Below are 115343 nucleotides of genomic sequence, written 5' to 3'. Positions count from 1 at the left end.
TCAACAATCTGTCGCAGCGGGAACTGGCCAAGCGGGCGGGCGTGACCAATTCGACGATTTCGCTGATCGAGTCCAATTCCTCCAACCCGTCGGTCGGCGCACTGAAACGTATCCTGGATGGCATCCCGATCGGGCTTGCGGAGTTTTTCGCCTTCGAGCCGGACCGTCCGAAGAAGGCTTTCTACCGGGCCGACGAGCTGGTCGAAATCGGCAAGGGTCCGATCTCCTACCGGCAGATCGGCGATAATCTGTTCGGCCGCAGTTTGCAGATTCTGAAGGAATGTTATCAGCCCGGCGCCGATACGGGGAAAGTGCCGCTGGTGCACGATGGCGAGGAAGGCGGGATTGTTCTGTCCGGGCGGCTGGAAGTCACCGTCGATGACGAACGCCGGATCCTTGGACCGGGCGATGCCTATTATTTCGAAAGCCGCCGCCCCCACCGGTTCCGGTGCGTCGGCCCGGTGGCGTGCGACATCATCAGCGCCTGCACGCCGCCAACCTTTTGACCGGCGGGCGCGCCGATTGGCTTAATACTGTCCCGGCTTAACGTCCGTCGGGATCGGGCAGACATACGGCTGACCTTCCATCTTGCTCTCCCACTCCGCCTTCGCCTCAAAGCGAAGTTCCTCCGATGTTGCCAGATCAAGGCCGGTCGCCGCCAGCACCTTTGCGGCGTGCACCATCGCTTTGTGGGCGGCCGGGCTACGGCCCTGCGCCACCACCTGCCAGGTATGCGGGTTGGTGCCGATCGCCCAGGCGGGTGCCCAGCACTGTGCCGTCGGTGTCACCCGGCTGACGTCACCGACATCGGTCGAACCTGCCCGGAAATGCGATTGGCCTTCGAAGGCGCGCAATCCGAGATGCAGTGCCGTTGAGCCATCGATCTTGTCGTTGGAAAAGACGTCGCCCTTGATCTGATAGAGGCGAATGCTGCTTTTGACCGCTTCATCGGTAAAGGTGGCCTGGATTTTCCGTGCGAAAGCAATGTCATCATTGTCGAAAGGCACAGGACCGAGTGCGACCATGTTGTCATGGATGGCGTTTTCAAGCGTCAGATTGGGCAGAAGGTTGGTCGAAGCAGTATCGAAGACGGCTTCGACTTCCGTTTCGGTCATCGTGGCAGCACCTTGCGCGACTTTGCCGACCCGCTCGGCAAGGGCGAGCGCCTGCGTCATTTCCGGCGCGCGGATCAGGTAAAGGACTTCGGCCTTGGCCTGCACGACATTGGCGGCCCGCCCCCCGGCGTCGGTGATGGCATAGTGAACGCGGCAATCCTGCGGCATGTGTTCTCGCAGAAAATTGACGCCGACATTCATCAGTTCGACGGCATCGAGTGCTGAGCGGCCGAGATGGGCGCTGTTGGCAGCGTGCGCCGCCACGCCCTTGAACCGGTAATAGGTTTCGAGCACGGCCAGATTGTTGGTGGACCGAACCCCGTTGAACGGGGCTGGATGCCAGGTCAGCGCCGCATCGACATCATCGAACGCACCGGCGCGGACCATGAAGGTCTTGCCGGAGCCACCTTCTTCTCCGGGGCAGCCGTAATAGCGGATAGTACCTGGCAGGCTCTCAGCTTCCATGTGTTTGGCAAGCGAAATCGCTGCGAGTAACGAACCGGCGCCGAGAAGATTGTGGCCACAGCCATGGCCGGTGCCATCGGCTGTCAGTGGCTGCGGAGCATCGGCGCCTGCCACCTGGCTCATCCCCGCCAGTGCATCGAACTCGCCGAGAAAGGCAATTACCGGTTTGCCGCTGCCGAACTCGCCGATGAACGCCGTTTCCATACCCGCGATGTTCTTCCGGACGGTAAAGCCATTCTGCTCCAGCATTCCGATCAGCAGGGCCGACGACCGGTGCTCATCGAACTTCAGTTCGGCAAAATCCCAGATCTGGTCGCTGAGCGCGGTAAACTGCGGTGCCATGGCGTCGATGGCAGTGGTCAGGGAGAGCAGGGAAGACTTTTCGGGCATGGGTATCCTCGTATCGACGCAATTCCGGCGTCGGAAATCCGGTCTGGCGGATCGCAATCCGCCGGTTCTGTTCATCGTATAGAGAAGGTGATGCGCCGCCGCGGCGGCGCAATGGACGCTTAGTCGTCGACCGAAACTTCCCACAGCCGAGCGTTGGACTGCCAGACCGGCTGGCCCTTCAGCGTCTTGGTTGCGCCCCAGACGTCAACCATGTCGTAGAGGAAGATACCGGGCATTTCCTGCAGCATCAGTTCATGGAACTGGTCGAAGATCGCCTGACGCTTTTTCGGGTCGATTTCGGCATAGGCTGCCTTCATCAGTTCGCGCGCCTTCGGATCGTCCCACATCAATGAAGCATTCTTGTCCTTGTCGCCAACGTAGAAGCTGTACATCAGCGCCGGGTCTAGGCGCGGCGAGACGGATTGCGAGATGATCTGGTAGTTGCCGGAGCGGCGGCGATCGACCTGCGTGGCATAATCGATCACTTCGATCTGAACGTTGAGCCCGATCTGCTGCAGCATCGCCTGCGCCATCACCGCTGCCGGGAAGCTCGGCACGTTGCCACGTTTGTTGGCAATGATGCTGATCGGTTCGCCCTTGTAGCCGGAGGCGTCGAGTTCCTTCTTGGCCGCTTCCAGATCATACGGCAGACGCTTCTTCTGCACATCGCTGTAATAAACGCTGTCCGAGGAGATCATCGAACCGTTCGCCTCTCCCGTGCCGTTCGATGCGGCGGCGACCAGCTGATCGAGGTCGAGTGCCTGGGCCATGGCGCGGCGGATGGCCGGCTTGCCAAGGATGGGATCGCGGGTCTGGATATAGAACAGGTTCTTGCCGTTGTTGCGGGCAATGATCAGCTGCGTGGTTTCGCTGTCCTTGAATTCCGGGATGAGATCGGGGGAGATTTCAGCCGTGTCCAGCACACCCGATTGCAAGCCTGCCTTGACGGTCGAGGCATCCGGGATGACCATGAATTTGACACCATCGGCCAATGGCCGCTTCGAACCGACCATGCCATCCGGCTTTCCGTCGTTTTTCGGCGAGACATAACCGTCATACTTGGCCAGATGAACGTATTCGCCCTTCTTCCATTCGTCCCACTGGAATGGACCGGTTCCGATCGGCTTGTCGAACGTACCGCCGGCAGCCACCGAATCCGGTGAAATGATGCCGGTATAGCCACATTCCGGGCGCGACATCAGGCCGAGGAAAACGGCGGACGGCTTTTCGAGCGTCATGGTTACCGTCGCGGCGTCGGCAGCCTTGATACCGGTGACGTGCACCGCGCCATTGCCGTCGAAATCCTTGAGGCAGGTCCATTTGGTCGCCGGATCCATGTAGCGGTTCCAGTTCCAGACGACATCTTCGGCCGTCAGGGACTTGCCGTTGTGAAACTTCACGTCAGCACGCAGCTTGAAGGTGTAGCTCAGGCCATCCGGCGCCATGTCGACGCTTTCGGCCAGAAGCGGCTTGACTTCACCATTGTTGGCATAACCGACCAGGCCTTCAACGATATGAAGGATGATGCTGTCGGTATTGCCGTCGCGGTTGACGCCGGGATTGTTGCTGCGCAGGTCGGAGCTTTGCGCCACGACGATATCGCGGGCGGCGGCGGTGCCGGCAAGTGCTGCCAGCATGGTGCTGGCCAGGAGAATTGTCTTCATTGTTCTACCCTCTTTTTTGGTTGGTTATGACTGGAATTCGTCCCAGCAGGCGCGCGACAGCCTGCCGATGGTTTCAAGTGACATCGTGTAGCCCGGCGTCCCGTCCTCCATCGTCTGCGGCACCTGGTCCGTATAGGCGGCGATGATGTAGAACGGCGCGCCCTCGCGGTAGACGACGCCTGCATCCATGCGGCCGCGCTTGCCGCGTCCGCCCTTGCTTGCCACCTTGGTTTCGAATGGCAGGCGCGAATGAATGCCGTAGCGCAGGACCTGGTTCTTCAGCGTCTGCAGGGCATATTGGCAAAGCTCCATCGGGCAACCGAGCTTGGCAGCGGCGGCGCTTGAGGTCTGCGCATCAAGAATGGTCTGCAAGAGCATGACCTGGTCGTTTGCCGTTGTTGTCGTCACAGCACCGAGCGCGTGGTCTGGCGACAGCGCCAAAGGCGGGATCAGGAATCGGTGATGGGTGCCGCTCATGCCGATCGTCTTGCAATAGAGATCGACCTCTTCCAGCGTCAGCCGCTCGAACACCATCTTGGTGCAGACATTGTCGCTCAGCACCATCATGCCGGTGATCGCGTCGCGCAGCGAAATGACGATGCCCGGCGTCAGGTAACGGAAGATGCCGCTTGCCACTTCTTCAGCGAAGCGCTCCTCGTAGACGATCTGTTCGTTGAGATCGAGGCGGCCCTCGCCAACAGCCTTCAGCGCCGCCATCATGATCGAGGTTTTTCGCGTGCTGGCCGACGGGGTCTCTTCGTCCGCGCCGCGGCCAAAGGTTTCACCGGTCAACAGGTTGCGGACAGAGTAGCGGGTGACGAAGGGCTGCGCATCGCAGATCGCGTTCAGCCGGCCGGCCGTCTTGCTCGAAGTCGTCATCGTGTTCATCTCAGGCCTCCAGACGCCATTTCAGTTTGACCCCGCCATTTTCGTTCAGATCGAGCGCGGGGATGGCCGAAAGCAGACGGCGGGTATACGCCTCCTTCGGCTTGTCGAAGATCGTGTTGCGATCGCCCTGCTCGATGATCCGGCCGTCCTGCATGACGATGACACGATCGGCCACCTGCTCGACGACACCGAGATCGTGGCTGATGAACAGGCAGGAGAAGCCGTAGCGCTTCTGCAGATCGGAAAAGAGCGTCAGCACCTGCGCTCGGACAGTGACGTCGAGCGCGGAGACCGGCTCGTCGGCGATCAGGAATTTCGGCCGCCGGGCAATGGCGCGGGCGATTGCGACGCGCTGGCGCTGGCCGCCGGACAGTTCGTGCGGATAGCGCAGGGCGTATTCAGTGCCGAGCCCGACTTCCTCCAGCGTTTCATATGCACGCTTCTTTTTTGCGGCCCGGTCGATATTGGGCACCAGCCGCAGAGCTTCTTCGACCAGGGAAAGGATGGTCATACGCGGATCGAGCGACGAATAGGGATCCTGGAAAACCATTTGGCAATTCAGGCGGTAATCCCGCCAGTCGGCAGACCGTTCGCGGCCCTGAAACAGAATGTCGCCCGAACTCTGGTTGACCAGCCCGGCGATGGTGCGGCCAAGCGTGGTCTTGCCGGAACCGGAACCGCCAACCAGCGCGACCACCTCGCCTGCATGAATATCGACGCTGACGCCGTGCAGCGCCCGCTTTGGCACGGCCTTCTTGAACAGCGATTTGCGGCCGGGATAATCGACCACGATGTTGCGCGCCGAGATCATCGGTGCGGAGACGGTATCAATAGGGCGAACGTCGCCCCGGATCGGCAGCGACGAGAGCAGCTTGCGCGTATAGGGATGCTGCGGCTTTTCGAGGATCTGTTCGGTCGTCCCCTGCTCGACCAGAGATCCTTTTTCCATCACGACGATGCGGCTGGTGTAACGTGCCACCATTGGCAGGTCATGGCTGATCAGGAGAACTGCTGTACCCTCGGCCTTGGTCAGCTCGACCATCAGTTCCATGACGTCGCGCTGGATGACCGCGTCGAGTGCTGTTGTCGGCTCGTCGGCGATCAAAAGCGCCGGCTTCAGCAACATGACGGAAGCAAGCATGATGCGCTGGCGCATGCCGCCGGAGAACTCGTGCGGATAGGCGGACAGCGCGCCTTCTGGATCGCGGATTCCAACGCGCTGAAGCATGGCAAGGATGCGCTCGCGCCGCGTGGCGGGTGTCATGTTGGTGTGGAGCACGAGCCCCTCCTCCAACTGCCGGCCGATGGTCATCGACGGGTTGAGCGAGGTCATCGGCTCCTGGAAGACCAGACCGATTTCACCACCGCGCAATTCGCGCAACCCGGCTTCGCTCATCGACAGCACGTCGCGGCCCCTGAAGGTTACCTGCCCGCCCGTCACCTTGATGGCCGGAGGCAGGAGCGAGATGATTGCGCGGGTCGCCAGCGACTTGCCGGAGCCGCTTTCGCCGACGATGCCGAAGATTTCGCCCGGCTCGATGTCGAAGCTGACTTTCTTCACCACCTCGACGCCGCGATGGACGACCTGGAGGGACAGATCGCGCACGCTGAGAAGTCTTTCCTGTGTCATTTCAGACCTCGCATGCGGGGATCGAGTTTGTCGCGGAGCGCGTCACCGAGAAGGTTGATGCCAAGCAGTGTCAGCGCGATGCAGAGACCGGGGAAGAGGCCAAGCCAGACGGCCTGCTCGATGAATGGCCGGCCTGCCGCCAGCATGTTGCCCCAGGTGGGTGCCGGTGGCGGTACGCCGAGGCCGAGAAAACTCAAAGCACTCTCCGAAAGGATCGCCCAGCCAAACATCGAGGTGGCAAGAACGGTGATCGGCGCCAGGCAGTTCGGCAGGATATGGCGCATCATCGTGAACAGCTCGCTGTTGCCCATAATCTTTGAGGCTTCGATGAATTCGCGTTCGCGCAGCGACAGCACGGCGCCGCGGACCACACGGGCCATCGACGGCGTATAGGCGATACCGAGTGCAAAGATGATGCCGTACTGGTTCGCGCCGAATACGGCGAGCAGACCGAGCGCCAGAAGGATGCCTGGAAAGGCCAGCAGCGCATTGTTGATTGCCATGATCACCGCATCGACCCAGCCGCGTGCATAACCGCTGACCAGTCCGATCAGCGTCCCGGCGATTGCTGCGAGCGAGACCGTGAGGAAACCGATCCAGACGCTGGCACGGGCGCCGACGATGATACGGCTCAAGACATCGCGGCCGAACTCGTCGGTTCCGAGCCAATGTTCGGCGCTTGGCGCTGCCAGGCGGGCGGTGAAGCTGAGCTTCATCGGGTCGTACGGCGTCCAGAAGAGACCGAGGAGTGCGACGGCAAGCAGAAGAGCGATCAGGACACCGCCGATGAGGCCGTTAAACGTATAGTTTTTCATTCGGCCACCACACGCGGATCAAAGAGAGGATAGAGCAGGTCGACGATCAGGTTGACGAGCACATAGGACAACGCCACGAACAGCAGGCAGCCCTGAATGACGGGATAATCACGCTGGAAGATGGCATCGACCATCAGCCGGCCGAGACCGGGAATGGTGAAGACCGTTTCGATGACGGCGATGCCACCCAAAAGGTTGCCGAGGATCAGGCCGATCATCGTCCAGGTTGGTCCGAAGGCGTTCTTGAAGGCATGCTTCCAGAGGACGGCGCTTTCAGACAGACCCTTTGCCCGTGCATGCGTGATGTAATCGAGCCGGAGCACTTCAAGCGTCGAAGCGCGCGCCATGCGGATCAGCACGCCCATCTCATGGATGACCAGCGTCATGATCGGCAGGACGAGATACAGCAGCCCACCGACGAGATTGTCGCCGATCGAGACATAGCCGAGCACCGGTAGCCAACCGAGCTTCAGGCCGAAGAACAGGAGCAGCAGCAAGCCGAGCCAGAATGTCGGGATTGACAACAGCACTGTGGCAGTACCGACGAGCGCAAGGTCGGTCAGGCTGTTCTGCCGCCAGGCGGCAATGACGCCGGCCGGAACGGCGATCAGACTGGCCAGGAATACGGCGACAAGCACGATCTGGGCGCTGACGGCAAAATGTGAGACCACCAGTTTCAGCACCGGCTCACCGGTGACGATCGACTTGCCAAAGTCGCCGGTCAGTACGTTGCCGCCCCAGATCAGGAATTGTTCCGGCATCGACTTGTCGAGGCCGAGTTCAGAACGCATTTCAGCGATCTGTGCGGGCTCAGCCATGTCACCCAGCATCAAAGCTGCCGGGTCGCCGGGAATGAAGCGGATGAGTGCGAACACCGTGATCGAGACGATCACAACTGTTGGCAACGCCATAAACAGGCGATTGAGAATAAATCGGAGCATCGGTTCCCCTGAACACGATTGGAAGCGGGAAGTCTGCCGTTGGCCGGCTTGTTTGTGGCAGGACTATGATGGTTTTGACAAATATGCGCAATATTATGCGATTTTGTCATATCCCTATGCGGATGTGGACCGGCCTGCCTGGCGGTGGATATTCAAAAAGTGCAAGCACCAAAACCAGTTAGCGCGGTTGCTGCGATAGCGCGATCTGACGCTTGAGTGCATCCATCAACGCCTGCGCAGCAAGCGACGGCGGCACGCTTGCCGGTTTCGCAAGCCCGAATTCCTGCGTGGACACAGGAATGAACGGACGCTGGACGATTCGCAGGTGCCGGTAGAGATTGGCGTAAAAGCTGCTGATGATGCCGATGCCGAGACCGTGGGCGGCATAGGCGCAGGCCGAGCTGTTGGTATGGGTCTCGATCTTGACGTTCTGTTTTACCCCTGCCCGCTTGAACGTCTGATCGAGCAGCATGCGCGTCGGCCGCTGGCGACCGATCAGGATCAGCGGAATGTTGCGCAGGTCCTTCGGGGTAATCTGCTGTAGCTCTGCGAGCGCATGACTTTCCGGGATGACGCAGACGCTGACGCCGCTTGCCACCGGCTCCATTTCAATGGCCGGCCCCACCTCTCCCTCGTAGCGCAGGAAGCCGAAATCGATGACCCGCTGCTCCACCAGCCGGGTGATCGCCGTCGTCGTTTCAAAAAAGGTCTCGATGCGGACGCTGGGGAATTCCCTTGCATAATCCGTCAGCATTGCCGGGGCGAAGTCCTCCCACATGCTGCTTGGCAGCCCGATGCGCACGACCTCAGGTCCAGCAGCACCACTGCGCAAATCTTCGGCGAGGCCTGAGAAACGGTTGAGGCCAAGCAGGATGTTCTCAGCGTCGCGGGCAAGAATGGTCGCCTCCGGCGTCGGGATCAACCGCCCCTTGTCGCGGGCGAACAGATTGAGCGACAGGTCGGATTCGAGCTGTGCCAGTAGCCGGCTGACGCCGGACTGGCTTAGTCCCATGCTTTTCGCCGTCGCGATCGTCGATCCCGTCGCAAGCAGGGTCTTGAGCACTTCCAACTGCCGAAAATTGATCATCACCCATGCCTCTTCAACGCGAAATCGGGATTGCCTTTCCGATGGGTAGCGCCTGGGCGCGGGGAAAGCAAAAGGCTTCCTTGCTGCACTATCAGGTGGACGCGACGATATGCTGGGGCGGCGCGCCATGAGGAAGCGGTCCTGTTGATAGGCAACCAGCTATCGGGCGTTTGGCGCAGGGAAAGGGCCATTAAGAATAGCCCAAAAACGGACCTTTTAAGTTGTATTTATTTTGGCTATGCAACCTATGTTATTTATATAAATTCTATTGGAGGTTGCAATGTCGAGTGTAATTTTACAGTCGGTCCAGACGACGCATGCCGTGCAGACGACTGAACCCGTCACCTTCGGTTCGCTGAAGCTGATGTTCACCGATATCTTTGATTATCGCTGGAACGACGCCGGCAGCGGTGGCGATTACGATGTCGGGTTCTACAAACCACGCGCGCCTGCGGAAGGCTTCCGGTCTCTCGGCAGCATCGGCGTCAAGGGATATGATGGTCCAAACAATCGCTATTGGGCATTGTGCATAGCTGCCAGCGACAGCGACCCAGACGCTGTTCGGGCGCCAACGGACTATGAGTGGGTCTGGGACGACGCAGGCTCCGGCGCGGACGAGGACGGCGCATGCTGGCGGCCGGTTCCACCGGATGGCTATTGTGCACTGGGCGATGTGTTCGTGACGACGCATGGTAAACCGTCGCTGGACGATGTTTGGTGCGTACGTGCCGATCTGGTCGGAGATGGTGTTGTCGACGAGTGGATTTGGGACGATGCGGGCACCGGGTCCGACGATGATTTCAGCGCCTGGACCGTTTCCCCGATGGGCGGGTTCATCAGCGAAACGCACATTCTGATTGCTCCGAACACCTTTTTTGGTGTCCGCAGCCACGACAGGCCATCTCCGTTGGTCAAAGTTCTGAAGCTCAATCCGCCAACGGAATATGCGGGAACCCCGCCAGTTCCATCCCTTCCGAGCCGGGCCAAGCCGGAAGCTGAATCGACCCCGGTTTGGGACCGGAAGGTGACGCTTCCGTTTACTGCGATTGTCGATTCTCACTATGACGTGGCGTGGAAGGTCGCAAACTCACCCTTCTATGTGCTGGAGCGATGGGTCAACTTCGAACTCGCCGCATTCGACGACAATGGATTGGAAACGCCGCACGAAATCGAAGTGAAGGTTGAGGCTGGTGTATCCCAGCAGCAGACCGACACGTTCAGTCATGAGGTGGGTATCAGCGTCAGCTACGAGAGCGGCGTCAAGGCCGGCGTGGCCAGCAGTAAGGTGACTGGCACGCTTTCCTACAAGTTCGGCTATCAAAGTGCCACCCAGATCGGCAGTTTCCGCAGCCAGACTATCACCACGAAGCTGGTCACCCCTGCCAACCACAGCGCGGCCATGTGGGCGCCACGGCACGCCTTCCAGCTTGTCCGGCACGACGGCAGCAAGGTGTCGGAACCATTGGTGCTGGATGATAATGTCCCGGATTTCTACGTCCGGCAGTTCCCGGCACCGGTGAACTCCAAGCCTTTGCGCGTCAAAGGGCGCTGATTTCAACGACAGGAGGCGGCGAGGCCGCCTCCTGTCTCACCTTTGGTTATCGCTTGCGCCTTGCCCGCGAACATCCAGATAGAGCATCAGGCCAAGGCCGATCAGGCCGGCGAAGGCACCGAGGATCGAGGTGCCTGAATAATCGCTGAATCGGGTACCGATCGCAAACAGGATGGCGCTCAACCCGCCGCTCAGGAACAGGTTTACCGAGATCAGCGAGCTGCCGAGGCCCGGACGGTCGGCAATGAGGTCCTGGATATAGGTGATCGGGATACTGATGAGGGCAGCAGCGGCAAAGGCGCTGAGCAGGGTCAGGGCATAGACATGCCACGGAGCCGAGGAAAGCCCGAGCAGAGTGAGGTAGACAGCATAAAGTCCTGTGCTGATAGCAAGCGCCGTCACCGCGCGCAACTGCATGCGCGCCCAGACGAAAATGAACACAACTTCGAGAAAGGCGACGATGCCGACAATCACGCCGATGTCCGTCACGGTCCCACGCGCAGCGCCGGTGATAATCAGCGGCTGGACTGCGGTGTTGACATGCAGGGTAGACGTGATCAGCGAGATCGCCATCAGGCGGCCGAAGACGCTGGGTGCGAAGACTTCGCCGAAGGATGCTAAATAGGAATGGCGATGGCTTTTTGCCGGAGGGGGCCCCTCTGAAGTGGGCAACTTGAAGAAGATCAAAGCCAGATTGGCGATACAGCCGAGGCAGGCGAGCAGATAGGCGGGCAGCATGCTGCCGCGTCCAACCAGAACCAGCGCCACCAGGCCCGGAACCAGAACCCAGGCAACCGAGATCGCGGCACGGACACTGGAGTTGATCGCCGCCGCATCGCGTCCGCCCTCGGCATTGGCGATGGAGCGCACTTTGGCAAAGAGCAGCGATGTCATCGAGTTATAGACCGGCAGCATGACCAGCGTGCAGAGGACAAAGCTGGCAGGAACCGGAACCGCGTAGACAAGGCCATAACCGAACACGCCGAACGATATGACTGTCATCAGCAGAACCCGGTAATTGCCGATACGATCGGCGAGAACGCCGACCCAGAGGCTGACGATGACGTTGACGGCTGCCGCGACGAAAATCAGGATCGAATAGAAACCGTTGCTCAAACCAAGCTCAGTGATGCCGATCACCGACTGATAGGGCCCTGTCGCGGCTCCCGTAAAGCCGAACAGGAAGATCGCGATCATGCTCAGCCGGACCACGGGGTGGCGGAAGGCGATCGGCAGCGTTGATGTCATGATGAGAGCACCGGAAAGGAGGTCAAAGAGCGGCCGGACATCCGGACGGAAAATAGAAGTGCCGAGCGCGTTAAACCGTCATCATTCCCGCCAGCGGGCCGACAGCACGGCCGCGGGGGCATAGTCGAAGTCTCGGTCGAAGGGAAAGATGGGCCTTGCCCTGCGATGACTTGTCAGATTGGCGATATCCTGATTGACGACGCCATCGGTTAGCGCCATCAGGTTGGGATTGGCGATCGGCGCCAGTTCCGGCGACAGATAGCCGGACTTCACCACCAGCAGCCGCACGGCCTTGGGATCAAGCCCCAGCCGCCGGAAATCCTCGATATTGTGATAGGGACGGCGGCGCGCGGCTAGCACGATCTTGATGCCGCCAACACCGACGACGGCCTGACGATCCGCGGCAGCGCCGCTGTCATCGAGGCGAAGCACTGTTGCCGTCACCTCGGCCGGAACGCTTGCCGGAGCCAGACTGCCGCCGATCTTGAGAGGAAGCGTCGCGCCCTCCCCGGCCGCAAAGCAGGCCTCGACCGCCGGACGATCGGTGATGCCGGCGAGAAGCGCGCCCTGCCAGTTGCGGGCAATCAGCGCACGCAGCACATCAGCCCGGTCGCCAACCCCGCCGCCGGTCGGGTTATCGGCGGAATCGGCGAGAATGACGGGCGACGTCTCCGCAGATGCCGCGATATCGAGCATCTGCTCCAGCGGCCCCGTTACTGGGCCAAAGCCAAAATTTTCACGCGCATTCCAGTATTGTTGCGCGATGTCCTCGGCCGCCTTGGATGCGGCCTGCCTGTCTATACCGGTCACGACGGCGCAGGCCGTTGCCCGCGGTTCGTCGGCCCAGACATAACCGATCATCAGATTGGTATCGAGAATGCCAGGCTGCGCATCGGATGCAGGCAAGCCAAGATAGATCGATCGGGCGGGTTCGTCTTCGGTCGAGGTGCATTCGCCGGGCAACAGCACCGGCACCTTGGCCCAGACGACACCCGGGCGATTGCCCGTGCGCAGGGTTTCGACCAGCATCGACCAGGCCCGAACCATCGTTTCACGCGTGTCGATATGCGGGGCAGTGCGATAGGCTGCGAAAATATCGAGCTGGTCGATGATCCTCTGGCTGACATTGCCGTGCAGATCGTAACTCGCAGCGACCGGGCAATCCGGCCCGACGACGGTGCGGGCTGCGGAAATCCAGTCGCCCTCGGCGTCGTCCATGCCCTCGACATTGATCGCGCCGTGCATGGCCAGATAGAGGCCATCGATCGGCAAGGCGGCCTGAAGCCGTTCGAGAAACTCCGCCTTGAACCCCTCGTAGGCCTTGCGCGATACCGGACCGCCGGGCACGGCGCGAGCGTGCAGCAGCGGCACATGCTCGATCCCGCCGGCATCGAGGAAGTTGAAATACTCCGCACCGAGCAGATCGGCATCGCGCAGCACCCTGAAATCCTCGGCGGCCATCAGGACCGGCGAATAGGTGCTGCATTCGGTATGAATACCACCAACGGCGATGCGCATTGTTTTCCCCATGATATCCGTTGTTACAGTTTTGGACTGAGTGGGACGATGGCTGCGAAGCGCAACCAGTCCTTCTGATTTTTCGGTGTCCATGCGGCCTCGGCTATTGCCGGAAGACGCGGGAAGACCAGACGGTTGAAATAACCGCGCGACAGGTAGTGCTCGCACCAGATGCAGGCCTGCACGCCTTTCATCCGGTCTTTCAATTCCTCGGGAAAATCACCTTCCGCCTCATAGCCGTAGGTGTGAGCGGGTGGCACGGTCCCCGCCCAGCTGGCGCCCGGCTCCTGCCATTCCTCACCCTGCACCATGTCGAGATAATAGGCCTGCCCCGGGGTCATCACCACGTCATAGCCTTCGCGGGCAAGCTCGATGCCGACTTCAGGCGTCTCCCATGCCATCAGCAATGTTTCCACCGTGTCGACACCGCCGCCATGAGCGACCTCGTTCCACCCGGCAAGCTTCTTGCCGCGCTTTGTCAGCATGTCCTTGATCTCTCTCAGGAAATAGGACTGCAGCTCGAACGTGCCTGAAATGCCTTCCTTTTCCATCAGCTTGCGGGCGAGCGGCGAGGCAAGCCAGGCCCCTTTCGCCACTTCGTCGCCGCCGATATGGATGTAAGCAGAGGGGAAAAGCTCGACCATCTCATCGAAGACTTTCCCGAGAAACTCATAGGTGAACGGTACGGCCGGATTAAGCGCGTTGTTCGGATAGCCCTGTACCGAGTGATAACTTTCGGGTGCCTCTTGGCCATCGGACAAATCGCGAAGGGCAACCAGTGTCGCCGAATTGTGACCGGGGACATCTATTTCCGGAATGATCTCCACATTGAGCGTCAGCGCGTGCGCAACGAGTGTGCGAACATCATCCTGACTGTAAAACCCGCCGACTGGCTCCGCTCCATTGCCGAGTTGCGGCAGAAGCGGACCGTCCGGGCTACGGACAACGCCGACAGTTGTCAGCTCCGGATAGGCCTTGATCTCCAGCCGCCAAGCTTCGTCGTCGGTCAGGTGCCAATGGAAAATGTTGAGCTTGAACCAGGCAAGGATATCGATCAGCCGCGCAACATCGGCGACCGGGTAAAACTGCCGCGAAACGTCGAGATGGCAACCACGCCATCCGTAGCGCGGCTCATCCGAAATCGTGCCGGAGACCGGAAAGCGGAATTTTCCCGGCTCGCGGCGGGCGCCGTTCAAAAGCTGCGCAAGCGACGTCAAACCATACTGCCGGCCGGCGGCTCCGCCATAGCTGAGCGTGACGTCTTCCGAGGAGAAAGACAACGCATAGCTTTCTGCCAGGAGAGTGGCATCCAGCGTCAGATGCAGCACCCTGCCCTGGCTATTCGCCGCCAAGCTGAGTGGCGCATGATCGGCTTCGAACAGGCGGCGGAACAGGCCGATCACGGTATCGATTGCCTTGATGTCTTCCACCGATGCGCCGGGCGCGGGATAGAGGCAGACCGGAAATGTATCGCCGGGCTTCACATCGATCTGGCGCGGCCATGGCTGCAGCGCATAGGGCAGGTCAAGCTTGCCTTCCGGCAACAGCACCGGTGGCGGCTCGCTGGTCCGGCCTTCCAGCAGAAGGTCGGATACGGCGACGGGCACATGGCGGCCGTCCGCCAGCGTCAGATAGGCGGATTTCGCGCCATCGGTGCAATGCACGGCTTTGCGGTGCAGTCCGCCAACTGTGAAAGTCCAGGAGGCTCCGGGCGCGAGCATGAAGCCGGCCGTTGGTGCGAATTCATGGTAGTTGGCGTTGCGCTTGACGAAGACTGCATTTTCGCAGGCATTCTTGTCGATCACCCGCGTCAGCGAGGTATAGACAATTGTAAAGTCTTGAAGGGCCGTGTCCGACAGGTTGAACAGGCTGAAAACGAAACGGCCGTGCGGGCCGCCGTCGGTATGCCACGCACTTTCAAGACGATAGGACGCCGATTGCATGTCCGTTCCTCTGATGTCTAATAGTTTTCGGATTGAGAAAAGGTGCGGGCAAGCTCGGCCTGTCCTGCGGTCAGGCCGCAGTCGACCGGCAGGCAGACGCCGGAGATTGCCGCGGCCAGCGGACTGGCGAGGAAGCCGACGGCATTGGCCACATCATCCGGGCTGGCGATCCGCTGCAGCGGATACCAGCGGCGTGCGTCCTCGAAGACGTTCGGATTGGCGGCCGCGCGGACCTCCCATGCCTGGGTACGCACCGTTCCCGGCGACACCGCGTTCGCTCGGATGCCGTATTTTCCATATTCGACGGCAATCAGCTTCGTTAGGTGCAGAAGGCCAGCCTTGGCGGCGCTATAGGCAGGGTGGCCAAAGACATTGGTACCGTTGACCGACGCGATGTTGATCACCGAGCCCTGGCTTTGCTTCAACGCATCCTCGACCGCACGAAAGCAGAGGAAGGCCGCCTCAAGGTTCAACGCATTGTCCATGCGCCAGATTTCAGGCGTCGTGTCATGCAGGCTGACAGCGCGGGCGGCACCGGCATTGTTGACAAGTGTACGGACCGTACCAAGCTCCGCTCCCCGAGCCGCCATCGCTGCAACGCTTGCCGCATCGGTGATATCGCAGACCAGGGCAACGAATTTCGCCGGATTACCAAGGCTCGCTGCCGCCTTCTCGACGGCGGCACCGTCCAGATCGGGCATCAGCACGACATCATGATCTGCACCAAGACGGCGGGCGATGGCCCGGCCGATATCGCCTGCCGCCCCCGTTACGATTGCAACAGATGAAGTCATGACGGGTCCCCTGTGAGCATGGTGAAATCAATCCCCGAGAAGCTGGCGGTCGTCGCCATCGCGATGGGCGACAAGCTGTTGTTTGATGCGCCGCAACGTTACTGTCGCCTGTGGCTGAATATTGTAGGCAACCAGGCTGGCCAGGATATCGAGGAGCGCGACATAGGCGATGCGGGTTGAGGTCGGGCGATAGATATTCGTCCCTTCCGGCAGATCGACCGGTACCGTGATATCGGCAGCACGGGCAACCGGACTACCGCTCTGCGTCAGCGCAATAGTCGTTACTTTCTGGTCGCGGGCGAGCATGAAGGACCGGACCAGTTCGGCATTGCGCCCGGAAAAAGACGACCCGATGACGACGTCACCCGGCCGGGCCGCCGCCGCCATCATCATCTGCATGCTGTGATCGGAGCTTGCGGTGATGCGCAGCCCGAGACGAAACAGGCGGTTTTGCAATTCGCTGGCGATCATCGATGAATTGCCACCGGAGCCGAACGCATAGATCATATTGGCGCCGGCCAGCTTTTCGGTGGCCTGCTCGATCGCAGCGAGATCGAGGCTGCGATGCAACATGAACAGCGCGTTCTGTGCCTTGGAGATGATATCCTGCGCCACATCGGCCGGCTCCCGGCTTTTCGGCTCCGGCTTGAGGTAACGCATGCCGACATACGCGGTGCGCGCCAGTTGGACTTTGAAGTCGGAAAAGCTGTCGCAACCGAGACGGCGACAGAAGCGTGTAACCGTCGGTGGCGACACGTCGGCCCTGCCGGCCAGCTCGATGATCGAAGCATTCACTGCAAATTCGAAGTCGGTCAGCAATATTTCGGCGATGCGGCCTTCAGCCGGCGAAAGCCGGCCTTTTTCTTCCTGAAGCGTCGAGAAAATATCCATCAGAGTGCACTTTCAATGAAATCGCCAGGCCACCTCAAAGAGGCTTCCTGTAACCGCGGCAATGCTGCGATCCGGCACACGATTCTCACTTGATGTCCACCCGTTCCCGTATTGCCTGAACTCTAGGAAGTCTTTTCTTTATAGGCGACGCAGTCGATCTCGACCTTGCAATCGACCATCATCGATGCCTGAACGCAGGCCCGTGCCGGGGGATGTTCGCCGAAATAGTCCTGGTAAATCTTGTTGAACGTCCAGAAATCACGGGGATCATCCAGCCAGACGCCGACGCGAACGATATGCTCGGGTCCGTAATTGGCCTCCTTCAGGATGGCCAGCAGATTGGCGATTGTCTTGTGGGTCTGCGGAATAATGCCGCCCTCGATGATTTCGCCATTTTCCATTGCAACCTGGCCGGAAACATGCAGCCAGCCATTCGCCTCTACCGCGCGCGCGAACGGCAACGGCTTGCCACCAGCGCCAGCCTGCACGGTGCCATAACGTGTAATGGACATACGCCTCGTCCTTGCAAATTATTTTCTTGATCCGTTGACAAATGACCATAGAAAGCAGAATTTGGCCAGAGAAAAACGCCATTTATGAAAAGAATTTCAATACACGGAGCAATCGTGCGCGATCCCTTCCGCAATCCTTTCCCTTCTTCTGATGTGGCCCGCCACGCGATCTGGCAGATGCTGGTCGAGCGTGACATCGATGCTTTTCTGGCGGCCGACTGGTCAAAAGTCGCTGGCGATTTTGTCGAGGAAGGTTTCATCGGTATCGACGCCAAGCGGGAGGTAAGCCCCGACAAATGGCGCCTAGCCTTTCCATCCCTGACGGCCTATCGCGACGAATGGCTGCGCCAGGCAGAGGATTTTGCCCAGCAGTCCTTTGCTGAAGACACCCGCAACGCCATTTTCACCACCACGACGCTCGAGGACATCGAGATCGAGGGCGATATGGCGCTTGTCCGCAAGAAATTTGATGGCAGCCTGAAAAAATCGGATGGGAGCGTCGATATTCTCAAGTGGCAGACACTCTATTACTGCCGCCTGCATCATGGACATTGGAAGATCTGCGGCTTCACCGGATATCTGCCCAATCCGATGGGTGCGGCCTAAAAGAGTAGAACGAGGCGAAGGCATTGCGCATTTTCACCGCCGTCCTGGCGACCGAGACCAATACATTCTCACCGATCTGCGTTGATCGCCGTGCTTTCGAGGCGTCGCTCTATGCCCCGCCGGGCGAACACCCGGAAACACCGACGCTGTGTTCGGCACCGATCACGGTCGGTCGTAGGCTCGCTGCGGAAAAGGGCTTTGAGTTGATCGAAGGAACGGCCACCTGGGCTGATCCGGCTGGTCTCGTCAATCGCCTGACCTATGAGAGCCTGCGCGACGAAATCCTCGATCAATTGCGGGCGGCACTGCCGGTGGATGCCGTTGTGCTCGGCCTGCACGGCGCGATGGTCGCCGATGGCTATGAAGATACAGAGGGCGATTTCCTCGCCCGCGTCCGTGAGATTGTCGGTCCGGAAATCCTTGTCTGCGCCGAACTTGATCCGCACAGCCATCTGACGGTGAAGCGCCGTATGGCTGCGGATTTCTTCGTCTATTTCAAGGAATTCCCGCATACGGATTTTGTCGATCGCGCCGAAGATCTTTGGCGTATTGCGCTCGATACGCTGGCCGGCCGTATCAAACCGGTGATGTCGGTGTTCGATTGCCGGATGATCGACGTCTACCCGACATCGCGTGATCCGATGCGGTCGTTCGTCGACAAGATCATGCGGATGGAAGCGGAAGACCCGGACATCCTGTCAATCTCTGTGATCCACGGTTTCATGGCCGGAGACGTGCCGGAAATGGGCACGAAATTGCTCGTCGTTACCGACGGTAAGCCGGAAAAAGGCGCAACCCTCGCCCGCGAACTGGGTCTTGAACTTTTCGCCAAGCGTGGCACGTTCATCATGCCGCAGATTGACGAGAAACAGGCCGTTTCCCTTGCGCTCGCCGCAACGGCCGGACCGGTGGTGATCGCCGATGTCTGGGACAATCCTGGCGGTGGCACGGCGGGCGATGCGACGGTACTTCTTGCCGAGCTTTTGGCCCAGGGCGCCAAAGACACCGCAGTCGGCACGATCTGGGATCCGATGGCCGTGCAGATTTGCATGGCTGCCGGAGAAGGAGCTGAAATCCAGCTTCGTTTCGGGGCAAAATCGGCACCGGGAACCGGAAATCCCATCGATGGCATCGTCAAGATCGTCAAACTGGTGCGCAACGCCGAAATGCGTTTCGGCGAGAGCTATGCCCCCTTTGGCGACGCCGCACACATCCACCTCGATGGCATAGACGTCATCCTCAACTCTACCCGGGCACAGAGCTTTGACCCGAGCCTGTTCTCGGTGATGGGCATCGACCCGGCTGGAAAGAAGGTGCTGGTCATCAAGTCGACCAACCATTTCTATGCTTCCTTCGCGCTGATCGCAGCAGAGATTCTCTATTGCTCGGCAGGGACCCCCTACCCGAACAATCCGGCGCGCACGCCCTATCGCCGGGCGCCGCGTGACATCTGGCCCATGGTGGAAAACCCACACAATCTGGAACAAGGCGCAGCCTGAATTGACCGGTCAGGGCTTTCCGCCACGAACCGCCAAAAGAATAAAGGGGACGCATCATCTGCGTCCCTTTTTGCATTCAATGGAATACAGCCGCTTTTCGCACCATCAGCCGCCAGCGATTTTCAACAGGCCGACATCGATGTCGGTCAGTTCTACCCGGCGTTCCAACGCGATGCCGGATGCGTCGAACAGATGGCAATCGGCGGCCTGAATGCCGATTGAAACCGTCTCATCGGTGCGGATTGGGGCGCTGCCCGGCAGCATCGCGCAGAAATTCTCGCTCTCACCATCAAGCGCGGCATAAGCGACAGTCTGTGCCCCCAGCCGCTCGATGACCGACGGCGTCAAGTTCATCGACAAATCCGCCTTGCCGAACTGAATATGTTCCGGCCGGATACCCAATGTCAGCGGCTGGCCGACAAGATCGGAGCGACCCGCCACGGGGATCGTTGCCGTTTGCCCCTTGAATTCGATCTCGACGCCGGCATCACTGACTGCCTTGCAGGTGACGGGCAGCATATTCATGCGCGGATTGCCGATGAACCCGGCGACGAACATGTTGGACGGCTTGTGATAGAGCTCAAGCGGAGCACCGATCTGCGAAATCTCCCCGGCATTGAGGACGACGATCCGGTCCGCCATCGTCATCGCCTCAACCTGGTCGTGCGTGACGTAGATCATCGTCGCCTTCAACTGCTTGTGCAGCTTGGCCAGTTCGATCCGCATATCGGCGCGGAGCGCCGCATCGAGGTTGGATAGCGGCTCGTCGAACAGGAAAATCTTCGGTTCCCGCACGATTGCACGGCCAATCGCAACACGCTGGCGCTGGCCGCCGGACAGCAGCCCAGGCTTCTGCTGGAGCCGCTGATCGAGATGGAGAATGCGTGCGGCGTTCTCGACCTTTGCCTTCAGCTTGTCTTCCTGCATCTTTTCGACGCGCAGCGGAAAGGCGATGTTTTCGAACACGGTCATGTGCGGATAGAGCGCGTAGCTCTGGAAGACCATGGCGATACCGCGCTTGACGGGTGGCAGGTCGTTGACGCGCTTGCCATCGATCATGATGTCGCCGGAACTGGTCTCATCAAGACCGGCTATCATGCGCAGCAATGTCGACTTGCCACACCCGGACGGTCCGACGAAAACGACAAATTCGCCGTTGCGGACCTCCAGGTCGATGCCTTTCAGCACTTCGAACGTCCCGTAGAATTTGTGAACCTTGTTGAGATTGAGCTGTCCCAAGAAACTGTCTCCGGCCGCCGGCGGAAAGCCGCCCGTTCGTAGCAGAAAAGGAATGGACCGCGAACCAATCTGATGGTTCGCGGTCCGATGGTCTTATTTGTACTGCTCGAGATCGGCGGCAGCCTTCTTCAGGGCATCCGCCGGTTCGGCCTTGCCGGTGACGACGGCCTGGACCATTTCGATCATCACGTTCTGGAAGCCCTTGTAATCCGTGAACAACGGCTCCGGACCGCCATAGGTGATACCGTCGATGAACGGCTTCCAGTAGGGATCCTTCTTGACGAATTCATCGACCATCGGCGACGGACGCAGTGGCGTCAGGCCGGCACCGCCCTGCAGCTCGTACTCACCCTGCGGGCCGGGCGATGTGATGAACTTGGCAAATTCCGTGGCCTTCTCCTCGACGCCGGAGCCCTTGAAGATCGCCAGGCTGTCGGTGATCAGCAGAGTGCCTTCACCCTTTGCAGCCGGGCCAAGCGGCAGCGGAGCGACGCCCCAATTGACCTTGGTGTCCTTCAGACGGACAGCCGCACCGGAGCCGGACTGGAGCATGCCGACCTTGCCGTCGAGGAAGATGGCGCGCATTTCGTTCTGCTCGTAAGCGGTGGCGCCTTCAACCGAATAAGGTGTGATGTCCTTGTAAGCCTGGAGAGCTGCGAGAACCTCCGGGCTGTCGATGACGATCTTGTCACCATCGATGACCTTGCCGTTGTTGGTGTAAACCCAATGCATGAATTGATGCATGGTGTTGTCAAACGTCTTGGCAGGGAGGCCGTAGCCAGCAATGCCGGTCTTTTCCTTGATCTGCTTGGCGAAGGCGATCTCTTCGGCCCAGGTCTTCGGCGGCGTTTCGGGATCGAGGCCAGCCTGCTTGAACAGGTCCTTGTTCCAGTAAAGTGCCTTGGTCGAGAAGGCGACCGGAACGCCCCATTGATTGTCATCGAACGTGACTGTATCGGCGATATGCGGGTAATAGCTCTTCTTCTCGTCTTCGGTCATCGGCACCGGGACGATCAGATCGTTCTGGGCAAATTCCTTCAGCGTGCGCGAGCCGACATAGGCCATAGCGACCGGCGTACCGGCCACGGCAAGCGTCGTCGCCTTGTCCTGGCACTGCGCCCAACCGACAACTTCCGGCGTAACCTTCCAGCCTGGGTTCTTTTCTTCCCACTGCTTGATGTACTTCTCATGGACCGGATCCATGGTGTCGCCGCAATAGATCCAGCTGATTTCCTGGTCGGCCGCATGCGCGGTCATGGCGCCAAGCGCGGTCGAGCCGAGCAAGGCAAGGGCAACAATCCCCGTCTTGAAATGAATTGACACGTTAGAAGCTCCCGTTTCTCTGGTGGTTGACTGCTTTTATTGTTTCACCGCGCCAGCGGTCAGCCCGCTGACGAGATAGCGCTGGAGGAAGAAGATCACGATGATGGCCGGGGTGATGCCGACGAAGCTCGCCGCCATCAACTCGTTCCAGATCACTTCCTGCCGGCCGAAATAGGCAAACAGCCCAACCGGCAACGGCATGTATTCGGTCTTCGAGTTGAAGGTCAGCGCGAAGATGAATTGCTGAGCGTAGGATCCGATGAAGGTCGTGATCGCTACGACGGTGATGCCGGGCATGGCGATGGGGAGGATGACCCGGCGAAGCGTGTAGAAATGGCTGGCACCATCGACGAAGGCCGCCTCGTCCAGCTCGCGCGGAATGCGCATCATATAGGTGCGCAGCAGCCAGATCGCTGAAGGGATCAGGAAGGCGACTCCCGGAACGATCATGGCGAAATAGGTGTTCAGCACGCCGAATGTCCGCATCAGCCGGAACAGCGGAATGAGCAGGACGGCACCCGAAAACATGTTAACCGCAAGAAACGCGCCGAGCAGAAGCCCGCTGCCGCGAAACGTGAACCGGGCAAACGCATAGGACGCCGGTACGACCAGGACGAGGACGATCGCAGTAACGATGATCGAGATGAAGAACGAGTTGAAAATATAGCGGGCAAACCCGGGAACGCTTATCCACATTGTCCGGTAGGCGGCAAAGGAGCCGTTTTCCGGCCAGAACTTGTAGGGCGAGGAAAACAGAAGGCCGAGCGGCTTCAGCGATACCAGAAACCCTTCGATGAACGGCGCCAGGATGAACGTCAGGAACAGGAAGATACCGGCATAGATGCTGACGAGCTCGTACCAGCGGTAGCGGTTGATCATGGCGGGTTGCGTGCTCATCGGTTGGATTCTCCCGCGGAAAGCCGGCTTGTGACCCGGAAATAGGCCAGGCAGAAAATCGACAGGAAGATGCAGATCAGCACCGCGCGGGCAGCACCTTCGCCGTATTTCTTCGAACCGATCGCCGTGCGGTAGGTGTCGATGATCATCGTCGTCGTTTCACCATTCGGCCCACCCTGCGTCAGGATCCAGATGATGTCGAACGAGTTGAACGTGGCGATCAGCGACAGCATCGACATGGTGATCAGCGATGGGATGAGCAGCGGCAGGGTGATGCGGCGGAAGCGATAGAACCGCCCCGCCCCGTCGGTCCACGCGGCCTCATAGAGATCCTGCGGCACAGCCTGCATGGCTGCGAGCATATAGAGCGTCACCAATGGCACGCCGATCCAGACGTCGGTGATGATCGTCGCCCAGAATGCGGTCGAACCGTGGGCGAGGAAGGCAATCGGACCGTCGATGATGCCCCAGTTCTGCAAGACGCCGGAAATCATCCCGAACTGGCCGTTATACATCCAGCCCCACATGAAGATGCCAATCGCCATCGGCACGATCCATGGCGGCATGGTCAGCACGCGAAACAGCGCCCGGCCGGGGACCGCCGCGTTCAGCATGCAGGCCCCGAAGACGCCGATGATCATCTTGATGGCGACCGAGAAGAAGGTCCACACGAAGGTGCGGATGATGACCTCGGCAAAGGTGGTGTTGAAGATCTTCTCGTAATTGACCCAGCCGACCCAGTTGGTCGTCTTTTTCAATGATGCGTCGGTGAATGACAGGATGAATGTATCCAGAAGCGGATAGGCGACGATCACGACAACATAGAGAACGGCTGGCAGCAAAAGCATCCAGGCGAAGATGAGGGTGCTGCGCTGAACATTCATTTTGCGCTCTCCTTACGCCGCACGGGAGTGGAGCGCCTCGTCAAAGCGATCCCAGATCGGCCGCAGATCAACGACGGTGCGTTTGCGGCGCGCCTCGTCCATCGACAGTGCAAGAATGCCCGCTTCCAGCGCGTCGAGCGTCGAGACGGGGAGCGGCCGGCCATCGCGGACATGGCCGATAATGTCGGTGGCCATCTGCTCGTCGGCGCCGTAGTGCTGCGACAGTGCTGTCGCTGCATATTTGTTCTCGACGACCTTCTTGCCGGTCAGCATCTCGTGGACATCGAAATAGCCGCGGATGAAATCGCCCTCGGCCATGCCGCGGGACCCCATGATGCAGAAACGGCGGAACTGGTCGGGAACATTCAGGTTGGTATGGAAATTCATGCCGACGCCATTGGCATATTCGACGATCGCCACCTGGTAATCGATGATATCGCCGTCGCTGTCGAACACCTTGTCGGAGCCCATCCAGCCGCTTGGCTTGCGATGGAAGAGTTCGAGATCGTTGATGCCTTCCCGGGCCGGGTCGTTCGCCGGAATAAAGCTCTTGCGACCACCGAAGCTTGCCACCCGCTCGGGCCGCGCGCCAACAATGCCATTGTAGAGGTCGAGATCGTGGCAGCATTTTTCCAGCATGAAACTGCCGGAATAGCGCTCATAACGGCGCCAGTCGCGCATGAAGAACGCGCCATGATAGGGTTCGATATGCTCGGAAGCCTCGATCGAAACGATCTGGCCAAGCGTTCCGGCAGCCTGGGCGGCGCGCAGGTCCCGGTACATCGGCGCATAACGCAGCACCAGGCCAACCATCAGCCGCTCATGGCCGAATTTCGCCATCAGCCGGGCCAGTTCGATGCTCTCTTCGACTGTCGTGACGACCGGCTTTTCGCTGAAAACCTTCAGCCCGGCCTCAAGGCCAATGCGAATGTGATCGAGATGCAAATGATTGGGCGAGCCGATCATCAGGAGATCGAGCTTCTCGTTGGCAATCAGCTCTTCAGGCGTTGCGTAGGCGGTGCCGGCGGAGACGCCGTTTTCCACAAGGCCCGGCAAACCGGCGGGGCTCGGATCGACGTAACCCGCGATCTCGAAGCGCTCGTCCATGGCTTTGAAAACATAACCCAGATAGCCCAGACGGAATCCGAGTCCGATGATGCCAACTTTCATTCTTCTGGTATTCCCCGATTTTTATCGTAATTTATTTTCTCAGATTGAGGCAGATTTTCAAACCCGTCAATCGAAATCCGCAAAATCACTGGTTTTATGAAATTCATTTTCATGATCCTTCATGTGCAATGGCTCTAAACAAGGAAAATTATTCATAACCAGGCCCGCGGTGCCCTTGAATTGTGAAGACGTGCCACGGCATGCCGAGGAGTGCGTTCGACAGGGGCAGTCATCTGGCATGGCTGAGAAGTGCCGCGCTTTCAAACGACGGAGGAATATGGCTGCGGCGCCTTTGCAGGCTACCTATTGCCCATTGACCAGAGCAAGGACGAGCTGATGGATATTGCCGCCGTTGCTGAGTTCGGCCCGGTCGAAGTCCCGGCTCTGTTGCCGCTGGGCCCGTGAGAGTTCACCAAGACGAGCGGTCAATTCCGTGCGGATCTTCTGGCACTTTGGGTCATCGGCGACTGAAAGACCCACGGAAACGGCTTCAATCTTCTTTACCATATCCTTGATGAGATCGCCGTGCACAAGTTCATGCTGGCGTACCCCCGAAATGAAGGTGTCCCATCTTTTCGCAACCGGGGCCGGCAAGCGTTCCGCCGGTTTTGGCAAGACATAGGTTATGATCAGCTTGGGCCGTGCGACAGCCAGAACACAAGCAGTGCCACGCGGCTCATATTTCCGGGTCCAGGTCAGTTTGAAATTGGTGACGGCCATGGCCCGGCCGGCAGTTCCGATTTTTGGGCCACGTTCACCAATGGAGGCGTACAATTCGGCGCCGGTCTTGCCGGCAACGGAATAGGGCTGCACGTTTTCGACGGCCTGCCAGTTTGCCTGTGCAATATTTGGTATCAGGGCCATACAACCCGCCAGCAAACTCAAAAAACGAATGGGGTTCACGGGCGCTCTTTCAAAATTGTGCTGCATTATTCGTTCGCGATCACCGGGCAGGCGCTGTTTGCGATGAGGCCGTCCGCCGACCGGTTGTCGATTGTGAACCGGTTTTGCCCCCGATGGAAAGAGCCGGCGCGAGGTTAATCATCCTCATCGTCTTCGGTGATCTTCGTTCCCATCATATCTGCATCATCAGCCACTCTTTTCCGATTGAGCAAGCCGCTGTCCTCGAGCATTTCGATATCCGGCAGATCACGCAGGGTGTCGAAACCGAATGTCGACAGGAACGCAGGTGTTGTGACGTAGGTATAGGGTGCACCCGGCGTTGGGCTACGTGGGCCGGAGGTGATGAGCTTTGCCTGGCGCAGGCCGGCAATCGTGTCCCGGCTGACTTCCTTGCCGAACATGGCCGACAACTCACCGCGCGTCACTGGCTGATAGTAACCGATCGCAATCAGAATAATCGCCTCTTGCTGGCTGAATCCTGCCATCGGCTGCGTGGCCGCACCTGCTGCCCGGATCGCCGGCGCATAGGCGGCTTTTGTCCTGTGGTGCCAACCGCCCGCGACAGAAACCAAGTCAAACGGCCGGCCGCGCAATTCCTCGCGGATGTCGTCGATGATCAGGTCGATATTGCATTCTTGACCAACAATCCGGGCAAGGGTCGCACGATCGACAGGGGTGGCCGAAGCAAAGATCACCGCTTCTATACGGTTCATCCATTCGCGCCAGCGGAGCGCCGGTGACAGGGATACCAGTTCGCGATCGAACAGTGCGATGTCTTGACCTGCTGCTTTCCGTTTGCGCCCTCCGGTTTTGGCAATATCCTGTCCAGACATGGTCATAAGCCGTAAATGCGAAAGGTGGAGCGCCCTGACAGTTCCCGTACACCGCCGAGCATTTCAAGACGCTCAAACAACCGGCGGCTAGCCCAGCGGGAAAGATTGCCGTTGGTCGCGGAGGCCGACAGCGCATCCTCATCGAGCAATTGCTGCAGGACGGTTTCTGCGCCCTTGGTCCGCACTTTGGGTGCCACGGCTAGGAATTGCTCGGCACGGCGGTTGATCTCCACCGCCTGGCGGATCGCCTCACGTGCGCCTTGAACGAGAGCGAGGCAGACGGATCGGGCAAACGCCTCCTCATCGGGCCTTATGCGTCCCCTCCCCCCGGTCATCCTGAAGGCTGGTTCGTAGCGCTGCGCCATCAGCAGCGGAACAGGCCTTTGCCAGTTGAGCTTTTTCGCCAAAACCCAGTCCGCCAGCCACCAGCCAAGAATTTCCGCGTCCGGACGAAGACGCCATACCGTCGTTACCAGTTCAGCCACGACAAAAGGTGCGGCCCGCCCGTCCTGGGCCAAGTCGCCGGTGAGCTGGGAGAACTCCGCTAGCCTATCGTCCCATTTCAGTGCGAGGAGATCGGCGATGTCCCGCAATGTTTTTTCGTCGACCAGTTCACAATTCTGGGTGCTATGCGCCGACAATCTTTTATAGGCCAGGAAAATATTGCCGGCCGGCCCTGCATCGCCACCCGGCGCGCGCAACAAAACGGCATCACGTAGCGCGGGCTCATCTTCCGTCCGCCCCGTCAACCGTACTGCCGTAACCGCACATCTCAACCCGAGGCGCTGGCGCCAGGCGCCGGACCAGGCTGGCTCCGAGCGCACCAACTGGTCCAATGAACTCAGGGCCGCTCCCGCCATGAACGCCACATCGGCATCATTCGGCTCCCCGCGAGATTTGACCCACCCAGGTATGACCGGCAGGGGAATCGTTGTAGAAAGCGTGGGGACTGATCTCGAATCCATAGGCGAAGCTTATTCGAGAGGGGCGGTTTTAACCAGAGTAAATGTCAAAACCGCACAGGAGCCTTCTAAACGAAAACGACTGATAATATTAGTTTGCCGTTTGTTTGGTTTGGACCGCCTCAAATTTCTCGGAAGCAAGAGCGATTGCTTGCGACTGATCATTATCTCTCGGCAACCGTAGCCATATCGTAAATACGCCGATCGGTCCCCGGGCCCTCCCCTCCCCCAGCATGCGGGGGTTATTGAGCGGGCGGCGGATTGTTTTGACTCAAACCGCCTTGTTTTCAGCATTTTACACCGGTATCTAGCTAGACAGGCTAGATTGGAGCGGAACATGGAATGGCAGTTACAGGATGCGAAGAACCAATTCTCAAAAGTGGTTCAGAAAGCGAAATTCGAGGGTCCGCAGATTGTGACCTTACGTGGCGAGCGGGCTGCAATCGTGCTGTCGGCCAGAGATTATGATGCACTGAAAGCTGGGCGACCGACGCTTGTCGATGATCTTCTTGCAGCACCACCATGGGACGACTCTTCTGCCGACAGTATTTCGGCCCGCGAACGGTCGCCCAGCCGGAGCCCGGTGTTCTGATGTATCTGGTCGATACGAGCGTTATCTCCGAGGCGATCCGCGGTGCGCCAGAAGCGGTTGCCTGGTTGCGCGCGCAGGATTCGGCCGCCATCTACATCAGCGTGGTTACGATTGGCGAAATCATGCGCGGCATCGCCCAGAAGCAGGCGACGGATCGGAGAACTGCAGCGCATCTCGCTGAATGGTTGCGCAAACTCCGGCATGACCATACGGCGCAGATACTCCCGGTCACCGATCAGGTGGCTGTCGAATGGGGTCGGCTTGCCGCCCTTCGGCCGTGGAGTGACATGGACGGGTTGATCGCAGCCACTGCGATCGTTCATGATCTTGTTGTCGTTACGCGCAACGGCGCTGACTTTACCGGCGTCGGCCTATTGGTCGTCAATCCGTGGGATCTCGCTTGATGGTGTTGATATGACCGCTGACGAAAACGGGACTGCCGCTCCCGAGGCTGGCTCCAACGCTCCTCTCGATGGGCGCATCGACGAGACCCCGGCTCAACGGCCTGCTTCTCGTCCTGCCCGTCTCGATGGTCCTGGCGTCCATGTCCACGGTGGCGTCGAGGCTACCGGCTCCGCCAATACGCGGCGTGCCTATGCGAGTGATTGGAAGCATTTTTCCGCCTGGTGCCGGCGCCAGTCACTCTCTTCCGTTCCCCCGGAGCCGCAGAATGTCGGGCTATACCTCTCCGCTTGTGCCTCCGGTACTGTTGGTGGGAATAGAAAGCCAAACTCGGCTTCGACGATCGAGCGCCGGCTTTCCTCCTTGACCTGGAATTACGCCCAGCGCGGTCAATCGCTCGACCGCAAGGACCAGCATATTGCGGGGGTAATGGCTGGCATCCGCAACAGCAATGCACGGCCGCCGATGCAGAAGGAAGCGGTGACGCCGGAAGACATCAGCGCCATGCTTGAGACGCTCGACCGGGGAACGCTCCGCGGGTTGCGGGACCGGGCGATGCTGCTGATCGGTTTCGCTGGCGGCCTTCGCCGCTCGGAAATTGTCGGGCTGGATGTCGGGAAGAACCAGACGGAGGACGGCCGTGGCTGGATCGAGATTCTCGACAAGGGGCTGATTGTCACTTTGCGGGGGAAAACCGGTTGGCGTGAAGTTGAGATCGGCCGCGGCTCGTCTGACGCCGCCTGCCCGGTCGCCGCGCTCGGTACGTGGCTGACCCTGTCGCGCATCGCGCACGGCCCTCTTTTCCGGCGCGTAACCGGTCAAGGCAAAGCCGTGGGTGCTGACCGGTTGAATGATCAGGAAGTTGCCCGCCTGGTCAAACGCACGGCGCTGGCTGCCGGTGTCCGCGGAGATCTTGCGGAGGGCGAGCGGGCACTCAAATTCTCCGGCCACTCGTTGCGTGCCGGACTTATTTCCTCGGCTGAGCTCGATGAGCGCCCGGTACAAAAATAACTCGGCCGGGCCTCTGTCGAAATGACCCGCAAGCATCGGCGCCGCCGTGACCGGTTGAGGACAACCTGACGACAGCTACTGGCTTTTGAACGGCTGTTGCGACGTCACGGAAGGCCCGGAGAGCAAGTCTGATTGGGGCAGATTCTCTTGCTCGAATTGCGACGCAGACATCTCCTGACGAAGCGCGAGGAGGAGGAGGACCGGCGGCTTGCCGGTTGTCGCAAGCAAGGTGCGAAGCTGGCCGACCAACTTCACCACCGATGGGCTCCAACTGTGTTACTGGCTTCGGCGTCGCAAGATTGACTGCAAGTCAACCGCGCTTCAAGGCGTCGAGCGGATCGCGTTGTGATGTGCAGGATGACAAGTGCGAATGAACCTCTGGCGCTACAAGCCCGGATTCTTCATTTAGCAGCTGGGATCAGAAAGGACGATTCCCGTAGGGTGACGGCGTTCCGTGAAGACTAGCATTCGGCGCGCTATCCTTACTTGATGGCCTGCACGCGAAATTCGGAATGGCGAACTGTCTCTGGTCAGACGTTTTATCCACTGTCATTTAAAGTCACCTTCTGCGGTAGAGTAAGCGGCGGATGAAGCCGGGAAACTCTCCTTCCGATTTTGCAGAAGTTGTACATGTACAACACACCCGGCCCGTCATCTTTGGTTATATTCCGGGCGAAAACGAGCCATCAAATTCGTATGCCGAGTGCCGCCGTCAACAGCGTCTGGTGGGCATGGCTGAGGACTATGGGACCATCGGCCGGAGGGCGCGGGCCAATCGGGGAATCGTGGTTTTTGGACAATTGAAGGAGAGGGAGGGCAGGCGACAGGCCAGTGCATATTCCGGGGGAAACTCGCGGTTCGAGCCAACCAGCTATCGCGTGGCGGCGAGTTGTACATGTACAACGAAAAATGTCCCGAGTCGTGATGCTGTTGGTTAATCTCCTGTTAACGAAAAAGACTTTGCCACGCCGGATAGAATCGGGCCTAATGAGATCAGCGCATTTTGAGCGCTTATTAAAAAATAAGCGCGGATTGAGTCGGGGACAATATGTTGAACATCGCAGGCAATAAAAATGGTGAGAGCCTGCGCTCTCTGATCTCGTCCGACGCCGAGGAATTGTCGCGCCAGCTGCAGGCACACCAGCAGCGAACATTCCCGCCTACTGCTCAAAAAAGCATTCGCCAATTCACGCCTGCCGAAGCCGCCGATTTCATCGGTATTCACCAGGGCTATCTTCGCCAGATCGTTGCGGATGGACATGGTCCCGAACCGCTGGCGAATGGCCGCCGTCAATATTCGGTTCAGGATATCGAGAACCTTCGCCATCTTCTTGATGATGGAGGGAAGGGGCCTCGCAAATATGTCCGCCATCGCCGTGACGGCGAAAAGCTCCAGGTCATCTCGGTGATGAACTTCAAGGGTGGCTCCGGCAAAACCACCACGTCGGCGCATTTGGCGCAATTTCTTGCTCTGCGTGGCTATCGGGTTCTCGCGATTGACCTTGATCCGCAGGCGTCACTATCGGCACTGTTCGGTCATCAGCCTGAATTCGACGTCGGAGAGAACGAGACGCTGTACGGCGCCATACGCTACGACGGTGCGAGGCGGGACGTAACAGATATAGTCCGGGCGACCTATACGCCCAATCTCCACATCATTCCGGGCAATCTGGAACTGATGGAGTTCGAGCATGAAACACCCAAGGCTCTTGCCGGCCGGCACAAGACAGACTCCATGTTCTTTGCCCGCATTGGGGAATGCCTTGCCGAGATCGAAAGCGCCTATGACATCGTGGTGATCGATTGCCCGCCGCAGCTCGGATTCCTGACGCTATCGGCGCTCTGCGCAGCCACGGCGGTTCTCATTACTGTGCACCCGCAGATGCTGGATGTCATGTCGATGAGCCAGTTCCTGCATATGACCGGTGACCTTTTGTCGGTTGTCGAAGAAGCCGGTGGCTCGATGGACTACGACTGGATGCGATATCTTGTGACGCGTTATGAGCCGAACGACGGACCGCAATCTCAGATGTCTGGGTTCATGCGCTCCATCTTCGGAAACCGGGTTCTGGAAAATTCGATGGTCAAGTCGACGGCCATTTCGGATGCGGGGCTGACCAAGCAAACGCTATACGAAGTGGACAGGAACCAGTTCACGCGAGGCACATATGACCGTGCGCTCGAATCCCTCACTGCCGTGAATACGGAAATAGAGGATCTCATCAAGCGGACATGGGGAAGGAAGTAATTCATGGCCCGTAAGAACGTTTTCAACCTGATCGAATCGGATGTGACCTCGGCCGTGGAGAATGAGCCGGCGTTCACAAATTCCCGTCCGCTCGCAGGCTTTGAAAAGCCGTTGAAACGCGCAAGCCCCGTCGGGGCGATATCCCAGTCGCTCGGAGGCGTTCATGAGAAGGCGCAGCGCGTCGATGCGCTGGAGAAGCAGCTTGCCCAAGGACAGGCGATCGTTGAACTGGACACTTCAGTGGTGGACAGTTCATTCGTTGTCGACCGGCTCGGAGTCAGTTCCGAGGATCAGGAGCTTCTGATTTCGCAGATTCGTGAACACGGGCAACAAGTCCCAATTCTTGTCCGTCCGCATCCAGAGAGGGAAGGGCGCTTTCAAGTTGCCTATGGCCACCGGCGGCTTGCCGCCGTCAAGACTATCGGCGGCCCCATCCGCGCCGTTATCCGCGACCTGACGGACGAACAGCTGGTCGTCAGCCAGGGGCAGGAAAACAACGCCCGCACAGACCTGACATTTATCGAGCGGTCTTTCTTTGCTTCACGCCTGGAGGAACGAAACTTCAGCCGCGATGTGATCATGTCTGCACTGGGGGTCGATAAAGCAGCCCTTTCACGCATGATCGCGCTTGTGAACCGGCTTCCGGCTGAACTGATCGAGGCGATCGGTGCCGCTCCCGGTTTTGGCCGAACACGCTGGGCCGAGCTTGCCGATCTGATCGAAGACAAAAGCCGGAGAGAAAAAGCCCTCGAATCGCTTCTCGCTCCTGGCTTTGGCGACCTGACATCCGATGCGCGTTTCCAGGCGGTCTACGACCGGCTGCGAGAGAGCAAGGATAAGGCACGAAGCGCTTTCTGGAATGCCGGCACGCAGCGGAAGGCCGTGAGAATATCCGAAACGGGCGACGCATTGAAACTCGTGTTCGACAAGACGGTAGAGCCTGATTTCGGCGCTTATGTCGAAGGTAAGCTCTCCGCGCTTTATGCAGATTTCGTACAATCGAAAGAGACAACAGGAACAGGAGACTGAACCGCAAAAGAAAAAGGCCCCCAAACGTTTCCGTCGTGGAAGCCCTTCTCTGAAGTTTCGCAGCTAGAGAATCACATTTTCACGAATCATAGTCAAGAGTCTTTGGCATCGTTTTGGTGAGCAGATTTCTTTTGCCTGTTACAAGGTGAAGAAATGCAGGTTGGAAGTGTGACGACGCCCTTTGGGCGGCGGCCGATGACGCTTGCCATGGTGGCAAATCAAGTTTTAGGCCAGGAATTGGAGCCGGAAAAGTCGGCCGACAAATGGAAACTCTATCGTGCTTTGTGCGAGGCAAAATCGCGCCTCGGCGTAACAGACCGTGCTTTGGCCGTTATGAATGCTCTTTTGAGCTTTTACCCGAAGAATGAGCTGTCGGCGAACAACGGCCTGGTCGTGTTCCCGTCCAACACGCAGCTCTCGCTGCGTGCGCATGGAATGGCCGAGCAAACACTGCGCCGGCATCTGGCGGTTCTCATCGAGGCGGGACTTCTGTCGCGCAAGGACAGTGCCAATGGCAAGCGCTATGCACGTCGTGACCGGGCAGGGGCGATCGACGAGGCTTTTGGCTTTTCACTGGCACCGCTACTGGCGCGGGCAGACGACATCGAGCGTCTCGCTGACGAGGTTGTTGCCGAGCGGCTTCATATCCAGCGGCTACGTGAGCGATTGACCATCTGCAGCCGTGACGTATCGAAATTGATTGAGACTGCTCTGGAAGAGGGCGTCCCGGGCGATTGGATGACCACCCATGTACATTACAGAGCCCTCCTGACAGTACTCCCACGCAAACCGACGGCCGTGGAACTGACCGTGGCGCTGGAGCAACTTGGGGCATTGAGGGACGAAACGGCTAACCAGCTGGAAATGCGAATTAATAGACAGAAAATAAGCGGCAATGCCTTACAGAATGAGCGGCACATACAGAATTCAAATCCCGACTCTATTTCTGAATCTGAACCTGCTATCAGAAAAAAGCAGGGTGAAAATTCAATAAATCATCGGCAACAGCCGCGCGAGCCGATAAAGGCATTCCCGCTGAACATGGTGCTGACGGCATGCCCGGAAATCATCATGTACGGGCCGGGCGGGGGCATTTCCAGCTGGCGTGATCTCATGAACGCCGCTGTGGTCGTGAGATCCATGCTCGGCGTCAGTCCGAGCGCCTATCAGCAGGCTTGCGAAATTCTTGGCCCTGAAAACGCAGCGGCGGTCATGGCGTGCATTCTGGAGCGGGGTGGCCTGATCAATTCGGCAGGAGGCTATCTTCGGAATCTAACAGGCAAAGCTGAAAAGGGCGAGTTTTCGCTGGGTCCGATGTTGATGGCGCTGATGCGGGCAAATGCTCCCGGAGACCGGAAGGCTGGGTAGGCAAAGTCGTGTTATTTGACTGTCGGCGGTGGCGTTGCTGTCTAAGCCGGCCTGCGCAGACGGGGCGCTTGATCGTCTATAGGAGGTGGCGAATGGAAATCCTCAGGAGGGGCTGGGCGCCCGACATGAAACCCCTGGACCTGGTCGATGCGGAATTCGCGCATAAGCTCAAGCTGCTCATCCGTTTCGACGCCTTCGACCAGAATTTTATGTCCCCGATTGCGAACCAACCCGATAATATCCTGCAGCATGGCCTTACCTCTCGGAGTGCTGCTGTCGTGCAGAAACGAACGGTCGATCTTGACGGTGTCGAAATCGATCAGGCGAAGCCAGGAAAGGCCGGCAAAGCCTGTGCCGAAATCATCAAGCCAAATTCGAATGCCCAGCATCTTCAAATCACTGATGCAGCGCAGGATGTCCGAATTCATTTCCATTTCGAGACCTTCGGTGATCTCAAAGGCGAGCCGCCCGCCGGCAACGCCGGTCTCGCCAAGGATCGCAGCGACGGATGTGGCAAAACCCGGTGTCTTCAGCTGAATAGGCGACACGTTGACGCTGACGACACGAACGTGATTGTCGATCAGCAGTTCGGCGCAGACTGTCCGGATCGCCCAATATCCAAGGTTCAGGATGGCCCCCGTCCGCTCCGCTATCGGGATAAACAGGCCGGGAGAAACCGCGGTTCCGTCAAGCATCGTCAGGCGCATAAGAGCCTCGACGGCTTCAACGCGGCCGGACGAGACATTGCGGATCGGTTGATAGACCAACGATACGAGGTTCTGGCTGGTGGCAATTTTCAAGAGAGCCGCGATATTTTCGCTTTCATCACTGCTATGGGGATCATTGGGGTCGAACAGCTTGGCGCAGTTGCGGCCGCTCGCTTTGGCACCGTACAGGGCGCGGTCGGCCTCATGGATGATCTTTTCGAGCTTCGTGCCGGCCTGGCTTCGCGTAAACGCAGCCCCGACACTGACCGTGACGATCGACATGCCATCGCGGCGCTGCTGGTGCAGCAGACCCATGTTTTCGACGGTCCGGCAGATGTTTTCCGCCAGTTCTGAAACCTGCTCCAGCGTTTCCACACGCGCGAGCACAATGAACTCCTCGCCGCCATAGCGCCCGATCGAGCCGTTATGCTGCTTGATCGAATCGGCAAGGGCATCGGCAACCAGGATGAGGCAACGATCGCCTTCCTGATGGCCATAGCAGTCATTGTACTTCTTGAAGAAATCGACATCGATGAGGATTGCCGCAAAACTGGTGCCGTATTTCTGCCAGCCGCTCCAGTAGTCCCTCAGCCGTTGATCGATGGCACGGCGGTTTTCCAGTCCGGTCAGCGGGTCGGTATTCGACAGTCTAAGTAAGGCATCGCCTCGTTCGGACGCCTCCTTTTGCTGAACCTTTGCCTCAAGGGCGTTCAGGAAGACCTTGTAGCGTTCTCTGTTCAGCTTCCAGTTGACGTAGGAGGTGAAGACGAAGCAGGAGATGCAAAATGTGCCGAATGCGAGCTTATAGGAAGGATCTACCACCGGAAATGACTGCAATGCGGCCAGGAAAATAAGAAGAATGACTGCCGATGCGATCAGAGAAAGGCGGAACTGGAAGCTGAAGAACAGATTGACGCTCATCATGAAGATCGCGCCGAAGACCATGTAGTAGGAAATGCTGATGGTGTCCGCGGTCATGAGCGACGGATACAGCCAACCGGCATAGGCAACGACAAGGCCGGTTGCACAGGTCGTATCAATGATATCTGCGCTGGCATTCCAGCGGACCTCGGCTTCCAGCAGGAAGAAAGCAATCGTCCCGATGACGAAACGGGATGCGATTACGTATTTGGCAACGTCTGGAACGAGCAGGATGTCGGTAATGGAAAACAGCAGGTAGACCGCAATCGCGATCCACATTCCCTGCCGGGTATCGTGGCGCCGCGTGCTCTGGCCTTCTTCACGGTAGAGTGTGCGAAGCTCCGCCGATGCCGGTCTCGGCGGCTCAGCATTGAGATCAATCTCCACTACATCGGCCAGCGTGTGCTTCATGCACGTTCCATGGGGTTGCGTCGCATCCTTCCACCCTTGAACTGCCCTTATCGGTACTGCCACCACCCGATGCATATGCACGCGCAGGGCAGCGAGGCAGCCCAGCAAGAAAAGGCAGCACTTTTCGGCACAATATTGGACGTACATTAAGTTTTCCTGAATTTGCCGAAGGTTAGCGGGTCGGTGCGGTAAACCCAACTGATACGCGAGCGCGTTAACCATGCCATGCGGATACGTGCAATTTCGATTGGCACTGCACTCGTTTTTCCCCATAATGTTAATGATCTATTAACGCACGAGGCTCGAGTGACCCAAATCAAGATAGCTTTTGACGGCGAAAGCCTAATCACCCCTGCGGCGATAACCTCTGAACTATCCTCCTCCCAAAACGAACTTCACTATGAGCAACTGGCCACTGGCCGCGTAGAGGTTGCGCTTGCGCTGAAAATTGCGCAGCAACAGATCCAGGAGGATCAAAATCCGGCGTTGATCATCCATCGTCTGATCGGCGTACTTCACGAAACGCGCCGCCGATATCATCACAATGTCTGGCAGGAATTGATCCCGATCGTTCAGAATCATCCGGTCGCGGATTTCTTCCATCAGGATCCCTTCACGCGCTGGTCCTTCGTGAAGCCCCGTGGCTATTCCGGTGATGCGCAGCTGATCGATTTCATCTATGGGCACCCGAGCGTTGCGGACGAAATCGCCAAGGCGTCGCCGCTGGGCAAGGAACTCTATGGCTATACCAGCCAGTCCCCTTCGCCAGTTGCCGTGCGCGAACGGCGCGATCTCCTAACGCGCTATGTGGATGAAATCGCAACAGAAAAAGGTCCAGAGACCGAAATCCTGACGGTGGCAGCTGGCCATCTTCGCGAGGCCGATAACTCCGTCGCTCTGCGGGAAAAGCGGATCAAGCGTTGGGTGGCCCTGGACCAGGACCCGCTTAGTGTTGGTTCGATGGTCCGTGACTTCAACGGCACATGCGTCGAGGCGATCGACGGCTCCGTTCGCGGCCTGCTGACGAAATCGCACAAGCTTGGCAAGTTCGACTTCATCTATGCGGCAGGTCTCTATGACTATCTCGCCGACAAGGTGGCGATCAAGCTGACGCAGACCTGCCTGGATATGCTGAAGCCGAACGGCGTGTTTCTGTTCGCGAATTTCTCGCGCGACGTCGATGACGACGGCTATATGGAAACCTTCATGAACTGGGCGCTATTGCTGCGTTCGGATGTGGAAATGTGGAACATCATCAATGCCAGCGCCGACCGTAATTCGGTCGAGGCGCGCGTGGAATTCGGCGAAAACCGGCACATCGTTTACGGCATCATCCGCAAACGCAGCTAAGGTTTGAGGGGGCGGGATAACCGCCCCCAGCCTCTCAACCTTTGAACAGATACTGCTCAATCGAGGCCGGCTTCATCTCGATCGAGAATCCTGCGGCCTTGGGCGGCATATAGGCTGCATTCTCGATGATGCAGGGCTCCAGAAAATGTTCGTGCAGGTGGTCAACATATTCGATCACCCGGCCATCCTTGGTGCCGGATACGGTGATATAGTCGATCATCGAAAGGTGCTGGACATATTCGCAAAGGCCGACGCCTCCGGCATGCGGCCAGACCGGCAGGTCATATTTGGCTGCAATCAGAAGAACCGCCAGCACCTCGTTCAATCCGCCCATACGGCATGAATCGATCTGGACGATGTCGATCGCGCCCTCGGCGATGAACTGCTTGAACATGATGCGGTTCTGGCACATCTCGCCGGTCGCGACCTTGACGGCGCCAATGCCGGCGCGGATCTTGCGATGCCCGGCAACATCGTCGGGGCTGGTCGGCTCCTCGATGAAGAAGGGCTTGGCGAATGCCAGCTTGTTCACCCAGTCGATGGCCTCATTGACTTCCCAGACCTGGTTGGCGTCAATCATCAGATAACGATCAGGACCGATGACTTCACGGGCGATGCGCAGGCGGCGGATATCGTCCTCAAGATCGCGGCCAACCTTCATCTTGACGTGGTTGAAGCCTGCATCGATCGCTTCCTGGCAAAGGCGGCGCAATTTCTCGTCGTCATAGCCGAGCCAGCCGGCGGATGTCGTATAGCAGGCGTAACCTTCGGCCTCGAGTGTCGCGATGCGCTCTGCCTTGCCGGTTTCGGCGCGCTTGAGGATCGCGACGGCCTCGTCGCGGGTCAACACATCGGTCAGATAGCGATAGTCGACGATGTCAGCGATCTCTTCGGCCGGCATGTCGGCAATGAGACGCCAGACAGGTTTTCCCGCCTGCTTGGCGAGCAGGTCCCAGACCGCATTTACGACGGCGCCGGTGGCAAGATGCATGGCGCCCTTGTCGGGTCCGATCCAGCGCAACTGGCTGTCGCCGGTCAGATGCCGCCAGTATTTGCCGGGATGAGCGAGGACGTCAGCAAGTTCGGTCCCGACGACCAGGTGCTTCATCGCATTGATTGCCGCGCAGCAGATCTCGTTGCCGCGGCCGATGGTGAAGGTCAGGCCGTGACCCGAAAGCCCATCCGTGTCGGTGTCGAGAATGACGTAGGCGGCGGAGTAATCCGGATCGGGGTTCATCGCATCCGAACCGTCAAGGCTTTGCGAGGTGGGGAAGCGAAGGTCGAACACGCGGAGATCGGTGATGCGGGTCATGGGTTTGCTCCGAAAAGATATGGCGGCAGGCTGTCGTCGTGGGATTTCGAATTGGCCGGCGTGGCAAGGTGCTACGCCGGCCAAAACCTCAGATGTCTGCCCGTGTTGTTTGCTTCTGGCTTCCCAGACCCTCGATGCCGAGTTCAACGACATCACCAGGCTTCAGGTAGCGCGGCGGCTTCATGCCCATACCAACGCCGGGCGGCGTGCCGGTGGAGATGATGTCGCCGGGATGCAGCGACATGAACTGGCTGAGATAGGAAACGAGGAAGGCGGCGCCATAGACCATGGTCTTCGTCGTGCCGTTCTGCACGGTCTCACCGTTGACCTTCAGCCAGAGCCCGAGGTCCTGCGGATCGACGACCTCGTCCTTGGTCACCAGCCAGGGGCCGATCGGGCCGAACGTGTCGCAGGATTTACCCTTGGTCCACTGGCCGGAACGCTCGATCTGGAAGGCGCGTTCGGAAACGTCGTGGACGGTGCAATAGCCGGCGACATAGTCGAGGGCGTCGGCTTCGGAGACATACTTTGCCGTCTTGCCGATGACGACGCCGAGTTCGACTTCCCAATCGGTCTTTTCCGAACCGCGCGGGATCAGCAGATCATCGTTGGGGCCGACAATAGCCGACGTCGCCTTCATGAAGACGACGGGTTCCGGCGGAACTGCCATGCCGGATTCCGCCGCATGGTCGGCATAGTTGAGGCCGATGCAGATGAACTTTCCTGTACCGGTAACGCAAGGACCGATGCGCGGCGTGCCAGAGACCAGTGGCAGGCTGACCGGATCGAGCTTTGCCAGTGCCGAAAGTGCCGCCGGATCGATATCCTTGCCGCCAATATCGGAGACGTGGCCCGAGAGATCACGGATCTGGCCGTTAGCATCGAGCATTGCCGGCTTTTCGGCGCCGGGTGCGCCATAGCGAAGAAGTTTCATAAGCGTGTTTCCTGTTTCAAGGCGTCAGATCGTCCAGCCGCCATCGATGGCATAGGCTTGGCCGGTGGTGTAGGTCGCGCCGGCGAGATAGACTGCGAGGTCGGCGATTTCTTCCGGTGTGCCGAGTCGGCCCATCGGCTGGCGGGCGATGAAGGCGGCGCGGGCGGTATCATAGTCGCCCTGCGAGCGCATGCGCTCCTGCAGTGAGGGGCTTTCAACCGTGCCGGGGCAAATGGCATTGCAACGAATGCCCTGCGCAACATAATCGGCGGCAACGGCCTTGGTCAGGCCGATCACGGCAGCCTTGGTGACGCCGTAGGCGAAGCGGTTGGGCACGCCCTTGATGCTGGAGGCGACCGACGACATGTTGACGATCGAGCCGTCGCCGCGCGCCAGCATGCCCGGAAGCACGGCGCGGATGGTGCGGATCATCGCCTTGACGTTGAGGTCGAAGGCGAACTCAAGGTCGCTATCCTTCATCTCCAGAACAGAGCCGCCGTGAACGACACCGGCGCAATTGAACAGTACATCGATGTCGCCGATTTCGGCAATCAATGTCGAAACGGCATCAGCTTCCAGAACATTGAGAATGTGGGTGGAGATGCCCGGTTGCTTCGCCAGAGCGGCAAGAGCTTCGGCGTTGATGTCGGTGGCATGGACGATCGCGCCCGCCTTGGCAAAGGCGAGGGCGGACGCCTGGCCTATGCCTTGCGCTGCAGCAGTGATCAGGACTTTCTTGCCGGTCAGATTGGCGGTCATGTCATTGGCCTCTTTTAGGTTTTCTTGCGTTCGACGATCAGAATGTGGTCGGCGGCGAGCACGACTTCGTCGCGTTGGTTGATGACTTCGCAGCGTTCAATGACGCGGCCGGATGCAGGCCGCTTCGGGTCGTCATCCTTGGCCGCGATCGTCACGCGCGTGCGGATCGTATCACCAATGTGGACCGGACGGACAAACCGCAGCCGATCATAGCCGTAGGAAAATGCGACCGGATTGATCAGCGACGCGGTGAGGCCGACGCCGATCGAAAAGATCATCGTGCCATGGGCGATGCGCTGGCCACCCGGCAGGGTCTTGGCGAATTCGGCATCCATGTGATGCGGAAAGAAATCACCGGTATGGCCTGCATGCACGACGAAATCGGTCTCGGTGATCGTGCGGCCTGTGGTCAGCCGGACAGCGCCCAACTCATAGTCTTCGAAATGGATTGTCTGTTCGCTCATGGCTTACGTCCCGGGTAAGGGCGCCAGCGGCGTTGCCGGCTGCGCACTGGATTGATAGGCGGCTTCGACCAACGCCATGGTCTGCCAGGCATCCTCGACGGAGCCGATCAGCACGTCGTCTTCGCCGGTAGCAAAGCGCTGCAGGTTGGCCATGCGATTGGCGAAAGCATCGGGAAACCATGCACCTTGCAGCGGCACGGAAACCCATTCGTCGCCCCCGGCCGGGCGGATCCAGAGTTCGTCCGGCTCGCCGCGCGGATAATCGAGATTGACGCCGAGTTTGATATAGGCACCACCCTTCGTACCAGAAATGCGGAACTCGCAGGCTTGGAACTTGCGGCCGAAATCATGGTCATGATTGACGGAGAGAACGCAGCGCAGCCTGTCACCATAATCAAGGATTGCGGCTGTGCGGGTCTGGGCAACATCATGGTTCGGATGACCGATCGTCTTGGCGTGGACGCCGAGTGGGTTGCCAATCAAACCACGGATGAAATCCAGGTAGTGGATGGAGTGCATGGCAATCTCGATGCGCGGCAGACCCTTGAGGAAAGGCCATAAGCCCCACGGTGTCGCCAGCGCCAGCCAGGCGTCGAAATCGACGATTTCGCCAATAAACCCGCGTTCGACGGCATCTTTGAGAGCCAGCATCATTGGCGCGAAGCGCAGCTGGAAATTGACGGCCGCTTTCAGCTGCCGCGCACGGCAAATCGCCAGAATTTCCGTTGCTGCCTCTAAATCTGAACCCATCGGTTTTTGAATGAGCGCGGCAGCGCCAACGGGCAATTTCGACAGTATCGCGGCATGTGTTGCGGGCGGCGTTGCGAGATCGAAGATTGCGTCTTTGACTGCGAGCGCGTCATCTTCTCGGGCAAAGGTGCGGATACCCCACGCTTCTGCCAATGCGCGAGCTTTCTCTGCATTGGGATCGTAGAGACCGGCAACCGGAAAACCGGCTTTCCTGTAGGCGGGTAGATGGGCATCGCCGACAATGCTTCCGGCACCGAAAATGACGATGGGGTGAGGTGCGACAGGCTTTGGCCACCATTGCCGCAGCGTTGCCGGATCGAAGTACTCAATCATGATGGAACACCTCTTCCATCATTGCCCACCACTCACCGTCCTTGCGGGTGGCAAGCGGCTTCTGGCAGGGCATGCAGACCGACCACCATTCCTGGTTTTTCGGATGCGCCGCCATCTTCGCCATATCGGCGTCAAAATCTGTCCCGGTATATTCCCAGTAGCCGAACAACAGATTTTCCGGCTCCTTCAGGAATATCGAATAGTTGGTGATGTTGCACTCGGAGATCAGGGCAAGGATTTCCGGCCAGACGGCCGCGTGCAGCCGCTTGTATTCTTCGATCTTCGTCGGTTCCAGCCCGATCACCATGCTCATGCGCTGCATCACCGCCTCCCGTCAGGCCCGGAATTCGCGGGTGAATTCTGTAACCGAGCGCGATTTGACGGCATCCCAATCCCAGGAAATGCCAATGCCCGGCTCGGATGGCGCCAGCGCCTTGCCGTCGACAATCTCCATGCGCTTGTCCGTCAGATCATCGAGCTGGGGAATATACTCGACATATTTGCCGTTCTGTACCGCGCAAACGAGGCTGACATGCAGTTCCATCAGGAAATGCGGGCAGACGGGAATGTCGAAAGCTTCGGCCGCATGGGCAACCTTCAGCCACGGCGTGATGCCGCCAATGCGGGCAACATCGACCTGGACGATCGAGCAGGCACCCTTCTGCATGTACTCGCGGAAATGCCGGATCGAATACATGGATTCGCCGACGGCGATCGGCGTGGTGGTCGAGCGCGACAGCCGGATATGGCCGTCGAGATCATCAGCCGGAAGCGGTTCCTCGATCCAGGCGAGATCAAGTTCCTGCAAGCGTCCGGCACGCCGGATGGCTTCATCGACCGCAAAGCCCTGATTGCAATCGGTCATGATCTCAAAGGCTGGACCGACAGCCGCGCGCACGGCCGACAGCCGCTCATAATCTTCCGAGCCGTGCGGACGGCCGATCTTGATCTTAGAGCCGGAAAAGCCCTTGGCTTTCGCCTGCAGCGCATCATCGACCAAATCCTGCTTGTCGATATGCAGCCAGCCGCCTTCGGTCGTGTAGAGCGGGCAACGGTCGCGGGCGCCGCCGGCGAGCTTCCACAGTGGCAGGTTCTGCTTCTTCGCCCGAAGGTCCCACAGGGCTGTATCGACAGCGGCCATAGCCAGCGCCGTGATCGGGCCGATCGTCGTGGCGTGAGTAGCAAATTCCATTTTATGCCAGATCGCCTCGATGCAATCGGCATCCGCGCCGATGAGCAGCGGCACGAGATGGTCGGACAGCAACCGCATGACCGACGAGCCGCCTGTGCCGATCGTGTAGCTGTAGCCGGTACCGGCCGCGCCGTCGGAATCGGTGATGGTGACGAAGGGCGTTTCCTGGCTGACAAAGCTCTGGATCGCGTCGGTCCGCTTGACCTTCGGCTGAAGGTCGACCATGCGCAGTTCGATTTTTTCAATACGGGCCATTACAGATTCCTCAGGCTACCAGGCTCTTGCCGGTGGTCAGGTCAAACAGATGCGCTTGCGAGAGATCGAAGCTCATCTTGATGCTCTGGCCGGAGGGCAGGGGGCGCGGATTGAGCATGCGCGATACCCAATCGCGGCCGTTGAAGCCAACAAAGACCAGTGTCTCATTCCCCAGTGGTTCGGTGATCGAAACCGGCAATTCCAGTTCCGCGACCGCTTCGGCATCACCGGAGTTCAGACCATGGCCGGCCGGAAAGAAATCGTCGGGGCGAAGGCCGAAGGTCAGCTTCTGACCGGAGGTCAGGCTCTGGCGGAATTTCGGCGGGATCGGCAAAGTGGCGCCGCTGGCGAAGACCAGTTTTCCGTCAGCGACCGTCACGTCGTCCATGTTCATCGGCGGCGAGCCGATGAAACCGGCAACAAACTTGGTCAGCGGGCGGTTGAACACTTCTTCCGGGGTGCCGACCTGCTCGATATGGCCATCGCGCATGATGACGATACGGTCGGACAGCGTCATCGCCTCGACTTGGTCATGCGTCACGTAGATCATCGTCGCCTGCATGCGGGCATGCAGCTTCTTGATTTCGGTGCGGACCTGCGTGCGCAGTTTGGCATCGAGATTGGACAGCGGCTCGTCGAACAGGAAGACGTCAGGACGGCGGACGATCGCCCGGCCCATGGCGACACGCTGACGTTGGCCGCCAGAGAGCTGCGAGGGGCGGCGTTCGAGCAGATGCGTGAGATCGAGGATGGCGGCGGCATCCGCTACCTTTTCCTTGATTTCTTCCGGTGGACGCCCGGCGATCTTCAGCGAAAAGCCCATGTTCTCGCCGACCGTCATATGCGGATAGAGCGCATAGGACTGGAACACCATGGAGATGTTGCGCGCACGCGGCGGCAGGTCGTTGACGACATTATCACCGATCTCGATCGTGCCGCCGCTGACATCTTCGAGGCCAGCGATCATTCTCAGCGTCGTCGATTTTCCGCAGCCGGACGGGCCGACCAGCGCGATAAACTCGCGGTCCTTCACTTCCAGGTCGATGCCGTGCACCACTTCCAGCGCGCCGTAGCGCTTGACCAGTTTCTTGAGACTGACGGGAGCCATGAAATTATCCTTTGACCGCGCCGAAGGTGAGGCCGGAGACGAGGTGTTTTTGTATGATGAAGGTGAGTGTCAGCGCCGGAATGATCATCACGACGGCGAGCGCACACATGCCACGCCAGTCGATGGTGAATTCGGCGGTATAATCGAGCAGGCCGACCGGCAGCGTCTTGGAATTCACCGAGCGGGTGATCTGCGACGCCAGCGCGTATTCGTTCCAGGAGATCAGGAACGCGAAGATGCCGGCTGATGCGATGCCGGGACCAGCCAGCGGAAATTCCACCTGCCAGAAAGCCTGCCAACGGGTGCAGCCGTCGATCTGGGCAGCTTCGGCCAGATCCTTCGGGACCTGCCGGAAGAAGCCGTCGATCAGCCAGATGGTGAAGGGCACGTTCAGCGCGACATAGGTGAGAATGAGCGCAAAATGCGTGTCGATGATGCCGGTGCGGGCAAAGATCATGAACAAAGGCAGCGACAGCGCAATACCGGGCACAGCGCGGGTCAGCATGAAGCCAAGGAAGATCGCCGATTTGCCCTTGAACTTGTAGCGGGCAAACGCGTAGCCACCGGCCATGCCGATGCCGAGCGCGATGATCGTCGATGTGATCGAAATAATCAGCGAGTTGCGGAAATAGGACCAGACCGGAATGCCACCCTGGCCGGCACCTGAAAACATCGACCGGTAAGCATCGAGCGACAGGTCCTGCGGGATCCAGACCGGTGGCTTTGCCATGATCTCCACGGTCGGACGCAGCGAGGACAGGATGATCCAGAAACCGGGCAGGCAGATGATCAGCATCGCCACGAACAGGGTGACGATATGGGCGAGCGAATAGAGGCGCTTGCGCAGACGATGGGACGAATTGATATCCATTACCACTCAGCTCCGATCTGCTGGCGCGCGGCTGCGAGCTTGCGGAAGAAATAGACGGTGAAGAGGATCGACAGCACGATGGCGAAATAGGCCATGGCGTTGGCCATCCCCATCCGGGCATCGCCATAGGCCGTACGGCCAACCAGCGTCCACAGGAGCTCGGTGCGCTTGGCAGGACCGCCGTCGGTCATGATCTTGACGATGTCATAGGCCCTTGCGACGTCGAGCGAGCGGATGGTCATGGCGATGAAGGCGAACGGCATCAGATAGGGCCAGGTCACATAGCGGAAGGTCTGCAATGGCGTGCAGCCATCGACGTGGGCAGCCTCGATCGGATCGCGCGGCATGGCGAGAAGGCCTGCCAGGATCAGGATGGCAAAGACCGAGGTGGACGACCAGACTTCGGCAACCGTGATCGAAAACAGAGCCAGATTGCCATTGATCAGCCACGGGATCGCCTGGTCCGTCAGCCCCAACGATTGCAGCGCATTGTTGATCAGGCCGATATTGTCATTGAACAGGAATTTGAACTGGAAGCCGACGAGTACCGGCGAAAACATCATCGGAAACATCATCAGGGTGCGCAACAGCCGTTGACCGCGCACGGCCTTGGAGACCAGCAAAGCAAGACCGAGGCCCAAAAGCATTTCGGCATTGAGCGCAATCGTCAGGAACAGAACCGTGCGGCCGAAGGCGACCCAGAAATCCCAGCTCGAAATGACGGTGATGTAGTTGCGCAGGCCGATGAAGACATAGAGCGATTCCGGCTTGGTCAGGCGAAACGGCGTAAAGCTCGAATAGAAGGAGAGCGCCAGCGGCACGACGACAACAGCCGCAAGAACCAGGAACGCTGGAAACAGCAGCAGCACTGGTGCCGATAATCTGGATAGTTTCATGTCGCGCCCTTTGATTTGCGCCGGAAATTGAAATGCGGCGCCACGGCAGAAGCCGTGGCGCCGCGTCAGTTCAATCAAAGCTTGCCGGCATCCTGTAGGATGGTCGTGGCCTTCTCGGCAGCGCTATCGAGAGCCTGCTTCGATGTCTTGTCGCCAAGGATCGCAGCCTGCAGCTCAGGATAGACCGAGTTGGAGATTTCGATCCATTCGGCTGTCTGCGGAACCGGGAAGGCATGCTTTGCCGCTTCCTGGAAAGCCTGCAGAACTTCGGTCTTGTAGGCATCGCCTTCGGCGGCCTTGATGTTGTAATCCCAGACGGCGCTGCGTGTCGGCAGCGGGCCGGTCGCCGATTCCAGCTTCTGGCTGTCTTCGTTGGTCAGCCACCAGACGAGCGAAGCGGCTGCTTCCTTGTTGGCGCAGGATTCCGTGACCGAGAAGCCGTGGTGACCCGACCAGCCGGTGCGCTTGCCGGACGAACCGGCCGGCTGAACCTTCACGCCGACATTACCGGCAACCTTGGAGGATTTCGGATCGTTGAAGAAGCTCGCCCAGCCAGGCCAGTCGAGATTGAGAGCGATCGAGCCGGACGCAAAGCCCTGGCCGAGGTCGTCCCAGAGATAATTGGTCGTTCCAGCCGGAACGGCCTTGTCCTTGTAAAGCTTGACGAACCAATCGAGTGCGCGGACGCCAGCGTCGGAATTGAAGGCCGGGCGGCCATCCTTGTCGAGATATTCACCGCCTTCGGCCACCAGCATTTCATAGAAGCGGCCATTGATCGCCTCTTCTTTGCCGGCGAACTGCGTGCCGTAGAATGTCGGAGGCGACGAGAAGAATTCGGCCTGGTCGGAAACCTGCGCCCAGGTGTCCGGCGGGGTCAGGTCGTAGCCGTACTTGGCCTTGAAGGCCGTTTTCTTGGCTTCGTCCTGATAGAGGCTCTTCTGGTAATAGAGTGCCGACACGTCGAACTGGGCACGTGGCAGCATGACCAGCTTGCCATCGAGGGTCGAGGCGGCAATCAGCGCCGGTACGAATTTTGCAAGTTCCTCAGCCGGGATCAGCGGCGTCAGGTCGGTATAGATATCGGGATATTGCGGCGCGAACGACGAATGGTTTGAACCGACGCACCAGCTGAGGCCACCGGTGGCGATGTCTGACTTGATTTCCTTGTCGAGTTCGAAATGGTTCTTCTTCGAGAGGATATTGACCTTGGCGCCTGTCGCCTTTTCCCACTCGCCGATGCGCTCATAAAGCTTTTCGTATTGCTGGCCACCGATGAGCTTGGCATCGATCGTCACGCCGTCGAATTTGCCGGGCAGGTCTGCGGCTTGCGCCGCGACCGAGCAAGCAAACAAAATTACTCCGGCAGAGACGCCGGAAAGCAGCTTGTTCATGATTTCTCCTCCTCACGTCCACACCATCCCAATGGCGGGAATTCCTCATTTGTGAGGAATTGATTTATATACAAACAGCAAATGCACCCTTGCGTCAAGCCACAACTTTGCTTTGTCGTGCGCCTCGTATGCGTATATGAAGTATCTCATTCACAGGGGGAGATGTTGATGGACACTGACGAATCCGACCGCTACCGCGCACCGGCGCTGGACAAAGGTCTCGATATTCTTGAGTTACTGGCCGGTGTCGATGGCGGCCTGACGCAGGCTGAGATTTCCAAGAAGCTTGAGCGCAGCCCGAACGAGTTCTACCGTATGCTCGACCGGTTGGTCCGGCGCGGTTATGTGACGCGGATTGATGGCGACCGCTACTCGCTGACGCTCAAGCTGTTCGGCTTGGCGCAGCTGCATGCGCCGGTGCGGCGATTGGCATCCTATGCGACCCCGCTGATGCGCGACCTTGCCCAGCGCAGCCGTCAGGCCAATCATCTTGCCGTTTTTGATCGTGGCTTTGCTGTCGTCATCGCCCAGCAGGAAGCTCCGGATTACTGGGGCATTTCGATCCGCGTCGGCTCGCACATCAGCCTGTTCGACACAGGTTCCGGTCACGTTCTGCTCGCATTCCGGTCTGAGGAAGAGCGGCAGATGATGATTTCCGAACATGTGAAAAGCCAAACCGAGCCACCCTTGTCCGATGATTTCTTCGAGCGGCTCGACCGGATCCGCGAGCGCGGATACGAGATGATGGCCAGCGCCCAGACCGCTGGCGTCTATAACCTGTCGGCGCCGATCCTCGGGCCGGACGGGCGCGGCATCGCCGCATTGACCTGCCCCTATATTGCACTGGTCAACGCTCCGTCCGCCCCTGATATATCCGAAAGCATCGCGCTTTTACAAAAGACGGCTGCCCAGCTTTCGCTGCTCGCCGGATCAGACGTCAGCCATACGGAATAGGCAGGAATTCAGAGCACTTGGGTGATGAACTTCTTATTTGAATGATATCTTCTTGTGTGAAATAGTCGAGAATAACGCCGGGGAGGACACGGACGATGATCATCGATACCCATCTGCATTTGATTGACAGGGCGGCACTTGCCTATCCGTGGCTGTCGAGCGTACCTGCGCTGGATCGGGATTTTCTCTATGAAACTTATGCGACCGAAGCCAGACGCTGCGGCATCGGGGCTGCCCTGCACATGGAGGTTGATGTCGATCCCTCGGAGATCGAGGCCGAGATCGGCTATGTCCAGACGCTGTCGCAACGCCCCGAAAACCTGATTGCCGGCGCAATCGCCGCCTGCCGTCCGGAAGAGGCGGGTTTCGCCGCCCATCTCGAGCGCCAGCAGGCGAACCCGTTCGTCAAGGGTTTCCGCCGTGTGCTGCATGTCGTTCCCGATGACGTCTCGGAAGGTGCATTGTTTCGCGAGAACATCAAACGGCTTGGTGGGACTGGCTTGTCCTTCGACCTTTGTGTTCTGCCGCATCAGATACCGAAAGCCATCGCGCTGGCCGATCTGGCGCCGGACGTCCAGTTTATCCTCGACCATTGCGGCGTTCCCGCCATCGCTTCCGGCGCCGTACAGCCGTGGCGGGACAATATGATTGAGATCGCCAAACGCCCAAACGTCACCGCGAAGATTTCCGGCGTCGTCGCCTATGCCGAAGCGGAAAACTGGTCGGTCGAAACCTTGCGGCCTTATGTCGAGCACACGATCGCGCAATTCGGCTGGGATCGTGTCGTCTGGGGCAGCGATTGGCCGGTCTGCACGCTTGGCGGAGGTCTGTCGACCTGGATGGCGGCGACGCATGCGCTGCTGGCCGGATGTTCGCAAGGTGAGCGCGACAAGCTGCTGTCAGGCAATGCAAAGCGGCTTTGGCGTCTCTAAACAGGTGGCCGGCGTTATCCGCCGGCCGGTCCTTCTATCGGAAGCTTTCAGCGAACAGCTGATTGATATCGGCCACCACTAATTTGGCCGATTGACGCTGCAACAGGCCTTCGTTCAAACGATCCGATGCTGCCTGCTGGAAGCCCATGTAGCCATCGTGGCGGGGCCTGACCCAGGCGGCGTCAAGCGTCGCGTGGGTGGCGCGATAGAAGTCGGCAGTGGCGAGATTGACCGCCGCATCCTCCCACGCGTGCGCATGGCCCGGCTGTCCGCCCGCTGCGGCGTAATCGGTCTTCTGGATATCGCCGCTGGCGATCCAGTAGGCAAAGTCGATGGCGGCATCTGGGTTTTTGGAAAATGCCGAGACGGCAATACCGGTTCCGCCCAGCGCCGAGCCGATCGGGCCGCCGTCGTCCACCGGTGGAATATCGCCGAAACGAATGAGGCCCGGCCGGAAGCCAGCCACGGAATAGCTGACATAACCATAGATCAGTGGTGATACGGCGGCTTTTGCCTCTGGCGCTGCCATCCGTTCCAGAATCGCGATCGGGTCCATTTCAAAGCAGGCTGGATCGACCAGACCGGCGATCTCGCGCAACATCTCGAAAACCTGGATACCGGTTTCCATGCCGATCAGATCGCCCGGCCCCTCGACCGCACAAGGCCGTCCGAGGTTGCCGCAGAGTGTGTAAAAACACATCAATGAATGGGGCGGGCGCAGTGGGATGAGGACTTTTCCAGCTCGTGCCAACTCAAGCATCTCTGGCCAATTGGCAGGTGGCGTGGCCTGCAAATCAGGCCGCCAGGCCTGCACCTGTGTTGCCGCATCGATAGGAAATGCCCATTGGCGGCCCTGCCATGAATAGCTCGGATAGGATCTGCCGACACTGGCGGCGGCCAACGCCGCACGTTCGCCCTCGCGTCCGGCAATATCCAATGGCAGCAGGCATTTCTCATGAGTGATCTGCCCGACATGCGGATGGTCGATGACGATGAGATCGAACTGTCTTGCCAGTTCTCCGACTGGAAATGTCTCGAAATCCTGCAACGAGCGCTTTTCCCACTCGACGGTGACGCCGGTTTCATTGAACCAGCGGCGCGAGCAGGCGACCATCGGATCATAGCCGCGCGGGTGGTTCCAGGTCATGCCCTTGAGTGTGATCGTCATAGGCCGAACTCCTCGCGGATGGCTTGGCTGTGCTCGCCAATGCGCGGTGCTGCACGATCGACCTTGGCGCGCACACCGTTGACGCGGAGTGGCGAGCGCGTTGTCGTGATGGAAATATTGTCCTCGCGGGTGACGGTCTGCAGCATGTCGAGAACCTGAAAGCCTTCGCTCTCCATCAGCTCGTTCCAGTTCAGCACCCGGGCGCACCAGATATCCGCCGGTTCAAGGATCGCCAGCCATTCGTCTGTTGTCTTGGTCGCGATGCGTTTGGCGATCAGCGCCTTGATCTCGTCGCGCGCGGTAAACCAGGTGGCGGAGTTGTCGCGGTAGGGCGCAAGCTCGTCCATGCCGAGCAGATCGGCCAGCTTCGGGATCGGCGTCATGGCGATGGCGAGATAACCGTCGGCGGCCGCATAGACGCCATAAGGTGCCGAGAGATAGGCATGGGCGCTGCGGAAATTTGCGCGTTTCGGCAAGCGCCGCCCATCGTTGAGGTGGGTTGTCAGTACCTCGAACTGAAAATCGACCAATGCTTCGAGCAGGCTGGTCTCGACATGGCTGCCGGTACCCTTGATGCTACGGCGGACGAGCGCTGCGAGAATGCCCTGAGCAAGGGCTGCGCCGGCCAGCATGTCGCCGATTGCCAGGCCGAACGGAACTGGCCCCTGATCCTCATCGCCGTTGAGCCACATCACGCCGGAACGCGATTGCGCCAGAAGGTCCTGGCCCGGCCGCTTGACCCAGGGGCCTTCCTCGCCATAGCCGCTGATCGATGCGTAGACGAGCCGCGGATTGATCTTCCCGACCGTTTCATAATCCAGCCCGAGCCGTTCGATGACGCCGGGCCGGAAGTTCTGGATCAGCACGTCGGCCTTGGTCAGCAACGTTCGCAGCGAGGCCAGATCCTTTTCGTCCTTCAGGTCGATCGACAGGCTTTCCTTCGCCCGGTTGATCGCGTGGAAGATGGTGGAATCGCCGCCGATCTCGGTGTCGCTGAGATAGAGGCGCCGCGACAGGTCGCCGCCATCGGGCCGCTCGATCTTGATGACCCGCGCGCCAAGATCCATCAACCGCAGAGAACAGTAGGGACCGGACAGGAATTGACTGAGATCGACGACGACGAGGCCGGCGAGGGGAAGATCGGTATCCGCTGACATTTATGATTTTTCCGTCTTGCCGGCAAAGTCGGCCGGGTTCTTGTATTTCACGGTTTGCAGATGCTCGCAGTAGAGCACCAGTTCGCCTTCGCCCTTGAACACCTCGTAGCTGGCGCGGATCAGGCCCATGTCCTTGTAGCGCGGGCGCTTATCGAGGTTGGTGCGGATCGTGTAGATGGTGTCGCCGATGAAGACCGGCTTGATGAAGCGCAGCTTGTCGTAACCATAGGAAAAGGCGTTGACGCAATTGGTGGCGACCAGCCCGAGGCCGGCTGAAAACACGAAGGCGCCAGCAATCAGCCGCTTGCCGAAAACGCCCTCCCGCTCGGCAAACATCTGGTCCTGCACGTAAGGGTGAATATCGGTAACCAGCATGTTGAACATGTGGCTGTCACCCTCGGCCATCGTGCGCCGCAATGATCGAATGCGTTGTCCAACCGGCCAATCCTCATAGAGCCAGTTTTCTGCGTTCCAGACCGGAAGCGAAGCATGGTCCGTCGGCATGTCCGAAGGATGCGTGGAGGAAACGCCCACGGTCGGTGCAGCGGCGCTCATGGCATGTACTCCACGCAAAGTGCTGCCGGGTTGTTGATGTCCATGTGCGCCCTCCAGTTTTCTTATGTAAAGAAGATTTTCACATATGGATGATTATTGCAAGCGACATCGTGCGCACTTTCGCGCCGCCCTACCGGATGATGGAGCGGTCCATCCGGCGATCAGGCGGGCATTGGTCAGGGAGATGTGTGAGCAGGCTGTGTCTTGGGGGGGTGCAGAGATAGCTGAGGGTGGGGTTGATCTGCTGCTTGGGTTCTTCAGTTTGGCTTGGGCGTGGCAGCGCATTCTCGCGCTGGAGGCGAGCTTTCGGACGCTGAAACCGGGAAAGCCAGGCTTCGGATACGAAGCGTTAACCATATGCTTTGTAAATCAGAATCACCAACATGGAGAACCGCCTGATGAGTGCTGCGTTGAAGGATGTGCGTTTTTCTGAAACGGAAGAACGGGTCGTGCCATTTCCCTTATCGGGACAGGCAAGCACCATCAGACGCTGCGCCAGCGAGCTGGAAAACGTCCATGGCGAAGAGGCTCTCCAGTACTGGAAAACCGAGTGCCGCGCTTTGGCAAAACGCCTGAGCAGTCTCGGGTGCTCCGAGGATGCCATCCGCAGCCAGGTGATGGCCTTCCAGACAGAAGTTCAGGTGGAAATGATGCGGCGCTATTCGGATCGCTTGGCCGCTGAAGCTCAGGATGGATACACCCTCAATTCCTGAAACGCCGGTACCCTCCGGTTACAGACGCCGAGATTTCGGTGTCCCGCTTAAGGTATATTAGATGTGGTCCCCCTCCGGGTGGGTCCACCGGCGCGGCAAGACCGCTTCAAACGAAAACGCCCGGCATTTTCGCCGGGCGTCGCTCTGCAGGATATGAGGGAGGATCACATATTCTGCTGAAGGGTTTTGATCAGGACGTCACTTGCCTGCATCGAGGCGGTCAATCGCCTCGACATTGCCGGCCGACGAGCCGTTCGGGTCGAATTCGGAGTCCAGCCACTTGTCGACGATGGCCTTGGCCAGTTCCGGCCCGATGACGCGCGCGCCCATGGTAATGATCTGCGCATTGTTGGATTTGGCGGCACGTTCGGCCGAATAGGTGTCGTGGGTGAGCGCCGCGCGGATGCCTGGCACCTTGTTGGCGGCGATCGAGACGCCGATGCCGGTGCCGCAGATCAGGATGCCGCGATCGTTCTGACCATTGACGATGGTTTCGGCCAGCCCCTTGGACAGATCGGCATAAAAGCCGGACTGGCTGAGATTGCTGACTTCGAGGCCGCTTTTGGTGGCGAGATGGGCTTCGATGATGTCGAGAAGCGGCTTGCCTGCGCTGTCGGCGCCGATTGCGATTTTCATGGCTGTATCCTTCCGTTGACTGGGTTTCAAAGCGCCGAGGAGACGCGTGTGAGGATGTCGAGATAGCCCGCCACATCCCAGGCCGAGCGGCCAATGAACAGGCCGTCGATATGCGGCTTGGCGATCAGCTCTTCGCAATTGCCGGGATTGACGCTGCCGCCGTAGAGAACTGGTACGGAAACGCCAAGGCGTGCCCCTGCCCATTCGGCAATCAGGGCGTGGCGTTCGTCGGCATAGTCGGAGGAGGCGGGAATTCCATTGACGCCGATTGCCCAGACCGGCTCGTAGGCAAGCAGGATGGGCTTGCTCTTGTCTGCGCCCTCGATCAGCGCGAGCGCGCCTTCGACCTGACGTCGCAGGACGATATCGGCCTGTCCGGCTTCGCGCTCGGCCAGCGTTTCGCCGATGCAGATCAGCGGGGTCAGGCCATGCCGAACGGCGGCGGCCGTCTTCAGGCCGACCGTGCGATCCGTTTCGCCGAAATGTTCGCGCCGTTCGCTATGGCCGAGTTCGACAATATCAAGATTGCAATCCCTGAGCATGATCGGCGAAATTTCGCCGGTCCAGGCGCCAGCGTCGTCCCAATGCATATTCTGTGCGCCGACCTTGACGCTGGTGGCGGCAAGCCGCTCCTTCACCTGGCGTGTGGCTGTGAATGGCGGAATGACGAAGCGCTGGACGCGGTTGTCGCGCGTCGCGTCGGCTTCTGCCAGACCGTCAGCAAAAGCCATGGCCTCAGTCAGCGTCTTGTTCATTTTCCAGCTGGTTCCAACCCAGACGGATGTCTTTGTCATGCTGTTTCCTCCGCGGTTTTGCCGCTAATTTTCTGAAGTTTGATACCGGCGTCCTTGAGGTCTTGTTCGTAGGCCAGATCGATTTCCGCACCTGTCAGAACCGTGTCGAAGAGATCCAACCCGGTCAGGAAATGCAGGGCGGATTTGCCGAACTTGCCGTGATCGACGAGCAGGACGGTCTGCGCCGCTGACCTGATCATCTGGCGTTTGGTCTGGACGACTTCCTGATCCTGATGAAAGGCGGAGGCGCCGTGGATGGCCGAACTTGACAGGAAGGCCATGTCGGCACGCAGCGAACGGAGGGCTTCCTCGGTGGTGATGCCGAAAAAGCCGTTGAATTTCTTCGAATACTGGCCGCCAAGCGAGATCACATCGATGCCGGGGACCGCCGCCAGTTTGTTGATCACGCCGAGATTGTTGGTGATCACTGTCAGCGGCCGGATATCCTTGAGATAATCGGCCACGCCACCTGCTGTGGAGCCATCGTCGATGATGATGATCTGGCCGGGCTCGATCAGCGTCGCTGCGTGTTGGGCCAGCCGCCGCTTTTCCTCCGCTGCAATCTTCTCGCGGTAACGGAAATCGCTTTCGAACTGCGGGCTGGACTGGATCGAGGCGCCGCCATGAACCTTGCGCAAAAGGCCCGCCTGCTCGAGGTCGTCGAGATCGCGGTGCACGGTCATCTTGCTGACGGCGAACCGGCCGGCGAGATCCTCGACCGAAGCCGAGCCCGTTTCCATCAGGATATCCATGATCGCCTGGCGGCGGTCTTCGGGCTTCATAGGAGTGCTTTCGCGCGGTCTGTATCTGTCCCTGATATAACTGTCGGCGTGAGAATTTCAACCAAAATAGTGATATTTTGTGATATTTGTATGTGATCATGTGATGTTTTCTGCCTATCTTGCTCTTGCAACCCTGTGCGGCGCGAGTTTTGCGGCTTTCGGGCAATTGCTTTGTTGCATCAGCCTGTTGCGGCGAGGCTAAATGCCGTGCCATGACTGGGGGATAACGGATACGTCGCGCCATGCAGTGCTGGAGCGGGAGAGAGCTTTCATGACCAAGACGGACATCGCGCAGCGCGTCTATAACAACGCCTGGAAGCTCGACCCGGTCGTGCGCAGCCTGTTGGATACGGATTTCTACAAGCTTTTGATGCTGCAGATGATCTGGCGGCTCTATCCCGACGTCGACGCAACGTTCTCGGTCATCAACCGTACCAAGACGGTTCTATTGACCGACGAAATCGACGAGCAGGAACTGCGCGAACAGCTGGATTATGTTCGCGGTCTCCGGTTCACCAAGAAAGAAATGATCTGGCTCGCCGGCAACACGTTTTATGGCCGCAAGCAGATCTTCGCACCGGATTTCCTCGCCTGGCTCGCCGATTTCCAGCTTCCGGATTACGAACTGTCCCGCAAGCACGGCCAATACGAATTGACCTTTCCCGGCAAATGGACCCACACGACCATGTGGGAAATTCCGGCACTGGCGATCATCAACGAATTGCGCTCGCGCACGGCCATGAAGGATATGGGGCCATTTGCGCTGGATGTGCTTTATGCGCGTGCAAAGGCCAAGATGTGGTCGAAGGTCGAGCAGCTGAAGACCTATCCGGACCTGCGGATCTCCGATTTCGGCACGCGCCGCCGCCACAGCTTCCTATGGCAGCGCTGGTGCGTCGAGGCACTGAAGGAGGGCATCGGCAAGTCCTTTTCCGGCACCAGCAACGTGCTTCTGGCCATGGATACGGATCTCGAAGCGCTGGGCACCAACGCGCACGAACTGCCGATGGTCGCCGCAGCGCTTGCGCGCACCGAACAGGAACTGGGCCTGGCGCCCTACAAGGTTCTGCAGGACTGGAACCAGCTCTATGGTGGCAATCTGTTGATCGTTTTGCCAGATGCCTTCGGTACGGCCGCTTTCCTGCGCAATGCCCCCGATTGGGTTGCCGACTGGACGGGCTTCCGGCCGGATAGTGCCCCGCCCATCGAAGGCGGCGAGAAGATCATCGCCTGGTGGAAGAAGATGGGCCGTGATCCCAAGGAAAAGCTCCTGATCTTCTCGGATGGCCTCGACGTTGAAACAATTCTCGAAACCTACCGGCATTTCCAGGGACGGGTGCGCATGAGCTTCGGCTGGGGGACCAACCTGACGAACGACTTTGCCGGGTGTGCGCCGACCCAGGTCAGTGGACTGAACCCGATTTCGGTCGTCTGCAAAGTCAGCGATGCCAACGGCCATGCTGCCGTCAAGCTGTCGGACAATCCACGCAAGGCGACGGGCGAGCCTTCGGAAGTCGAGCGCTATCTCAAGTTCTTCGGAACGGAGGATTTTGCCGAGCTGGCCGTCAAGGTCTGAGCCAGTTGCGGCAATCATTTTTGCAAACAAAAACCCAGCCGGTGGAGGCATCCGGCTGGGTTTGTTTGCGCATTCTTGGGAGGGATGCGCCGGGAGATTTAAGTTCGTTACGCGCTCATGCGTAGGCAGTCCGAGCGCGAAGCGAGCGGATGGACCATCGACAGCAGGCGGCGCTTGGGAGCCGCCAGCAGGTTGGCCGTATGATTTTTGGCGCTTACGGTTCCCGGCTGCATCTGGCGAAGTGCGCTGGCAGCGGAGTAGAGAAGCGTTTTCATTTCATTGGTCGTGACGCCGTCCGCACGCATTACGGCACGGATCATCGGGTCTGTCAGGACCTCATGGATGGTCAGATCGCTGTTTGCCTGGTGCATTGGGGTATTCCTTCGTTCATCGTCTTTTCCGGCGGGCGGATCCCGTCCGGTGTCTTAACCTTGACATCGTTGCATTGCAGTGTTACCAGTAAGTAACATTCGAATAGTTACCGACCGGTCACACCTATGTCAAGAAGCCTTGTCAATAAAAATTCGAAATCCGTATCGTCTCCGAAACCGGCAGATATAAGGCTGGAAAAAGGTGACTGCGTGCAAGCGCGCCAGGCGCCGCGAGATCGTATTGTTTCAACGGCTTGCGAGCTGTTCCGGCAGCACGGGATTCGCGGTATCGGCGTCGATGCGATTGCCGAAGCGGCAGAAACCAACAAGATGACGCTCTACCGTCATTTCGGCTCGAAAGATGACCTGATCTGCGAAGCATTGCGGTTCACATCCGAAAAAGCCGCCGCTTTCTGGGATCAGCTCGAAGCATCCCATCCAAACGATCCGATGGCCCAGCTCCACAGCTGGGTAAAAGCCCGTGCACAGTGTCTGGCCGACAATCAATATGGGTGCGATCTGGCCAATGCGGCCGTTGAGCTCAAGGAGCAGGGCCATCCCGCCCATGCCGTCATTGAAAACTTCAAGATCACCCAGCAGCGCCGTCTCGAAAAACTCTGTCGCGATGCCGGCGTGAGCGAACCGGAGTTGCTATCCGACACTCTTTCGATGTTGATGGAGGGTGCCCAGGTGAGCAAGCTCGCAACCGGCAGTGAAGGCCCCTCCATGCGCTTCATGCGTGCCTGCGAGGCGGCCATTGCCTCGTTTTGCCAACCGGCAAAAAATGTCGCTGAAATGGCCGGCTCCGAAGTCTGAAGTTCTGCCTGCACGATATTGCCTGCATAGGCTGATGACGGGTTCCATCGAAGCTTTCGATGGAACAAACGCGTTTCGCGTTCATTTACTCGTTGATTGTAAAGCGCAGCCCCGTGCTGCCCGCCAACGAGAAGGACAGCATGTCCCCCTTCCAGGAATTTATTGTCAATCCGGACCTTTCCGACTGGTGGTCGGCGCATCGCGGTGCCTCGCCGATTGTCGGAACGGCCATTCATAACGGCCATCATATCCGTAGCGACCTGCAGGGCTTCCTCGGTCTTAGCGCCGATGAACGGTTACGCGAGGAGGATCCGTTCACCGAGTTTTTCATCCGCGATCTACCCAACCGCATCGTCTTCCATCGGTCCCGCTTCGAGATCGATATCAACCGTGCCCGTGACGGCGCGATTTACCTGACGCCGGAGCAGGCCTGGGGGCTGAAGGTCTGGGCGCGGCAATTGCCGGACGGAGCCATCAAAGCCTCGCTCGGCGTGCACGATGCCTACTATGCCATGCTGGAGTCCTATCTGCGCGGCATCGAGCAACAATACGGTGCCTTCGTCCTTCTCGACATCCACAGTTACAATCATCGCCGGGAAGGTGCGTACGGTCCCGAAATGCCGTTTGAAAAAGCGCCGCAGATCAATATCGGTACGTCCTCCATGGATCGGAAGCATTGGGCGCCGTTGCTTGATGTGTTCGTTGAACAGCTACGCAGCTTTGAATTTCGTGGCCAGCGCATGGATGTCCGGGAAAATGTCGCCTTTCAGGGAAAAGGTGAGCAGACCCGTTTCGTCCACGAACGGTTCCCGCAGACTGGGTGCGCCATCGCTATCGAGTTCAAGAAAATCTTTATGGACGAGTGGACCGGTCAGCCGGACCCCGAGACGCTAAAGGCGATGCGGGAAATGATCCGCCTATCGCTGCCCGCGCTGCATGAGATGTTGCGGGCGCGGTCATGACCAGCCCGCGGCGCAAACATCAAAATGCCGATGCGACCTATCCGGGATGGCTGGAAGAAATTCTTGACTGTCTCCGCACGGACAAATCCGTCCGCAAGGACTTTGACAACGGCGGCCGCCTTCACATTGACCGGCCGTTGCCATTCCTGTCGGTTCATATCGGCAAGGGCAGGGAGGATCTTGCGGCCCGAGACATCGTTGCTGCCAATGCGTCCTATCTGGTGGTCGATGACATCAAGGAAGCGCTGCCGATCCTGGAGGCGGTCGGGGCGGTTTTGGGTGAGCGTTTCGGCGCGTTCCTGCTTTTGGACATCGACGAGCTGGATCACGATACGCTGATAACAGATGATGCGCCCTATCTTCCGCCTTTCGAGATCAGGATTGCCTCGACGGATGATGTGGCGGCTCGAAAAGCTGCAACCGCGCTCGCCGAAGGCACCGATATCCGGCAGGTGAAGTTCCGCACGCCTCGCATCAACCGTTTCGCAATCAAGGCGGATTCCCAGGCCGCCTTGATTGCCGGGCAAACCGGGTTTCCCCTGGTTGCCGTCCGCTTCGCGCCGATCTACCGGCAGCCGGAATCACGCAGTACCTATCCAGATCTGCGCGAACGCCTTGTCGCCAATATTTTTGACGCCGGCCTGAAGGCTTTTGCGGCGTTTATCGATGCAACCCAAAGCCTGAAGCTGACGACGCACCGGGCGCTGGGCCGCAAGGCCTTCGTCGATGCCGTCAGCCGCGCCGATCGCAGCATCGATGATGTCGCTTCGAGCTTTGATTTCCTGCTGGCCGTTACGCCGATCAATACCGATGCCGCCTGGCAGGCATTCAAGGCAGACAAATTCAAACAAGAACCGCGATTCCTCTATCGGCCATTGTCGGTGCAGGTCGAAGCCGAAAAACGGAAACTGTTTTCCGTGGCCTTCGATCGCTTCGAGGATCCGGCCCTCTACCATCTCTACCGTGAGAAGCAGCAGGAACTGGATCTGCAGCTGTCGCTGATTTCGGCGAGAGAAACCGGCCGTTTCGTCGAATATGGGCGTGCCCTTTATGGCCCGGTGGAGCCGTCGCTCTACCGGGTGGCTATTGATATCCTTAAGAAAACAGCGGCACTCGCCGGCGATGGCGATGATGTTGAAAGCGATCCGCAGACGGCAAATTGTTCTGAGGTCGAAGCTGCGGCCCACGTTATGATTGCTGATTATCAACGGCAATATCAGGGCTTTGCAGCCGAGATCGAGCTGCGCGACGACTTGCCATCCGGGATGCTGGTCTCCGGTGAGCGCCTGCTGATCTCCCGCCAGACGCTGATGCCGAGGGGCCGGGTGCATGCTCTTTTGAGCCACGAGATCGGCGTGCATCTTCTCACCTATTTTAACGGGTCGGCGCAGGGGCTTCGCCTCTTTCGATCCGGCCTTGCCGGCTACGAAGGCATGCAGGAAGGCCTTGCCGTGTTTTCCGAATACATGGCCGGTGGCATGACCGTCGGGAGGCTACGGTTGATCGCAGCCCGCGTCGTCGCCTGCTCGGCGATGCTGGAAGGGCGGCCGTTTGCCGAAACCTACGGCATGCTTGTTGGCGAGCACAGGTTCGGCCCCGTCGCTGCCTTCCATCTGGCCATGCGGCTCTATCGTGGCGGCGGGCTTGCCAAGGACGCCATCTATCTGCGTGGCCTGCTGGAACTGCTCAGCCATCTGAAATCGGGCGGCGCGCTCGATCCGTTCTGGATGGGCAAGATTTCCGCCTCACATTTTGAGGTGATGCAGGAGTTGAGCCTGCGCGGCCTACTCAAGGCGCCTGTCATCCGGCCTGCCTTTCTCACCCATTCGCAAGCACAGGCCCGCCTCGACAAGGCGCGGGCGGGACTGAACCCGTTGGATATGATCATCAGTTAGGAGCCACCATGCGCGTCGCATTCTTCGTCAATTCGATCGAGAGCGAGGAACCTCATTTTACCACCACCGCACTGGCCATGGCGGCACTCGCCCGTGGCCATGACGTCTGCTACATCGCGCCAGGTGATTTCGTCCTGCGGCCTGACGATAGTCTGATGGTACGGGCAACCACTGTTGCCCCTGGGAAATACAAGAACGCCCAGACATTCCACGATGGTTTCCAGGGCAAGGATACCAAGGTTCAGACGATTGACGTCCGTGAAGTTGATGTCATCTTCCTGCGCAACGATCCATCGCTTGATTCCGACGACCGGCCATGGGCTGCCCATATCGGCGCCATGTTCGGCCGGCTTGCCAGCGAGCGGGGATCGATCGTTGTTAACGATCCCGCCGGTTTGGCGCTCGCCCAGAACAAGCTCTATTTTCAGGGTTTTCCGGAGGCGGTCCGCCCCGAAACACTGATCTCAAAGAGCATCGAGGAAATCCGCGCCTTTATCGCCGATCACCGCAAAGGCGTCATCCTGAAGCCGTTACAGGGGTCAGGCGGCAAGAACGTCTTCAAGATTGCGACGCCCGACGATGCCAATCTCAACCAGATCTTCGAAGCCGTCAGCGGCGAGGGCTACCTGATTGCTCAAGGTTATCTGCCGGAGGCCAAGGCCGGCGACATCCGTTTCTTCCTGATGAATGGCAAACCGCTTGAACGTAACGGCGCCTACGCGGCCTTCCGCCGGGTTCCGGCCAAGGGAGAGGTCCGCTCCAACATGCACGCGGCCGGAACCGCCGAGGCCGTCAAGATTACGGATGACATTCTCGCCGTCGCCGAGATGGTGCGTCCCAAGCTGATCGAGGATGGCATGTTTCTCGTCGGCCTCGATATTGTCGGCGACAAGATTCTTGAGATCAACGTGTTTACGCCGGGGGGGCTTCCGGATATCGCCGCCATGCACAAGGTCGATTTTTCCGAAGACATTATCGTGTCGCTGGAAAAGAAGGCTGCGATCCGCAAAGCCTATGGGGGCGCCATGTCCAACCGGGCATTGGCGACGCTTTAGGCTGTTTTCGCGGTCCATCTGTGCTATCGCGGGCGCCTCAACGATTGGAAGTGCCCGTGATACCCTGGACCCTGATTGATACAGCGACAATGCCTGACGGTGGCGGCGAGCTGCGCCTGAAACAGCGCGGCACTGAGTTCTCCATCATGCTCGGCACGATCGAACTGATGAACAGCCGGTTAAGCGGTTCGGAGGAGGCCCTTGCGCGTCTGTCCTATGAGCGCGTCCGCCGTCACCCGCGTCCGCATATGCTGATCGGTGGGCTCGGAATGGGCTTTACGCTACGTGCAGCCCTGGCCGAACTTCCCTCGGATGCACGCATAACGGTCGGCGAACTTGTTCCCGCGGTCGTCGCCTGGGCGCGCGGACCAATGGCGGATGTGTTCGCAGGCTGTCTGGACGATCGCAGGGTCACCATTCGAGAAGGCGATGTTGGCCGTCTCATCCAGTCTGCTGTGAGCGAATACGACGCGATCCTGCTTGACGTCGACAATGGGCCGGAAGGACTGACCCGCCGGGCAAACGATGACCTTTACAGCGTTTCCGGACTTCGCGCCGCGCGCAAGGCATTGAAGGCAAACGGCGTTCTCTCGGTGTGGTCCTCAGCACCGGATACGGGCTTCACCCGTCGGCTGAAAGAGGCCGGTTTTGTGGTCGAGGAACTGTCAGTTCGCGCCAGTACCAAAGGCCGCGGCGCCCGTCACGTCATCTGGATGGCTACCAAAACAGGACGCTAGGCTGAGTCTTCGTTAAAGACCTTCGCGTTCCAGTAAGATGCGCACCTCGTCGAACCGGCGCTTGTTTTCGTCGTTCTTTTCATCCGCGGAGTAGCAGGTGCTGGCGAGGCAAAATCGTTTCAGCCCGTAGGGGGCTGTGGCGTTGTCGAACTGGCATTCGAACGTATCGACCATGTCCTTCTTCTCGACGCCGTCGCGCGTTGAATAGGTCATGCGCGCACCCGGGGGCGTGAGTTCCGGAAATGACTGGACGACGCCGGTATGGAATGTTTCCGTCATCAGCAGATGCTTTGCCACTTTCACGCAGAGGTCTTCGATCTTCATCGGCTGGGCAGTGGCGGGCGACCCGGCCACGACAGGCGAAGCGGCCAGCAAGAGAGCGAGCAAGGTTTTTCTCATGGCAAACTCCTGAAGCGCCGGTCCCCAACGCCGGTGCGCTGTGCATAACGGCGCTCACCGTCTTTAGTTCCAAACAAGACGGTGCAAAACGCCTTCCCTGGTTGTGAAAACCATCGACGGCACATGATTTGAGCGTAGGATCATGGGGCGAATTGTTTTGCCGCGTCCATTTCGTAATCTTGGGAACGTGTAGTTCCAGTATGAATTCCTGTTTTGCAGCCCGGATATTCTACGGGAAAAATCTCGCGTGGCCGGTTAAAGGCGGAACCAGGCGCTCTCGTCGCAGTTTCTATTTGGCCACTTTGACAAGGGGAGAGAAGCAGATGACGGATATCAGCGAAGACGACATCAGGCTACGGGCTTACGCTCTTTGGGAAGCTGACGGCCGCCCGGATGGCAGTCATGACGTGCATTGGCTGCAGGCATTGCGGGAGTTGACGGAGGAGGCCAATGCGGCGGCAGGAGAAATGCCGCAGGTGCCGGTAAAGACCTCTAAACTTTCCGTCGTAAAGAACGAAAGCTCAATCGAACCTATTCCGCGTAAACGCAGCAAGACCGCCTGATTTTTGACATTCCATGGGGTGCCGGGATCGGCGCTCCACGTCTCGACGCCATGATGTCATCGCTACCACAGTTCCGGCGTGCATGAGTCGATGGAAATTCTGCTGTTCCCGGCGCGTGATTTTGCGGTGCAAAATTTTTTTGCGCTCGCGATGCGCTTTTATGCGGACATCGACTGCGCTTTGCAACATCATGGGTTATCCGTCGCGGCGCGTGCAACTGCGTCGTGATGATAACCGGTGGTACAAGGAACGTGACCTGCGTGAAGATACTTTCGGTGACGTCGGAAATTTTTCCCTTGATCAAGACCGGCGGGCTTGCGGATGTGACAGGCTCGTTGCCGAAGGCCCTTGAGGGCTACAGTTGCTACACGCGTACGCTGGTGCCCGGTTATCCGCCGTTGTTTGCAAAGCTTCCCGGTGCCCGGCAGATCCATTTCTTCCCAGACCTGTTCGGCGCCCCGGCTTCGCTGCTCGAAGCTCGCTATGAGCAGCTTGATCTGCTGATCCTTGATGCGCCAGCCCTCTATAATCGCCCGGGAGGTCCCTATCTCGACGAGACAGGTCATGATCATCCGGACAATTGGAAACGGTTTGCCGTCTTGTCCTATGTGGCGTCAGCCGTTGCGGGTGGATTGCTGAAGGATTGGTTGCCGGATGTCGTTCATACGCATGATTGGCAGACCGCACTGACCTCCGTCTACATGCGGTATTCGAGCAATGCCAAAGCGGTTCCGAGCGTCCTGACGATCCATAATCTGGCATTCCAAGGGCAGTTCCCAACCTCCGTTGTCAGCCAGATCGGCTTGCCGCCGGAGGCCATCTCACTCGATTGCCTGGAGTACTACGGGGACATCAGCTATTTGAAAGGCGGTATCCGCACGGCCAGCGCCATCACGACGGTGAGTCCAACCTATGCGCGTGAAGTCATCGGGCCGGAACTTGGCATGGGCATGGCCGGTGCACTGAGTTCGCGTCCGAACACGCTGACCGGTATCGTCAACGGCATCGACATGGATATCTGGAACCCGGCCACGGATTCCTACCTGCCGGTCAACTACGATCACAAGCGGATCAGGCTACGGGGGCAGAATCGCGCTAAACTGCTGGAGACCTTCCGGCTGAACGATCGCCCCGGCCCGGTCTTTGCTGCCGTGACCCGGCTGACCTGGCAAAAAGGCGGCGACATGCTGGCCGATGTCGCTGAGGAGGTCGCGTCCCTCGGTGGCCGGCTGATTGTGCTCGGCAAGGGTGAGGAACATATCGAGACGGCGCTTCTGGCCATTGCCGGACGGCACCCCGATCGTATCGGCGTCCGCATTGGTTATGACGAAGCGACAGCCCATCTCATCCATGGCGGATCGGATGTCATCATACAGCCATCCCGTTTCGAGCCCTGCGGCCTCACGCAGCTCTATGCCCTGCGTTATGGAGCGGTGCCGGTGGTGTCGCGGACCGGCGGCCTGTCGGAAACAATCATCGATGCCAATGATGCGGCGATTTCCGCCCGGGTAGCAACCGGCTTCCAGTTTCATCCGCCTACGGCCGAAAATCTGCGGCTCTCTATCCACCGCGCCTTCGCGGCCTATCGGGAGCCAAAGAAATGGGCTCGTCTCCAGAACCAGGGCATGAAGGCCAATTTTTCCTGGGAGCGGAGCGCCGAACAATATGCGGCGCTTTACGCCCAGCTTGTTCCTGGCCGCAGGGCTCGGCCGGTCCAACGCGCAAAGGCTGCGGAGTAACGGCGCCGTCTGAGTTCCGCCGCGTTCGGAAAATGGCGAAAATTTGTCGGTACCCGATTGATGTCGCGATGAAGCGCGCTAATTAGGGCCTTCTGCCGATTGGTTTTGTTGCTCGGCGCTCCTCTGTTCATTTCAGGTTTTCATGCAAGCGCCTGCGTCCGACACGCGATACCCGTTCCTCGCAGAAGGTGGCGAGATCGCATCACTGATCCATCATTTCGATTGGGCAAAAACCTCAATCGGCCCACTTCCGAGCTGGCCTGAGAACCTCAAGTCCATCGTCTCTATTGTCCTTCGCGCCAAGGTCCCGATGATCTTGCTGTGGGGCGAGGATGGCGTGATGATTTACAATGAAGGCTACGCCGCCTTTGCCGGCCAGCGGCACCCAATCTCGCTCGGTTCGAATGTCAGGGACCATTGGCCTGAAGTGGCGGAGTTCAATGCCAACGTGCTCAAGGTCGTGCTGGGTGGCGGGACGCTTGGCTATCGGGACCAGCACTTGGTCATCGAACGCAATGGTTCACCGGAGGATGTCTGGCTCAATCTCGACTATAGCCCGGTGCCAGACGAAACTGGCGTACCGGCCGGTGTCATGGCAATCATCAAAGATACGACGCAACGGGTTCGCACCGAGCAGCGGTTGCGTATCGCCCAGGAAGCAGGCGGTATCGGCACATTCGAATGGTATCCGCAGACCGGCATGCTTGAGGTCTCGGATGAATATCGCCGGATCTGGGGCCTTGCCCCAGATGTTTTGGTAACGGACAAGCTTCTGGTTGGTCTTCTGCATCCGGATGACCGCGCCAACACAGGCCCAGCAAAGCTTAGCCAGAGCAATCCGCTCGATTATGTCGAATATCGCCGTATCGATCCCAAAACGGGAGAGGTCCGTTGGATCGCGCGGCGGGGTGAGGTCGTTTCCAGCCCGGAAAGCGGTCAAAGACGGTTTATCGGCATTGCCTTCGATATTACGGATCGCAAATGCGCCGAGGCTGCGGTTCGCGAAGGCGAGGCGCGCTGGCGCGGGCTGTTCGAGCAGATGCAGGAAGGCTTCTTTGTCGGCGAAGTCATTCGCGACGATCAGGGTTTGATCCACGATTTTCAGTTTGTTGAAGTTAACCCGGCTTTCGAAAGGCATTCCGGGGTGCCGGCCGACAGTGCGCTGGGGCGCAGTGTCCGCGAGGTTATTCCTGCAATTTCCGATGACGTTTTCGAAGCTTACGCCGAGGTCGTCAACACAGGGATCTCTAAGGTCTTCGAGGTTCAGGTGGCGGCCCTGGACGGCCGCTGGTTTGAGGTCCGTGCGCGCAGGACTGAGCCGGACAGATTTGCGGCGCTGTTTGTCGATATCTCCAGTCGCAAGCTTGCTGAAAAGGCGGTTGCAGAGAGCGAGGCAAGGTTCCGCATTCTTGCGCAGTCCATGCCCAATCATGTTTGGACCGCCTTGCCTAATGGCCAACTCGATTGGTTCAACGATCGCGTTTACCGGTATAGCGGAGTACCTGCAGGCACGCTTCATGGCGACGGCTGGGGAGCGATCGTGCACCCTGACGATTTCAACGCAGCGGCCGAAGCCTGGGCTGCAGCGCGTCATATTGGCGAGCAGTACGAAACCGAGTTCCGGCTTCGCCGCCATGACGGCTCCTATCGCTGGCATATTGTTCGCGCTGTTTCGCTCCGGGACCGCTCCGGTAAAATCGAAAAATGGATCGGCACGAATACCGATATCCAGGACCAGAAGATCGCCGAAGCCGCCTTGGCGGAGTTGGCTGCTACGCTCGAACAACGGGTCGAAGCGCGCACGTCTGAATTGCTTCAGACTCAGGACGCCCTGCGTCAGAGCCAGAAGATGGAATCGATTGGCAACCTGACCGGCGGCGTCGCTCATGATTTCAACAATCTTCTGCAGGTGATCAGTGGCAATCTTCAGCTGCTGGCCAATGAAATTCCGGCCAACGAGCGGGCTGAACAGCGCATCCAAAACGCCATGGCCGGTGTTGCGCGCGGATCGAAACTCGCCTCGCAATTGCTGGCATTTGGCCGCCGCCAGCCACTTGCGCCGAAAGTCGTCAACATCGGCCGGCTGGTTCGCAATCTCGATGATATTCTGCGCCGGTCGCTTGGCGAGGCGATCGAAATCGAGACGATCGTCGCTGGCGGCCTTTGGAATACCCATATCGATCCGGGCAATGTCGAGAACGCCATCCTCAACCTCGCCATCAATGCGCGCGACGCGATGAACGGTAGCGGCAAGCTGACGATCGAGGCGGGCAATGCCTATCTTGATGCCAAATATACCGAAGCGTATGCGGATGTTCCGCCCGGGCAATATGTCCTGCTTGCGGTCACCGATATGGGAACGGGCATGTCGCCGGAAACATTGGAGAAGGTTTTTGAACCATTCTTCACCACCAAGCCCGAAGGCCGCGGGACAGGGCTTGGCCTGTCCATGGTCTACGGGTTTGTCAAGCAGTCCGGCGGTCATATCAAGATCTATAGCGAACTGGGCCATGGCACGACGATCAAGCTCTATCTGCCACGCTCGACGCAGTCCGAAGACGTGCTCATCGAGCGAGATTCAGGCCCAATCACCGGCGGCAGTGAAACCATCCTGGTGGCGGAGGACGACGAGGCCGTGCGCGAAACAGTCGTCGCCATTCTTACCGACCTCGGCTATCGGGTTTTGAAGGCCAAGGATGCGCAAAGCGCATTGACGGTCATCGAAAGTGGTGTCTCCATCGACTTGCTTTTCACTGACGTCGTTATGCCGGGGACCTTGAAAAGCCCGGAGCTGGCACGCAAGGCACGGGAGCGGTTGCCGCAATTGGGCGTGCTGTTTACCTCCGGTTACACTGAAAACTCGATCGTTCATTCCGGGCGGCTCGACGAAGGGGTCGAGCTGTTAAGTAAGCCTTATACCCGTGAGGCGCTTGCCCGCCGGATTCGCCATGTCCTGGCAAAAGTACCGGCTACAGAACAGCCGGTGAAACCGGCCAGAGATGACCGATCGTCGGATAATAAGCAGACGATCCTGATTTGCGAGGATGACTGGCTGATCCGCGCAAGCACGGTCGACATGCTGGAAGATCAGGGACACACGGTTTTCGAAGCAGCCGACGCCAAGACGGCACTGGCCGTGCTTTCCGAACGGTCGATTGACGTGCTTGTCACGGATGTCGGCCTTCCGGACATGTCCGGAGTGATGCTGGCGGAGCGTGCCAAGACGCTGGTGGCCGGGTTGCCGGTGATTTTCGCCACCGGCCATAGCGATGTCGAGGGCGTGACGCCGGGGCCGAACGTGCAACTGGTGGTCAAACCCTTTTCCGGCGAGGCTCTGGCCGCCGCGATCGCTTTTGTGACGAAGGGTTGAACGCCGGGGGATGTCGAAAACCCCATAACCCACCGGAATGGCACAAAATACCATGCCTTTTGCTTCATCGCGCGGTTGCAGGTGACAAAGCTCCCGGTGAATGCTCTAACTCTCTGAAATGCACGAAAGTGCAATCGGGGTGAGATGAGCTGAAGGGGGTCGGCGCATGAGAAAGACTGGTAATATCAGACTGTTGGCGTTGCGGTTTTGGTTTTTTATGGTTCTGGCTTTTGCTGCCGGAACTGCCACCGTCCAGCCAGCCTTTGCGCAGGCTGCAAGTCCGCCGGTTTCTTCGGACAAGGTCGATCAGCTGATCAAACTGCTGGACGATCCCGAGATTCGCGCGCTGCTCAACAAACAGACGGCCGCACCGGCTGCCGAGCCTGACGCGAGCATGTCCGCGACCGAATTCAACGCCTGGGGAGACAGGATTCGGGATCATCTTCGTCATATCGTGCAGGCTATTCCCTTGGTTCCCTCGGAATTCATGCGGGCAGGCGGGACGATCGCGGCCGATATCAATGGTCATGGACCTTTCGGCGTGTTCGTCCTGTTCCTGACGCTGGTGCTGATCGGCCTTGGTGCGGAATGGCTGTTCCACCGCATCGCACGCCGCAGCCGCTTGCATGCAGCCTTGGCCCATGCGGACGGCGCGCACGAAAACCCCTTGTATGCCGCTGGCCGCCATCTGTTTGCCCTGCTGGCACCGCTTGTGGCTTTCAGCCTGGCAAGTCTCGGCTTGTTCATGGCCATGACATGGCCGCCGTTGCTTGACGCGCTGATGCTGCCCCTGCTTCTGGGCGTCATCGCCTGCCGTTTCGTGATCCGTATCGCCCGGCTGTTGCTGGTTGGGGTCGATACGGCCAAAGGGGTTGACGGCGCAACCGGGCTGGCCTCGGCCGATCAGGTATCCGGGGCCTTCTGGTATAGGCGCATCTTCTGGTTTGCTTGTATCCTGTTTGCCGGCTGGGCTTTTGTCGGCGTGATGGCGGCTTTGAACATCACACCTGCCGTAAGGGGCGTGGTCGTTTATGCGCTTGGCCTGGGACTGCTGCTGGTTGGCATTGAAACCGTCTGGAACCGGCCTGCAGCGATCGCCCGGCCACATGGCCGTGGGGCTACGGAATGGGCGTTGACATTCTACCTCTGCCTGCTCTGGGCGCTCTGGGTCGCAGGCCTCGTCATCGTTCTGTGGCTGGGCATCTATGCGCTGATTCTGCCTGGCCTCCTGAAAGCGACGACAGCGATGGCGAGAAGCGCTTTTGCGGGCCAGCCGGACATGCCCGGCAGTGGCAACCCGGTCATTGAAGTTCTGGTGGAGCGGGGTGCGCGGGCGCTTATCATCGCGCTCGCGGTGCTCTGGCTCGCATTCATTGTCAGCAAACGCTCGTCGATGTTTACCGGCGACGCGATGGCCGACCGGCTCGTCCAGGGTGTTTTGGCCGGCGCGGTTATTCTGCTTGTCGCTGATATCCTGTGGCAGATCGTCAAGGCTTTGATCAACCGGACGCTGGAGCACGCACGGTCTTCGGTCACAGGAGACTCCGCCCACGCGGCGCGAAACGGGAGGCTGCTGACACTGCTACCGTTGCTGCGGACCGTACTGGCCGTCCTCATTGCGGTCATCGCGGTATTGATGGTTCTCTCCGGCCTTGGGGTCCAGATTGGTCCGTTGATCGCCGGTGCCGGTATCTTTGGTGTGGCGATCGGCTTTGGTTCGCAAACCCTCGTCAAGGATGTGATCAGTGGCGTCTTCTACATGATGGACGACGCTTTCCGGGTCGGGGAATACATCCAGAGCGGCAGCTACAAGGGAACCGTGGAATCCTTCAGCATCCGTTCGGTGCGGCTGCGTCATCATCGCGGCCCGGTCTTCACCGTGCCCTTCGGTACGCTCGGCGCCGTCCAGAACATGAGCCGCGACTGGGTGATCGACAAGTTCACGATCTCGGTAGGCTATGGCACCGATATCAACAAGGTGCGCAAGATGGTCAAGGCTGTCGGCGCGTCCCTGCTTCAGGACGAGGAGTACGGGGCGATGATCCTGGAGACGCTGAAGATGAAAGGCGTCGAACAATTTGGGGATTACGGCATCAATCTGAGTTTTGCGATGATGACGAAGCCAGGCTATCAGACGACGATCCGCCGGAAGGCTTACATGATGATCCGCGAGGCATTCATCCAGAATGGCGTCGTCTTTGCTTCGCCAACCGTTCAGGTTGCCAGCAACGATCCGTCATCGGCCGCCGCTGCCGCTGCGACGGTCAAGGCGGCAATGGACCAGAAGAAACTGGCGGAAGGCGGGGAGGGCGCCTGACGGCGCTTTCCCGCAAAAAACCTGACATACGCCATCGTCTGCCGGGCGCGAAATGGCTGCGATAGATTGAGCGAATTTTCCGGTTTCAGAACACGGCTTTCCGTCCGCTGAATTCGTGTCATTCAGGCGGGTTGTAGCGGATTTAAACAGGCTGCAGAATTTTTGCCTGCGGATTGAGGAGGAGGCCGGATGGGTGATCCGGCCCTCATTCTCAAATCAGCGCTGGCGGGCTTTGCGCGCTGCGTAGCGGCGGTCGCGCTCGGCCTTGCGTTCAGCTTCGTCGGCGACAACGCGGGAGATGCGGTCACGTTCGGCCTGTTCGCGTGCTGTTGCTTCAGCCCGTGCTTCGGCATCGGCTGCTGCGGTCCGGGCGGCGGCTTCCGCGAGCTGACGCTCGTTTTCTTCCTGCTTCAGGCGATCGCGTTCGGCGCGGCGGGCTTCGCGCGCAGCCGTGTTGGCCTGACGTTCGGCAAGCTTGGCTGCCAGTTCCGGATCGTCAGCCTTCGGCGCCGATGCGAACTTCTTCAGAAGCTGCTGCTTGGCTTCGGCTGCGGCTTTGCGCCGATCGGCAAAGCCATTATCGGATGCGTGTCTCAATCTTCTTTGTCCTTGTCTGTTGTATTATCTGGGTCGGGAATGGCCGGGACAAATGGTCGCCTTGCCGTCGACATATGTGTCGTTTCGCATTTTGTGCCTTCCCAAGATAGAGTGGAAGCGCCAAAAAAATAGATAGGCTGCCGTCTTTTCCGTCCTATTTCACCAAGACTGAATAATAACAGCCATATGGTGGCTGGGAAATCACGCTAAACAGTCAGCGTTTTGCAGGTTTCCGTTCTGCGGCGGCCTTGGCGGTTGCCGCAGCTTCCTTTTCCAGCCGCAATTCGCGCAGCCGCTGTGTCTTTGCATCACGCTCGGCCGCAACGGCATCGATCTCTGAAATTGTCCGGTTGCGGGCCATGAACTGGGTCTGTGTACGGCTGAATGCCGTTTCCGCCTGGTCGCGGGCCTTGGTCGAATTCTCGGTCAAAATGATATCCTGGTGCTGTCGCACCGGCGTCTCGTCCAGATCGTTCTGTCGAATGCGGTGCGCAAATTGGCCGTTTGGCCAAGAAAAAAGGCCAGGCGCATTGCCTGACCTTCCATTGGATTTTGCCTCGTCAACGGTGCCAGTACATCCGTGGTCACCGGAGAGGGGCAATCCGATTTAAGCAGCCTGAAGCTGGCAAGCGGACATTTTGCCCGACTTGTTATCGCGTTCCATCTCGTAGCCGATCTTCTGGCCTTCGACGATTTCGCGCATGCCAGCCCGCTCGACAGCGGAGATGTGGACGAAAACGTCCGGACCGCCGTTGTCAGGCTGAATGAAGCCGAAGCCTTTGGTGGAATTGAACCATTTAACTGTGCCAGTGGTCATAACGAACCCTTTCAATAGCAACATGTATCCATCACCGTACGACGCACGGCGATCAGTAGTCTCGATTTTTGAAGGGGGAAGTTCGTCAGAGACGCGGCAAACGCGGGCAGAAACAAATATCAGTCAAACAACTATCGATGAACGTTGATATAGGTCGTCCTTTCCTGATTGTCAACTTTTAGTTTTTCTTGTTACTTTCGATAATCCATTAGGTTGTATTTCTTTCTTCTTCCCGCACTTTCGATAATTGCACGCGCCATCTGGCGACTCGCTTTCCTTGAACAGTGATTTTCCACTGTTCAACAGTTGGAGACAATGCGTCCAGACCTGCGCGTCTATCGCTGCTGGCGAAATAGGCACATCTATGTCTGCGAGACGAAGCCCCAACGCGGGCAGAAAGGGATCAGATCATGCTTACCCAGATCAAGGGACTGCACCACGTCACCTCGATGGCGGCAGACGCCCGGACCAACAACCAGTTTTTCACCGATACGCTCGGCCTGCGCCGCGTCAAGAAGACCGTCAACTTCGATTCGCCGGATGTCTATCATCTCTATTACGGCGACGAGACCGGCGCACCCGGATCGGTGATGACCTATTTCCCGTTCCCGGACATGGGGCCGGGCCGTCCCGGAACCGGCGAAGTGGGTACCACTGTGTTTTCCGTCCCTGAAGGCTCGCTTGGCTTTTGGAGCGACCGGCTGTCTCAGCGCGGCGTTTCAGGGCTCAAGACAGAAGAGATCTTTGGTGAAAAGCGCCTGAACTTTGCCGGTCCGGATGGCGACGGTTTTGCGCTCGTGGAGGTCCGCGACGACAACCGCCCGGTCTGGACTGCCAACGGTGTTTCCGAAGATCATGCGATCCGCGGTTTTCACTCGGTTGCCATGCGCCTTCGTGACGAAGGAGCGACAGCAGAACTGCTGAAGTTCATGGGTTACGAGACGCTGGATGCCAAAGATGGCGTCACCCGACTGATTGTGCCTGGCGGCAATGGAGCTGGTTTCATCGATCTCGAAACCATGCCGAACATTCAACGCGGCCTGCAGGGCGCAGGCTCGGTGCACCATGTCGCCTTTTCGGTCGAGAATCGGGAAAAGCAGTTGGAAGTGCGCAAGGCGCTGATGGATACGGGCTATCATGTCACGCCGGTGATCGACCGCGACTATTTCTGGGCGATCTATTTCCGCACGCCGGGTGGTGTTCTGTTCGAGATCGCCACCAATGAACCCGGTTTCAACCGCGACGAGGATACTGCGCATCTGGGCGAAGCATTGAAGTTGCCGCAGCAACACAAGCACTTGCGGCCGATCCTCGAGCAGCATTTGCAGAAGCTGGAAGGCTAACGGAGAGATATCATGACCGATTATGGCTATGTACACCGGCTAAAGAGCGGTGCACCCGGGAAACCGATCTTCTTCGTCTTCCACGGAACCGGTGGCGACGAGCGGCAGTTTTTCGACTTCGGCGGCGACCTGCTGCCGGATGCGACGATCGTCTCGCCACGTGGCGACGTATCCGAACACGGGGCGGCTCGCTTCTTTCGCCGCACCGGCGAAGGTGTCTACGACATGGACGATCTTTCCAGGGCGACCGGGAAGATGGCGGGGTTTGTCAGCGCGTTGGCGCAGGAGCACCAGGCCTCCGAGATCATCGGCCTTGGCTTTTCCAACGGCGCCAACATCCTCGCCAACCTGCTGATCGAGACGAACCTGTTTGACAAGGCGATCCTGCTGCATCCGCTCATTCCCTTCAAGCCGAAGGACAATGCGGCGCTGGCCGGCAAGAAGATCCTGATCACTGCCGGCCAGCGTGATCCGATCTGCCCGGCCCCATTGACCCAGGCCCTTGCCGACTATTTCGCGGCTCAGAAAGCGATCGTGGAAACCGAATGGCACACCGGCGGCCACGACATCCGCTCGAACGAGGTCGAGGCAATCAAGCGGTTTTTGGAGTGAAAGCGATTGGTCCTCTTCTCCTCGCTGGGGAGAAGCAACGCCGGATGAGGGGGACGCAGGAATGTTCATGGAGCTCCGGCTTCGCCGAAGCCCCCTCATCGCCTCGTTTCACTCGGCACTTCTCCCGGCTGGGGAGAAGAGGAAGTGCATACTGGATCACCCCAACCCGGCACTGTGTGCCGACCCTCCCCGCAAGGGGAGGGTGAAACTCCTCAATATCCCCGCGCCGCCCCCGAGGCCGCACGGCTGTCCATGGCGCCATTGTAGCGGGCGCCGCCGCCTTCCTCGATCTCGGCCAGATTCTTACCCCCGACGAGGATGCCGGCTGCCTGGCCCCAGATGGTCCAACTTGGATCGATAGCGACATCATGGCCCATCTCGGTCAGGAGCTTCAGCGTATCGGACGACAGCGCGAAGGGCTCCATGTAGACTTTGTCGGGCAGCCATTGGTGATGGATGCGCGGTGCGTCGATGGCTTCCTGAATGCTCATGCCATGGTCGATGACGTTGATGATCGCTTCCAGCGTGATGGTGATGATGCGCGCCCCGCCGGGGCTGCCGATGATCATGAACGGCTTGCCATCCTTGGAAATGACCGTCGGGCTCATCGACGAGAGCGGCGTTTTCTTCGGCGCGATCGCATTGGCTTCACCCTGGACCAGGCCGTAGAGATTGGGCGATCCCGGCTTGGAGGTGAAGTCGTCCATCTCGTTGTTCAGCAGGATGCCGGTTCCGGGCGCCACGACGCCGGCGCCAAACGAGCCGTTCAACGTATAGGTGACCGCAACCGCGTTGCCGTCATGGTCGATGATCGAATAATGCGTCGTCTCGGTGCTTTCGCCCATGCCCTTCGGCATCAGGTTCTTTGAAATTCCGGCCTTGAACGGATTGATCTTGGCGCGGATTTCCTTGGCATAGGCCTTGTCGGTGAGTTTTTCGACGGGGTTTTCGACAAAGTCCGGATCGCCGAGTGCCGAGTTGCGATCGACATAGGCGTGACGCATCGCCTCGACCATGGCATGCACGGTCTCGGCGGAACCATAGCCGAGATAGGATAGCGGGTAGCCTTCCAGCACATTGAGGATTTCGCAGATGATGACGCCGCCGGAACTTGGCGGTGGCGAGGAGGCGATCTCGTAACCGCGATAATTGCAGGTCACCGGTTTGAGTTCGCGCACCGTATATTGCTCGAAATCAGTTTTTGCGAGAATGCCGCCGGACGCAGCGCTCGCCTTGACGATATTGTCGGCAATCGCGCCCTTGTAGAAGGCATCCGTGCCCTTTTCCGAAATGCTGGTCAGGCTTGCGGCCAGTTCCGGCTGGACCAGGGTTTCGCCGATCGAAAAGGTCTTTCCATCCGGCTTGAGGAAGATCGCGGCCGCCGCCTTGTCCTTGGAGAGTTTCTTGGCGCCATTTTGCAGCGAGGCGACATCGCCCTGATCGAGCACAAAGCCATCCTTGGCAAAGCGGATGGCAGGCGCCAGCAGGTCCTGCCGTGCCAGCGTGCCGTATTTTTCACGGGCCGTCTCAAAGCCCATGACCGAGCCGGGAACGCCGACTGCCAGATAGCCTGCGGTGCTGGCGCCTTTGACGATCTCGCCCTTGTCATCGAGATACATGGTCTTGGTGGACGCCAGCGGCGCGCGTTCGCGGAAGTCGAGGAACGTGGTCTTGCCGTCCTTCAGCCGGATGGTCATGAAGCCGCCGCCGCCGATATTACCGGCGGTGGGATAGACGACGGCCAGCGCATAACCGACGGCAACCGCCGCATCGACGGCGTTACCGCCTTTCTTCAACACCTCGACGCCGACTTCGGAGGCGAGATGCTGGGCGGTGACAACCATGCCATGCTCGGCCTTGACAGGCTCGGGCGCGGCGGCGAGCACCGGCGACAGCGGCAAGAGGGCGATGGAAACGATAAGCGCGGCAATCGCGCCGGTACGGGGGTGAGGCAGCATGGTGTTCTCCCGGTCCGGTTTTCGGATCGGCCATCTTCGCCGAGATCAGCCGGTAATGCCAGCTTTTGCTATGCTGCAAGGCCACATATCGCCGGATCTGTCTCCCTGCTATCGTGGTGGCGGGATGACCTTGCCGGGATTCATGATGCCGTTGGGATCGAGCGCGGCCTTGATCCGGCGCATGACGCCGATCTCTTCTTCGCTGCGCGAATGGTCGAGGAAATCGCGCTTCAGCGTGCCGATACCGTGTTCGGCGGAGATCGAGCCTTTGTATGTGCGGACGAGATCATAGGCGATGGCGTCGATTTCGTGCAGGTCGTGTTCGCTTGGGGTCTCGACGCCGATGGCTACGTGCAGATTGCTGTCACCGACATGGCCGAAGAACGACACATGGGCGGCCGGAAAGCGGGCAAGCAGGGCTTTTTCGCAATCGCCGGCGAAAGCATCGAGCTGGCCGACCGGCAGGCTGACGTCGAGATTGATCAGGCCGGGCAGGAGTTGATCCATCATGTGCCCCTCGCGCACCGACCAGAAAGCGCGGGCTTCCTTTTCCGACTGGGCGACCAGCGCATCGGTGACGAGGCCATTCTCAAAGGCCTGACCGAGGAAGGTTTCGAAACGCTCCTTGTCTTCGTCGCTGCCATCGACATCCTGCTCGATGATGACAAAAAACGGATAGGCCCTGTCGAAGAACGTCAGGTTGAGTGCTTCGGCATTGAAGCGGAAATAGCTTTGCCACATCGCCTCGAAGGCTGACAGGCCGGGCAACCCGCGTTGCGCGGATTTCAGCAACGTGACGACTTGGTCGTAATTTTCGATGGCGCACAGTGCCGTCAGGCGGGCAGCGGGAAGGGGCCGTAGCCGCAGCACGGCGCGGGTAACGATCCCCAAAGTGCCTTCCGAACCGATGAACAGCTGGCGCAGATCGTAGCCTGTATTGTTCTTGGTCATCCGGTTGAGCGACGACAGCACGGTGCCATCAGCCAGCACGGCCTCAACGCCGAGCACGTTGTCGCGGGTGACGCCATGGCGGATGACGCGGATGCCGCCGGCATTGGTGGAGATATTGCCGCCGATCTGGCAGGAGCCGCGGGCGCCGAGATCGATCGGCAACAGGAACCCGGCGGTTTCGGCGACCAGTTGCGCCACTTCCAAAGGTGTGCCGGCCAGAACCGTCATGGTGCCGGCAGCCGTATCGATATCCTCGACACCGGACATGCGTTCCAGTGAAATCGCGATATCGCCCGAGCGTGCATTGGCACCGCCGGCAAGACCGGTCAGGCCGCCCTGCGGCACGACAGGCTGGTGGTGGCGATCGCAGATGGCGAGCGCTGCTGCGACCTGCTCGGTGCTTGCTGGACGCAGTACGGCGAGCGGCAGGAACTTGCCGGTGCCACTGGCATCGCTGCGGTAGCGGCCGCCAATGGCATCGCCGGTGAGCACCACATCCGTGCCAAGAGCTTCGATCAGGTTATCGATGACGGTCATGGCTGGTGTCTTCCATAATTCTGGGTGGGAGCATGGAGGAAGGACGACAACTCCGCAACCGTCCGGCAGCCGAGCTGGGCCATCGTGCTGGAGAGTTCGGCCTTGAGGATATCAATCAGATGATCGCCACCCGGAGCGCCCATTGCGGCGCTGGCATAGACGAACGGGCGGCCGATCAGGACGAAATCGGCGCCGAGCGCCAGCAGGCGGGCGACATCGAGACCGGAGCGGATACCGCCATCGGCGGCGATCAAAGCATCGGGGCCCAACGCACGGCGGATAGTGGGCAGAACGGAGACGGCGGTGGGGGCGGCATCGAGCTGACGGCCACCGTGATTGGAGACGATCAGACCGTCGGCACCCATCTCCAGATAGGCCTGCGCTTCCGAAACATCGAGCACGCCCTTGATCAGGAGCTTGCCTTTCCAAGCATCGCGGATGCTGCGGACACGCTCTGCACCCAGGTGGCCGGTCATGACACGGCCGACGAATTCCGCCGACTGCTTCAACGACGAACCCTTCGGATAATAGGGCGACAGGTTTTCGAAGTCGGGAATGCCGTGGCGCAGCACATGGCTTGCCCAATGCGGATGCGTGGCGATCTGGAACATCGTCTTCAGATCGAGGATAGGCGGCACGGACATGCCGTTGCGGATGTCGCGCTCACGGCGGGTGGGGGCGGGGATGTCGACGGTGAGTACCAACGTCTGATAGCCGGACCGCGCCGCCCGGGCGATCATGTCGGCTTCCATCGCGAGATCGTTTGGCGGATAGAACTGGAACCAGCCATTGTCGCCGGTAATAGGGCCGATGGTTTCCATGGAACGGTTGGCAAATGTAGAGAGCACATGCGGGATATTATGGGCCTTGGCCGCTTCAGCCAGCGGCACTTCGCAGCCGGGCCAGAGCAGGCCAGCGAGCCCCAGCGGAGCGACGCCGAATGGCGCGTCGAAACGTTTTCCGAACAGGGTGACGCCCAGATCCGGCGAAGGGGCTTCCGAGAGATAGCGCGGCATCAACTCGATGGTGTCGAAGCTTTCGACGTTGCGCCGGACGTTGCTTTCCCGGCCAAGGCCGCCGATCAGATAGTCATGCACGAACCCCGGCATGCGTCGCGCTGCGGCCTTCTCCATATCGGGAATGCAGGGAAAACGTCTGTTCAGGTCTGTCATGCTTGGGTCCGGATGCTCCTCGAATCGCCGGGAACCTTAGCGGGTTTGGTGGGGCTGGAGAAAGCCCTGCAACTCCATTGTCAGTCGGTTAGAAGAGCAATTCCGCCTGGCATTTTGGCCGGTTCGGACCTCTTCTCCTTCTCCTCAGCGGGGGGGAGTGCCGAACGGAGTGAGGCGATGAGGGGGCGGTTCGGCAAACTCGTCAATGAATGGCTTCGCCCCCTCATCCGTCCCTTCGGCCCCCCTTCTCCCCGATGGGGAGACGAGCGACGGTTTTACGCCGCTTCCCTCACCAGAGCCTGCGCCATGCAGTGAATGCCGCCACCGGTTTTGGAGATTTCACTCATGTCGATGGCAGCGACCTCGAAGCCGCGGGCGCGCAGTTTTTCGATCAGGGTTTTCGATGACGTCGGTGCGATAACGCGGTCGCGGCCCAGCGACATGAAATTGCAGCCGAGCGCCATCGTATCCTGGAAGGGAACGTCGATGATCTCGTGGCCCTTGGCCTTCAGCCAGTCGATGATGCCTGGTTCCGTGCAGGCAAGGCACACGGCCGTCAGTTTCGGCGCGATGGGCACGACCATCAGGTCGATATGGACGTAGTATTCGTCGATGAAGGCAAGGCGCGTTTCCCAGCCTTCCTTCTTGAACCAGTCTTCAACTTGGCGGGCGCCTTCCTCCTGGGTGCGGGCGCCGCCGCAACCGATCAACACGCAACCATCCTCGATGACGTTGAAGTCGCCACCTTCGAAGGTGCCGGCCGTCACCATGTCGTAGATCGGGATGCCGAGTTTTTCATAGGTGCGGATGGCCGCATAGTTTTCGCCGCGCCGCCACCAGTTGGCCATGGCGGTGATGATGGCCCCATAGGGGGTCATGACGCTCGAATCGCGTGAATAGACCTGCATCGGCAGTTCCGGCGTCGGCTCGTGCCAGTGAATTTTCACGCCGAAATGCTCATAGGCTGACACCAGTTCCTTGTGCTGCGATTGCGCCACCTGGATGTTGCAGGGTGCCTCGCGCAGGTGTTTGCGCGACAGCGAGCTGGTGGAGAGATGCCGCAGATGCGCCGGCGATCCGAGCAGCACGTCGGTCAACGGATCGGTTTCGTTCTTGAAGCCCCAGCGGGTGAGGGGCGCGGTTCCACCCTTCGGGTTACGGCGCTGAAGCGAAAAGGGTTCGTTGAACTGCATGTCATGCCTCCGGGGTTGCGGGTTTGGGGATCCACCAGTCGCGGCCGCGGGCGGTGGTCACATATTCGGGCCAGCGGAAATGGATGGGGGGTGCGTAGTCACAAAGGGGCGGGATCCATTTCGATCCGCCAATGCCGCCGCCAGTGCGCTCATTGAACTCGGTCTTGGCAGCGGCGCGAACCGTCTCGTCTTCCAGAAGCCGGATGGCCGACAGGGAAAGGGTCTTGGCCGCGCAAAGGACCGTCGGGTCGATCGTGGCGGGAATGCCGCCGAGCGCATTGGAGACCCAGACGGGATAGGTGTAGCCGGATGGCGCTTTCAGCGCCGGGCGTGCGATGTAGAAGCGGGCGGTCGGGGCGTGCCAGCTCATATCGGTGTAATCGTCGGAGGTGGAATTCAGCTGCGAAGGGGCGAGGTCGCGGCGCAGGATGGCTTCGGCGTCCTGCGGTGAAATCAGTTTTTCCATTTCGTCGATGAACGGCTGGGCCATCGCTTCGACGCCAAGATTGGCCTGGATTTCGCGGCCGACGGTCCTTGCTGCCTCATCCCAACGTGGCGGACCGGCGGTTTGCAAGGCATCCCAAACGAGATTGGCCATAGCGTGGTTTGCAAGACCAGGCCGGGATTTCGAGACCCAGTGGCGTTCATACCGGCAGCCGGTCATGGCGGCGGCCGCAGCCGCATTGCGGTCCAGGACCGACGTCACCTGTTCGGCCATGGCGATGGTCGGCACGCGGATCATGTACTGGATCTCGGCAAGGCCGGCAGGGAGATTGTCGGCGGTCGCCTGGCCTGCCGTCAGGATTGCCTCGCTGATCGACCAGCCGCCCTGATGGGTGAGCATTGAATCGCGCAGGGCCTTGGAAGCCATATACATCGTCATTAGCGCATCGTTGGCGCCGGGTGCACGCACGGCGGAATGGGACTGCGGGATTGGCGCATCGTCGCTGCGGCCCCAGGCTTCCGGTTGGTCGCAGATGAAGCGGTAGATCATCGAATAGGCGGCGCCGCAGTGCGTGTCCCAACGCACGGTATTGCACATTGGCAGCATATAGAACGGATGGAAGGAAAACATGCCGTCCAGGCCGTCATAGTAGCCCTTGGCCGCGTGGATCGGCTTGGAACCGCGCACTTTTTCCGCGGGTTCACCGGTGAAGCGTAGCGTACCCTTGATGCCGTGCCGTTGCATCGCCGCCTTGGTGGCGAGCAGGCCGCCGAGCGAACCGATGCCGAGCGCCGAATGCGGATCGGTATGGCCGCCAGCCTCGAAGCTCAGGCCGCCGCGTGGCTCTTTTTTGGTCGTCGCGGCCTGGCAATTGCCGGGGACAGCGTCGTATTCCGCATACATGCCGATCATGGGACCGGGACCGTTGCTCCATTCGGCACAAAAGGCCGTCGGCATTCCGGCTGAACCTTCCTCGACGGAAAAGCCCTGTTTGCGCAGCAGATCGACATACCAGTCGGCGGATTCATATTCGCGCCAGGCGGTTTCACCAAACGAGAAGATTTGGGCAGTCCAATCTGACAATTCGGCCCGGATGGTCTCGAGATAGGTCAACGCAAATGACTGGGCGGCAGATATCGGCACAGCGGCTTCGTTTCGCTGGAGGGATCGGCTGAGGTACTACGGTGAGTTAAGCGCCGATCCGACTTTTGAAAAAGTGAAATGTTTTCCCGCCTTCGACAAATTAAGTTCGCCAATGCTCAAAAACCGGACTAGCTTTTCACTCTGATCAGGAGGGAGCCGATGCAGAGAATTCCATCGACGCAGGCTTTGCGCGCGCTCGAAAGCTTCGCGCGGCACGGCACTGTGTGGAAAGCGGCCGACGAGCTGAACCTGACGCGCAGTGCCATCAGCCATCAGTTGCGCTTGCTGGAGCGGGAGCTCGGCTTCCAGATTTTCAACCGGGTCGGCACGCGTATCGAGTTGACGGAGCAGGGGCTCGGCTATGCCGCCGATATCAGGCAGGCGCTGAACGCCATTGCGGGTTCTGCTTCACGTCATGCCAGCCGCGGCGTCAGTGGTTCGATCACTGTCAGCTGTCCGCCGGGTTTCGCCTCCAACTGGTTGTGCAATTACATTTCCCACTTTCGCGATGCCTATCCCGATGTGCGGATTTCCATCGTCACTCCACGCCGGTTGGACGATATCAGCAATCCCGATGTCGATGTGTTCATCGCGTTCGGCACGGGAAACTGGCCGTCGATGCAGGTGGAGCTGATCATCGAAGTGGAGTTTGCGCCGCTCTGCAGTCCGGCTTTACTGAACAAGATCGGTGGTCTCAATGGCCCGAACGACATCAAGAAGATGTGCCTGCTGCACCTCACAGATTATGAGGATTGGGAGACCTGGCTCGCCTTGGCGGGGGTCGATCAGAGCTATGCGTCGACCGGCATTGTCTTCTCCGACATGAACCTGGTTTTCGCCGCGACATTGTCGGGGCAGGGCGTTGCGGTTGGCGACCGTTTTACCTGCCGGCACGCCATGAACAGCGGCCAGTTGGTGCAGCCGTTCGATATCAGCATCAATTCCAGCCGGTCCTATTATCTGGTGACATCGGAGGCCAAGGCCGACAATCAGGCCGTCGTGGCGTTCAGTTCATGGCTGCGCTCCGAGATGCTTAAAAATGACGCAGATGCCTAGCCGCTCGCTCACGGATCAGGCGGCTTTTGGCAAATTATATTTGTCCAAGCGGGGAAAAGATTTCGTTTGTCCTGTTGCTAAAACGCCCATACGATTTCGGTGTTGGAAAAGGAGCGTCTATGCGGAGCGGACACGAGGCGGCCGAAATCACAGCGAACGGAATAGGCAAGGCCTATGGGGATTTCCATGCCCTGCGCGATATTTCACTGACCATCGGCTCCGGTGAATTCCTCACGCTCCTTGGCCCTTCCGGCTCCGGCAAAAGCACTTTTCTGATGATCCTGGCGGGCTTCGAGACGCCGACATCCGGAACCCTGAGCAAGAACGGCGCCGATATCACAGCCGTACCAGCCGAGAAGCGTGCCTTCGGTATGGTCTTCCAGGGATACGCGCTGTTTCCGCACATGACGGTCGAGCAGAACATCGCCTTTCCGTTGCAGGTGCAGCGCCGGACCGACGCCGATATCAAGCGCAGCGTCGATCGGATCATCGATCGCGTCGGCCTTCGCGGGCATGAGAAAAAGCGGCCGGCGGGCCTGTCCGGCGGACAGCAGCAGCGTGTTGCCCTCGCGCGCGCCCTGGTATTCGAGCCCTCCGTGCTTCTGCTCGATGAGCCGTTTTCGGCGCTCGACAAGAACCTGCGTTCCTCGATGCAGGAAGAAGTCCGGCGGCTGCATCAAGAGACGGGTACCACCTTCGTGTTCGTTACCCATGACCAGTCCGAGGCCTTGGCGCTCTCGACCCGTATCGGCATTTTCAATCAGGGACAGCTGCAGCAGATCGGCACACCGAAGGATGTTTATGAACGTCCGGCCAACCGGTTTGTCGCGGAGTTTCTCGGTGACGTGAATTTCCTGTCGCTATCCTCGGTCAAGCCAACGTCTGATGGTGCAGAGGGACTGTTTGAGGGGCATCCGATGCGGATCTGTGCGCCCGGCCAGTCTGTCAGCGAACATTTCGCCATCCGGCCAGAGCATATGGTGATGTTCGAGCAGGCTCCGGCAGAAGGAAACATGCTGAAGGCGGAGATTGGCGAGATCACCTATCTCGGCGCCGAAACCCGCTTTGGCCTGAAGACGCCGGGTGGCATCGATCTCGTTTTGCAAATGCCGACGCGGGAGGTGAAGAGCGCTTTCCAGCCGGGACGGCAGGTCTGGGCCGGTTGGCCAACCAATCAGGGTTTCTTTCTGTAAGTGCTTTGTAGTGCGTGACACGAGCGACGCCGATAAAGGCGCGCCGCAAAAACCAGAGGAGAACGGCATGAGCGAAATATTGGCCAATGGCGGCATGTCCCGCCGCAGATTCACCCAGCTGGCGGCGTTGTTTCTATCGGTCAGCCCGATCGCGCTTGGCGCAACGCGCGGCTGGGCAGCGGAAGGCGAACTGGTCTTCGTCAACTGGGGCGGCGATGCAGGCCCCGCCTATGACAAGGCCTATGGCGCGCCCTTCAAGGAAGAAGCCGGCATCACGGTGAAGCAGGACGGCTCCGGCCCGACGGAAGGTGCTGTCGCGGCGCAATTCTCAAGCGGCAAGCCTGCCTGGGATATCGTCGATATCGACCCCTTCTCAGCAGAGGCGCTCGGCAAAAAGGGCATGATGGAGCCGATCGACTATGCGATCGTCGATAAGACGAAGATGCGTGAGGGCTTTGGCTGGGAATACTCCGCCTCGTCCTATTTCTTCTCCTATATCATCGCCTATGACGCTTCGAAATTCGGTGACAAGGTGCCGACCGGCATGGCCGACTTCTTCGATGTCGAAAAGTTCCCCGGCAAGCGTTCGCTCTATAAATGGGGGGCGGGCATGTGGGAAGCAGCGCTTCTCGCGGATGGTGTCGAGCCAGCAAAACTCTATCCTCTGGACCTCGAACGCGCCCACAAGAAGCTTGCTGCCTTCAAGGACAATGTCGTTTCCTATTGGGGCGGCGGCGCCGAAAGCCAGTCGGTGCTTCTGAATGGGGAAGCCTCAATGGCGCTGATCTGGTCGACCCGCGCCGGGCTGATCGAAAAGGATTCCGGTGGTTCGATCAAGTTTGTCTGGGATCAAGGACTGATTTCGCCCGGCGCCATGGGCGTGATCAAGGGCAATCCCGGCGGCAAGGACAACGCCATGAAGTTCATCGCTTCGGCGCAGGACCCGAAGAAGCAGGTGATCATGTTCGAGATGCTTGGCCAGGGCCCGGCAAACCCGGCGGCCGACAGCCTGCTCTCGCCGGAACAGGCGCGTCTCAGCCCCGTCGATCCGGCCAACATGTCCAAGCAGATCGCACTCGATATGAGCTGGTACGAGACCCATTACGGCCCGGCGCTGGATGAATATACGAAGATCATTTCGGCGTAGTTCGGACAGCTCCCTCCCCCTTGTGGGGAGGGTTGGGGAGGGGATTCCTTTTCAGCGGCAAAACCCCTCCCGGCCCTGCGGGCCACCCTCCCCACAAGGGGGAGGGATCGCTCCGAACCCGCTGTAACCTTTTGCCGGAAACATTTGATCGCGCACCGGAAAGGAGCCGCCATGAAATCCGATAGACTGAAACCGGCGCTCCTGCTTGGCCCCCTCGTTTTGTTTCTCGGCTTTGCCTATCTCGTGCCCTTTCTCGGCGTCATGCAGTGGAGCGTCACGCTGCCAGAGCCTGGCTTCGGGCAATATGGCAAGGCGGTGACCGATCCGCTGATCCAGTCGGTGTTTTTCCGGACCTTCCGCATCTGCCTGATCGTCACCATCTGCGCCGTCGCGGCCGCCTATGCGATTGCCTATGTCTGGGTGCGTGGCACGCCAGCGCAACGGCTGGTGACGGAACTCTGTATCCTCATTCCTTTCTGGATTTCGGTGCTGACCCGCGCATTCGGCTGGGTGGCGCTTCTGTCCAATCGCGGGCTGATCAATACCTGGCTGCAAGCGACCGGCATCATTTCCGAGCCGCTGACCATGGTGCGTAATGAATTCGGCGTCGTGCTCGGCATGATGCATTTCCTTATTCCATTTGCGGTCTTTCCGATCGCCTCGGCGATGCGCAGCCTTGATGAGCGCGTCTTTCTAGCGGCCCGCGGTATGGGCGCATCGCGGCTGCGCATTTTCTGGTCGATCTTCGTGCCGATGACAATGCCGGGCATTCTCGGGGCCGGGCTGATGGTTTTCGTCTTTGCGCTCGGTTTTTTCATCACTCCGGCGATCCTCGGTGGTGGCCGCAGCGTCATGATCGCTGAGCTGATCTATCTGCGCCTGTTCCAGAGCCCGGACTGGGGCCTGGGAGCCGCCATCAGCGTCATCCTGATGTTGATTGTCGGAGCGCTCCTGATCCTGATGCTGCGGCTGGTGCGGCCCAATAAGATGCTGGGTTGAGCCGATGTCGATGAGACCCACGCCGATTGCCATTTTCTTCGCCTTTGTGGTGGCTCTGTTCCTGCTTCTGCCGCTGATCGCCGTCGTGCCGGTGTCATTCACCCCGGCGCGCTTCCTGTCGATGCCGACTAATGTCTGGTCGCTCAGGCACTATCAGGCCCTCCTCGACAACCCGGCCTGGCTGCAGAGCATCTGGCTCAGCCTGCGTATCGGCATCCTCAGTTCGGTAATCGCGACGCTTTTGGCGCTGATGTTCAGCCTCGGCATCTGGATGTTCCGGCCGTGGTTCGGCAGCCTGCTGTTCGGCTTCGTGCTTTTGCCGATGGTCGCGCCGCCGGTCGTTTCGGCCATCACGCTGTATTTCTTCCTGACGACGCTTTCCAAGGTCAACGATATCGTTGCCTATGACACGTGGGTTGGCGTCGCCGTCGCCCATGCGGTGATGATTGCACCGTTCGCGGTGGTAATGATCACCGTGGCATTGGCACAGGTGGACCGGCGGATCGATCTAGCGGCGCGGGGTTTTGGCGCTTCCGTCAGCCAGCGGGTGTTCAAGGTCATCCTGCCGAACATCAAGTTTGGCATCTTCACCGCCTTCTTCCTGTCCTTCGTGCTTTCCTGGGAAGAAATCGGCGTAACGCTGTTCATCACCAGCGTCGATGCGGTCACCCTGCCGCGGATGATGTGGATGGGGTTGCGCGACAATATCGATCCGGCCATCGCGGCGATTTCGGTGATCCTGATTGTCATCGTCATCGCGGTCATTCTGGCGAAGACCGCCTTCACCCATAAGTTTTCCCGGAAGACCTGAGGCTGATCATTCCCGGATGGTAGGCACCGATGAATTATACAATCGTATAACAGTAGATGAGACGAGGAATACCCGCATGATCAGCACCGGCATGTACCTGACGAAACTGCTGACATCCTATGGCGTCGATACCGTCTTCGGCATTCCGGGGGTGCACACGGTCGAGCTATATCGCGGGCTGGCGGGCAGCGAGATTCGGCATGTGACCCCGCGCCACGAGCAGGGGGCGGGTTTCATGGCCGATGGCTATGCGCGGGCGACAGGCAAGCCGGGTGTGTGCTTCATCATTACCGGGCCGGGCATGACCAACATCGTCACTGCGATGGGGCAGGCCTATGGCGACAGCATTCCGATGCTGGTGATTTCGACCGTCAACGCCCATGGCCGGATGGGCTCGGGCGAGGGGTGGCTGCATGAACTGCCGAACCAGCAAGCGCTGGTGAGCGGTGTTTCTGCCTTCAGTTGCACCGTCAACCGGCCGGAGGATCTAGCTCCAGCCTTGGCGCGGGCCTTCGCCATCTTCGACAGTGCCCGGCCGCGGCCGGTGCATATCGAACTGCCAATCAATGTCATGCTGGCTCCGGCGGATCATTTAGCCGTGCCGGAAAAGCCTGTTCGCTTGGCGCGACCGGCTGGAGACGCAAATGCGTTGAACGCGGCAGCGGCGCTGCTGAATAGGGCCAAGGCTCCGGTCATTCTGGTGGGCGGCGGGGCCATCGGTGCGGCGGCACAGATCCGGGCGCTCTCGGAAAAGCTCGATGCGCCTGTCGTGATGACCACCAATGGCCGGGGCATCCTGCCACCGGGGCATACACTGGCGGTCAATCTTTCGGCCAGCCTGCCGGCCACCCGGGCGCTGATCGAGAGTGCCGATGTGGTGTTCGGCATAGGTACCGAACTCGGACCGACCGATTACGATTTTTATGAGGACGGATTCTTTTCCATTCCTGGTACCTTCGTTCGTGTCGATATAGATCCGGCCCAGTTGATGCGGACACGGGCGCCCGAGGTCGGCATTGTCGGAGATGCGGCGGCATGCGCGGCGACCTTGTTGGATCTGGTCTCGGCGGGGTCGCGGGAGGGGCCTGCTCGGGCAGCGCAGGTCGAAACGCTTGTTCATCGCGATGTTCCCGCCGCCATGCTTGATGATCTGATCATTCTTGAGACGGTCCGCGATACCTTGCCGGACGTGCTGATCGCCGGGGATTCGACGCAGCTCGTCTATGCCGGAAACACCGCTTATGAGGCAGCCTCGCCTGGCTCTTACTTTAATTCTGCAACCGGTTACGGCACACTTGGCTATGGCCTTCCAGCGGGCATCGGCGCCAAGATCGGTCAGCCGGAACGTCCCGTTGTGGTGCTGGCGGGAGATGGCGGGCTGCAATTTTCACTGGCCGAGCTCGCCTCGGCAATGGAGGCAAAGGCGCCCGTCATCCTGATGCTGCACGACAATGGCGGCTACGGCGAGATCAAGTCCTACATGGTCGCCAAGAACATTCCTCCGCTCGGGGTTGATCTGCATACGCCGAATTTCATCGCCATCGGCCGTGCCTATGGCTGGCATGCGGAGCGGCTGGAAAGCTTCGAAGCCTTGAAACCGGCGCTGGAGGCGGCGCAGGCGCGCAGTATTCCGACGATGCTGGTCTTTGGCGACGCCGTTCGAGCTCAAGCGGCAAGTGGCAGACGCTGATTAGCCGATAGGTGCTGCGGCCGGACACAGGATTCTGACTCTCGACCGTCGGCCACGCGTCGCTTGTGCCTGGTCTTGATGACGTTGCGCGCCAACTATCTTGAAGTCGGCCAGCCGATGTAATACCTTTGTAAAAATATTCCTTACCGAGGTTGAGATGAGCGCGACAGTGACGACGAAGGGGCAGGTGACCATTCCGAAGCCGGTGCGGGATTTTCTCGGTATCGTGCCGGGAACGCGGGTGGATTTTCAGCGCGCTGCCGATGGCAGTGTGGTTTTGACCCGCGCCGACGAAAAGCGTCCCGCAAGCCGTTTCAGCAAGCTGCGTGGCCATGCCGGCAAGGGCTTGAGCACCGATGCCGTCATGGCGCTGACGCGCGGTGACGAGTGACGCTGGTCGATACCAATGTCCTGCTTGATGTGGTGACCGACGATCCGAACTGGTCGGACTGGTCGATCGAACAGCTGGAAGCCGCCGCCTTGCGCGGCCCGCTCCTCATCAACGACGTCGTCTACGCCGAACTGGCGGTGCGCTATGAACGGATCGAGCGGTTGGAGGCATTTCTTGCCGAGGCCGGGATCGAGATGGCCGCCATGCCGCGCGCGGGCTTGTTTCTGGCAGGCAAGGTCTTTCAGAAATACCGCAAGGCTGGTGGGTCGCGCGCCGGTGTGCTGCCGGATTTCTTCATCGGCGCGCATGCGGCTGTCGAGAAGCTGGGTCTTCTGACCAGGGATACGGCGCGGTACCGGACGTATTTCCCGACTGTAACGTTGATCGCACCGGACCGGTAGGCGCGACGCTACGCCATCCCGCCAAAGACGAAAGGGCCGGACATTCCTGCCCGGCTCCTTAGTCGTCAAATCATTCCTGATTCCGGCGGGATCGGTTTTTCCTTTGGCTTGTACCCAAAGGACCTGAGCGCGACGTAAAAGACCGGAGTCAGGAACAGGCCGAGGAATGTTACCCCGAGCATGCCGGAGAACACGGCGGTGCCGAGCGATTGGCGCATTTCGGCACCCGGGCCGGTGGCGATCATCAGCGGCACGACACCGAGGATGAAGGCGAAGGCGGTCATCAGGATTGGCCGCAGGCGCAGGCGGCTGGCCTCAATGGCGGCATTGACCGGGTTCATGCCATCATCCTGCGCTTGCCGGGCGAACTCGACGATCAGGATGGCGTTCTTCGCCGCAAGGCCGATGAGAACAATCAGTCCGATCTGGGTCAGGATGTTGTTGTCCTGCCCTCTGAGATGCACCCCGATCAGTGCGGCGAGCACCGCCATCGGCACGACGAGGATGATCGCCAAGGGCAGAATCCAGCTTTCATACTGAGCCGACAGCGCCAGGAACACGAAGATCACCGAAAGCGCGAAGATGAAGATCGCGGTATTGCCGGTATTGCGTTCCTGGAAGGCAAGGTCCGTCCATTCGAACGAGGTACCCGGCGGCAGGATCTTTGCCGCGAGGTCTTCCATCTTGTCGAGCGCGGTGCCGGTCGAGACGCCGGGAGCGGGATTACCCTGGATCGGGACCGACACGTACATGTTGTAGCGCTGGACGAGCGAGGGGCCGGTGGTGTCGCGGATATCGACCAACGTTCCAAGCGGCACCAGTGCGCCGGTGGCGGAACGTACCTTCAGATCGAGAATATCTTCCCGCTCCAGGCGGTACTGCTGGTCGGCCTGCGCCCGTACTTGGTAGACGCGGCCGAAGGCATTGAAGTCGTTGACGTAGGATGTGCCGAGGTTGATCGACAGCGTTTCGAAGATATTGGGGATAGGTACACTCAGTGCCCGCGCCTTGTCGCGGTCGATTGCCAGGAAATATTGCGGGCTGGAGGCGGAGAAGGTGGTGAAGACGCCGGTCAGGCCCTCCGTCTGGTTGGCGGCGCCCATCATCTGATAAGCAAGACCCAAAGCCCGGCGCATGTCGGAGCTTTCCCGGTCGACGATCTGCATCTTGAAGCCGCCGGAATTGCCGATGCCGCGGATTGACGGTGGCGGCACGGCAATGATGAAGGCCTCCTGGATCTCCTGCATCGTGCCGTAGAGCTGGCCGATGATCTGGTTGGCGCTTTGGCCATGCTTCAGACGCTCCTCGAAAGGCGCGAACGGTGTGAAAATGACGCCGGAATTCGAGGCATTGGTAAACGTCGCCCCGTTGAAACCGGCAAAAGAGACGGCGCCGCTGATGCCTGGCACCTTGCGGATCAGCTCGGTTGCCTTTTGGACGACGGCGTCAGTGCGTGAAAGCGAGGCGCCATCGGGCAACTGCACGACGACGATTGCATAGCCCTGGTCCATGGTCGGCACGAAGCCGCGCGGCACGATCTGCGCCATATACCATGTGCCTGCCAGCAGGCCGAAGAAAACCAGCAGGCTGGCTCCAAGCGCCACCTTGGTCGACACCAGATGATGCACGACCCAGGAGTAGCCGTGAGTCATCTTGTCGAAGCCGCTGTTGAAGCCGTTGGCAAGGCCCCTTGCAACGCGCGTAAATGGATTGCGGGTCTCGTGGTGCTCCTGGTGCGGGCGCAGGATCAGGGCCGCGAGCGCGGGTGACAAAGTCAGGGAGTTCAGCGCCGAAATTGCCGTCGCCACGGAGATCGTCACGGCGAACTGCAAGTAGAACTGGCCGGAAATGCCAGGGATGAAGGCTGTCGGCACGAAGACGGCGATCAACACCAACGAGATAGCGATAACAGCCGTACCGACCTCGTCCATCGTCACATGTGCCGCCTGTTTCGGCGTCATGCCCTTGGCCAGATTTCGTTCGACGTTCTCGACCACGACGATCGCATCATCGACCACGATGCCGATCGCCAGAACCAGCCCGAACAGGGTCAGCATATTCAACGAGAAGCCAAAGGCGAGCAGGAAGGCAAAGCAGCCAATCAGCGACACCGGAATGGCGATAATCGGGATCAGTGCGGTGCGCCAGGATTGCAGGAAGACAAGCACCACGATCGCAACCAGTATGGCTGCTTCGAGGATGGTCTTGTAGACCTCGTTGATGGATTCCGAGATAAATTCCGTCGGGTTGTAGACGATGGTGTATTCAAGCCCAGGCGGGAAATCCTTCTTCAGGTTTTCCATTGTGGCCTTGATCTGTTCTGCGGCTTCAAGAGCATTGGTGCCAGGCCGCGAAAAGATACCCATAGCCACAGCGGCCTTGCCGTTGAGATAACTATTGGTGACATAGTCCTTGGCGCCGAGTTCGATACGGGCAACGTCCTGCAGTGTAACAAGCCGTCCATTTGCCGTCGATTTGACGATGACGTAGCGGAATTGGCGGGGGTCGTTGAAACGGCCCTGGGTCGTCACGGTGTACTGGAAGGCGTTGGTCCCCGCGTTCGGTGGTCCGCCGATCGAGCCGCCGGAGACCTGGACGTTCTGGTCGCGCAACGATTGCACCACATCGCCTGACGTCATGCCGTAGGAGGCAAGTTTTTCAGGGTCGAGCCAGATGCGCAGCGCATATTCGCGCTCGCCGAACAGGATGACGTCACCGACCCCCTCCAGCCGGACCAGCTGATCGCGGGCGCGGCTGCGGGCGTAGTTGGAGACGTAAAGTTGATCGTAGCGATCGTTCGGTGAGAGCAGGTGGACGACCATCATCAGGTCGGGCGAACTCTTCGCTGTTGTGATGCCGATGCGGCGAACCTCCTCCGGCAGGCGAGGTTCGGCGATCGACACGCGATTCTGGACGAGCACTTGAGCCTTGTCGAGGTCTGTGCCGAGTTTGAACGTTACGGTCAGCGCCATCGATCCATCGGCGGTGGAATAGGAAGACATATAGAGCATGTCCTCGACGCCGTTGATTTCCTGTTCAAGCGGCGTGGACACCGTATCGGCGATGGTCTCGGCATCGGCGCCCGGATAAGCGGTGCGGATGACGATGGTTGGCGGGGCGATCTCCGGATATTGGGCGATCGGCAGCTGGAAATAGGCAATGCCACCGACAATCAGGAGCACAATCGACAGGACCGATGCGAAGATCGGCCTGTCCACGAAGAAATGGGCAAATCTCATTGACCGTTCTCCGTCGTCGCGGCGGCTTCGGGCGGCAACACAACCAGCTTGGGATCGACGATAACGCCGGGACGCAGCCGTGTCAGGCCGTTGACGACCAGTGTTTCATCGCCCGTCAGGCCTTCGCGAATGACGCGATAACCATAGAGCCTTGGCCCAAGGCGAACCGGTTTGGTCGTGAAGCTGCCATCCTCGGCAACCACATAGACGACGCGCTGGTCCTGATCGGCGCCGATTGCCTCGTCGGGGACGAGAATGCCCTTGTAGGTATTGGAAGCACTCACCTGGACGCGGCCGAACAGGCCGGGCTGCAGGACGAAATTCGGATTGTCGAAGCGGGCGCGCACGCGCATCGTGCCAGTTTCCTGGTCAACACGGTTTTCCGCGAAATCAAGTTTGCCCTTGAAGGGTTTCTCGGTGCTATCGGCGATGGTCACGAGGACATCCAGCGAGCCGCCGCCCTCCTGCAGGTTGCTTCCGTGTTCGCGCGCCTGCCGCGCATAATTGAGCACCCGCCGCTCGTCGACATCGAAGTAGAAGTCAATGGGGTCGAGCGAAACGATCGTCGTCAGCGCGGTTTGGTCAGCCTGCACCAAGTTGCCGATCGAGATCAGCCGGCGGTCGATCCGGCCGCTGAGCGGCGCGACGATGGTCGTGTACTCCATATCGAGCTTGGCGCGTGCAAGGCTCGCCTCTGCGCCACGCAGATTGGCTTGTCCGGACTGCAATTCCCGGCGGCGGTCGTCAAGGGTCGATATCGACAGAGTGCCTTTCTGGACCAGCCCTTCGGTTCGGGTGAATTCAGCCTCTGCGAAAGTGAGGGTGGATTTCGCGACCTCCAGCGAGGAGTTTGCGACGTCCAGCGCTGTCTGGAAGGGGCGTTGGTCGATGACAAAGAGCGGATCACCCTTCTTCACCATCGCGCCATCCTTGAAATTCACCTGATCGAGATAACCGCCGACCCGCGAGCGTAACGTCACTTCATCGACGGCCTCGAAGCGGCCGATGAACTCGTCGCTGTCGACGACATCGCGGACAACGGGCTTGGCTACGGTGACTGCGGCTTTAGGTTGTTCTTGTGCCAGTGAAGGGACGGTATAGAGAGCTGAAGAGACGGTGAGTATCGCCGGAACAAGCCAGTGTCGTAGCATGTGTAAGTCCCTCTGAAGCGCATGAAACACATTATTCCGCGCGGTTGCGCGGGGCAGTTATTGGCGTTTTTCAGTGGTCTGTCTTGCCGGACTTCACGTGATTTCGGGCAGTCTGGGCACGGGCATGACCAAGTCGCGGTTCGTTCAAAATCAGCAGATATTTCAAGTCGGTAGATGCTTCTTCCGCTCGCCGCCGCCAGCTTTTGAAGCCGCGGCTATATCAAACAGGCAATGCCATCTTCATCCTCAACTTACATCATTCGGATATCGTGTCACCACGGAAATGGCCTGATCCGGTCTGCGCATGGCATTTAAGAATTTCCTTCAGTTCGCCAGCATGATTTATCGCCGGGCAGGCTCATAACCAAGCTGGTGAAAGGCTGGATGCCGGGTAGAAGATTGCCGGCCATGACGACTCAGATCATGCCGCCATTGGCGCGCAGCACCTGACCGTTGATCCAGGAGCCGTCCGGGCCGGCGAGGAAGGCGACGGCGGAGGCGATGTCTTGTGGCGTGCCGAGGCGCTCAAGCGGGTTCATCCTGGCCATACGGGCGATCAATTCATTGCTCTTGCCGTTGAGGAAGAGGTCTGTGGCCGTTGGGCCGGGTGCCACTGCGTTGACGGTGATGGAGCGGCCACGCAGTTCTTTCGACAGGATTGCGGTCAGCGTTTCGACGGCGGCCTTGGTGGCAGCGTAGATGCCGTAGTTTTCGAGCTTCAGGCCGACGACGCTGGTCGAGAAATTGACGATCCTGCCACCGTCGCGCAGGCGCCTTGCAGCTTCTCTCAGCGTGTTGAAGGTACCCCTCAGGTTGACGGCGATCTGGCGGTCGAACAGAGCGTCGGTGCTTTCCGCGAGCGACGAGAGCATCATGATACCGGCGTTGTTGACGAGGATGTCGATGCCACCGAAGGCGGCTTCCGCCGCGTCGAACATTTGACGCACGGCGTCCGTGTTACTGACATCGGCTTTTGCGGTGAGCGCGCGGCCGCCTTTGTCTTCAATTTTCCGGGCGAGCGCCTCGGCCGGAGTGGTTTCCCCGGAGTAGTTGATGACGATCTTAAAACCGTCCCTGGCAAGTCGCTCGGCAATAGCGGCGCCGATGCCGCGCGAAGCACCGGTGACAATGGCCACTTTGTTGCTGTTGTCTGACATTTTCTTCGTCCTTGATTAACCACGCCGCAGCGCGATTTCGATGAGGAGAAGATGCAGCTTTTCATTCGGCGGATAATTAGCCATCATTCGGTATCACTATTCGAAAATGGCGAACAATCCCGATGGATAGATTTGAAGCGATGCGGGTGTTTTCGCGCGTGGTGGAGAGGCGCAGTTTTACGCTGGCCGCAGAAGACACGGGCCTTCCCCGCTCCACGGTGACGGATGCGGTGAAGCAGCTGGAAGCTCGGTTGGGTGTGCGCCTGCTCCAGCGCACGACCCGGCATGTCAGCCCGACGCTCGATGGCGAGGCCTATTATCGTCGTTGCCTGACCATTCTGTCCGATATTGAGGATGCTGAAAGTGCCTTTGCCGGGGCAAAGCCGAAGGGGCTGTTGCGTGTCGATGTGCACGGCAAGCTGGCGCGGCATTTCGTTTTGCCTGGATTGCCGGCCTTCCTGAAGGAATATCCCGATATCCAGATGTATATGAGCGAAGGCGACAGGCTGGTCGATCTGATCCGCGAAGGGATCGACTGCGTGCTGCGTGTCGGCGATTTGCAGGATAGCGACATGATTGCCCGGCGCGTCGCGCTTCTGGAAGAGGTGACCTGTGCCTCACCGGATTATATTGCACGCTTTGGCCTGCCGCAAAATATTGACGATCTCGGCGGGCACCAGATGATCGGCTTCTGGTCGACAGCCATCGGCGGCTTGCTGCCGCTGGAGTTCACGGTAGCGGGTGGAATCCGCAGCGTTTCCTTGCCGACGGTGGTATCCGTCAATGGTGCCGATACGCTGGCGGCGGCGGCGCGGCTGGGGCTCGGCATCATGCAGGCCCCGCGCTATTCCCTGGAGGAGGACCTGAGAAACGGCACGCTCGTTGCCATCCTGCCGGACAATCCGCCATCCCGCACGCCGGTTTCGCTACTCTACCCTCGCAGCCGCCAGCTGTCACCGCGGGTGCGTGTCTTCATTGACTGGCTGTCTCGCGAATTTGTCACACGGCAGGACGAAATTTAAAAAGGCTGCGGTTGAACCTTGCCTTTTGGTTGGGGCTTACCCACATCCGCGGCAACTTCAGAGGCCTTCCCTCGCACGTCTTCCCCGCATGGCCGATCGACCCGGCCGGCCGTTCCTTATATCGATTCCGGATCGATAGGTTATGCGCTAGACGTGTGAATGTCCGCCGGAACCAAGGAAATCGACATGAACGCAGACGATATCAGCGAGATTTCCGCCTGGTTGACGACGCAGGGCCTGAAGGGCGTCGACGAAATGGACATCGTCAACGGCTTCTGCCAGCGCGCCCGTGCCGCCGGAATGCGACTTGATCGCGGCCTTGCCCTGATCGATACGCTGCATCCGGTCTATGAGGGGCGGGCCTTCCAGTGGGACAGCAAAGAGCCCGTGAAAGCGGCTTTCGAATACGGGCCGACGAACGAGGGTGTTTCGGCTGAAAATTGGGAGCGCTCGGCGTTCTTTCACCTGCGCGAAAAAAATCAGAACGAGATCCGAAGGCGCCTCGGTTTCGGCGACCCGACCGATTTCTACATGTTGGATGTCATGTTGGCGGCTGGACACAAGGACTATGTCGCGATGATCCATCGCTTCGCCCAGGACAGCCATATCGGTGACATGGACTGTTTTTACTCGCATTGGACGACAATGGACGAGGAGGGTTTTCGCGAGGAAGATCTGGCAGCCCTTCGGCAATTGGTTCCGGTGCTGGCGCTGGCGATCAAGTCGGGATCGCTGACGCGTATTTCACGGACCATTGCCGAGGTCTATCTCGGCGAGGACGCCGCCAAGCAGGTGCTTGAAGGCCGCATATCGCGTGGCAAGGCCGAGCGGATTTCGGCGGTTCTGTGGTTCTCCGATCTGCAGAATTATACCCGTATCTCCGACAACCTGCCGCCGGACGAGATCATTCCGTTTCTCAATGATTATGCCGATGCGGTGATTTCCTCCATTCACGAGGCCGGCGGCAATGTCTTGAAGCTGATCGGCGATGGCACGTTGGCGATCTTCAAGGCCGAGGAACGCGAAGACGCCTGTGGGCGGGCGCTGCTGGCGGAACAGAACTTGCGCGCGAAGCTGAAGGGGCTGAACGAGTTGCGCATGCTCGAAGGGCGCCCAGTAACCGAGGTTTATCTCGGGCTGCATATTGGTGATGTCTTCTATGGTAATATCGGTTCGAGCGACCGGCTGGATTTCACCGTCATCGGGCCAGCCGTTAACGAAGTCAGCCGCATCGCCTCGATGTGCCGCTTCGTCGATCGCAGCGTGATCATGTCATCGCAGTTCGTTGCCGCAGCACCTCCTCTGCGCAATTCCGAAGTCGTTTCGATCGGGCGTTATGCCCTGCGTGGCGTCAAGCGCGCCCAGGAATTGTTCACGCTGATGCCGTTGGAAAAGGCTGCCGAATAGGTCAAAGGCTTTCGGTGGACTGAGTGCGGCGATGCCTCAAAAAGGCTGCGTCCGACGGATTGCTTGTAAGGTCGATGGCGCGGTCGTAGGCCGCAAGTGCGGCACTGGTCCGGCCGCACCGCGACAAAAGTTCTGCGTTGGCCGCATGAAATGGCTGATAGGCATCGAGCACCGACGCCAGAGATTCCAGAACGCGCAGACCGGCCTCCGGTGCACCGGCCTCGGCCAGGGCCACGGCGCGGTTCAATTGCACCACCGGGGTCGGCTCCATGCGCAGCAGGCTGTCGTAAAGCAGAACGATCTGGCTCCAGTCCGGCGGTTCGGACTGGACATGCAGGGCGGCGATTGCCGCCTTGATCTGGAAGGGGCCGGCAGCGCGGCGGGCCATCGCCCGGTCGAGCAAAGAAAGGCCGTCGGCAATCCGCCCATCGTTCCAGAGCTTGCGGTCCTGCGAGGCAATGGGAATGCTTGTCCCATCGGCGTCCAGCCGTGCCGCCCGGCGGGCTTCGGTAATCAGCATCAGGGCCAAAAGCCCCTCGATCTCGGCCTCGCCCGGCCGCAGGCTGTCGAGCATGTGCCCGAGATAGATTGCCTCCTCGCCGAGCTGCCGCACCCGGTCCCCCGCGGCACAGGAGTAGCCCTGATTGAAGATCAAGTAGACGACGGTCAGCACGGATTGCAGCCGTTCCGCCCAGGCTTCCGGACCGGGCACCACATACGGGATGCCGGCAGCAAGGATTTTTGCGCGTGCCCTGGTCAATCGCTGGCCCATGGTTGTCTCGTTGTCGAGAAAGGCGCTGGCGACCTCGGGCGTGCTCAAGCCGCCAAGCGTGCGCAGGGTGAGTGCCACTTGGGTCTTCGATTCCAGCGCGGGATGGCAACAGGTGAAGATCAGCCGCAGGCGTTCGTCGGGAATGTCGTCTGTCGTATTCTCGTGAGCCTCGTCCACGGAGAGGCGGGCGATCTCGGCGGTCTTGCGATCTTCCCGGGCATCCTTGCGCAGCAGGTCGATTGCCTTGCGCAGCGCAACCTTCAGCAACCAACCTTGCGGTGAGGCGGGAACCCCCGTTCGTCCCCAATGCACGACGGCGGAAGCCAGTGCGTCCTGCAGCGCATCTTCGGCCAACTGGAAGTTTTTGAGCCGGGCGATCAGTGCCGACAACAGCCGCCCCCGGTCCGTGCGCGCCAGGGCATCAATGGCCCGGGATACGGCTTGAGGATCGGGGGCAGCTGAGTGCATCAGCTATAGTCCATTACCGGCCGGACTTCGACGGTGCCGTAGGTGGCGGAAGGGATCATCGCGGCATAGCGAAGTGCCGTATCCAGATCGGGAACATCCAAGATGTAATACCCGCCCAACTGCTCCTTGGTTTCGGCAAAGGGTCCGTCCATCGTTTCGACCTTGCCGCCCCGAACGCGCACGCTCGTGGCTGTTTCGACACCTTGCAGGCCTTCGCCCGAGACATAGGCGTTGGCGGCCTTCAGCATTTCACTAAAGGCGGCATAACCTTGCATCATTGTCTCGAATTCAGGTGTGCCATAGGCCGGTTCCACGGATGGATCCCCATAAATCAGCGCCATATATTGCATAGAAGGTCTCCTGTGTTTGGAATATTCACGGTTTCAGTTCAAAGGGCAAAGGCCGAAAGGGTGAGAGCGACAGCGAGGACAACCATCGCGAGGATGCAGGCGGTGTTGCCGATGATCCGCAGCGGATGGGCCGGTGCATTGGCGCGCAGTCCGAACGGGTGCAAGATCCGACCGGCCACCGTCAGTGCGCCTGCCGCATGCAGCCAGAGCGGGCCTGCACCCTGTCCCTCGGCCAGCACCATCAGGATCAGGATCATCGGCACCCATTCGACGAAATTGCCGTGCCGGCGGATACGTTCATGCAGATCGACATTGCCGGCGTCGCCGATGGACAGGCTAAGCGCCGAACGGGTTTTGCTGACATTGATCCATAGGAGCAGGAAAATGACGGTCAGAGCGACCGCGTAAAGCGAGGTAATCGGAAAATTCATTGCTGTTACTCTTTGTGTTTCTGTCTCTACACCCCAAGAACGTTGCTCGTTTTGGGATTTCGACATGGCGTGAAAATTATTTCGTATTTTTTTGATGCCGCCGCTGGGGCAGCGAGACTGGATGCTATTTTTCCGTGGATTTGGAAAAACGGATATCCGCAAGCGATGCTGCGATGGTGATCTCGTCCCCGAGCGACCATTCCGCTGCCCGCGCCGCCATGCTGGCTGGAACCATTGGCGATCCGCCGGGACCTGGAGGCACGTCATAGGTCGCATGAGCGTCATGCGGCAGGATGACGTGATAGCCGCGCTGGATGGCGGCCCGTGCCGTCGCTGCCACGCACATTTCGGACAGCACACCGCAGAGGGCAACGGTTTGCACGGCGGATGCCGCGAGCAGCCTGTGCAAGGGCGTACCGTCGAAACCGTCATCTGTGGTTTTCCGCACGACGCTCTCATCGGCAAGTGGCGGAAAGTGAAGTGCCCAACCGGGCCGATGCGGCTCATCGACCGTTCCGGGCTCTCCGTCGTTTTGCAGGAAAATAACCGGCACCTTTGCTGTACGCGCCGCGGTCATCAAAGCCTCGATTGCCGCCAGCAACGTGGAATGGTCCGGAACAGCCTCGATTCCGGTGACGAATGCCACCTGCACATCGACAACGATCAGGGCATCCGCTGTCGCCTCAACGCTTTCTGATCGCTCCATCAAAACCTACCTCGTTGGCTTTCGTAACGTCGGAAGAAGTGGGATGCCGTATGGAGGTCAAGGCCGTTTCGTCGCCATGACGTGGAGCCATTCGGTCGGCTTGTTATCATAGCCGCCCCCTGCTTTGGCTTCGATCGAGACCGATGCCCAGGCAAGCTGCGCGTAGACGTTTCTCAGCCAGCTTTCGGAGGGATAGTTGTAATACCGGTCGAACTCGTCGCGGCCTTCAGCTTCCCCGGCCTTGAAGCTGGCGTAAAACACCCCGCCGGGTTTCAACGCGGCATGGATGCGGGCGAGGATGTCCGGCAGGCCGGCTCTGGGGATGTGGAGAAGACACGCATTGGCCCAGACGCCGTCATACATGGCCTGCTCATTCAGATCACCGAACAGCAATGTGGCAACCGGGATCCGGAGGCGTTTTTCCGCTTCGTGGGCAATTTCGGGAGTGCCATCCGTCGGGCGGACGTCGAAGCCCCGTGCGAGCATGAATTCGCTATCCTGACCACCGCCGCACCCGAGTTCAAGAATGCTTGCGCCGGGCTGCAATTGCGACAGAAAGTTCGCGATCCGGCTCTCGCTCGGCTCCTGGCCTCTGGATGTGTATTTGGCGGCTTCCATTTCGTAGAAGCGCAAGGTGTCGCGATCGTGAGACATCGCTCTTTCAGAGTTTTCTCATAAACTATTGTTTATATTGAAAATACTGAAAGTCACTCGCAATGTCAAAACCGGACGTTGAGCCCGTCTTCCGGATCAGAATGTCAGACCTTCTGTCCGGCCTCGTTAAAGAAATGCAGGTTTTTGACCGGAAGCCTAACATTCACTTCACCGTGCATGCCCAGGAACCGCCGGTCGAGCGTAAAGGCCTTGAAGGCGACCGGGCCGAGCTTGAGGTGAACGATGATGCCGAAGCCGGTCGGCTCGACCAGATCGACGGTGGCCTTCAGGACGTCGGGACCTTCGGCCCCCAGAACCACATGTTCCGGCCGGATGCCGAGCGTGGCGCGGCTGCCGTCGATAAGATTGGCGGTGCCACTGAGCGGCAGCGTGACGCCGCCGGTGAGCGCAAAGCTGGCGCTGTCGCCGGTCACCATGTAGCGGCCTTCGAAGAAGTTCATGCCGGGTGAACCGATGAAACCGGCGACGAAGAGGTTCGCCGGATTGTCGTAAAGTTCGAGGGGGCTGCCGACCTGCTGGATGACGCCGCCGTGCATGGCGACAATCCGGTCGGCCAGTGTCATCGCTTCGATCTGGTCGTGCGTGACATAGATCGAGGTGGCGCCAAGATCCTGATGCATCTTCTTGATTTCGGCGCGCATCTGTTCGCGCAGGCGGGCATCGAGGTTGGACAGCGGTTCGTCGAACAGGAAGGCCTTCGGTTCACGCACGATGGCGCGGCCCATGGCAACGCGCTGGCGCTGGCCGCCGGAGAGAGCCTTCGGGCGGCGTTCCATCAGCGGGTCGAGTCCGAGCTTGCTGGCGGCACCGGCAACAACCGAAGCGATTTTTTCCTTCGGCGTTTTCCTGAGCCGCAGGCTGTAGCTCATGTTCTTGGCGACGCTCATATGCGGATAAAGCGCGTAGGACTGGAAGACCATGGCGATGTCGCGGTCCTTCGGGGCAAGATCGTTGACGCGCTTGCCGTCGATGCGGATTTCACCCGATGTGACGGCCTCCAGGCCGGCAATCATCCGCAGCAACGTGGACTTGCCGCAGCCGGATGGGCCGACCAGGACAACGAACTCGCCATCCTTGATCTCAAGGTCGACACCATGCAGCACCGGATGGATGCCGTAGGATTTGCGGATGGCGGCGATATCGATGGATGCCATGGGATCAGCCTTTCACGGCGCCGGCCGTCAGGCCCTGCACGAGGTAACGTTGGATCAACAGGAAGAACAGGCAGGCGGGGATAAGCGCCATGACGCCCGCCGCCATCATCTGTCCGAAATCGACCGAGAATTTCGAGACGAAGGAAAGCAGCCCGACCGGGAAAGTCGCGGAGTCGTTGCCGGAGATCAGCATCAGCGAGAACAGCAGCTCGCTCCATGCGGCCGTAAAGACGAAGCCAAGGGTGGCTGCGATACCCGGCAGCGTCAGCGGCAGGATGATCTGACGGAAGGCGACGAACTGGGTGGCGCCGTCGATCATCGCGGCTTCCTCGAGATCCTTCGGGATACCGTCGAAGAAAGACTGCATCAGGAAGGTGGCGAACGGCACGTTGAAGGCGGTGTAGACGATGACGAGGCCGGTGAGGCTGTTGGTCAGCCCGAGTGGCGACAGCATCTTGAAGATCGGCGCCACCAGCATGACCAGCGGAAACATCTGGGTCAGCAGCATCAGCGTCACGATCCAGTATTTGCCACGGAAGGTGAAGCGCGACATTGCATAGCCCGCCAAGGAGGCGAGCACGGTGACGATGATCGCCGTCGAGCCGGAAACGATCAGGCTGTTCTTGAAGAAGGTCGGGAATTCGCTGTGTTTCAAGACGAAGTCGAAATGCTCGAAACTGGTCTGCGACGGCCACATCCTGATGCCCTCGGAATAGAGCAGCTTGTTGGGAGTGACCGAGACTTTCAACAACCAGTAGAGCGGGAACAGCGCGAAGACGACATAGGCGAGAATGGCTAGACGGTGCGCGAGAATGGAGGCGATGCGTTTGCCGGTCATGATCTCAATCCTTGCTCAACAGCCACTGACGTAGGATCACGATCAGCATCGAATAGGTGATCAAAAGCGCCAGCAGCACCAGTGCGATGGCTGAGGCATAGCCGAAATCCAGCCGCTTGAAGGCCTGGGTGAAGATGTAGCTGGCGACGATCTGGCTGCGGTCGGCCGGTCCGCCATTGGTCATGACGATGATCAGGTCGGCGAAGTTTGAAATCCACACTGTCCGCAGCAGCACCGTGATGGCAATGGTCGGGGCGAGGAAGGGCAGGGTGATCGAGATGAATCGCTGCACTGGCCCGGCGCCATCGATGCTGGCTGCCTCGTAGAGATCACGCGGGATCGCTTGAAGGGCCGCCAGGAGCGTGATGGCGAAGAACGGGATGCCCCACCAGACATTGGCGATGATCGGCCCCCACATGGAAAGCTGCGGATCGGACAAGATATTGTAGGGCTCGCTCATCAAGCCGAGCGAAAACAGCCAGTGCGGAATGGGGCCGACGACGGGGTTGAACAGCCAGGCCCAGTTGAGGCCGGCAAGAAAACTTGGAACTGCCCATGGCAGGAAGACCAGCGCCTGCACGATGGCGCGTCCGGCAAACGGCTTGTCGAGCAACAGCGCGAGGATCAGTCCGAGAACGAACTGCAGCAGCACGGACCAGCCTGTCCACCACAGCGTGTTCTTCAAGGCCCGATAGAAATTCTGGTCTTGCGACAGGGTTTTGAAATGATCGAGCCCAATGAAGCCGCCGGAAAAGGGATTGAGCAGCTGGATATCGCGGAAAGCATAGGAAATACCGAGCACCAGCGGCACCAGCATGACGGTGACGATCAGGATCAGCGCGGGCGCGCTATAGAGATAGGGGGCGGAGGCATCGGCAAGGCGCTTCTTCAGCGGCCGCTGGTCCCTGCGCGCGCCGCCATTGCGGGCTGCTGCATGTGAAGCCATCGTCAAATATTTCCAGTTTGCGGCGCGGGGAGGCGTGCCGGCTTTTCCGTCAGGGGAATGGGCCGCAGGCAGCCGGCATCATGCCGGTGCCTGCGGTTAAAGGCTGATGACTTATTTGCTCGCGAGGAACTTCTGTTGAGCCTTGGTCATGTAGTCAGCCCATTGCTTGGCCATTTCCTCCGGCGTGATATCGCCGAGCATGGCTTCCTGGCTGGTCTTGATCGCCATCGAATCCTTAAAGAAGGCGAACTCTTCCAGATAGGTCGGCATCACCGTCGGGATGGCGTCCTTGTCGGCCAGTTCCTCGAACCAGCCCTTGAACTGATCCGTTGCAAAGAAAGGATCCTTCTCGGCGGATTTGAGGGCCGGCAGGGCGCCGATCTTCTTGTTCCACTCGATATTGCCTTCCGGGCCTTCGAGCGTGGCAATCAGCTTCCAGGACAGGTCCTTGTTGGCGCTCGCCGACATCATCGACCAGCCGGCAAAGCCGATGGTCGGGAATGTCTTGCCCGACGGACCCTTCGGCATGGTGGTGACGCCATAGTCGGCCGCGTCCATGCGCTCGGCGATGGCGATCAGCGCGTCCGGATCCTGGTCGAGCATCGCGCAGGTGCCGGTGTAGAAGCCGGCGACGATCTCGTTGAAGCCCCAGTTGACGCTGTCCTTCGGCGCATAGCCGTTCTTGTAGAGGTCGATCAGCCAGGTGAAGCCCTTGACCCAGCCTTCTTCCGAGAATTTCGATGTGCCGTCGGCGTTGAAGTAGGTGTTGTCGCCCGCCATCGTGGCGCCCATCATCATCCAGCCGTTGAGGCCGCCCGGACCGCCGCGCATGCAATAGGCATATTTGCCCGGCAGCTTCTTGATCTTCTCGGCGGCGGCGACGAAATCGTCCATCGTCTTCGGCGGGCCATCGACGCCTGCTTCCGCGAAGATCTTCTTGTTGTAGAACATGGCGCGCAGATAGAAGCCGTAAGGCAGCATATAGGCCGTGTCCTGGATGTCGCGGCCAAGTTCGAGCGCGCGATCGGTCAGTTCAGGCGTCTGGTCCCAGGTCTTCAGGTAGGGCTCGAGGCTTTCAAGCATGCCATTGTTGGCATAGAGCGACAGCCAGGTATCGGGCATTTCCATCACGTCTGGGATTTCGCCTGCAGAAACCATGGTGGCGAACTTCTGGAACGCTTCGCCCCAGGGCAGCGAGATGATCTCGACCGTCGTGCCGGGGTTGGCGGCTTCGAACTTGGCGACGATCGATTTCAGCGTTTCGGTACGTTCCGGGCTGGTGATGACTTCAACCAGCTTCAGCTTGGTGTCGGCAAGAGCTGTGCCTGCCATCAGCGTGGCGACCATGGTCGCGGCAATCAGTTTCCTCATTTTCGTTTCCCTTTTATTGTTGGTTGGGTTGCATGCTGTCGTGTCAGCCTATCGCTGCGGCAGCGATTGCCGCTTCGATATCGCTCCAGAGGGCCTCCGTTCCCTCCAGGCCGACATGGAGCCGTACCGACCGCGGACTGATGCCGAAGGCGACCGCGGAATTAGGTTGTGCTTTTTGCGAGAGGACGACTTCGCCCGGCACGATCAGGCTTTCGTGCCCGCCCCAGCTGACGCCGAGCTTGAACAGCTCAAGGTGATCCGAGAAGGTACGGACATTGATGCCTTCCTTGAAAATGAACGAGAACAGGCCGGATGTGCCCTTGAGGCCGGGCGGCAGATGATTGGCGAGGCCGGGATAGTTCACCGATTCGACTGCATCATGCGCCTGCAGACGCTTGGTGATCTCGACAGTGGATTGCTCATGCGCTTTCATGCGGATCGGCAGCGTGCGCATGCCGCGGATGAGAAGCCAGGCATCGAACGGCGACAGCTTGCCGCCGAGATAGGGATAGGCTTCCGAGCGGATGCGTCCGATCAGTTCCTTGGAGCCTGCAACAACGCCAGCGACGACGTCGCTATGACCGCCGAGATATTTCGAAGCGGAATGAATGACCAGATCGACGCCGAGCGAGATCGGCTGCTGGAAGACCGGGCTTGCCCAGCTGTTGTCGATCGCGGAGGTAATGCCGTGCGACTTGGCCAAGGCTGCGAGCGCTGCGACATCATGGGTCTGCATCACCCAGCTCGTCGGGCTTTCGAGATAAAGAAACTTCGCGCCGGGCAGGGCCTTGGCGACCTCTTCTTCATCGCGGCCATCGACATAGGTAACCTCGATGCCCATGCGCTTGAAAAACGTACCGAACAGGCGGTAGGCATCGGGATAGAGATGCTTGACCGCAACGATGCGGTCGCCGGGTTCGACGAAAGACAGAACCGTCGAGGAGATCGCCGACATGCCGCTGGCAAAGCCGATAGCGTCTTCAGCACCTTCAAGTTTGGCCAACATTTCCTCGAAGATCCGCACGGTCGGGTTCAGGCCGCGCGTATAGATCGGCCGGACCTTTTCGCCGCGATAGGACGCGACCATGTCGTCATAATCGGTGAAGGTGAACAGCGACGTCTGCACGATCGGCGGCACAACGGCGTCATAGGCATTGCTCACGTCATGGGTGACGATGAGAGAGGCATCTTCGAACGGATCAAACCCGTTGCTCATTTGGACATTTCCTTGATGTCTTCCTCGACGATCGCGAGGATTTTCAGTGTTTCAGCGCGCGCGGCTTCAGGGTCCTGAGCAGCGATCGCATTGAAGAGGGTGCGGTGGAATGGAAAGGAGCGGCGGGCGAAATCCAGCCGGTCGAAAGGCCATTCCCAGAAGCGTTCGAAAGCGCCGCGCATCTGTTCGAGCAATTGCTTGAACAGCGGGTTGTGGGTGGCGTCATAGATGGCGAGGTGGAAGGCCAGGTCTTCCGGGCCGGATGTACCCTTGGACAGGTGCACCCGCTCCATCTCATCGAGCTTTTCTTCGATCATCCGCACGTCTTCCGGCGTCCGGACGCGGGCTGCAACCATGCCAGCTTCCGCCTCGATACCCCGGCGCACTTCCAGCGTCATCAACAGCACATCACGCAGATGCGTCGTTTCCAGCGATAGCGGCATGTGGATGGTGCTGCCGGAGATCGGCTTCAGCAGGTAGGTTCCGCTGCCCTTGCGGGCCTCGACGACACCGAGCGCCTGAAAATGGCGGATGACCTCGCGGATGGTCGAACGGCCGACGGCAAGGGCGCTCATCAGCTCTCGCTCGGCCGGAAGACGGTCGCCGGGAACGAGGTTGGAGCGCTGGATATAGTCCGCAAGCGCTGCTGTCACCTGCTGCGCCCGGTCGGCCGGGGGCAGGGGGGCGAGTGCCGCTCTTGCATCCTTCTGCATCACTGTCCGCTTTCTAGTTAAAACCAGAATTGGTCTGACATCTGAGCAATAATGCAAATTGCAAGGAGTGCGTCAAGGGGCGGATTACGGTTCGGGGGGCATTGGAATGGCTGGCGCGACGAATACCGGTCGGGATGGTGGAAATGGCGCCCTGCCCGGCGATAGGTTAAACTGGCCACACCGCATCGGGGCTGGAGTATTCCTGCGGTTGAAACGGACAGGTGCGAGATGTCATTCGCAAACCGCAAGGACGCAGGCTCCAGACTGGCTGCTGCACTGACAGGTTACCGCGGAAAATGCCCGGTCGTGATTGCGCTTCCGCGTGGCGGCGTCGCCGTCGCTGCGGAAATTGCCCGTGCGCTTGATGCGCCGCTGGATCTCCTTTTCGTCCAAAAGATCGGTGTGCCTTTCCATTCCGAGCTTGCGATGGGCGCGATTGTGGATGGGCCAGAGCCAATCATCGTTCGCAATGAAAACGTCATCCGGCAGGCGCGAATCCGCGACAGGGAGTTTTCGGCGATATGCAGATCGCAACAGATGGAGATCGAGCGGCGCAAGCGGCTTTATCTCGGCAATCGCAACACTATCCCGCTTGCCGGGCGCGTGGTCATCGTTGTCGATGATGGCATAGCCACCGGCTCCACCGTCAAGGCGGCGCTTAAGGCCATTCGGAACCAGGGGCCGCAGGAACTGGTGCTGGCCGTTCCGGTTGCGCCGGCCGTTTCCCTGGAGGAGTTGGAGCGAAACGTTGATGCGCTCATCTGCCTCGAAGCGCCATTCGTCTTTCGCGCCGTCGGGCATTTTTACGATGATTTCCGCCAGGTGAGCGACGCGGAAGTCATTTCCGCGCTGGAGGTCGCCAATCAGAGTGGGTCAGCGTAACGGTTGACAGTCGGAGGTGGGGGAGGATCGCGGTGAGCGGCTGTCCCATTCTGTGGAGGAATGCAGGTGCTAGGCACTCTCAAGCTCGGGGTTTGCAATTCCGCGCGGATATGTCCGTTCGCTGAGCGGCACGGCCGCGACGGCGGCGAGTAGCCGGTCTATCAGCAAGGTCTCAGCCCTGCTGCTGCGCGCAGAACGCTTGGTGACCAGATAGACATCGGCAGCCGGCGGGTTTTCATAGGGCGGCAATTGCCAGAGTTGCCGTGCCTCGATGTCGGCTGCCACCACATGGATCGGCAAGGGACCGAAGCCGAACCCGACCTTGATGAGGCGCTTGACTTCTTCGAGATTGGTGAAGAGCCCCAGCACCGGCCCATTGAAATTCTCCCGTTGCCGTAGGCGAGCGATTGGCGCCAAGGCACCGCCGAGTTGATCCGTCTTGAAGGAGACGTAGTCCAGCGTTGCGAGTTCGGTAATATCGGTGTCGCGCTTTCCAAACAGCGGGTGGCCGGGCGCACAGAAGAAGCCGAAATGTTCGCGATAAAGCACGGTGTAGTCCAGTTCCGGGTGCTTTTCGTGGGCAAGGCAGATGCCCAGGCAGGCCTCGCCGGATAGGACATTGTCGATGACCGTTTGGCTGGCGGAAACGGTGGTCGAGAAGCTGACCCGCGGAAAGGTCTTGTGGAAATCGGCAAGGAAGCGATCAAGGAACGGGCATTCGATATGGCTGGCAAAGGCCATTTCGACATGGCCGGTGACCAGGTCGGGGTCGTCCTTGATGAGATCGGGCAGGCCGGTGACGATCGAAAACATTGTCAGACATTCCGCGTAGAGCCGTTCGCCAGCTGACGTCATGCGGAAGTGGTTGGAGGATCGGTCGATCAGGCGGCAGGCCATATGCTCTTCGAGGCGGCGCAGTGCGTTGCTGATGGTCGGCTGCTTCAGCGACAGGCGGTTGCCTGCAGCTGTCAGGCTCTTTTCTTCGACGATCACCGTGAAGGTGCGCAGAAGGTTCCAGTCGATCTCCCAGACGAAACGGCGTCTCGGGCTGAGCATAGTTGCCTCATTCATTTGGTGAATGCTGGTCCTTCACCTAATGTATTTGTCGGGCCAAGTCCATTGTGGTTTGATCGTCGTCACCGGAGACCCAGCGAGGCGTGACGTGACCGATACTACCCAAATTTTCCCCGATTTCGGATTGACCGCCGAGCAACGGCATCAGGCGGTGCGCGGTCACTATTACGAATATCCGGGCATGGACGGCGAGCGTGGCGAGATCTGGTGCTATACGCGCGCTTACGCTTATGCGCCCGGTGAGATGGTGGATCTGCACATCAGCTCGACAGCGTCCTCCTGCCGGCTGGAGATCGTCCGCGACGGGGCGGTCGAGACAAGCGTTTATGGCACCGATGATATCGCCACGGCCTGGCAGGAAACGCCTGATCAGGTCTCCGTGCTCGGCTGCGGCTGGGAACCGACCTTTGCTTTCCAGGTTCACGACAGCTGGCCATCTGGCGCCTACCGCATCACGCTGACGGCCGAGGGACGCGACGGCAAGCCGATCCAGTGTCACCACATGATCATTGTCCTGCCAAAACCCGGTCCAAAGCCAGGCCGGATCCTGCAGGTTGCCGCCACCGGCACCTGGACAGCCTATAATACCTGGGGTGGATCGAACCATTATCAGGGCATCACTGGCCCGAACCGCGACAAGTATGCCACCACTGTCAGTATCGAGCGGCCGCTTTGCCGTGGCTTCGTGGTACTGCCGCCGGATGCGCCCCGTGTGCCGCTGGAAGTAAGCCTGCCGCCGGGCACCATTCCGCGTTATCCGCATATGGAATGGGCTTTTGCCAACGGCTATTCGAAGAAATACACCTCGTCCGGCTGGGCCAGTTACGACAGTCAGTTTTTCCGTTGGGCCGAGCGGGTGGGATACGATGTCGATCTCGCCAGCCAGCACGAATTGCACAACGATCCGGATATACTGAACGACTACGACTGCGTCGTCTTCGTTGGCCATGACGAATACTGGACCTGGGAAATGCGCGACGCCGTCGACGCCTATGTCGATCAGGGCGGGCATGTGGCGCGCTTTGCCGGCAATTTCATGTGGCAGACGCGGCTGGAAGATGAGGGGCAGCGGCAGGTCTGCTACAAATATGTGGCCCGCAAGGAAGACCCGATCTACCAAAACGGCGACGTCACCCGTGCCACCAATTCCTGGGAAGCGCCCGAAATTGGCCGTCCCGGCGCGCTGACCTTCGGGCTCAACGCGACGAATGGCGTCTATTCCGGCTGGGGCGGTTGTGCGCCGCGCGGCGTTCGCGGCTTCCCGATCTACCGGCCGCGTCACTGGGCTTTTGCCGGAACCGGCCTGTTCTATGGTGACCTTCTGGGAGCCGACAGCCATATCTACGGCTACGAAGTCGATGGTCTCGCCTATGAAATCCGTCATGGACTGCCTTATCCAACAGCCGACAGCGGCGCGCCGGAAGGACTGGAAATCCTCGCGCTCGGTATGGCAAGCCAGGTCGAAGAGAGCGATATCCTGACGCGCGAAGACCTGTTCTTCGGCGACGAGGATGGCCGCTTCATCGCCGAAACCCTCTATGGCGAAGCCTCCGACGAGAATATGGAAAAAGTCCGCTACAGCAACGGGATGATCATCAATTTCAAGCGGGGGAAGGGCGAGGTTTTCCACGCCGGAACCTGCGAATGGGTGGCGGGCCTGCTGCGGAAGGACGCCATGGTGGAGCGCGTCACCGCCAATGTGCTTAACCGCTATCTCAATCGATAAATTCAGCCAGAGCAGAGCATCATGAACATCCAAGCCAACGAGCGGCCCGCATCCCATCTCTTCTATGTCACGCGCCTGCGCCGGCCGCTGGTCGACCGCGCCGAAGGCATTTATTTCTGGACCGAGGACGGCCGCCGCTTCATCGACGGCTCCAGCGGGCCGATGGTCAGCAATATCGGCCACGGTAACCGCCATGTCATTGAAGCCATGAAGCGGCAGATGGAGAAGACAAGTTTCGCCTATCGGCTGCATTTCGAAAACCAACCGGCCGAAGAGCTGGCCCGGCGTCTTGCCGGAAAAATGCCCGGGGATCTGGATCGGATCTTCTTCGTTTCCGGTGGGTCGGAAGCGGTGGAATCGGCGATCAAGCTGGCACGGCAATGGGCTGTTGCCACCAATCAGCCGAAGCGCTGGAAGGTCATCTGCCGGTTTCCGTCCTATCACGGCGGCACGATGGGTGCGCTTGGCGTTACCGGCGACCTGGCACTGACGGAAACCTTTGCGCCGCAGATTCAGCCAATGCCGGCCATCCCGGCACCGACAGCTTATCGCGATCGCGACAACCTGACGATGGAACAGCGTGGTTTGCGCTATGCCGATATGCTGGAAGAAAAAATCCTGTCCGAAGGGCCGGAAAGCATCGTTGCCTTCATCATGGAGCCGATCGGCGGCGCGGCAACAGCGGCCCTGGTTGCACCCGACAGCTATTTTGCGCGCATCCGCGAGATCTGCGACAAATACGGTATCCTGCTGATCCACGACGAAGTCATGAGCGGTGCTGCGCGCACCGGCAAATATCTCGGCGGCGATCACTGGAATTGCAAGCCGGATATCATCACGCTGTCGAAGGGCATTGGCTCCGGCTATGCGGCGCTCGGCGCCATGGCTGCCTCGGCAAAGCTGGTAAAGCCGGTGCTCGACATGGGTGGCTTCCAGCACGGTTATACCTATGCCGGCAATCCGCTCGCCTGTGCTGCGGGCCTCGCAGTCCTCGAAGAGATGGAGCGGCTCGGCGTCGAGGCCAATGCTGCCGCAATGGGCGATCTCTTGAAGTCCGAGCTGGAAAACCTGTCGAAGCGCTTCCCCTTCATCGCCGGAGTCCGCGGCAGGGGGCTCCTGATCGGTGCAGATCTCGTCGCCGATCCGGTGACCTTCAAATCCTTCCCGAAAGCGCAGGCGACCAACCAGCGGCTGCTCGATATCGCTTACGACAAGGGGCTGATCCTGTACTCCCGCCGGATTCGCGGTGATGGTTATGAGGCTGACAACCTGATCCTTGCCCCGCCGCTGGTGATTACAGCGGCGGAAATCGGCGAAATGGTCTCGATCCTGGGCGATAGCTTCGAACAGCTGGCACGTGAACTTGATCTGCCGGTCAACGGCTGAGAACGGGATCATGAAGAACAAAGTCATTATCACCTGCGCCGTTACCGGCTCCGTCCATACGCCGTCGATGAGTCCGTATCTGCCGGTAACGCCGGACCAGATCGCCGAACAGGCGATCGCTGCGGCGGAGGCCGGCGCATCGATCCTGCACCTGCATGCCCGCAACCCGGCCGATGGACGGCCGACCGCTGATCCCTCTGTGTTCATGCAATTCCTGCCACGCATCAAGCAGGCAACCGATGCCGTCATCAATATCTCGACCGGCGGCAGTTCGCTGATGACGCTGGACGAGCGGCTGGCGGCATCGCTGCAGGCGCAGCCGGAAATGTGCTCGCTCAATATGGGCTCAATGAATTTCGGCATTTTCCCGCTCGCCAAGCCCGGCATGGAATGGCAGCACGACTGGGAACCGCAGCTTCTGGAGGCGACGCGCGGCACGATCTTCAAGAACACGTTTGCCGATATCGAAGACATTCTGAAGCGGCTGGGTGAGGGGTGTGGCACGCGTTTCGAATTCGAATGTTACGACGTCGGCCATCTCTATTCGCTGAAGCATTTCTATGATCGCGGGCTGGTAAAGGGCCCGCTGTTCATTCAGTTCGTGCTCGGCATTCTCGGCGGCATCGGTGCCGATCCCGATAATCTCAGCCATATGAAGCGCATTGCCGACAAGCTGTTCGGCGCCGACTATCGTTTCTCGGTGCTGGCGGCGGGCCGCCAGCAGATGCCATTGATCACCATGGGAGCTGCGATGGGCGGCAATGTTCGCGTCGGGCTGGAAGACAGCCTCTATCTTGGACGGGGGGAGCTTGCCAAGTCCAATGCAGAGCAGGTGAGCCGCATCCGCACCATCCTTGAAGCCCTGTCGCTGGAGGTTGCGACGCCGGAGGAGGCACGTACCATGCTGGCGCTCAAGGGCGGCGATCGGGTGGCCTTCTGATGGCGGATGTCTCGAACCAGGGCGTCGAAATCCGTGTCGCAACGGCTGAAGACGTGCATCTCATCCATACCGGTTTGCTGAGCATTGCCCGGCATCTCGATGCTGAAGGCAAAGTCACGGCAACGCCGGAAGACCTTCGCAAGCATGGTTTTGGCCCGCAGCCCGCGTTTATGGTGCTGCTTGCCGAAATTGACCGCGAATTTGCCGGCATGTGTCTGTTCTTCCAAAGCTTCTCGACCTGGCGTGGACAAAAGGGCGCTTATATTCAGGACATCGTCGTCGAAGAGCGCTTTCGGGGCGCTGGCATCGGTGTGGCGCTTCTGCGCCACACCGCAGCGCATGTCCACGCGGGGGGAGGCACCTATCTGCGGCTGTCGGTGGATGCGAAGAATGTTTCGGCGCAGCATTTCTACGAGCGAATGGGACTTGCCTGGTCCGAGCAAGAACGGATTCATGCGGCCTATGGCGAGACGTTCGAAGCACTAGCGGGACAGCACGAAAGCGGGGTTTGAGGAATGGGTATGAAGACCTTCTATGCGCAAGAGCAGGCAAAGCACGATCCGAAAATGTTCCTCTCCAGCGGTGCGCCGCAGCCCAATCCGGAAAAGCCGGAGCGGATCGCACGCCTGCTGGAGGGCGCAAAAGCCGCCGGATCCGAGATCATTAGGCCGCGTGATCATGGCTTGAAACCGATCGCTGCTGTCCACACGCCGGAATATCTCGAATTCCTGCAGAACATTTTTCTCCGCTGGCAGCGGATCGAGGGCGCCTCGGAGGAGGTGATCCCGAATATTCATCCGTTGGCGCGGACCGGACGCTATCCGGCCTCGGCTGTCGGCCAGGCCGGCTACCATATGGCCGACACGGCTTGCCCGATCTCCGCCGACACATGGGGCAGCGCCTGCTGGAGTGCCTGGAGTGCGGTAGAAGCGGCCGAAGCGGTTCTGGCCGGTGCACGCCATACCTACGCACTCTGCCGCCCGCCGGGCCATCACGCCTTTGCCGACGTCGCTGGCGGGTTTTGCTTCCTCAACAATTCCGCCATTGCCGCGCAGCATTTGCTGACGTCGTCGAAACGTGTCGCCATCCTTGACGTGGATCTGCATCACGGTAACGGCACGCAAGGAATCTTCTACGGCCGCAGCGACGTCCTGACGGTGTCGCTGCACGCCGATCCGGTGCGGTTCTATCCGTTCTTCTGGGGCAATGCCGACGAGCGCGGCGAGGGCCTGGGTCTGGGCTACAACTACAATCTGCCGCTGCCACGCAAGACCGCCGACGCCGGATTTCTGGAAGCCCTGGACGCTGCCAACCGCCGCATCGAAGCTTATGCGCCGGATGCGCTGGTTGTTGCCCTCGGCCTTGACGCGTTCGAAGGTGATCCGTTCGGTGGGCTTTCCGTCTCGACGCCAGGCTTTGCCCGCATTGCCCAAGCCATCAGCAATCTTGGCTTGCCGACCGTCATCGTCCAGGAAGGTGGTTATCTCTGCGACGAACTCAGCGCCAATCTGACGTCTTTTCTGACGGGGTTTGCGGGCTGATTGTCCGGTGATCATCCTACGTTACTTTGGTTCCATAAGATAGATTACGCGATCATCTCTTGTAAGGGCTATTTAGTAATGCGACAGTTGGGCCAGTTAGAGATGCGACAGTCTCGCCTCTCGACGCACTGGTCAAAACCAACGTTGGGAGCAAGGAT

Annotated in this window: 106 protein-coding genes and 1 pseudogene (1 of these 107 running past the window's edge); 43 read left to right on the top strand and 64 right to left on the bottom strand. The window is 59.4% G+C overall.

Annotation, left to right across the window (positions count from 1 at the left end):
* Positions 1-506, top strand: partial view of a cupin domain-containing protein gene (locus tag ASC96_RS07035; RefSeq protein ID WP_060502333.1) — the 3' portion only. 43 nt of this gene lie to the left of the window's left edge; 506 of the gene's 549 nt are visible here — the last part of the coding sequence; its start codon lies off the left edge, out of view; the stop codon is at positions 504-506.
* Positions 507-527: 21 nt separating this feature from the next.
* On the opposite strand, the gene ASC96_RS07030 is transcribed toward ASC96_RS07035, so the two are convergent.
* The 7 genes from ASC96_RS07030 to ASC96_RS07000 all read right to left on the bottom strand — a co-directional run bounded on the left by ASC96_RS07030 (position 528) and on the right by ASC96_RS07000 (position 8992).
* The gene (locus ASC96_RS07030) at positions 528-1970 is read right to left on the bottom strand and encodes a M20 family metallopeptidase (RefSeq protein ID WP_060502332.1); all 1443 of its coding nucleotides are present in this window, start codon (positions 1968-1970) and stop codon (positions 528-530) included.
* Positions 1971-2089: 119 nt separating this feature from the next.
* The gene (locus ASC96_RS07025) at positions 2090-3634 is read right to left on the bottom strand and encodes an ABC transporter substrate-binding protein (RefSeq protein WP_060502331.1); all 1545 of its coding nucleotides are present in this window, start codon (positions 3632-3634) and stop codon (positions 2090-2092) included.
* Positions 3635-3658: 24 nt separating this feature from the next.
* Positions 3659-4522, bottom strand: a complete 864-nt coding sequence (locus ASC96_RS07020; RefSeq protein WP_060502330.1) for a serine hydrolase — start codon at positions 4520-4522, stop codon at positions 3659-3661.
* 1 nt (position 4523) lies between these two features.
* Positions 4524-6152, bottom strand: coding sequence for an ABC transporter ATP-binding protein (locus tag ASC96_RS07015; RefSeq protein WP_060502329.1), 1629 nt, complete (start codon positions 6150-6152; stop codon positions 4524-4526).
* On the bottom strand, positions 6149-6967 hold the full coding sequence (locus ASC96_RS07010) for an ABC transporter permease (protein ID WP_060502328.1): 819 nt from the start codon (positions 6965-6967) through the stop codon (positions 6149-6151). Before ASC96_RS07010 ends, ASC96_RS07015 begins: the two co-directional genes overlap by 4 nt.
* Positions 6964-7908 carry an ABC transporter permease gene (locus tag ASC96_RS07005; protein ID WP_060502327.1) on the bottom strand — a complete coding sequence of 315 codons (945 nt, stop codon included), beginning with the start codon at positions 7906-7908 and terminating at the stop codon, positions 6964-6966. The genes ASC96_RS07010 and ASC96_RS07005 overlap by 4 nt, the downstream gene beginning before the upstream one ends.
* Before the next feature lie 178 nt (positions 7909-8086).
* On the bottom strand, positions 8087-8992 hold the full coding sequence (locus tag ASC96_RS07000) for a LysR family transcriptional regulator (protein ID WP_060502441.1): 906 nt from the start codon (positions 8990-8992) through the stop codon (positions 8087-8089).
* A gap of 283 nt (positions 8993-9275) precedes the next feature.
* Here ASC96_RS07000 and ASC96_RS06995 point away from each other — a divergent pair, with 283 nt between their 5' ends.
* On the top strand, positions 9276-10547 hold the full coding sequence (locus ASC96_RS06995; protein WP_060502326.1) for a Vps62-related protein: 1272 nt from the start codon (positions 9276-9278) through the stop codon (positions 10545-10547).
* Between the two features lie 36 nt (positions 10548-10583).
* On the opposite strand, the gene ASC96_RS06990 is transcribed toward ASC96_RS06995, so the two are convergent.
* The 6 genes from ASC96_RS06990 to ASC96_RS06965 form a co-directional block, all read right to left on the bottom strand.
* Positions 10584-11795: an MFS transporter gene (locus ASC96_RS06990; RefSeq protein WP_060502325.1), complete on the bottom strand. Its 1212-nt coding sequence runs from the start codon at positions 11793-11795 to the stop codon at positions 10584-10586.
* 81 nt (positions 11796-11876) lie between these two features.
* Positions 11877-13313 (bottom strand): M81 family metallopeptidase, encoded by a 1437-nt coding sequence (locus tag ASC96_RS06985; RefSeq protein ID WP_060502324.1) that lies wholly within the window; start codon positions 13311-13313, stop codon positions 11877-11879.
* 23 nt (positions 13314-13336) lie between these two features.
* Positions 13337-15256 carry a beta-N-acetylhexosaminidase gene (locus ASC96_RS06980; protein WP_060502323.1) on the bottom strand — a complete coding sequence of 640 codons (1920 nt, stop codon included), beginning with the start codon at positions 15254-15256 and terminating at the stop codon, positions 13337-13339.
* 17 nt (positions 15257-15273) lie between these two features.
* Positions 15274-16050 carry an SDR family oxidoreductase gene (locus ASC96_RS06975; RefSeq protein WP_060502322.1) on the bottom strand — a complete coding sequence of 259 codons (777 nt, stop codon included), beginning with the start codon at positions 16048-16050 and terminating at the stop codon, positions 15274-15276.
* 27 nt (positions 16051-16077) lie between these two features.
* The gene (locus tag ASC96_RS06970) at positions 16078-16941 is read right to left on the bottom strand and encodes a MurR/RpiR family transcriptional regulator (protein ID WP_060502321.1); all 864 of its coding nucleotides are present in this window, start codon (positions 16939-16941) and stop codon (positions 16078-16080) included.
* A gap of 122 nt (positions 16942-17063) precedes the next feature.
* Complete coding sequence (locus ASC96_RS06965) at positions 17064-17453, bottom strand: RidA family protein (protein WP_060502320.1); 390 nt, start codon at positions 17451-17453, stop codon at positions 17064-17066.
* 114 nt (positions 17454-17567) lie between these two features.
* On the opposite strand from ASC96_RS06965, the gene ASC96_RS06960 reads away from it, so the two are divergent.
* Entirely contained in the window at positions 17568-18059 is a 492-nt protein-coding gene (locus ASC96_RS06960) for a hypothetical protein (RefSeq protein WP_060502319.1), read from the top strand.
* A gap of 23 nt (positions 18060-18082) precedes the next feature.
* Entirely contained in the window at positions 18083-19558 is a 1476-nt protein-coding gene (locus ASC96_RS06955; RefSeq protein ID WP_060502318.1) for a M81 family metallopeptidase, read from the top strand.
* Positions 19559-19663: 105 nt separating this feature from the next.
* Here the strand turns inward: ASC96_RS06955 and ugpC (ASC96_RS06950) are convergent, their stop codons facing one another.
* The 8 genes from ugpC (ASC96_RS06950) to ASC96_RS06915 all read right to left on the bottom strand — a co-directional run bounded on the left by ugpC (ASC96_RS06950) (position 19664) and on the right by ASC96_RS06915 (position 27772).
* Complete coding sequence (gene ugpC / locus ASC96_RS06950) at positions 19664-20797, bottom strand: sn-glycerol-3-phosphate ABC transporter ATP-binding protein UgpC (protein WP_060502317.1); 1134 nt, start codon at positions 20795-20797, stop codon at positions 19664-19666.
* Between the two features lie 93 nt (positions 20798-20890).
* Positions 20891-22120, bottom strand: a complete 1230-nt coding sequence (locus ASC96_RS06945) for an ABC transporter substrate-binding protein (protein ID WP_060502316.1) — start codon at positions 22118-22120, stop codon at positions 20891-20893.
* 36 nt (positions 22121-22156) lie between these two features.
* Complete coding sequence (locus ASC96_RS06940) at positions 22157-23017, bottom strand: carbohydrate ABC transporter permease (RefSeq protein WP_060502315.1); 861 nt, start codon at positions 23015-23017, stop codon at positions 22157-22159.
* Positions 23014-23901: a sugar ABC transporter permease gene (locus ASC96_RS06935; RefSeq protein WP_060502314.1), complete on the bottom strand. Its 888-nt coding sequence runs from the start codon at positions 23899-23901 to the stop codon at positions 23014-23016. Before ASC96_RS06935 ends, ASC96_RS06940 begins: the two co-directional genes overlap by 4 nt.
* Before the next feature lie 12 nt (positions 23902-23913).
* Positions 23914-25071: a Gfo/Idh/MocA family oxidoreductase gene (locus ASC96_RS06930; RefSeq protein WP_060502313.1), complete on the bottom strand. Its 1158-nt coding sequence runs from the start codon at positions 25069-25071 to the stop codon at positions 23914-23916.
* 303 nt (positions 25072-25374) lie between these two features.
* Positions 25375-26001 (bottom strand): DUF922 domain-containing protein, encoded by a 627-nt coding sequence (locus ASC96_RS06925; protein ID WP_082511975.1) that lies wholly within the window; start codon positions 25999-26001, stop codon positions 25375-25377.
* A 107-nt stretch (positions 26002-26108) separates the two neighbouring features.
* The gene (locus ASC96_RS06920; protein WP_112834661.1) at positions 26109-26807 is read right to left on the bottom strand and encodes an SMC-Scp complex subunit ScpB; all 699 of its coding nucleotides are present in this window, start codon (positions 26805-26807) and stop codon (positions 26109-26111) included.
* 2 nt (positions 26808-26809) lie between these two features.
* Positions 26810-27772, bottom strand: coding sequence for a DUF1403 family protein (locus tag ASC96_RS06915; RefSeq protein ID WP_060502310.1), 963 nt, complete (start codon positions 27770-27772; stop codon positions 26810-26812).
* A gap of 334 nt (positions 27773-28106) precedes the next feature.
* Between ASC96_RS06915 and ASC96_RS06910 the strand changes: the two genes are divergently transcribed.
* The 6 genes and pseudogenes from ASC96_RS06910 (at position 28107) to repC (ending at position 34419) form a co-directional block, all read left to right on the top strand.
* Positions 28107-28361: a type II toxin-antitoxin system Phd/YefM family antitoxin gene (locus tag ASC96_RS06910; protein WP_060502309.1), complete on the top strand. Its 255-nt coding sequence runs from the start codon at positions 28107-28109 to the stop codon at positions 28359-28361.
* Positions 28361-28765 carry a type II toxin-antitoxin system VapC family toxin gene (locus tag ASC96_RS06905; RefSeq protein ID WP_060502308.1) on the top strand — a complete coding sequence of 135 codons (405 nt, stop codon included), beginning with the start codon at positions 28361-28363 and terminating at the stop codon, positions 28763-28765. The genes ASC96_RS06910 and ASC96_RS06905 overlap by 1 nt, the downstream gene beginning before the upstream one ends.
* Positions 28766-28775: 10 nt before the next feature.
* A pseudogene (locus tag ASC96_RS06900) lies at positions 28776-29863 on the top strand (tyrosine-type recombinase/integrase).
* Positions 29864-30822: 959 nt separating this feature from the next.
* Positions 30823-32022, top strand: a complete 1200-nt coding sequence (gene repA, locus ASC96_RS06890; RefSeq protein WP_060502306.1) for a plasmid partitioning protein RepA — start codon at positions 30823-30825, stop codon at positions 32020-32022.
* 3 nt (positions 32023-32025) lie between these two features.
* On the top strand, positions 32026-33051 hold the full coding sequence (gene repB, locus ASC96_RS06885) for a plasmid partitioning protein RepB (protein ID WP_060502305.1): 1026 nt from the start codon (positions 32026-32028) through the stop codon (positions 33049-33051).
* Between the two features lie 153 nt (positions 33052-33204).
* Complete coding sequence (gene repC / locus ASC96_RS06880; protein ID WP_060502304.1) at positions 33205-34419, top strand: plasmid replication protein RepC; 1215 nt, start codon at positions 33205-33207, stop codon at positions 34417-34419.
* A 41-nt stretch (positions 34420-34460) separates the two neighbouring features.
* Here repC and ASC96_RS06875 read toward each other — a convergent pair whose 3' ends face one another.
* Entirely contained in the window at positions 34461-36458 is a 1998-nt protein-coding gene (locus ASC96_RS06875) for an EAL domain-containing protein (RefSeq protein ID WP_060502303.1), read from the bottom strand.
* 306 nt (positions 36459-36764) lie between these two features.
* Between ASC96_RS06875 and ASC96_RS06870 the strand changes: the two genes are divergently transcribed.
* Entirely contained in the window at positions 36765-37808 is a 1044-nt protein-coding gene (locus tag ASC96_RS06870; protein ID WP_060502302.1) for a class I SAM-dependent methyltransferase, read from the top strand.
* A 34-nt stretch (positions 37809-37842) separates the two neighbouring features.
* On the opposite strand, the gene ASC96_RS06865 is transcribed toward ASC96_RS06870, so the two are convergent.
* From ASC96_RS06865 to ASC96_RS06815, 11 genes are all read right to left on the bottom strand, one after another.
* Complete coding sequence (locus ASC96_RS06865) at positions 37843-39120, bottom strand: L-fuconate dehydratase (protein ID WP_060502301.1); 1278 nt, start codon at positions 39118-39120, stop codon at positions 37843-37845.
* Positions 39121-39208: 88 nt separating this feature from the next.
* Positions 39209-40054 (bottom strand): fumarylacetoacetate hydrolase family protein, encoded by an 846-nt coding sequence (locus ASC96_RS06860; RefSeq protein ID WP_060502300.1) that lies wholly within the window; start codon positions 40052-40054, stop codon positions 39209-39211.
* Positions 40055-40078: 24 nt separating this feature from the next.
* On the bottom strand, positions 40079-40813 hold the full coding sequence (locus ASC96_RS06855) for an SDR family oxidoreductase (RefSeq protein ID WP_060502299.1): 735 nt from the start codon (positions 40811-40813) through the stop codon (positions 40079-40081).
* Between the two features lie 14 nt (positions 40814-40827).
* A complete protein-coding gene (locus ASC96_RS06850) occupies positions 40828-41277 on the bottom strand; it encodes a MaoC/PaaZ C-terminal domain-containing protein (protein ID WP_060502298.1) in 450 nt (149 codons plus the stop codon).
* A 3-nt stretch (positions 41278-41280) separates the two neighbouring features.
* Entirely contained in the window at positions 41281-42360 is a 1080-nt protein-coding gene (locus ASC96_RS06845) for a Gfo/Idh/MocA family oxidoreductase (RefSeq protein ID WP_060502297.1), read from the bottom strand.
* Positions 42353-42682: an L-rhamnose mutarotase gene (locus ASC96_RS06840; protein WP_060502296.1), complete on the bottom strand. Its 330-nt coding sequence runs from the start codon at positions 42680-42682 to the stop codon at positions 42353-42355. Before ASC96_RS06840 ends, ASC96_RS06845 begins: the two co-directional genes overlap by 8 nt.
* A 12-nt stretch (positions 42683-42694) precedes the next feature.
* Positions 42695-43807 carry a mandelate racemase/muconate lactonizing enzyme family protein gene (locus tag ASC96_RS06835; protein WP_060502295.1) on the bottom strand — a complete coding sequence of 371 codons (1113 nt, stop codon included), beginning with the start codon at positions 43805-43807 and terminating at the stop codon, positions 42695-42697.
* Between the two features lie 10 nt (positions 43808-43817).
* On the bottom strand, positions 43818-44915 hold the full coding sequence (gene ugpC, locus ASC96_RS06830; protein WP_060502294.1) for a sn-glycerol-3-phosphate ABC transporter ATP-binding protein UgpC: 1098 nt from the start codon (positions 44913-44915) through the stop codon (positions 43818-43820).
* Positions 44916-44919: 4 nt separating this feature from the next.
* The gene (locus ASC96_RS06825; RefSeq protein ID WP_037110175.1) at positions 44920-45786 is read right to left on the bottom strand and encodes a carbohydrate ABC transporter permease; all 867 of its coding nucleotides are present in this window, start codon (positions 45784-45786) and stop codon (positions 44920-44922) included.
* Entirely contained in the window at positions 45786-46682 is an 897-nt protein-coding gene (locus tag ASC96_RS06820; protein ID WP_037110178.1) for a sugar ABC transporter permease, read from the bottom strand. Before ASC96_RS06820 ends, ASC96_RS06825 begins: the two co-directional genes overlap by 1 nt.
* Before the next feature lie 74 nt (positions 46683-46756).
* A complete protein-coding gene (locus tag ASC96_RS06815) occupies positions 46757-48073 on the bottom strand; it encodes a sugar ABC transporter substrate-binding protein (protein ID WP_060502293.1) in 1317 nt (438 codons plus the stop codon).
* A 168-nt stretch (positions 48074-48241) separates the two neighbouring features.
* On the opposite strand from ASC96_RS06815, the gene ASC96_RS06810 reads away from it, so the two are divergent.
* Both ASC96_RS06810 and ASC96_RS06805 read left to right on the top strand, forming a co-directional pair.
* On the top strand, positions 48242-49027 hold the full coding sequence (locus tag ASC96_RS06810) for an IclR family transcriptional regulator (protein ID WP_060502292.1): 786 nt from the start codon (positions 48242-48244) through the stop codon (positions 49025-49027).
* Between the two features lie 95 nt (positions 49028-49122).
* Positions 49123-49959, top strand: a complete 837-nt coding sequence (locus tag ASC96_RS06805) for an amidohydrolase (protein WP_060502291.1) — start codon at positions 49123-49125, stop codon at positions 49957-49959.
* Between the two features lie 34 nt (positions 49960-49993).
* On the opposite strand, the gene ASC96_RS06800 is transcribed toward ASC96_RS06805, so the two are convergent.
* The 3 genes from ASC96_RS06800 to ASC96_RS06790 are packed head-to-tail and all read right to left on the bottom strand — an operon-like array spanning position 49994 to position 52839.
* Positions 49994-51127, bottom strand: a complete 1134-nt coding sequence (locus tag ASC96_RS06800) for an extracellular solute-binding protein (RefSeq protein ID WP_060502290.1) — start codon at positions 51125-51127, stop codon at positions 49994-49996.
* Entirely contained in the window at positions 51124-52284 is a 1161-nt protein-coding gene (locus ASC96_RS06795) for a CaiB/BaiF CoA-transferase family protein (RefSeq protein ID WP_060502289.1), read from the bottom strand. Before ASC96_RS06795 ends, ASC96_RS06800 begins: the two co-directional genes overlap by 4 nt.
* Positions 52285-52839: a MaoC family dehydratase gene (locus ASC96_RS06790; protein WP_060502288.1), complete on the bottom strand. Its 555-nt coding sequence runs from the start codon at positions 52837-52839 to the stop codon at positions 52285-52287.
* Between the two features lie 383 nt (positions 52840-53222).
* Here ASC96_RS06790 and ASC96_RS06785 point away from each other — a divergent pair, with 383 nt between their 5' ends.
* Positions 53223-53552: a DUF6074 family protein gene (locus ASC96_RS06785; RefSeq protein ID WP_244481915.1), complete on the top strand. Its 330-nt coding sequence runs from the start codon at positions 53223-53225 to the stop codon at positions 53550-53552.
* 198 nt (positions 53553-53750) lie between these two features.
* Here the strand turns inward: ASC96_RS06785 and ASC96_RS06780 are convergent, their stop codons facing one another.
* From ASC96_RS06780 to ASC96_RS06770, 3 genes are read right to left on the bottom strand one after another with little or no spacing between them, the layout of a single operon-like run.
* Complete coding sequence (locus ASC96_RS06780; protein ID WP_060502287.1) at positions 53751-54188, bottom strand: RpiB/LacA/LacB family sugar-phosphate isomerase; 438 nt, start codon at positions 54186-54188, stop codon at positions 53751-53753.
* 26 nt (positions 54189-54214) lie between these two features.
* Positions 54215-54982, bottom strand: a complete 768-nt coding sequence (locus tag ASC96_RS06775) for a triose-phosphate isomerase (protein WP_060502286.1) — start codon at positions 54980-54982, stop codon at positions 54215-54217.
* Entirely contained in the window at positions 54979-55764 is a 786-nt protein-coding gene (locus tag ASC96_RS06770; protein ID WP_060502285.1) for a DeoR/GlpR family DNA-binding transcription regulator, read from the bottom strand. The genes ASC96_RS06775 and ASC96_RS06770 overlap by 4 nt, the downstream gene beginning before the upstream one ends.
* 271 nt (positions 55765-56035) lie before the next feature.
* Here ASC96_RS06770 and pncB point away from each other — a divergent pair, with 271 nt between their 5' ends.
* On the top strand, positions 56036-57340 hold the full coding sequence (gene pncB, locus ASC96_RS06765; protein ID WP_060502284.1) for a nicotinate phosphoribosyltransferase: 1305 nt from the start codon (positions 56036-56038) through the stop codon (positions 57338-57340).
* 107 nt (positions 57341-57447) lie between these two features.
* Here the strand turns inward: pncB and ASC96_RS06760 are convergent, their stop codons facing one another.
* Positions 57448-57711, bottom strand: coding sequence for a hypothetical protein (locus tag ASC96_RS06760; protein WP_037110229.1), 264 nt, complete (start codon positions 57709-57711; stop codon positions 57448-57450).
* A gap of 126 nt (positions 57712-57837) precedes the next feature.
* Here ASC96_RS06760 and ASC96_RS06755 point away from each other — a divergent pair, with 126 nt between their 5' ends.
* From ASC96_RS06755 to ASC96_RS06735, 5 genes are all read left to right on the top strand, one after another.
* Positions 57838-58527, top strand: a complete 690-nt coding sequence (locus ASC96_RS06755; RefSeq protein ID WP_060502283.1) for a TetR/AcrR family transcriptional regulator — start codon at positions 57838-57840, stop codon at positions 58525-58527.
* A 140-nt stretch (positions 58528-58667) separates the two neighbouring features.
* Positions 58668-59489, top strand: coding sequence for an N-formylglutamate amidohydrolase (locus ASC96_RS06750; protein ID WP_060502439.1), 822 nt, complete (start codon positions 58668-58670; stop codon positions 59487-59489).
* Positions 59486-61384 (top strand): flavohemoglobin expression-modulating QEGLA motif protein, encoded by a 1899-nt coding sequence (locus tag ASC96_RS06745; RefSeq protein ID WP_060502282.1) that lies wholly within the window; start codon positions 59486-59488, stop codon positions 61382-61384. Before ASC96_RS06750 ends, ASC96_RS06745 begins: the two co-directional genes overlap by 4 nt.
* Before the next feature lie 8 nt (positions 61385-61392).
* Positions 61393-62439, top strand: coding sequence for a glutathione synthetase (locus tag ASC96_RS06740; RefSeq protein ID WP_060502281.1), 1047 nt, complete (start codon positions 61393-61395; stop codon positions 62437-62439).
* Positions 62440-62495: 56 nt separating this feature from the next.
* Positions 62496-63176, top strand: a complete 681-nt coding sequence (locus tag ASC96_RS06735) for a hypothetical protein (protein ID WP_060502280.1) — start codon at positions 62496-62498, stop codon at positions 63174-63176.
* Between the two features lie 12 nt (positions 63177-63188).
* Here the strand turns inward: ASC96_RS06735 and ASC96_RS06730 are convergent, their stop codons facing one another.
* Positions 63189-63575, bottom strand: a complete 387-nt coding sequence (locus ASC96_RS06730; protein ID WP_060502279.1) for a hypothetical protein — start codon at positions 63573-63575, stop codon at positions 63189-63191.
* Between the two features lie 323 nt (positions 63576-63898).
* Between ASC96_RS06730 and ASC96_RS06725 the strand changes: the two genes are divergently transcribed.
* From ASC96_RS06725 to ASC96_RS06710, 5 genes are all read left to right on the top strand, one after another.
* The gene (locus tag ASC96_RS06725) at positions 63899-64138 is read left to right on the top strand and encodes a DUF2934 domain-containing protein (RefSeq protein ID WP_060502278.1); all 240 of its coding nucleotides are present in this window, start codon (positions 63899-63901) and stop codon (positions 64136-64138) included.
* Between the two features lie 90 nt (positions 64139-64228).
* The gene (locus tag ASC96_RS32505; RefSeq protein ID WP_156393914.1) at positions 64229-64366 is read left to right on the top strand and encodes a hypothetical protein; all 138 of its coding nucleotides are present in this window, start codon (positions 64229-64231) and stop codon (positions 64364-64366) included.
* A gap of 32 nt (positions 64367-64398) precedes the next feature.
* On the top strand, positions 64399-65877 hold the full coding sequence (gene glgA, locus ASC96_RS06720; RefSeq protein ID WP_060502438.1) for a glycogen synthase GlgA: 1479 nt from the start codon (positions 64399-64401) through the stop codon (positions 65875-65877).
* A gap of 142 nt (positions 65878-66019) precedes the next feature.
* Complete coding sequence (locus ASC96_RS06715) at positions 66020-69247, top strand: PAS domain S-box protein (RefSeq protein WP_082511973.1); 3228 nt, start codon at positions 66020-66022, stop codon at positions 69245-69247.
* 166 nt (positions 69248-69413) lie between these two features.
* Positions 69414-71564 (top strand): mechanosensitive ion channel family protein, encoded by a 2151-nt coding sequence (locus ASC96_RS06710; RefSeq protein WP_060502277.1) that lies wholly within the window; start codon positions 69414-69416, stop codon positions 71562-71564.
* 216 nt (positions 71565-71780) lie between these two features.
* Here the strand turns inward: ASC96_RS06710 and ASC96_RS06705 are convergent, their stop codons facing one another.
* From ASC96_RS06705 to ASC96_RS06695, 3 genes are all read right to left on the bottom strand, one after another.
* A complete protein-coding gene (locus ASC96_RS06705) occupies positions 71781-72161 on the bottom strand; it encodes a DUF6481 family protein (protein WP_037110249.1) in 381 nt (126 codons plus the stop codon).
* Positions 72162-72375: 214 nt separating this feature from the next.
* On the bottom strand, positions 72376-72591 hold the full coding sequence (locus tag ASC96_RS06700; RefSeq protein WP_037110505.1) for a hypothetical protein: 216 nt from the start codon (positions 72589-72591) through the stop codon (positions 72376-72378).
* A gap of 177 nt (positions 72592-72768) precedes the next feature.
* Positions 72769-72978 carry a cold-shock protein gene (locus tag ASC96_RS06695; RefSeq protein ID WP_037110252.1) on the bottom strand — a complete coding sequence of 70 codons (210 nt, stop codon included), beginning with the start codon at positions 72976-72978 and terminating at the stop codon, positions 72769-72771.
* A gap of 410 nt (positions 72979-73388) precedes the next feature.
* Between ASC96_RS06695 and ASC96_RS06690 the strand changes: the two genes are divergently transcribed.
* Together ASC96_RS06690 and ASC96_RS06685 are read left to right on the top strand one after the other, a co-directional pair.
* Positions 73389-74321, top strand: coding sequence for a VOC family protein (locus tag ASC96_RS06690; RefSeq protein ID WP_060502276.1), 933 nt, complete (start codon positions 73389-73391; stop codon positions 74319-74321).
* Between the two features lie 12 nt (positions 74322-74333).
* Entirely contained in the window at positions 74334-74933 is a 600-nt protein-coding gene (locus ASC96_RS06685; protein ID WP_060502275.1) for an alpha/beta hydrolase, read from the top strand.
* 212 nt (positions 74934-75145) lie between these two features.
* On the opposite strand, the gene ggt is transcribed toward ASC96_RS06685, so the two are convergent.
* The 5 genes from ggt to ASC96_RS06660 all read right to left on the bottom strand — a co-directional run bounded on the left by ggt (position 75146) and on the right by ASC96_RS06660 (position 82326).
* Positions 75146-76891, bottom strand: a complete 1746-nt coding sequence (gene ggt / locus ASC96_RS06680) for a gamma-glutamyltransferase (protein ID WP_060502274.1) — start codon at positions 76889-76891, stop codon at positions 75146-75148.
* Between the two features lie 108 nt (positions 76892-76999).
* Positions 77000-78379, bottom strand: coding sequence for an FAD-binding oxidoreductase (locus ASC96_RS06675; protein ID WP_060502273.1), 1380 nt, complete (start codon positions 78377-78379; stop codon positions 77000-77002).
* Entirely contained in the window at positions 78376-79551 is a 1176-nt protein-coding gene (locus ASC96_RS06670) for an alpha-hydroxy acid oxidase (protein ID WP_082511972.1), read from the bottom strand. The genes ASC96_RS06675 and ASC96_RS06670 overlap by 4 nt, the downstream gene beginning before the upstream one ends.
* Positions 79552-79826: 275 nt before the next feature.
* A complete protein-coding gene (locus tag ASC96_RS06665) occupies positions 79827-80744 on the bottom strand; it encodes a dimethylarginine dimethylaminohydrolase family protein (protein ID WP_060502271.1) in 918 nt (305 codons plus the stop codon).
* A 1-nt stretch (position 80745) separates the two neighbouring features.
* Positions 80746-82326: a hypothetical protein gene (locus tag ASC96_RS06660; protein WP_060502437.1), complete on the bottom strand. Its 1581-nt coding sequence runs from the start codon at positions 82324-82326 to the stop codon at positions 80746-80748.
* Positions 82327-82491: 165 nt separating this feature from the next.
* On the opposite strand from ASC96_RS06660, the gene ASC96_RS06655 reads away from it, so the two are divergent.
* The 8 genes from ASC96_RS06655 to ASC96_RS06620 all read left to right on the top strand — a co-directional run bounded on the left by ASC96_RS06655 (position 82492) and on the right by ASC96_RS06620 (position 90020).
* Positions 82492-83388: a LysR substrate-binding domain-containing protein gene (locus tag ASC96_RS06655; protein WP_037110273.1), complete on the top strand. Its 897-nt coding sequence runs from the start codon at positions 82492-82494 to the stop codon at positions 83386-83388.
* 119 nt (positions 83389-83507) lie between these two features.
* A complete protein-coding gene (locus ASC96_RS06650) occupies positions 83508-84581 on the top strand; it encodes an ABC transporter ATP-binding protein (protein WP_060502270.1) in 1074 nt (357 codons plus the stop codon).
* Positions 84582-84648: 67 nt separating this feature from the next.
* Positions 84649-85728, top strand: a complete 1080-nt coding sequence (locus tag ASC96_RS06645) for an ABC transporter substrate-binding protein (protein WP_060502269.1) — start codon at positions 84649-84651, stop codon at positions 85726-85728.
* A gap of 171 nt (positions 85729-85899) precedes the next feature.
* Positions 85900-86727: an ABC transporter permease gene (locus tag ASC96_RS06640; RefSeq protein WP_060502268.1), complete on the top strand. Its 828-nt coding sequence runs from the start codon at positions 85900-85902 to the stop codon at positions 86725-86727.
* A gap of 4 nt (positions 86728-86731) precedes the next feature.
* A complete protein-coding gene (locus tag ASC96_RS06635; RefSeq protein WP_060502267.1) occupies positions 86732-87538 on the top strand; it encodes an ABC transporter permease in 807 nt (268 codons plus the stop codon).
* A 76-nt stretch (positions 87539-87614) separates the two neighbouring features.
* On the top strand, positions 87615-89228 hold the full coding sequence (locus ASC96_RS06630) for a 5-guanidino-2-oxopentanoate decarboxylase (protein ID WP_060502266.1): 1614 nt from the start codon (positions 87615-87617) through the stop codon (positions 89226-89228).
* Between the two features lie 157 nt (positions 89229-89385).
* Positions 89386-89619 (top strand): AbrB/MazE/SpoVT family DNA-binding domain-containing protein, encoded by a 234-nt coding sequence (locus ASC96_RS06625; RefSeq protein WP_060502265.1) that lies wholly within the window; start codon positions 89386-89388, stop codon positions 89617-89619.
* Positions 89616-90020 (top strand): type II toxin-antitoxin system VapC family toxin, encoded by a 405-nt coding sequence (locus ASC96_RS06620; protein WP_060502264.1) that lies wholly within the window; start codon positions 89616-89618, stop codon positions 90018-90020. The genes ASC96_RS06625 and ASC96_RS06620 overlap by 4 nt, the downstream gene beginning before the upstream one ends.
* A gap of 65 nt (positions 90021-90085) precedes the next feature.
* Here the strand turns inward: ASC96_RS06620 and ASC96_RS06615 are convergent, their stop codons facing one another.
* The 3 genes from ASC96_RS06615 to ASC96_RS06605 all read right to left on the bottom strand — a co-directional run bounded on the left by ASC96_RS06615 (position 90086) and on the right by ASC96_RS06605 (position 95567).
* Positions 90086-93259 (bottom strand): multidrug efflux RND transporter permease subunit, encoded by a 3174-nt coding sequence (locus ASC96_RS06615; RefSeq protein ID WP_060502263.1) that lies wholly within the window; start codon positions 93257-93259, stop codon positions 90086-90088.
* Complete coding sequence (locus ASC96_RS06610) at positions 93256-94410, bottom strand: efflux RND transporter periplasmic adaptor subunit (protein ID WP_060502262.1); 1155 nt, start codon at positions 94408-94410, stop codon at positions 93256-93258. The genes ASC96_RS06615 and ASC96_RS06610 overlap by 4 nt, the downstream gene beginning before the upstream one ends.
* 416 nt (positions 94411-94826) lie before the next feature.
* Positions 94827-95567, bottom strand: a complete 741-nt coding sequence (locus ASC96_RS06605; protein ID WP_060502261.1) for an SDR family oxidoreductase — start codon at positions 95565-95567, stop codon at positions 94827-94829.
* Positions 95568-95689: 122 nt separating this feature from the next.
* Here ASC96_RS06605 and ASC96_RS06600 point away from each other — a divergent pair, with 122 nt between their 5' ends.
* Both ASC96_RS06600 and ASC96_RS06595 read left to right on the top strand, forming a co-directional pair.
* Positions 95690-96589 (top strand): LysR family transcriptional regulator, encoded by a 900-nt coding sequence (locus ASC96_RS06600; protein ID WP_060502260.1) that lies wholly within the window; start codon positions 95690-95692, stop codon positions 96587-96589.
* 186 nt (positions 96590-96775) lie between these two features.
* Positions 96776-97996 carry an adenylate/guanylate cyclase domain-containing protein gene (locus tag ASC96_RS06595; protein ID WP_060502436.1) on the top strand — a complete coding sequence of 407 codons (1221 nt, stop codon included), beginning with the start codon at positions 96776-96778 and terminating at the stop codon, positions 97994-97996.
* A 1-nt stretch (position 97997) separates the two neighbouring features.
* Here ASC96_RS06595 and ASC96_RS06590 read toward each other — a convergent pair whose 3' ends face one another.
* The 11 genes from ASC96_RS06590 to ASC96_RS06540 all read right to left on the bottom strand — a co-directional run bounded on the left by ASC96_RS06590 (position 97998) and on the right by ASC96_RS06540 (position 107636).
* On the bottom strand, positions 97998-99236 hold the full coding sequence (locus tag ASC96_RS06590) for a DUF6596 domain-containing protein (RefSeq protein ID WP_060502259.1): 1239 nt from the start codon (positions 99234-99236) through the stop codon (positions 97998-98000).
* Positions 99236-99586 carry a YciI family protein gene (locus tag ASC96_RS06585; RefSeq protein WP_037110310.1) on the bottom strand — a complete coding sequence of 117 codons (351 nt, stop codon included), beginning with the start codon at positions 99584-99586 and terminating at the stop codon, positions 99236-99238. Before ASC96_RS06585 ends, ASC96_RS06590 begins: the two co-directional genes overlap by 1 nt.
* 38 nt (positions 99587-99624) lie before the next feature.
* Positions 99625-100017: an MAPEG family protein gene (locus tag ASC96_RS06580; protein WP_060502258.1), complete on the bottom strand. Its 393-nt coding sequence runs from the start codon at positions 100015-100017 to the stop codon at positions 99625-99627.
* Between the two features lie 124 nt (positions 100018-100141).
* Positions 100142-100723 carry an isochorismatase family protein gene (locus tag ASC96_RS06575; protein WP_060502257.1) on the bottom strand — a complete coding sequence of 194 codons (582 nt, stop codon included), beginning with the start codon at positions 100721-100723 and terminating at the stop codon, positions 100142-100144.
* 57 nt (positions 100724-100780) lie between these two features.
* On the bottom strand, positions 100781-101377 hold the full coding sequence (locus tag ASC96_RS06570; RefSeq protein ID WP_060502256.1) for a class I SAM-dependent methyltransferase: 597 nt from the start codon (positions 101375-101377) through the stop codon (positions 100781-100783).
* Positions 101378-101481: 104 nt separating this feature from the next.
* The gene (gene ugpC, locus ASC96_RS06565; protein WP_060502255.1) at positions 101482-102552 is read right to left on the bottom strand and encodes a sn-glycerol-3-phosphate ABC transporter ATP-binding protein UgpC; all 1071 of its coding nucleotides are present in this window, start codon (positions 102550-102552) and stop codon (positions 101482-101484) included.
* A gap of 4 nt (positions 102553-102556) precedes the next feature.
* Positions 102557-103390 carry a carbohydrate ABC transporter permease gene (locus tag ASC96_RS06560; protein WP_060502254.1) on the bottom strand — a complete coding sequence of 278 codons (834 nt, stop codon included), beginning with the start codon at positions 103388-103390 and terminating at the stop codon, positions 102557-102559.
* Between the two features lie 4 nt (positions 103391-103394).
* Positions 103395-104336 carry a sugar ABC transporter permease gene (locus ASC96_RS06555; protein ID WP_060502253.1) on the bottom strand — a complete coding sequence of 314 codons (942 nt, stop codon included), beginning with the start codon at positions 104334-104336 and terminating at the stop codon, positions 103395-103397.
* A gap of 111 nt (positions 104337-104447) precedes the next feature.
* Positions 104448-105707: a sugar ABC transporter substrate-binding protein gene (locus ASC96_RS06550; RefSeq protein ID WP_060502252.1), complete on the bottom strand. Its 1260-nt coding sequence runs from the start codon at positions 105705-105707 to the stop codon at positions 104448-104450.
* Positions 105708-105750: 43 nt separating this feature from the next.
* Entirely contained in the window at positions 105751-106923 is a 1173-nt protein-coding gene (locus ASC96_RS06545; protein WP_060502251.1) for a PLP-dependent transferase, read from the bottom strand.
* Positions 106920-107636: a FadR/GntR family transcriptional regulator gene (locus ASC96_RS06540; RefSeq protein ID WP_060502250.1), complete on the bottom strand. Its 717-nt coding sequence runs from the start codon at positions 107634-107636 to the stop codon at positions 106920-106922. Before ASC96_RS06540 ends, ASC96_RS06545 begins: the two co-directional genes overlap by 4 nt.
* A gap of 228 nt (positions 107637-107864) precedes the next feature.
* On the opposite strand from ASC96_RS06540, the gene ASC96_RS06535 reads away from it, so the two are divergent.
* A complete protein-coding gene (locus ASC96_RS06535) occupies positions 107865-108518 on the top strand; it encodes a phosphoribosyltransferase (RefSeq protein WP_060502249.1) in 654 nt (217 codons plus the stop codon).
* Between the two features lie 69 nt (positions 108519-108587).
* On the opposite strand, the gene ASC96_RS06530 is transcribed toward ASC96_RS06535, so the two are convergent.
* Positions 108588-109574: a LysR family transcriptional regulator gene (locus ASC96_RS06530; protein WP_060502248.1), complete on the bottom strand. Its 987-nt coding sequence runs from the start codon at positions 109572-109574 to the stop codon at positions 108588-108590.
* 106 nt (positions 109575-109680) lie between these two features.
* On the opposite strand from ASC96_RS06530, the gene ASC96_RS06525 reads away from it, so the two are divergent.
* The 5 genes from ASC96_RS06525 to ASC96_RS06505 are packed head-to-tail and all read left to right on the top strand — an operon-like array spanning position 109681 to position 115185.
* Positions 109681-111318, top strand: coding sequence for a N,N-dimethylformamidase beta subunit family domain-containing protein (locus ASC96_RS06525; protein ID WP_060502247.1), 1638 nt, complete (start codon positions 109681-109683; stop codon positions 111316-111318).
* Positions 111319-111339: 21 nt separating this feature from the next.
* Positions 111340-112704 carry an aspartate aminotransferase family protein gene (locus ASC96_RS06520; RefSeq protein WP_060502246.1) on the top strand — a complete coding sequence of 455 codons (1365 nt, stop codon included), beginning with the start codon at positions 111340-111342 and terminating at the stop codon, positions 112702-112704.
* Between the two features lie 7 nt (positions 112705-112711).
* A complete protein-coding gene (locus ASC96_RS06515) occupies positions 112712-113644 on the top strand; it encodes a 3-keto-5-aminohexanoate cleavage protein (protein ID WP_112834662.1) in 933 nt (310 codons plus the stop codon).
* Positions 113644-114156: an N-acetyltransferase gene (locus ASC96_RS06510; protein WP_112834656.1), complete on the top strand. Its 513-nt coding sequence runs from the start codon at positions 113644-113646 to the stop codon at positions 114154-114156. Before ASC96_RS06515 ends, ASC96_RS06510 begins: the two co-directional genes overlap by 1 nt.
* Before the next feature lie 9 nt (positions 114157-114165).
* Positions 114166-115185 carry a histone deacetylase family protein gene (locus ASC96_RS06505; protein WP_060502244.1) on the top strand — a complete coding sequence of 340 codons (1020 nt, stop codon included), beginning with the start codon at positions 114166-114168 and terminating at the stop codon, positions 115183-115185.
* Positions 115186-115343: the final 158 nt, after the last annotated feature.

It is taken from the genome of Rhizobium sp. Root1204 (assembly GCF_001424965.1).
Lineage (GTDB): Bacteria > Pseudomonadota > Alphaproteobacteria > Rhizobiales > Rhizobiaceae > Pararhizobium.
This window is presented reverse-complemented; position numbering and strand designations above follow the sequence as displayed.

Coding starts and splice junctions, on each gene's coding strand:
- ASC96_RS06815 (WP_060502293.1), bottom strand. CDS start 48,073: ATGAACAAGCTGCTTTCCGGCGTCTCTGCCGGAGTAATTTTGTTTGCT.
- ASC96_RS06605 (WP_060502261.1), bottom strand. CDS start 95,567: ATGTCAGACAACAGCAACAAAGTGGCCATTGTCACCGGTGCTTCGCGC.
- ASC96_RS07025 (WP_060502331.1), bottom strand. CDS start 3,634: ATGAAGACAATTCTCCTGGCCAGCACCATGCTGGCAGCACTTGCCGGC.
- ASC96_RS06965 (WP_060502320.1), bottom strand. CDS start 17,453: ATGTCCATTACACGTTATGGCACCGTGCAGGCTGGCGCTGGTGGCAAG.
- ASC96_RS06865 (WP_060502301.1), bottom strand. CDS start 39,120: ATGACCCGCATCACCGATCTCCGCGTGTTCGACCTTCGCTTCCCCACC.
- ASC96_RS06875 (WP_060502303.1), bottom strand. CDS start 36,458: ATGAAGCACACGCTGGCCGATGTAGTGGAGATTGATCTCAATGCTGAG.
- ASC96_RS06805 (WP_060502291.1), top strand. CDS start 49,123: ATGATCATCGATACCCATCTGCATTTGATTGACAGGGCGGCACTTGCC.
- ASC96_RS06600 (WP_060502260.1), top strand. CDS start 95,690: ATGGATAGATTTGAAGCGATGCGGGTGTTTTCGCGCGTGGTGGAGAGG.
- ASC96_RS06630 (WP_060502266.1), top strand. CDS start 87,615: ATGATCAGCACCGGCATGTACCTGACGAAACTGCTGACATCCTATGGC.
- ASC96_RS06730 (WP_060502279.1), bottom strand. CDS start 63,575: ATGAGAAAAACCTTGCTCGCTCTCTTGCTGGCCGCTTCGCCTGTCGTG.
- ASC96_RS32505 (WP_156393914.1), top strand. CDS start 64,229: ATGGAAATTCTGCTGTTCCCGGCGCGTGATTTTGCGGTGCAAAATTTT.
- ASC96_RS06695 (WP_037110252.1), bottom strand. CDS start 72,978: ATGACCACTGGCACAGTTAAATGGTTCAATTCCACCAAAGGCTTCGGC.
- ASC96_RS06970 (WP_060502321.1), bottom strand. CDS start 16,941: ATGGATATTTTCTCGACGCTTCAGGAAGAAAAAGGCCGGCTTTCGCCG.
- ASC96_RS06625 (WP_060502265.1), top strand. CDS start 89,386: ATGAGCGCGACAGTGACGACGAAGGGGCAGGTGACCATTCCGAAGCCG.
- ASC96_RS06545 (WP_060502251.1), bottom strand. CDS start 106,923: ATGAGCAACGGGTTTGATCCGTTCGAAGATGCCTCTCTCATCGTCACC.
- ugpC (WP_060502294.1), bottom strand. CDS start 44,915: ATGGCTCCCGTCAGTCTCAAGAAACTGGTCAAGCGCTACGGCGCGCTG.
- ASC96_RS06520 (WP_060502246.1), top strand. CDS start 111,340: ATGAACATCCAAGCCAACGAGCGGCCCGCATCCCATCTCTTCTATGTC.
- ASC96_RS06610 (WP_060502262.1), bottom strand. CDS start 94,410: ATGCTACGACACTGGCTTGTTCCGGCGATACTCACCGTCTCTTCAGCT.
- ASC96_RS06645 (WP_060502269.1), top strand. CDS start 84,649: ATGAGCGAAATATTGGCCAATGGCGGCATGTCCCGCCGCAGATTCACC.
- ASC96_RS06995 (WP_060502326.1), top strand. CDS start 9,276: ATGTCGAGTGTAATTTTACAGTCGGTCCAGACGACGCATGCCGTGCAG.
- ASC96_RS06665 (WP_060502271.1), bottom strand. CDS start 80,744: ATGCAGTTCAACGAACCCTTTTCGCTTCAGCGCCGTAACCCGAAGGGT.
- ASC96_RS06750 (WP_060502439.1), top strand. CDS start 58,668: ATGTCCCCCTTCCAGGAATTTATTGTCAATCCGGACCTTTCCGACTGG.
- ASC96_RS06935 (WP_060502314.1), bottom strand. CDS start 23,901: ATGAATGTTCAGCGCAGCACCCTCATCTTCGCCTGGATGCTTTTGCTG.
- ASC96_RS06725 (WP_060502278.1), top strand. CDS start 63,899: ATGACGGATATCAGCGAAGACGACATCAGGCTACGGGCTTACGCTCTT.
- ASC96_RS06930 (WP_060502313.1), bottom strand. CDS start 25,071: ATGAAAGTTGGCATCATCGGACTCGGATTCCGTCTGGGCTATCTGGGT.
- ASC96_RS06585 (WP_037110310.1), bottom strand. CDS start 99,586: ATGCAATATATGGCGCTGATTTATGGGGATCCATCCGTGGAACCGGCC.
- ASC96_RS06860 (WP_060502300.1), bottom strand. CDS start 40,054: ATGAAACTTCTTCGCTATGGCGCACCCGGCGCCGAAAAGCCGGCAATG.
- ASC96_RS06920 (WP_112834661.1), bottom strand. CDS start 26,807: ATGTCTGGACAGGATATTGCCAAAACCGGAGGGCGCAAACGGAAAGCA.
- ASC96_RS06710 (WP_060502277.1), top strand. CDS start 69,414: ATGAGAAAGACTGGTAATATCAGACTGTTGGCGTTGCGGTTTTGGTTT.
- ugpC (WP_060502255.1), bottom strand. CDS start 102,552: ATGGCATCCATCGATATCGCCGCCATCCGCAAATCCTACGGCATCCAT.
- ASC96_RS06855 (WP_060502299.1), bottom strand. CDS start 40,813: ATGACCGCCAATCTGACCGGCAAGAAAGTCCTGATCACTGCTGCAGCG.
- ASC96_RS06650 (WP_060502270.1), top strand. CDS start 83,508: ATGCGGAGCGGACACGAGGCGGCCGAAATCACAGCGAACGGAATAGGC.
- ASC96_RS06835 (WP_060502295.1), bottom strand. CDS start 43,807: ATGGCCCGTATTGAAAAAATCGAACTGCGCATGGTCGACCTTCAGCCG.
- ASC96_RS06550 (WP_060502252.1), bottom strand. CDS start 105,707: ATGAGGAAACTGATTGCCGCGACCATGGTCGCCACGCTGATGGCAGGC.
- ASC96_RS06540 (WP_060502250.1), bottom strand. CDS start 107,636: ATGCAGAAGGATGCAAGAGCGGCACTCGCCCCCCTGCCCCCGGCCGAC.
- ASC96_RS06845 (WP_060502297.1), bottom strand. CDS start 42,360: ATGATTGAGTACTTCGATCCGGCAACGCTGCGGCAATGGTGGCCAAAG.
- ASC96_RS06760 (WP_037110229.1), bottom strand. CDS start 57,711: ATGCACCAGGCAAACAGCGATCTGACCATCCATGAGGTCCTGACAGAC.
- ASC96_RS07015 (WP_060502329.1), bottom strand. CDS start 6,152: ATGACACAGGAAAGACTTCTCAGCGTGCGCGATCTGTCCCTCCAGGTC.
- ASC96_RS06690 (WP_060502276.1), top strand. CDS start 73,389: ATGCTTACCCAGATCAAGGGACTGCACCACGTCACCTCGATGGCGGCA.
- ASC96_RS06590 (WP_060502259.1), bottom strand. CDS start 99,236: ATGCACTCAGCTGCCCCCGATCCTCAAGCCGTATCCCGGGCCATTGAT.
- ASC96_RS06755 (WP_060502283.1), top strand. CDS start 57,838: ATGTCAAGAAGCCTTGTCAATAAAAATTCGAAATCCGTATCGTCTCCG.
- ASC96_RS06915 (WP_060502310.1), bottom strand. CDS start 27,772: ATGGATTCGAGATCAGTCCCCACGCTTTCTACAACGATTCCCCTGCCG.
- ASC96_RS06505 (WP_060502244.1), top strand. CDS start 114,166: ATGAAGACCTTCTATGCGCAAGAGCAGGCAAAGCACGATCCGAAAATG.
- ASC96_RS06745 (WP_060502282.1), top strand. CDS start 59,486: ATGACCAGCCCGCGGCGCAAACATCAAAATGCCGATGCGACCTATCCG.
- ASC96_RS07010 (WP_060502328.1), bottom strand. CDS start 6,967: ATGAAAAACTATACGTTTAACGGCCTCATCGGCGGTGTCCTGATCGCT.
- repB (WP_060502305.1), top strand. CDS start 32,026: ATGGCCCGTAAGAACGTTTTCAACCTGATCGAATCGGATGTGACCTCG.
- ASC96_RS06795 (WP_060502289.1), bottom strand. CDS start 52,284: ATGTCAGCGGATACCGATCTTCCCCTCGCCGGCCTCGTCGTCGTCGAT.
- ASC96_RS06640 (WP_060502268.1), top strand. CDS start 85,900: ATGAAATCCGATAGACTGAAACCGGCGCTCCTGCTTGGCCCCCTCGTT.
- ASC96_RS07030 (WP_060502332.1), bottom strand. CDS start 1,970: ATGCCCGAAAAGTCTTCCCTGCTCTCCCTGACCACTGCCATCGACGCC.
- ASC96_RS06555 (WP_060502253.1), bottom strand. CDS start 104,336: ATGGCTTCACATGCAGCAGCCCGCAATGGCGGCGCGCGCAGGGACCAG.
- ASC96_RS06800 (WP_060502290.1), bottom strand. CDS start 51,127: ATGACGATCACACTCAAGGGCATGACCTGGAACCACCCGCGCGGCTAT.
- ASC96_RS06790 (WP_060502288.1), bottom strand. CDS start 52,839: ATGAGCGCCGCTGCACCGACCGTGGGCGTTTCCTCCACGCATCCTTCG.
- ASC96_RS06510 (WP_112834656.1), top strand. CDS start 113,644: ATGGCGGATGTCTCGAACCAGGGCGTCGAAATCCGTGTCGCAACGGCT.
- ASC96_RS06715 (WP_082511973.1), top strand. CDS start 66,020: ATGCAAGCGCCTGCGTCCGACACGCGATACCCGTTCCTCGCAGAAGGT.
- repA (WP_060502306.1), top strand. CDS start 30,823: ATGTTGAACATCGCAGGCAATAAAAATGGTGAGAGCCTGCGCTCTCTG.
- ASC96_RS06595 (WP_060502436.1), top strand. CDS start 96,776: ATGAACGCAGACGATATCAGCGAGATTTCCGCCTGGTTGACGACGCAG.
- ASC96_RS06775 (WP_060502286.1), bottom strand. CDS start 54,982: ATGACAAAGACATCCGTCTGGGTTGGAACCAGCTGGAAAATGAACAAG.
- ASC96_RS06810 (WP_060502292.1), top strand. CDS start 48,242: ATGGACACTGACGAATCCGACCGCTACCGCGCACCGGCGCTGGACAAA.
- ggt (WP_060502274.1), bottom strand. CDS start 76,891: ATGCTGCCTCACCCCCGTACCGGCGCGATTGCCGCGCTTATCGTTTCC.
- repC (WP_060502304.1), top strand. CDS start 33,205: ATGCAGGTTGGAAGTGTGACGACGCCCTTTGGGCGGCGGCCGATGACG.
- ASC96_RS06570 (WP_060502256.1), bottom strand. CDS start 101,377: ATGTCTCACGATCGCGACACCTTGCGCTTCTACGAAATGGAAGCCGCC.
- ASC96_RS06580 (WP_060502258.1), bottom strand. CDS start 100,017: ATGAATTTTCCGATTACCTCGCTTTACGCGGTCGCTCTGACCGTCATT.
- ASC96_RS06825 (WP_037110175.1), bottom strand. CDS start 45,786: ATGGATATCAATTCGTCCCATCGTCTGCGCAAGCGCCTCTATTCGCTC.
- ASC96_RS06910 (WP_060502309.1), top strand. CDS start 28,107: ATGGAATGGCAGTTACAGGATGCGAAGAACCAATTCTCAAAAGTGGTT.
- ASC96_RS07005 (WP_060502327.1), bottom strand. CDS start 7,908: ATGCTCCGATTTATTCTCAATCGCCTGTTTATGGCGTTGCCAACAGTT.
- ASC96_RS06530 (WP_060502248.1), bottom strand. CDS start 109,574: ATGCTCAGCCCGAGACGCCGTTTCGTCTGGGAGATCGACTGGAACCTT.
- ASC96_RS06535 (WP_060502249.1), top strand. CDS start 107,865: ATGTCATTCGCAAACCGCAAGGACGCAGGCTCCAGACTGGCTGCTGCA.
- ASC96_RS06820 (WP_037110178.1), bottom strand. CDS start 46,682: ATGAAACTATCCAGATTATCGGCACCAGTGCTGCTGCTGTTTCCAGCG.
- ASC96_RS06655 (WP_037110273.1), top strand. CDS start 82,492: ATGCAGAGAATTCCATCGACGCAGGCTTTGCGCGCGCTCGAAAGCTTC.
- ASC96_RS06675 (WP_060502273.1), bottom strand. CDS start 78,379: ATGACCGTCATCGATAACCTGATCGAAGCTCTTGGCACGGATGTGGTG.
- ASC96_RS06940 (WP_060502315.1), bottom strand. CDS start 23,017: ATGAGCACGCAACCCGCCATGATCAACCGCTACCGCTGGTACGAGCTC.
- ASC96_RS06975 (WP_060502322.1), bottom strand. CDS start 16,050: ATGACTTCATCTGTTGCAATCGTAACGGGGGCGGCAGGCGATATCGGC.
- ASC96_RS06770 (WP_060502285.1), bottom strand. CDS start 55,764: ATGAAGCCCGAAGACCGCCGCCAGGCGATCATGGATATCCTGATGGAA.
- ASC96_RS06925 (WP_082511975.1), bottom strand. CDS start 26,001: ATGCAGCACAATTTTGAAAGAGCGCCCGTGAACCCCATTCGTTTTTTG.
- ASC96_RS06980 (WP_060502323.1), bottom strand. CDS start 15,256: ATGCAATCGGCGTCCTATCGTCTTGAAAGTGCGTGGCATACCGACGGC.
- ASC96_RS07020 (WP_060502330.1), bottom strand. CDS start 4,522: ATGAACACGATGACGACTTCGAGCAAGACGGCCGGCCGGCTGAACGCG.
- ASC96_RS06615 (WP_060502263.1), bottom strand. CDS start 93,259: ATGAGATTTGCCCATTTCTTCGTGGACAGGCCGATCTTCGCATCGGTC.
- ASC96_RS06780 (WP_060502287.1), bottom strand. CDS start 54,188: ATGAAAATCGCAATCGGCGCCGACAGCGCAGGCAAGCCGCTTCTCGAC.
- ASC96_RS06840 (WP_060502296.1), bottom strand. CDS start 42,682: ATGCAGCGCATGAGCATGGTGATCGGGCTGGAACCGACGAAGATCGAA.
- ASC96_RS06670 (WP_082511972.1), bottom strand. CDS start 79,551: ATGACAGACCTGAACAGACGTTTTCCCTGCATTCCCGATATGGAGAAG.
- ASC96_RS06985 (WP_060502324.1), bottom strand. CDS start 13,313: ATGCGCATCGCCGTTGGTGGTATTCATACCGAATGCAGCACCTATTCG.
- ASC96_RS06560 (WP_060502254.1), bottom strand. CDS start 103,390: ATGACCGGCAAACGCATCGCCTCCATTCTCGCGCACCGTCTAGCCATT.
- pncB (WP_060502284.1), top strand. CDS start 56,036: ATGACCAAGACGGACATCGCGCAGCGCGTCTATAACAACGCCTGGAAG.
- ASC96_RS06740 (WP_060502281.1), top strand. CDS start 61,393: ATGCGCGTCGCATTCTTCGTCAATTCGATCGAGAGCGAGGAACCTCAT.
- ASC96_RS06785 (WP_244481915.1), top strand. CDS start 53,223: ATGGAGAACCGCCTGATGAGTGCTGCGTTGAAGGATGTGCGTTTTTCT.
- ASC96_RS06635 (WP_060502267.1), top strand. CDS start 86,732: ATGTCGATGAGACCCACGCCGATTGCCATTTTCTTCGCCTTTGTGGTG.
- ASC96_RS06990 (WP_060502325.1), bottom strand. CDS start 11,795: ATGACATCAACGCTGCCGATCGCCTTCCGCCACCCCGTGGTCCGGCTG.
- ASC96_RS06905 (WP_060502308.1), top strand. CDS start 28,361: ATGTATCTGGTCGATACGAGCGTTATCTCCGAGGCGATCCGCGGTGCG.
- ASC96_RS06850 (WP_060502298.1), bottom strand. CDS start 41,277: ATGAGCGAACAGACAATCCATTTCGAAGACTATGAGTTGGGCGCTGTC.
- ASC96_RS06685 (WP_060502275.1), top strand. CDS start 74,334: ATGACCGATTATGGCTATGTACACCGGCTAAAGAGCGGTGCACCCGGG.
- ASC96_RS06575 (WP_060502257.1), bottom strand. CDS start 100,723: ATGGAGCGATCAGAAAGCGTTGAGGCGACAGCGGATGCCCTGATCGTT.